The organism is Pseudoalteromonas piscicida (assembly GCF_002208135.1).
In the GTDB taxonomy this organism is placed as follows: domain Bacteria; phylum Pseudomonadota; class Gammaproteobacteria; order Enterobacterales; family Alteromonadaceae; genus Pseudoalteromonas; species Pseudoalteromonas piscicida_A.
Genome location: NZ_CP021646.1, coordinates 2513700 through 2625727, shown reverse-complemented (window position 1 = coordinate 2625727; position 112028 = coordinate 2513700). Strand labels below are relative to the sequence as shown.

The 112028-nt window shown below is 45.0% G+C and carries 133 protein-coding genes and 4 pseudogenes (1 of these 137 only partly in view); 84 read left to right on the top strand and 53 right to left on the bottom strand.

Going from position 1 to position 112028, the window contains the following annotated elements; genetic code table 11:
* The 21 genes from B1L02_RS12270 to B1L02_RS12180 form a co-directional block, all read right to left on the bottom strand.
* Positions 1–130, bottom strand: the 5' end (the start) of a protein-coding gene (locus B1L02_RS12270; protein WP_088531248.1) for a gp436 family protein. 299 nt of this gene lie to the left of the window's left edge; 130 of the gene's 429 nt are visible here — the first part of the coding sequence; the start codon lies at positions 128–130; its stop codon lies off the left edge, out of view.
* A 3-nt stretch (positions 131–133) separates the two neighbouring features.
* Positions 134–559 (bottom strand): HI1506-related protein, encoded by a 426-nt coding sequence (locus B1L02_RS12265; RefSeq protein WP_088531247.1) that lies wholly within the window; start codon positions 557–559, stop codon positions 134–136.
* 51 nt (positions 560–610) lie between these two features.
* The gene (locus B1L02_RS12260) at positions 611–1519 is read right to left on the bottom strand and encodes a Mu-like prophage major head subunit gpT family protein (protein WP_088531246.1); all 909 of its coding nucleotides are present in this window, start codon (positions 1517–1519) and stop codon (positions 611–613) included.
* Positions 1519–1809, bottom strand: coding sequence for a phage protease (locus tag B1L02_RS24925; protein ID WP_250644904.1), 291 nt, complete (start codon positions 1807–1809; stop codon positions 1519–1521). The genes B1L02_RS12260 and B1L02_RS24925 overlap by 1 nt, the downstream gene beginning before the upstream one ends.
* Positions 1806–2693 carry a phage protease gene (locus B1L02_RS24920; protein ID WP_250644903.1) on the bottom strand — a complete coding sequence of 296 codons (888 nt, stop codon included), beginning with the start codon at positions 2691–2693 and terminating at the stop codon, positions 1806–1808. The genes B1L02_RS24925 and B1L02_RS24920 overlap by 4 nt, the downstream gene beginning before the upstream one ends.
* Before the next feature lie 78 nt (positions 2694–2771).
* Positions 2772–3935 carry an ATP-binding protein gene (locus B1L02_RS12250; RefSeq protein WP_088531245.1) on the bottom strand — a complete coding sequence of 388 codons (1164 nt, stop codon included), beginning with the start codon at positions 3933–3935 and terminating at the stop codon, positions 2772–2774.
* Between the two features lie 134 nt (positions 3936–4069).
* Entirely contained in the window at positions 4070–4528 is a 459-nt protein-coding gene (locus B1L02_RS12245; protein ID WP_088531244.1) for a phage virion morphogenesis protein, read from the bottom strand.
* 104 nt (positions 4529–4632) lie between these two features.
* Complete coding sequence (locus tag B1L02_RS12240; RefSeq protein WP_088531243.1) at positions 4633–5964, bottom strand: phage minor head protein; 1332 nt, start codon at positions 5962–5964, stop codon at positions 4633–4635.
* Positions 5957–7516 carry a DUF935 domain-containing protein gene (locus B1L02_RS12235; RefSeq protein ID WP_088531242.1) on the bottom strand — a complete coding sequence of 520 codons (1560 nt, stop codon included), beginning with the start codon at positions 7514–7516 and terminating at the stop codon, positions 5957–5959. Before B1L02_RS12235 ends, B1L02_RS12240 begins: the two co-directional genes overlap by 8 nt.
* Before the next feature lie 2 nt (positions 7517–7518).
* Complete coding sequence (locus tag B1L02_RS23770) at positions 7519–7665, bottom strand: hypothetical protein (RefSeq protein ID WP_157757239.1); 147 nt, start codon at positions 7663–7665, stop codon at positions 7519–7521.
* Positions 7665–9308: a terminase large subunit domain-containing protein gene (locus B1L02_RS12230; protein ID WP_088531241.1), complete on the bottom strand. Its 1644-nt coding sequence runs from the start codon at positions 9306–9308 to the stop codon at positions 7665–7667. Before B1L02_RS12230 ends, B1L02_RS23770 begins: the two co-directional genes overlap by 1 nt.
* Positions 9308–9892 (bottom strand): DUF3486 family protein, encoded by a 585-nt coding sequence (locus tag B1L02_RS12225; RefSeq protein ID WP_088531240.1) that lies wholly within the window; start codon positions 9890–9892, stop codon positions 9308–9310. The genes B1L02_RS12230 and B1L02_RS12225 overlap by 1 nt, the downstream gene beginning before the upstream one ends.
* A 2-nt stretch (positions 9893–9894) precedes the next feature.
* A complete protein-coding gene (locus B1L02_RS12220; protein WP_010604410.1) occupies positions 9895–10197 on the bottom strand; it encodes a hypothetical protein in 303 nt (100 codons plus the stop codon).
* The gene (locus B1L02_RS12215) at positions 10184–10435 is read right to left on the bottom strand and encodes a hypothetical protein (RefSeq protein WP_088531239.1); all 252 of its coding nucleotides are present in this window, start codon (positions 10433–10435) and stop codon (positions 10184–10186) included. The genes B1L02_RS12220 and B1L02_RS12215 overlap by 14 nt, the downstream gene beginning before the upstream one ends.
* Positions 10422–10739 carry a DUF2730 family protein gene (locus B1L02_RS12210; protein ID WP_223192021.1) on the bottom strand — a complete coding sequence of 106 codons (318 nt, stop codon included), beginning with the start codon at positions 10737–10739 and terminating at the stop codon, positions 10422–10424. The genes B1L02_RS12215 and B1L02_RS12210 overlap by 14 nt, the downstream gene beginning before the upstream one ends.
* Positions 10736–10960 carry a TraR/DksA C4-type zinc finger protein gene (locus B1L02_RS12205; RefSeq protein WP_088531237.1) on the bottom strand — a complete coding sequence of 75 codons (225 nt, stop codon included), beginning with the start codon at positions 10958–10960 and terminating at the stop codon, positions 10736–10738. The genes B1L02_RS12210 and B1L02_RS12205 overlap by 4 nt, the downstream gene beginning before the upstream one ends.
* On the bottom strand, positions 10947–11396 hold the full coding sequence (locus tag B1L02_RS12200; RefSeq protein WP_088531236.1) for a 3TM-type holin: 450 nt from the start codon (positions 11394–11396) through the stop codon (positions 10947–10949). The genes B1L02_RS12205 and B1L02_RS12200 overlap by 14 nt, the downstream gene beginning before the upstream one ends.
* Positions 11389–11649, bottom strand: coding sequence for a hypothetical protein (locus B1L02_RS12195; RefSeq protein ID WP_088531235.1), 261 nt, complete (start codon positions 11647–11649; stop codon positions 11389–11391). The genes B1L02_RS12200 and B1L02_RS12195 overlap by 8 nt, the downstream gene beginning before the upstream one ends.
* A complete protein-coding gene (locus tag B1L02_RS12190) occupies positions 11642–12229 on the bottom strand; it encodes a glycosyl hydrolase 108 family protein (protein ID WP_088531234.1) in 588 nt (195 codons plus the stop codon). Before B1L02_RS12190 ends, B1L02_RS12195 begins: the two co-directional genes overlap by 8 nt.
* A gap of 75 nt (positions 12230–12304) precedes the next feature.
* On the bottom strand, positions 12305–12799 hold the full coding sequence (locus B1L02_RS12185; protein ID WP_088531233.1) for a hypothetical protein: 495 nt from the start codon (positions 12797–12799) through the stop codon (positions 12305–12307).
* Entirely contained in the window at positions 12796–13788 is a 993-nt protein-coding gene (locus B1L02_RS12180) for a hypothetical protein (protein WP_088531232.1), read from the bottom strand. The genes B1L02_RS12185 and B1L02_RS12180 overlap by 4 nt, the downstream gene beginning before the upstream one ends.
* Before the next feature lie 491 nt (positions 13789–14279).
* Between B1L02_RS12180 and B1L02_RS23765 the strand changes: the two genes are divergently transcribed.
* Positions 14280–14450, top strand: coding sequence for a hypothetical protein (locus tag B1L02_RS23765; RefSeq protein ID WP_157757238.1), 171 nt, complete (start codon positions 14280–14282; stop codon positions 14448–14450).
* 519 nt (positions 14451–14969) lie between these two features.
* A complete protein-coding gene (locus tag B1L02_RS12170; RefSeq protein ID WP_088531230.1) occupies positions 14970–15278 on the top strand; it encodes a hypothetical protein in 309 nt (102 codons plus the stop codon).
* 4 nt (positions 15279–15282) lie between these two features.
* On the opposite strand, the gene B1L02_RS12165 is transcribed toward B1L02_RS12170, so the two are convergent.
* Positions 15283–15690, bottom strand: coding sequence for a helix-turn-helix domain-containing protein (locus B1L02_RS12165; RefSeq protein ID WP_088531229.1), 408 nt, complete (start codon positions 15688–15690; stop codon positions 15283–15285).
* Positions 15691–15814: 124 nt separating this feature from the next.
* Between B1L02_RS12165 and B1L02_RS12160 the strand changes: the two genes are divergently transcribed.
* On the top strand, positions 15815–16078 hold the full coding sequence (locus B1L02_RS12160) for a helix-turn-helix domain-containing protein (protein WP_088531228.1): 264 nt from the start codon (positions 15815–15817) through the stop codon (positions 16076–16078).
* On the opposite strand, the gene B1L02_RS12155 is transcribed toward B1L02_RS12160, so the two are convergent.
* Positions 16057–16374 (bottom strand): hypothetical protein, encoded by a 318-nt coding sequence (locus tag B1L02_RS12155; protein WP_088531227.1) that lies wholly within the window; start codon positions 16372–16374, stop codon positions 16057–16059. The genes B1L02_RS12160 and B1L02_RS12155 overlap by 22 nt on opposite strands.
* Before the next feature lie 127 nt (positions 16375–16501).
* Between B1L02_RS12155 and B1L02_RS12150 the strand changes: the two genes are divergently transcribed.
* From B1L02_RS12150 to B1L02_RS12095, 13 genes are read left to right on the top strand one after another with little or no spacing between them, the layout of a single operon-like run.
* Complete coding sequence (locus B1L02_RS12150; protein WP_088531226.1) at positions 16502–16981, top strand: hypothetical protein; 480 nt, start codon at positions 16502–16504, stop codon at positions 16979–16981.
* Between the two features lie 11 nt (positions 16982–16992).
* Positions 16993–17148: a hypothetical protein gene (locus B1L02_RS23760; protein ID WP_157757237.1), complete on the top strand. Its 156-nt coding sequence runs from the start codon at positions 16993–16995 to the stop codon at positions 17146–17148.
* Positions 17145–17411: a hypothetical protein gene (locus B1L02_RS12145; protein WP_088531225.1), complete on the top strand. Its 267-nt coding sequence runs from the start codon at positions 17145–17147 to the stop codon at positions 17409–17411. The genes B1L02_RS23760 and B1L02_RS12145 overlap by 4 nt, the downstream gene beginning before the upstream one ends.
* On the top strand, positions 17408–17713 hold the full coding sequence (locus B1L02_RS12140; protein WP_088531224.1) for a MarR family transcriptional regulator: 306 nt from the start codon (positions 17408–17410) through the stop codon (positions 17711–17713). The genes B1L02_RS12145 and B1L02_RS12140 overlap by 4 nt, the downstream gene beginning before the upstream one ends.
* A gap of 2 nt (positions 17714–17715) precedes the next feature.
* The gene (locus tag B1L02_RS12135; protein WP_088531223.1) at positions 17716–18636 is read left to right on the top strand and encodes a hypothetical protein; all 921 of its coding nucleotides are present in this window, start codon (positions 17716–17718) and stop codon (positions 18634–18636) included.
* Positions 18633–20414 carry a DDE-type integrase/transposase/recombinase gene (locus B1L02_RS12130; RefSeq protein WP_088531222.1) on the top strand — a complete coding sequence of 594 codons (1782 nt, stop codon included), beginning with the start codon at positions 18633–18635 and terminating at the stop codon, positions 20412–20414. The genes B1L02_RS12135 and B1L02_RS12130 overlap by 4 nt, the downstream gene beginning before the upstream one ends.
* A 3-nt stretch (positions 20415–20417) precedes the next feature.
* The gene (locus B1L02_RS12125) at positions 20418–21566 is read left to right on the top strand and encodes an ExeA family protein (protein WP_088531221.1); all 1149 of its coding nucleotides are present in this window, start codon (positions 20418–20420) and stop codon (positions 21564–21566) included.
* A gap of 2 nt (positions 21567–21568) precedes the next feature.
* Complete coding sequence (locus B1L02_RS12120; protein WP_088531220.1) at positions 21569–21886, top strand: hypothetical protein; 318 nt, start codon at positions 21569–21571, stop codon at positions 21884–21886.
* A 12-nt stretch (positions 21887–21898) separates the two neighbouring features.
* Entirely contained in the window at positions 21899–22528 is a 630-nt protein-coding gene (locus B1L02_RS12115) for a DUF3164 family protein (protein WP_088531219.1), read from the top strand.
* A gap of 10 nt (positions 22529–22538) precedes the next feature.
* On the top strand, positions 22539–23012 hold the full coding sequence (locus B1L02_RS12110; protein WP_088531218.1) for a gp16 family protein: 474 nt from the start codon (positions 22539–22541) through the stop codon (positions 23010–23012).
* Positions 23005–23394, top strand: a complete 390-nt coding sequence (locus B1L02_RS12105) for a Mor transcription activator family protein (protein WP_088531217.1) — start codon at positions 23005–23007, stop codon at positions 23392–23394. Before B1L02_RS12110 ends, B1L02_RS12105 begins: the two co-directional genes overlap by 8 nt.
* On the top strand, positions 23388–23633 hold the full coding sequence (locus B1L02_RS12100) for a hypothetical protein (RefSeq protein WP_088531216.1): 246 nt from the start codon (positions 23388–23390) through the stop codon (positions 23631–23633). The genes B1L02_RS12105 and B1L02_RS12100 overlap by 7 nt, the downstream gene beginning before the upstream one ends.
* Positions 23623–23814 carry a hypothetical protein gene (locus B1L02_RS12095; protein ID WP_088531215.1) on the top strand — a complete coding sequence of 64 codons (192 nt, stop codon included), beginning with the start codon at positions 23623–23625 and terminating at the stop codon, positions 23812–23814. The genes B1L02_RS12100 and B1L02_RS12095 overlap by 11 nt, the downstream gene beginning before the upstream one ends.
* A 78-nt stretch (positions 23815–23892) precedes the next feature.
* Here the strand turns inward: B1L02_RS12095 and B1L02_RS25110 are convergent.
* The 13 genes and pseudogenes from B1L02_RS25110 to ettA form a co-directional block, all read right to left on the bottom strand.
* A pseudogene (locus B1L02_RS25110) lies at positions 23893–24168 on the bottom strand (hypothetical protein); the annotation flags it as partial.
* 123 nt (positions 24169–24291) lie between these two features.
* A complete protein-coding gene (locus tag B1L02_RS12085) occupies positions 24292–24540 on the bottom strand; it encodes a helix-turn-helix domain-containing protein (RefSeq protein WP_157757235.1) in 249 nt (82 codons plus the stop codon).
* A 33-nt stretch (positions 24541–24573) separates the two neighbouring features.
* Entirely contained in the window at positions 24574–24807 is a 234-nt protein-coding gene (locus B1L02_RS12080) for a helix-turn-helix domain-containing protein (RefSeq protein WP_088531212.1), read from the bottom strand.
* A gap of 443 nt (positions 24808–25250) precedes the next feature.
* Complete coding sequence (locus B1L02_RS12075) at positions 25251–26708, bottom strand: sensor histidine kinase (protein ID WP_088531211.1); 1458 nt, start codon at positions 26706–26708, stop codon at positions 25251–25253.
* Positions 26705–27436, bottom strand: a complete 732-nt coding sequence (locus tag B1L02_RS12070) for a response regulator transcription factor (RefSeq protein WP_088531210.1) — start codon at positions 27434–27436, stop codon at positions 26705–26707. The genes B1L02_RS12075 and B1L02_RS12070 overlap by 4 nt, the downstream gene beginning before the upstream one ends.
* A gap of 52 nt (positions 27437–27488) precedes the next feature.
* Positions 27489–28196: a spondin domain-containing protein gene (locus B1L02_RS12065; protein ID WP_088531209.1), complete on the bottom strand. Its 708-nt coding sequence runs from the start codon at positions 28194–28196 to the stop codon at positions 27489–27491.
* Between the two features lie 9 nt (positions 28197–28205).
* Complete coding sequence (locus B1L02_RS12060) at positions 28206–28904, bottom strand: spondin domain-containing protein (RefSeq protein WP_088531208.1); 699 nt, start codon at positions 28902–28904, stop codon at positions 28206–28208.
* A gap of 558 nt (positions 28905–29462) precedes the next feature.
* On the bottom strand, positions 29463–31430 hold the full coding sequence (locus B1L02_RS12050) for an FAD-dependent L-amino acid oxidase (protein ID WP_088531207.1): 1968 nt from the start codon (positions 31428–31430) through the stop codon (positions 29463–29465).
* 541 nt (positions 31431–31971) lie between these two features.
* Positions 31972–33141, bottom strand: a complete 1170-nt coding sequence (locus B1L02_RS12045; protein WP_088531206.1) for a glutathionylspermidine synthase family protein — start codon at positions 33139–33141, stop codon at positions 31972–31974.
* Positions 33142–33254: 113 nt separating this feature from the next.
* Positions 33255–33851: a DUF1190 domain-containing protein gene (locus B1L02_RS12040; protein WP_088531205.1), complete on the bottom strand. Its 597-nt coding sequence runs from the start codon at positions 33849–33851 to the stop codon at positions 33255–33257.
* A 9-nt stretch (positions 33852–33860) separates the two neighbouring features.
* The gene (locus B1L02_RS12035) at positions 33861–34265 is read right to left on the bottom strand and encodes a DUF350 domain-containing protein (RefSeq protein WP_088531204.1); all 405 of its coding nucleotides are present in this window, start codon (positions 34263–34265) and stop codon (positions 33861–33863) included.
* A 44-nt stretch (positions 34266–34309) separates the two neighbouring features.
* Positions 34310–34675, bottom strand: a complete 366-nt coding sequence (locus B1L02_RS12030) for a PilZ domain-containing protein (protein WP_088531203.1) — start codon at positions 34673–34675, stop codon at positions 34310–34312.
* A gap of 227 nt (positions 34676–34902) precedes the next feature.
* Positions 34903–36567, bottom strand: coding sequence for an energy-dependent translational throttle protein EttA (gene ettA / locus B1L02_RS12025; protein ID WP_010378320.1), 1665 nt, complete (start codon positions 36565–36567; stop codon positions 34903–34905).
* Positions 36568–36991: 424 nt separating this feature from the next.
* On the opposite strand from ettA, the gene B1L02_RS12020 reads away from it, so the two are divergent.
* The 55 genes and pseudogenes from B1L02_RS12020 to B1L02_RS11760 all read left to right on the top strand — a co-directional run bounded on the left by B1L02_RS12020 (position 36992) and on the right by B1L02_RS11760 (position 81836).
* Positions 36992–37270, top strand: coding sequence for a helix-turn-helix domain-containing protein (locus B1L02_RS12020; protein WP_010378322.1), 279 nt, complete (start codon positions 36992–36994; stop codon positions 37268–37270).
* Positions 37245–37607 carry a hypothetical protein gene (locus B1L02_RS12015; RefSeq protein ID WP_039496108.1) on the top strand — a complete coding sequence of 121 codons (363 nt, stop codon included), beginning with the start codon at positions 37245–37247 and terminating at the stop codon, positions 37605–37607. Before B1L02_RS12020 ends, B1L02_RS12015 begins: the two co-directional genes overlap by 26 nt.
* Before the next feature lie 20 nt (positions 37608–37627).
* The gene (locus tag B1L02_RS12010) at positions 37628–38047 is read left to right on the top strand and encodes a glycoside hydrolase family protein (RefSeq protein WP_017218911.1); all 420 of its coding nucleotides are present in this window, start codon (positions 37628–37630) and stop codon (positions 38045–38047) included.
* Positions 38035–38442: a 3TM-type holin gene (locus B1L02_RS12005; RefSeq protein WP_017218912.1), complete on the top strand. Its 408-nt coding sequence runs from the start codon at positions 38035–38037 to the stop codon at positions 38440–38442. Before B1L02_RS12010 ends, B1L02_RS12005 begins: the two co-directional genes overlap by 13 nt.
* A complete protein-coding gene (locus tag B1L02_RS12000; RefSeq protein ID WP_010378331.1) occupies positions 38439–38687 on the top strand; it encodes a hypothetical protein in 249 nt (82 codons plus the stop codon). Before B1L02_RS12005 ends, B1L02_RS12000 begins: the two co-directional genes overlap by 4 nt.
* A 60-nt stretch (positions 38688–38747) precedes the next feature.
* A complete protein-coding gene (locus B1L02_RS11995; protein WP_069020304.1) occupies positions 38748–39590 on the top strand; it encodes a baseplate assembly protein in 843 nt (280 codons plus the stop codon).
* 8 nt (positions 39591–39598) lie between these two features.
* Positions 39599–40495 carry a phage tail protein I gene (locus B1L02_RS11990; protein WP_088531202.1) on the top strand — a complete coding sequence of 299 codons (897 nt, stop codon included), beginning with the start codon at positions 39599–39601 and terminating at the stop codon, positions 40493–40495.
* 205 nt (positions 40496–40700) lie between these two features.
* Positions 40701–41246 (top strand): phage tail protein, encoded by a 546-nt coding sequence (locus B1L02_RS11985; protein ID WP_019647288.1) that lies wholly within the window; start codon positions 40701–40703, stop codon positions 41244–41246.
* A 9-nt stretch (positions 41247–41255) separates the two neighbouring features.
* Positions 41256–42032: a phage tail protein gene (locus B1L02_RS11980; RefSeq protein ID WP_088531201.1), complete on the top strand. Its 777-nt coding sequence runs from the start codon at positions 41256–41258 to the stop codon at positions 42030–42032.
* A gap of 10 nt (positions 42033–42042) precedes the next feature.
* Positions 42043–42357, top strand: a complete 315-nt coding sequence (locus B1L02_RS11975) for a hypothetical protein (RefSeq protein ID WP_088531200.1) — start codon at positions 42043–42045, stop codon at positions 42355–42357.
* Positions 42358–42483: 126 nt separating this feature from the next.
* A complete protein-coding gene (locus tag B1L02_RS11970) occupies positions 42484–43254 on the top strand; it encodes a hypothetical protein (RefSeq protein WP_088531199.1) in 771 nt (256 codons plus the stop codon).
* A gap of 11 nt (positions 43255–43265) precedes the next feature.
* Positions 43266–43730 (top strand): hypothetical protein, encoded by a 465-nt coding sequence (locus B1L02_RS11965; protein WP_088531198.1) that lies wholly within the window; start codon positions 43266–43268, stop codon positions 43728–43730.
* A 59-nt stretch (positions 43731–43789) separates the two neighbouring features.
* Positions 43790–44746, top strand: coding sequence for a baseplate assembly protein (locus B1L02_RS11960; protein ID WP_088531197.1), 957 nt, complete (start codon positions 43790–43792; stop codon positions 44744–44746).
* Entirely contained in the window at positions 44727–45473 is a 747-nt protein-coding gene (locus tag B1L02_RS11955) for a phage tail protein I (protein WP_088531196.1), read from the top strand. Before B1L02_RS11960 ends, B1L02_RS11955 begins: the two co-directional genes overlap by 20 nt.
* A gap of 61 nt (positions 45474–45534) precedes the next feature.
* Positions 45535–46071 (top strand): phage tail protein, encoded by a 537-nt coding sequence (locus tag B1L02_RS11950; RefSeq protein WP_045988676.1) that lies wholly within the window; start codon positions 45535–45537, stop codon positions 46069–46071.
* Position 46072: 1 nt separating this feature from the next.
* Positions 46073–46963, top strand: coding sequence for a hypothetical protein (locus B1L02_RS11945; protein WP_088531195.1), 891 nt, complete (start codon positions 46073–46075; stop codon positions 46961–46963).
* 11 nt (positions 46964–46974) lie between these two features.
* Positions 46975–47202, top strand: a complete 228-nt coding sequence (locus tag B1L02_RS11940; protein WP_088531194.1) for a hypothetical protein — start codon at positions 46975–46977, stop codon at positions 47200–47202.
* Between the two features lie 8 nt (positions 47203–47210).
* A complete protein-coding gene (locus B1L02_RS11935) occupies positions 47211–48053 on the top strand; it encodes a baseplate assembly protein (protein ID WP_088531193.1) in 843 nt (280 codons plus the stop codon).
* Position 48054: 1 nt separating this feature from the next.
* Complete coding sequence (locus B1L02_RS11930) at positions 48055–48981, top strand: phage tail protein (RefSeq protein ID WP_088531192.1); 927 nt, start codon at positions 48055–48057, stop codon at positions 48979–48981.
* A 26-nt stretch (positions 48982–49007) separates the two neighbouring features.
* Positions 49008–49556: a hypothetical protein gene (locus B1L02_RS11925; RefSeq protein WP_088531191.1), complete on the top strand. Its 549-nt coding sequence runs from the start codon at positions 49008–49010 to the stop codon at positions 49554–49556.
* A 3-nt stretch (positions 49557–49559) separates the two neighbouring features.
* Complete coding sequence (locus tag B1L02_RS11920) at positions 49560–52643, top strand: hypothetical protein (protein WP_088531190.1); 3084 nt, start codon at positions 49560–49562, stop codon at positions 52641–52643.
* Between the two features lie 10 nt (positions 52644–52653).
* Positions 52654–53358, top strand: a complete 705-nt coding sequence (locus tag B1L02_RS11915) for a hypothetical protein (RefSeq protein WP_223192022.1) — start codon at positions 52654–52656, stop codon at positions 53356–53358.
* A 61-nt stretch (positions 53359–53419) separates the two neighbouring features.
* Positions 53420–53902 carry a hypothetical protein gene (locus B1L02_RS11910; protein WP_017218928.1) on the top strand — a complete coding sequence of 161 codons (483 nt, stop codon included), beginning with the start codon at positions 53420–53422 and terminating at the stop codon, positions 53900–53902.
* A gap of 10 nt (positions 53903–53912) precedes the next feature.
* Positions 53913–55270, top strand: a pseudogene (locus B1L02_RS24515) (DUF4815 domain-containing protein).
* Positions 55267–55875, top strand: coding sequence for a DUF4815 domain-containing protein (locus B1L02_RS24510; protein WP_232003079.1), 609 nt, complete (start codon positions 55267–55269; stop codon positions 55873–55875). Before B1L02_RS24515 ends, B1L02_RS24510 begins: the two are co-directional and overlap by 4 nt.
* The gene (locus tag B1L02_RS11900; RefSeq protein WP_088531188.1) at positions 55872–57068 is read left to right on the top strand and encodes a hypothetical protein; all 1197 of its coding nucleotides are present in this window, start codon (positions 55872–55874) and stop codon (positions 57066–57068) included. The genes B1L02_RS24510 and B1L02_RS11900 overlap by 4 nt, the downstream gene beginning before the upstream one ends.
* A gap of 8 nt (positions 57069–57076) precedes the next feature.
* Positions 57077–57298, top strand: coding sequence for a hypothetical protein (locus B1L02_RS11895; protein ID WP_088531187.1), 222 nt, complete (start codon positions 57077–57079; stop codon positions 57296–57298).
* Positions 57299–57318: 20 nt separating this feature from the next.
* On the top strand, positions 57319–58788 hold the full coding sequence (locus B1L02_RS11890) for a hypothetical protein (protein WP_088531186.1): 1470 nt from the start codon (positions 57319–57321) through the stop codon (positions 58786–58788).
* Positions 58789–58797: 9 nt separating this feature from the next.
* A complete protein-coding gene (locus B1L02_RS11885) occupies positions 58798–59217 on the top strand; it encodes a hypothetical protein (protein WP_088531185.1) in 420 nt (139 codons plus the stop codon).
* A gap of 163 nt (positions 59218–59380) precedes the next feature.
* A complete protein-coding gene (locus tag B1L02_RS11880; protein ID WP_088532276.1) occupies positions 59381–60286 on the top strand; it encodes a baseplate assembly protein in 906 nt (301 codons plus the stop codon).
* Positions 60283–60834, top strand: coding sequence for a phage tail protein I (locus B1L02_RS11875; protein ID WP_088531184.1), 552 nt, complete (start codon positions 60283–60285; stop codon positions 60832–60834). The genes B1L02_RS11880 and B1L02_RS11875 overlap by 4 nt, the downstream gene beginning before the upstream one ends.
* 7 nt (positions 60835–60841) lie before the next feature.
* Positions 60842–61261 (top strand): annotated as a pseudogene (locus B1L02_RS25180) (phage tail protein); the annotation flags it as partial.
* Between the two features lie 3375 nt (positions 61262–64636).
* The gene (locus B1L02_RS11855; protein ID WP_088531182.1) at positions 64637–65176 is read left to right on the top strand and encodes a hypothetical protein; all 540 of its coding nucleotides are present in this window, start codon (positions 64637–64639) and stop codon (positions 65174–65176) included.
* A 159-nt stretch (positions 65177–65335) separates the two neighbouring features.
* Entirely contained in the window at positions 65336–66244 is a 909-nt protein-coding gene (locus B1L02_RS11850; RefSeq protein ID WP_223192026.1) for a baseplate assembly protein, read from the top strand.
* Positions 66237–67346 carry a phage tail protein I gene (locus B1L02_RS11845; protein ID WP_088531180.1) on the top strand — a complete coding sequence of 370 codons (1110 nt, stop codon included), beginning with the start codon at positions 66237–66239 and terminating at the stop codon, positions 67344–67346. The genes B1L02_RS11850 and B1L02_RS11845 overlap by 8 nt, the downstream gene beginning before the upstream one ends.
* Entirely contained in the window at positions 67346–68098 is a 753-nt protein-coding gene (locus B1L02_RS11840; protein WP_088531179.1) for a phage tail protein, read from the top strand. The genes B1L02_RS11845 and B1L02_RS11840 overlap by 1 nt, the downstream gene beginning before the upstream one ends.
* Positions 68099–68107: 9 nt before the next feature.
* Positions 68108–68935, top strand: a complete 828-nt coding sequence (locus B1L02_RS11835; protein ID WP_088531178.1) for a hypothetical protein — start codon at positions 68108–68110, stop codon at positions 68933–68935.
* Between the two features lie 2 nt (positions 68936–68937).
* Positions 68938–69165, top strand: coding sequence for a phage tail assembly chaperone (locus tag B1L02_RS11830; protein ID WP_088531177.1), 228 nt, complete (start codon positions 68938–68940; stop codon positions 69163–69165).
* 78 nt (positions 69166–69243) lie between these two features.
* Positions 69244–69822: a hypothetical protein gene (locus B1L02_RS11825; protein WP_088531176.1), complete on the top strand. Its 579-nt coding sequence runs from the start codon at positions 69244–69246 to the stop codon at positions 69820–69822.
* The gene (locus B1L02_RS11820; RefSeq protein ID WP_088531175.1) at positions 69819–70412 is read left to right on the top strand and encodes a phage baseplate assembly protein V; all 594 of its coding nucleotides are present in this window, start codon (positions 69819–69821) and stop codon (positions 70410–70412) included. Before B1L02_RS11825 ends, B1L02_RS11820 begins: the two co-directional genes overlap by 4 nt.
* Positions 70413–70508: 96 nt before the next feature.
* Positions 70509–70706 (top strand): hypothetical protein, encoded by a 198-nt coding sequence (locus tag B1L02_RS11815; RefSeq protein ID WP_017218946.1) that lies wholly within the window; start codon positions 70509–70511, stop codon positions 70704–70706.
* Positions 70707–70715: 9 nt separating this feature from the next.
* Positions 70716–71051, top strand: coding sequence for a GPW/gp25 family protein (locus tag B1L02_RS11810; protein WP_017218947.1), 336 nt, complete (start codon positions 70716–70718; stop codon positions 71049–71051).
* Between the two features lie 449 nt (positions 71052–71500).
* On the top strand, positions 71501–72664 hold the full coding sequence (locus B1L02_RS11800; protein WP_017218948.1) for a phage tail sheath subtilisin-like domain-containing protein: 1164 nt from the start codon (positions 71501–71503) through the stop codon (positions 72662–72664).
* A complete protein-coding gene (locus B1L02_RS11795; RefSeq protein WP_010378397.1) occupies positions 72664–73173 on the top strand; it encodes a phage major tail tube protein in 510 nt (169 codons plus the stop codon). The genes B1L02_RS11800 and B1L02_RS11795 overlap by 1 nt, the downstream gene beginning before the upstream one ends.
* 3 nt (positions 73174–73176) lie before the next feature.
* Positions 73177–73434, top strand: a complete 258-nt coding sequence (locus tag B1L02_RS11790) for a phage tail assembly protein (RefSeq protein ID WP_010378399.1) — start codon at positions 73177–73179, stop codon at positions 73432–73434.
* 5 nt (positions 73435–73439) lie between these two features.
* Positions 73440–73565 carry a hypothetical protein gene (locus B1L02_RS25010; protein ID WP_017218950.1) on the top strand — a complete coding sequence of 42 codons (126 nt, stop codon included), beginning with the start codon at positions 73440–73442 and terminating at the stop codon, positions 73563–73565.
* Positions 73566–73689: 124 nt separating this feature from the next.
* On the top strand, positions 73690–75138 hold the full coding sequence (locus B1L02_RS24500) for a hypothetical protein (protein ID WP_232003078.1): 1449 nt from the start codon (positions 73690–73692) through the stop codon (positions 75136–75138).
* Between the two features lie 17 nt (positions 75139–75155).
* Positions 75156–76046: a hypothetical protein gene (locus B1L02_RS24495; protein ID WP_232003077.1), complete on the top strand. Its 891-nt coding sequence runs from the start codon at positions 75156–75158 to the stop codon at positions 76044–76046.
* Positions 76043–76846 (top strand): hypothetical protein, encoded by an 804-nt coding sequence (locus B1L02_RS24490; protein WP_232003076.1) that lies wholly within the window; start codon positions 76043–76045, stop codon positions 76844–76846. Before B1L02_RS24495 ends, B1L02_RS24490 begins: the two co-directional genes overlap by 4 nt.
* 14 nt (positions 76847–76860) lie before the next feature.
* Positions 76861–77292 (top strand): phage tail protein, encoded by a 432-nt coding sequence (locus B1L02_RS11780; protein WP_010378403.1) that lies wholly within the window; start codon positions 76861–76863, stop codon positions 77290–77292.
* Between the two features lie 25 nt (positions 77293–77317).
* Positions 77318–77533 (top strand): tail protein X, encoded by a 216-nt coding sequence (locus B1L02_RS11775; protein WP_010378405.1) that lies wholly within the window; start codon positions 77318–77320, stop codon positions 77531–77533.
* 1 nt (position 77534) lies between these two features.
* On the top strand, positions 77535–78545 hold the full coding sequence (locus B1L02_RS11770; RefSeq protein WP_088531173.1) for a phage late control D family protein: 1011 nt from the start codon (positions 77535–77537) through the stop codon (positions 78543–78545).
* Between the two features lie 272 nt (positions 78546–78817).
* Complete coding sequence (locus tag B1L02_RS24485) at positions 78818–80065, top strand: LodA/GoxA family CTQ-dependent oxidase (protein WP_223192027.1); 1248 nt, start codon at positions 78818–78820, stop codon at positions 80063–80065.
* Complete coding sequence (locus B1L02_RS24480) at positions 80059–80748, top strand: LodA/GoxA family CTQ-dependent oxidase (RefSeq protein ID WP_232003075.1); 690 nt, start codon at positions 80059–80061, stop codon at positions 80746–80748. The genes B1L02_RS24485 and B1L02_RS24480 overlap by 7 nt, the downstream gene beginning before the upstream one ends.
* An 8-nt stretch (positions 80749–80756) precedes the next feature.
* Positions 80757–81836 carry an NAD(P)/FAD-dependent oxidoreductase gene (locus B1L02_RS11760; protein WP_088531172.1) on the top strand — a complete coding sequence of 360 codons (1080 nt, stop codon included), beginning with the start codon at positions 80757–80759 and terminating at the stop codon, positions 81834–81836.
* A gap of 156 nt (positions 81837–81992) precedes the next feature.
* Here B1L02_RS11760 and B1L02_RS25105 read toward each other — a convergent pair whose 3' ends face one another.
* The 7 genes from B1L02_RS25105 to B1L02_RS11730 all read right to left on the bottom strand — a co-directional run bounded on the left by B1L02_RS25105 (position 81993) and on the right by B1L02_RS11730 (position 86636).
* Positions 81993–82109 (bottom strand): hypothetical protein, encoded by a 117-nt coding sequence (locus B1L02_RS25105; protein WP_316829177.1) that lies wholly within the window; start codon positions 82107–82109, stop codon positions 81993–81995.
* A gap of 63 nt (positions 82110–82172) precedes the next feature.
* On the bottom strand, positions 82173–82469 hold the full coding sequence (locus B1L02_RS24475) for a hypothetical protein (RefSeq protein WP_232003074.1): 297 nt from the start codon (positions 82467–82469) through the stop codon (positions 82173–82175).
* Positions 82470–82492: 23 nt separating this feature from the next.
* Positions 82493–83230, bottom strand: coding sequence for a hypothetical protein (locus B1L02_RS24470; RefSeq protein ID WP_223192029.1), 738 nt, complete (start codon positions 83228–83230; stop codon positions 82493–82495).
* 362 nt (positions 83231–83592) lie between these two features.
* The gene (locus B1L02_RS11745) at positions 83593–84531 is read right to left on the bottom strand and encodes a polysaccharide deacetylase family protein (RefSeq protein WP_088531170.1); all 939 of its coding nucleotides are present in this window, start codon (positions 84529–84531) and stop codon (positions 83593–83595) included.
* Between the two features lie 2 nt (positions 84532–84533).
* Positions 84534–85085, bottom strand: a complete 552-nt coding sequence (locus B1L02_RS11740; RefSeq protein ID WP_088531169.1) for a YbhB/YbcL family Raf kinase inhibitor-like protein — start codon at positions 85083–85085, stop codon at positions 84534–84536.
* A complete protein-coding gene (locus tag B1L02_RS11735) occupies positions 85082–86203 on the bottom strand; it encodes an alkene reductase (protein WP_088531168.1) in 1122 nt (373 codons plus the stop codon). Before B1L02_RS11735 ends, B1L02_RS11740 begins: the two co-directional genes overlap by 4 nt.
* A gap of 13 nt (positions 86204–86216) precedes the next feature.
* Positions 86217–86636 (bottom strand): lactoylglutathione lyase, encoded by a 420-nt coding sequence (locus tag B1L02_RS11730; protein ID WP_088531167.1) that lies wholly within the window; start codon positions 86634–86636, stop codon positions 86217–86219.
* Between the two features lie 112 nt (positions 86637–86748).
* Between B1L02_RS11730 and B1L02_RS11725 the strand changes: the two genes are divergently transcribed.
* Both B1L02_RS11725 and B1L02_RS11720 read left to right on the top strand, forming a co-directional pair.
* The gene (locus tag B1L02_RS11725; RefSeq protein ID WP_088531166.1) at positions 86749–87675 is read left to right on the top strand and encodes a LysR family transcriptional regulator; all 927 of its coding nucleotides are present in this window, start codon (positions 86749–86751) and stop codon (positions 87673–87675) included.
* 96 nt (positions 87676–87771) lie between these two features.
* Positions 87772–88389: an HAD family hydrolase gene (locus tag B1L02_RS11720; RefSeq protein ID WP_088531165.1), complete on the top strand. Its 618-nt coding sequence runs from the start codon at positions 87772–87774 to the stop codon at positions 88387–88389.
* Positions 88390–88434: 45 nt separating this feature from the next.
* On the opposite strand, the gene B1L02_RS11715 is transcribed toward B1L02_RS11720, so the two are convergent.
* Both B1L02_RS11715 and B1L02_RS11710 read right to left on the bottom strand, forming a co-directional pair.
* Entirely contained in the window at positions 88435–88647 is a 213-nt protein-coding gene (locus B1L02_RS11715) for a hypothetical protein (protein ID WP_088531164.1), read from the bottom strand.
* Between the two features lie 31 nt (positions 88648–88678).
* On the bottom strand, positions 88679–88861 hold the full coding sequence (locus B1L02_RS11710) for a hypothetical protein (RefSeq protein ID WP_088531163.1): 183 nt from the start codon (positions 88859–88861) through the stop codon (positions 88679–88681).
* Positions 88862–89165: 304 nt separating this feature from the next.
* Between B1L02_RS11710 and ggt the strand changes: the two genes are divergently transcribed.
* Positions 89166–90908, top strand: a complete 1743-nt coding sequence (ggt, locus tag B1L02_RS11705) for a gamma-glutamyltransferase (protein ID WP_088531162.1) — start codon at positions 89166–89168, stop codon at positions 90906–90908.
* Positions 90909–91134: 226 nt separating this feature from the next.
* Here the strand turns inward: ggt and B1L02_RS11700 are convergent, their stop codons facing one another.
* Both B1L02_RS11700 and B1L02_RS11695 read right to left on the bottom strand, forming a co-directional pair.
* On the bottom strand, positions 91135–91608 hold the full coding sequence (locus B1L02_RS11700) for a hypothetical protein (protein ID WP_088531161.1): 474 nt from the start codon (positions 91606–91608) through the stop codon (positions 91135–91137).
* 6 nt (positions 91609–91614) lie between these two features.
* The gene (locus tag B1L02_RS11695; protein ID WP_088531160.1) at positions 91615–92769 is read right to left on the bottom strand and encodes a PepSY-associated TM helix domain-containing protein; all 1155 of its coding nucleotides are present in this window, start codon (positions 92767–92769) and stop codon (positions 91615–91617) included.
* A 318-nt stretch (positions 92770–93087) separates the two neighbouring features.
* On the opposite strand from B1L02_RS11695, the pseudogene B1L02_RS11690 reads away from it, so the two are divergent.
* From B1L02_RS11690 to B1L02_RS11670, 5 genes and pseudogenes are all read left to right on the top strand, one after another.
* Positions 93088–95222 (top strand): annotated as a pseudogene (locus B1L02_RS11690) (TonB-dependent siderophore receptor).
* Positions 95223–95359: 137 nt separating this feature from the next.
* On the top strand, positions 95360–95668 hold the full coding sequence (locus B1L02_RS11685) for a hypothetical protein (RefSeq protein WP_088531159.1): 309 nt from the start codon (positions 95360–95362) through the stop codon (positions 95666–95668).
* Complete coding sequence (locus B1L02_RS11680; RefSeq protein WP_088531158.1) at positions 95665–96240, top strand: hypothetical protein; 576 nt, start codon at positions 95665–95667, stop codon at positions 96238–96240. The genes B1L02_RS11685 and B1L02_RS11680 overlap by 4 nt, the downstream gene beginning before the upstream one ends.
* Positions 96241–96462: 222 nt before the next feature.
* Positions 96463–96999, top strand: a complete 537-nt coding sequence (locus B1L02_RS11675) for a hypothetical protein (protein WP_088531157.1) — start codon at positions 96463–96465, stop codon at positions 96997–96999.
* A 100-nt stretch (positions 97000–97099) separates the two neighbouring features.
* Positions 97100–97324, top strand: coding sequence for a hypothetical protein (locus tag B1L02_RS11670; RefSeq protein WP_151201425.1), 225 nt, complete (start codon positions 97100–97102; stop codon positions 97322–97324).
* 134 nt (positions 97325–97458) lie between these two features.
* Here the strand turns inward: B1L02_RS11670 and B1L02_RS11665 are convergent, their stop codons facing one another.
* The 4 genes from B1L02_RS11665 to B1L02_RS11655 all read right to left on the bottom strand — a co-directional run bounded on the left by B1L02_RS11665 (position 97459) and on the right by B1L02_RS11655 (position 102635).
* Positions 97459–98904, bottom strand: a complete 1446-nt coding sequence (locus tag B1L02_RS11665) for a metallophosphoesterase (RefSeq protein WP_088531155.1) — start codon at positions 98902–98904, stop codon at positions 97459–97461.
* Positions 98905–98995: 91 nt separating this feature from the next.
* Positions 98996–99118: a hypothetical protein gene (locus B1L02_RS25005; RefSeq protein WP_257790090.1), complete on the bottom strand. Its 123-nt coding sequence runs from the start codon at positions 99116–99118 to the stop codon at positions 98996–98998.
* A gap of 32 nt (positions 99119–99150) precedes the next feature.
* Positions 99151–100983 (bottom strand): hypothetical protein, encoded by a 1833-nt coding sequence (locus B1L02_RS11660; protein WP_232003073.1) that lies wholly within the window; start codon positions 100981–100983, stop codon positions 99151–99153.
* Between the two features lie 50 nt (positions 100984–101033).
* Positions 101034–102635: a hypothetical protein gene (locus B1L02_RS11655; RefSeq protein WP_088531154.1), complete on the bottom strand. Its 1602-nt coding sequence runs from the start codon at positions 102633–102635 to the stop codon at positions 101034–101036.
* Positions 102636–102986: 351 nt separating this feature from the next.
* On the opposite strand from B1L02_RS11655, the gene B1L02_RS11650 reads away from it, so the two are divergent.
* Positions 102987–103457, top strand: a complete 471-nt coding sequence (locus B1L02_RS11650; RefSeq protein ID WP_088531153.1) for a hypothetical protein — start codon at positions 102987–102989, stop codon at positions 103455–103457.
* Positions 103458–103489: 32 nt separating this feature from the next.
* Here the strand turns inward: B1L02_RS11650 and B1L02_RS11645 are convergent, their stop codons facing one another.
* The gene (locus B1L02_RS11645) at positions 103490–105106 is read right to left on the bottom strand and encodes a tetratricopeptide repeat protein (protein WP_088531152.1); all 1617 of its coding nucleotides are present in this window, start codon (positions 105104–105106) and stop codon (positions 103490–103492) included.
* Between the two features lie 252 nt (positions 105107–105358).
* On the opposite strand from B1L02_RS11645, the gene B1L02_RS11640 reads away from it, so the two are divergent.
* Positions 105359–106090 carry an Ig-like domain-containing protein gene (locus tag B1L02_RS11640; RefSeq protein WP_088531151.1) on the top strand — a complete coding sequence of 244 codons (732 nt, stop codon included), beginning with the start codon at positions 105359–105361 and terminating at the stop codon, positions 106088–106090.
* A 45-nt stretch (positions 106091–106135) separates the two neighbouring features.
* On the opposite strand, the gene B1L02_RS11635 is transcribed toward B1L02_RS11640, so the two are convergent.
* Entirely contained in the window at positions 106136–107026 is an 891-nt protein-coding gene (locus B1L02_RS11635) for a DMT family transporter (protein ID WP_088531150.1), read from the bottom strand.
* Between the two features lie 177 nt (positions 107027–107203).
* Here B1L02_RS11635 and B1L02_RS11630 point away from each other — a divergent pair, with 177 nt between their 5' ends.
* From B1L02_RS11630 to metH, 3 genes are read left to right on the top strand one after another with little or no spacing between them, the layout of a single operon-like run.
* Positions 107204–108151: a homoserine O-succinyltransferase gene (locus B1L02_RS11630; RefSeq protein ID WP_088531149.1), complete on the top strand. Its 948-nt coding sequence runs from the start codon at positions 107204–107206 to the stop codon at positions 108149–108151.
* Positions 108141–109220 carry a homocysteine S-methyltransferase family protein gene (locus B1L02_RS24155; RefSeq protein ID WP_088531148.1) on the top strand — a complete coding sequence of 360 codons (1080 nt, stop codon included), beginning with the start codon at positions 108141–108143 and terminating at the stop codon, positions 109218–109220. Before B1L02_RS11630 ends, B1L02_RS24155 begins: the two co-directional genes overlap by 11 nt.
* A gap of 9 nt (positions 109221–109229) precedes the next feature.
* Positions 109230–111857, top strand: coding sequence for a methionine synthase (gene metH, locus B1L02_RS11620; protein WP_088531147.1), 2628 nt, complete (start codon positions 109230–109232; stop codon positions 111855–111857).
* The last annotated feature ends 171 nt before the right edge of the window (positions 111858–112028 follow it).

The following is a 112028-nucleotide window of genomic DNA, read 5'->3' as shown; positions in this document are numbered from 1 at the left end:
CATCTTCCAATGCTTGAGTGAGCACAGCCATATCCACTTCACCTGGTGTGCTGTGTTCACGTTCAGTAAGCAGCACCAAGTCTTGGTGGTTAAAACGGTTTTGCATGTCTTCAGCGGCAGCGTAGGTCATGGTTTATTGCTCCACGCTCACAACATGCGCTTGATACCAGGCCCATGCATCATCTCGCTCGGCGGCTGACGGTTTTTGCTCGCCACTAATGCCATCCACTTCAAACGCCAACTCATCCACGTTTGGCTTTTTGGTTGGCTTCAGCTCATATAATGCCGCAATGATGTGCGCTAGTTCTTCTGGGGCTTGGCTCAAGTCCAGTGCTACATCGCCGCCCACACTTCCTGACTCCAAGTGTGATTGCGTCGCTGCACTTTCACTTGCTTGTATAACTTGCACCGTAAGGCGTGTATCTTTTTTAAGCGCTTCAAGCTGAGGCTCGGTAACACGGTGCTCGTTAACGCCACGCTTGAGGGTAATGCTGGCGCGGCGGTAGCCATCAGGTTGCTGAGAGATAATGCGCACAGGGTAAATAGTCGGTTCAGCCATTTCATTTTCCATCCTATTGAACAGCCCCAAAACGGGGCTTTGGGTTAGTGGTTACAGGTAATCGCCAACAACTAGCTTTAAGCGACCTTTAAGTTCGTTGGAGCTACTTGACTCCATTTCACGCTCAAGCATTTTGGTTGCAACATCTTCAAGCTCTGGCGGCACCACAAGTGTGGTGGGTCTAATCCCTAGCTTGCGGCCACCATCGGCAGTGAAGGTGCGCATTTTCTTGATGCTGTCCCATAGGTTGTCAGGCGTCAGTGCGCGCTTGTTACCAAATGCCAGTTGCCAGAAGCTAAAGCCGCATGCATCTCGGCAATCTGTGCCATAGCGGAACTCTTTACGCGTGAACACACTTTCATCATCCGGCTTCGTCATTGCCGTAAACTGTGGCTTTTTGCGCTCTTGGAAAATAATGGGTTTAAGTACCTTTGAGTTATCCATCACAAACCAAGCTGGGCCTGTATAGTTAACGTCTTCAGCCATATTTGCTACGCTCAGTGCGGCACCTGTTCCATCAGCATTTGGATAGACTGGGTGGTCGGTATCAAAGTAGTTCTGGCCGTCGTAACACAAGGTGGTAAAACCTTCGTTTAAGAGTGGAAAGCACATTTCATCCGGGTGAATGGCGGCAGCGCGTCCCATCTCTTTCATCAGCGATGCGTATAGACCAAGGTCGTCGTCCTCAATGTCGTTTCGGTCAACCCCGATGGTGGCTTCATAGTCATCATTTACAATGCTGTAGCCATGAGCTTTCATGCTTTGAATATCTCGGTCACCCACCCACTTTTTAAGGGTAGGGAACTTGCCCAGCCAACCATAGGTATTGGATTTAGTGGTTGACGGGATGACCGTCGCAATTGCGTTGTATTGCGGTTGTGCTTCACCAAGGCCATCTTGGAAGTTCTTCTTAAAGCCCGTTTGCAGGCTAGTTATCAGTGCGGGTGTAATAATCGCCATTACTGGTCTTCCTCTTTACTTTTTGCGTAGTCGGCATGGCTAATACCCAGTTGATCAGCCGCGTATTTATCCTCGGTAGACAAAGCGGCAACTCCTGTTTTGTCCTGCGATGGTGTTGGGGTTGGTTTGGACTGCTGAGCGTTTAGCGCTGCAATGGGTTGGCGGCTATCTAACACTGCATTTAGGGCGGCAAGGCCCTTTTGCTCACCAAGCTGCTTGAGGTAATCAATCTCGGCGGCAATCACGCGGCCCTCAGCTTTGGCTTTATCAATAGCGGTTTCAATAGTCACCCTTGGTGCTGGCTATTGAGTGCGGCTAGTTCGCCACGTAGTGCATTGTGTACATCAACTGGCACAAACTTGGTTAAGTCCACTGTAGTGTTCGACGTGGCTTGTTGAATTTGTGTGTTCAAGGCAGCAATTTGCTTGTCTTTACCTTCTGCGCCGTCGGCCTTGCTTTTCAGCTCGGTAATGGCCGCTTTGCCTTTTTCGATATGCTCGCTGGTAACATCACCGTCCACGGTAATGCCAAGCGCAGCGAGGAGTTGCTGGGCTTCGTTCATCTTGGGTGCTCCTGAGGAGTATTGCAGGTTTAACACTGCTACCTCTTCCATGCCCAGTACTGCGGGGTCATTGGTTAAGGCAACGTGAAGTAATTTGAATGGGCGACCTGTAGACTTGTCGTAAGCAAACACTGGGCTAACGTAGCGGTACTCTTTATTGCGCAGCGCACTCAGTGCTGCCGTTGTCCACTTTACGTTCTTGGCATATACGCCTTCGCCTGGCACATACTCCAAACCGTCGGATGCAAACCAACCAGCCGCTGGCGCAGGTTGGCCGTTCTGTGCTTTAAAAAGGGTTTGGTGGTCGTAATCAAAGAGGTAATCGTTAGCACGGCTAAGGGCGGCGGTTTTAAGATTGTTAAATGCCGTTTCATCCATTAGCCATTTATTGCCTGGTACTTCAAATGGTCTACCGTCATGGCCAGAGAATGCCCCATCAGGCATCAGCAGCACGCGAGGGCTAATACCACTTTCTTCAGGTTCGCTTGCCAAGCTACATACCGCAAGGCCGAAGTGCTGCGCTTGTGTATTACACACAGCAACAGAAGCCACCTCCATGTGTGATTGCTTGTGCTGGCAGTTTATGGTTTGTTGCGTTGAGGTATTTTGCATGTTCTGGCACTAAAACGTTTGTCTTGGTGCCAGTATGTGGAATTGGGTTGGAAGTGTATTTTAAACTGGGTTAATAAATTAAGCCTTTTTTGGTTTGAGCTGTTTTCCGTACATTTTAATGTGGTTGCTCTTATTCTCTATGGCTTCAACGAGTGGCCTAACCGCTTGTTCGGAGAAGTAAACGTGTTTGTCACCCTTAACGGCGTCTTTTACTTCTATCCAAATGAATTCGTTTTGATTAATTTCACAATCTTTCGCATTTTGGATACCAAAATTTTTTTTGTTTACCCAGCCGAGAAAATGCATAGTTGCTTTTATTTGAAGGTTTGTTATCTGATAAGAAATTTTAGGTTTTAGCTCGTTTTCTAAGGTGCTCATAGTGATGTGTGGTTTAGGTTGGGCAATTTCACCAACAATTTTATAAATAGGTTTTCCCTCGTCATCAGAAATTTTACCAATTTCACCAGCAGAAATAGCATTCAAAATAATGTTGAAAGCATTTCCTTCAGATGACTCAATCTCTATCTGTGTATTCTCAAGTACTCCATCAGATTTATTGTAACCGTAAACTGTACCGGCTACGGGGTTAAGTAAAAGAATTTCTCGAGGATTTATTTCGAACATCTCAGGTAGAAGTTTAGTCCATATCTCCATGAATTCTTTACTTCTCTCATTCGCTTTTATTTGAACAAAGCGATTGAGGTCGTTGGAACTTGTATTAGCTTTAGTATTTTTACCCGAGGTTCGATAATAGATGTCTCCACTATATAGTTTGTAATTGCGAGCATCCTTAACAGGAACGTTAATTGTCGAAGATTTCTCTATTAGCAAATAATAGTACTTTCTAGAGCCAATATTAAATGGCTGCAATTCAATCCCAACCTCATTTTTCAATATTCCGGTTAATTTCTCTGAAACTGGACTTAAATCCACTCTATTGAGTATTTGAATACATTCATCATTCAAACCTTGATCTTTAATGGTGCCCTGTGATTCTTCAAACCCTAGTAAAACAATTCCCCCATAAGAATTTGAGAAAGCGACAATATCTTTAGCGAAGTTAATCAAAAAGACCTCTGTTGCACTCTGTTGGGCTGGTTTTAGCGCTGATTTATAATCAATTCGGTCATTCTCTTTTGGGAAGCTACCATTTTCTTTTATGCCATTTATGATAATTTCACATTCAGCTCTTAGTTCTTTTAGAGTCACGATAAAATCCTGTCTACCTGAAGTGTTACCCATTGATATTACTCAACAGTGCAACTTGTTGTCTAGAAACGTTTCGAAACGCCTTTAATGCTCATATTACACCTAACCACACCCAACGCTAGCACTTGAGCATGCAAAAACGCCTCAGAGGGCGTCTGAGGCGTTTTTTAGTTTTCGGTAAAATAGTTGCTGAGAGTGTCCAAAATATTAGTTTCTTCATTGAGGCTTATTCCTAAATACTCACGCTGTGGAATGGCAGCTGGGCCAGGAGCCATTTCTGGCAATCCTCCAAGATTTTGTATGGCGGCATACGGTTTGTTACTACTAATCTGCGCCCAGAACGCGCCGCTATCTGCGGTAATGCTTGATGCTAAGCCGCCAGCGCTGACTTGTAGCATTTGCCCGCCAACACGTTTGGGGTTTTGTTTTAGGTAGTTTTCACTAAGCGCTGGCCATGCGATGCCTGTTACTGGGCTGCGTTCTTCAGCAAAAGCGTCTTCCGTTGCACCTTCCATAATGGCGGCTATCTCATTCATTGGGTCGCTCAGGTCATCAAAGCGCTGTGCTATTTGTTCAAGTACTTTGGTTGCATCACCGCTTGTGAGTATCTCAATTCTAGTGGTCATATTGTAATCACCGAGTTGTTGGGTAATAATGGTTTGTGGTGGTAGTGTTTCCAATGGGTAACGGTTATATGCGCCGCATATATGATATGAGTTCGAGTCTCATCCTACCGCCACACCTCATAGTTTCCCCCTTTAATGCCACCTTCAATGTCACCGCTGTCGACTTTAAACACATTGATTAGTGTGTCGCTGTTGCTGTCAAAGCGAACAATCACCTTAATAGCTTGCTCACCTTGGTTTATTACGTACAGTACTTCACTTCGCTCAGGTTCCCACAATACGCTCGCACCGCTTTGGTTAATCCATTTGCTTAGGTTGATATACTCGCTTAGCTCAAGTGCTTGTCCACTGGCTTTGTGTTTTTCACTATGGGCATGAGCCAGCGCACGCTCAGATAAAATCAAAGTACGGGCCGCATCAATGCCCTTATCTTGGAGCTTTTGGTTTATGTCATCACTTAAAAAGCTCACCACCGTTTTATGTTGCGGCCTTGGGCCATTAGCCTTTAAGCCCGCCTTATCGCCTGCATGTTTTGCGGCTTGAAAGCGTTCTATACGCTCAACACTTTTACGCGTCCACAGCTCAAAAGCCTTGGCCCGTTCATCACTATTATTTAATGCTTGAATGGTCTCAGCGCGTAGCTGTGTGCTTTCCACTTTGCCTAGCTTCTGTGCCACGGCCACGTCAGTGCCAAAGGCCGATTGGCCAGGCGAATAGGCCCAGCCCACATCTGGCGTCATTACATCACCACTAGGCAGTTTAACTCTAGCGTGCTCAGTGGTTTTAACTTCGCCAGATTCGCGGCTCACAATCTCTGCGTCAAATTGCTGTACATAGCCGCTACCGTCCTCTACGGTTAAGCCGCGCGCTTTTACTTGTGCCTCAGTGAGCGCACGAACGCGACAGCGGCAACCCCAGCCATTAGGTGGGTATATGATTTGCCAAATGGGGTCATCAAACCTAAACACCTTGCCATGCAGCAGTTTATGTTCAGGCCGTGTTTGTGCATCATCAATAGCAACATACTGCCAATACGGATGCGTTTTACTGCGAGCCAACATGCGGCGATAGCGGCCACTCATATAGGCGGTTTGTAGATTGGTGCGATAAATATTATTTAAGCGGTAGGGGCTACCCAGTTGAACGCTATCACCTTGCTCATTCTTGGTTTTTCCCCACCAACCTAATCGCTGAAGCTCAGGCGTTAGCTGCTCTCTAAATTGTTTTGCCGTTAAGCCTTCAGCAAGCGCTGTATCGGTGTACTTGCGTATGGCCTCTAGTACTTCCATGCTCTGCACTCGCGCTACGGTAAAAGCTTTGGCATGCGCTGTAGTCAGCACATCATGCCACTCATCGCTTATCGCATAACCTTTAGATTTAAAGTAAGCCACCGCATCCGCAGGCGGTTTATTGAAAGCAATACTGAGATCAATCATTGATCATGCCCCAAATCTCACTCACAAAAATCAGCTTGGTGAGCATTTCGGTCAGTTGGTCTTGGTCAACTGCGGGATAAAGTTCGGCAAGCTCAATGGCTGCCAGTTCCTCACTTTGGTTAAGTTTGTCTAGCAGCGGTTGCAGCGTTGCTTTGTACTCTTCGCGCATATCGCCACTGGTGACTGCATCAATGGCAGTATCTAGCTCCGTTTGTGTGCTGCGTGTTTGGTATTCCGCATTAAGTGCGGCCACCGCTGTATTGAGTGCCGCGGTGCTATTGCCAGGCATCGGCTCGCTTGGCACTTCCAACACCGCTTCGCCTTCGCTTGGTTCAGGTATGTTCAAACGCTCATGCACCCATGTTTTAGGGATCTGCATTCCAAGGCTCACTAGCGAGCGCAGCGGATAAGCTAGATCGCGCATTTCATCACTAGTCGAGGTATCAAACTCAAAGCGTGGCAACCGGCGGTTACCGTTGTACGATTTACCATTCAGTGCGTACATAGGGTAGATCACATCGCGGTTTATGGTCTGCTCAAGCTGGTGTAAATCGCTAAGGGTAATATCCTCTTTTACTTCTTGGTGCACACTGCCCAGCGCATTGGTACTTGTTTTCCCATCCGCTTGACTTGTCAGCGTGCCACCTAACACCGCTTTAGACTGAGTTAATTCACACCACCGGATCATACTTTCAAACGGATCTGCCTGGCCGTTAGCTGCACTTTGAAAATCAATCTCCATTCCCCGTGGAATGATCCCGCCAGCATTGTGGCCAATTGCCATCACTGCACGCAGGAGCGTGGCTTTTTCCGCATCGGTTGCACCGCTTGGGTATTTGCCCACTCGTACAGGCAAACCATAAATCTCTAAAAACTCCGCCAAGTCTCGCACGCTAAAATTCTTAAATAGGAATGGCCAAGCAAGTACTGATAGCAACCCTGCACGATGCACGTAACCACTCTTGGACTTATGAATATGCAGCGCCCAACCAAACGGGTTGAGGGCTTCGCCTTCGTCGCTGCTGTCATTCAGCATAATGCGGTTAAAGTCATTGGGATGGGTTTTAAATATGTTTTGGTCTCGGTAGGCGTAACCTGTGATCAGTTGCTGCTTCTCGATGTAGTCCCATTGCAACTCGTTGGCGCAAAAGCCTTTTAGCATAGCGTCGGTTAAATCAAATTTAAAATCCGTAAACCAAGTCGCGTCCTCTAAGACCTCGGCTATCATCTCTGCGTCGCGCTTTTCAGCGGTGGAGGCATTGCGCGGTGGCTTTATCTTCCAATCAAACCCAAGTACAGCGCGGCGGCGTTTACCCAGTTCGCAGCTTATGTGGCCGTCTTTATCCTCGATGTCTTTGGCCAAGTCGGCCATGGCAGCCAAATTGCCTTCTTCTGCTTCTTTTAGCAAGCTGGCCAGCTTTGCTGGGTTTAGTCCTTGCGTTGGGTGTTCAGCATATTGCCTAAGCAACATGCCCACTTGGGCATTTTCTTCGGTTTGATTTTGATCTAGCTTATTAACTGATAGCGGATCGCCATTAATGTCTACTAGCATAGTTATACTCGCAAAATAGGTTTGATTGATACCACGTATACATCGAGGTCAAGGGTGTAACGCTCTGCGGCTTCATAGCTGGGGGCTTCAATATCGACAAAGCCGCCTACGATGGTAAAGACATATTCGAACTTGATACGCCAGCGCATTACCAGCACCCCGCACCTTGAAAGCTGCCTAGGTCGTCGTAGTTAAAGTCGTTGCTGCCACTTTTGCTTGGTAACGGGGTGAACTCAATCGGGCAACCGTCCATCCAGCAAGCTCGGTTAGCCATACATAGACCAACCGCAAAGTCACCGTGGCGCTTGTCTGTTTTTTTACCGTCATGATCTTTAGTTTTGCCCTTATCAATCTTGGGAATACCGTTTACCACTTTGATGTGGCACATATCATCCAACACATTTTGATGACGTGGGATCTCGATATTGTGATCATCCAGTTCACCTTTTAACTTGGGCATCCACTCGGCATACCAGTTATCGTTAAGGTGTACACATTCAACCAATTCAATACCAAACTCTAAGGCTGCTGCTTCGGCAAGATAGCCACCGTTGCCCGTGGCATCAAAAGCAGCACCGCGTAGCCGTGGTAGTTGGCGCAATATAAAAAACACCACTTGGCGCTGCACTTCGTAAGGGGCGTTTTTAATTTCAATTACAAAAGGTACGCGCTTGTGTAAGTCAGCACGTATGCGAAGTGGTACTAATGATGTTAAATCTCCCGAGCGTGCAAAATCCTCACCGAAGGCATGTTGTTCGTCAGGGTTGAGCTTATCCAGTAATGGCTGGATCACGTCTTTACAAAACTGTTCTGTTTCTTTGTAGCGCTGTTCAGTCGTCCATGTCATCCACTCATCTGTACAAGTCAAACGATGAATTGGGATCGATTTGTCCCTTACCATTGCCTCTTCAATCACAATGCGCTTGAGGTAGTTACCACCACTGCGCTTTGGTACACAAAAATATTCTTCGTCGGCACTCTCTTTATTGGGCGACTCATCAATCCTAGCCTGTCGCCACTCGGCTTCGGCTTCAGGCGACCACTCCCAACCCTTAACAAAGCATATGCGTTTGTATAGCCCATCGTTTAATGCATCATCTAGGGTGATCCGGTGGACCGAATAAGGCTTTTTACCTTCCCGGGCATCTTTGATGTACTCATTGAATAGGTTATCTACACCATTATGAGTAGAGATGATCCGCACACGGCTGCCCCACATACGCAAAGCCATTGCAGCCTGAAGCAGTGCATCTAAAGATTCATGGAACGCGGCCTCATCTATAACCACATCACCTTGTAACCCCCGCAGGTTTGAGGGGCGGCTTGATAACGCTTGAATTTTAAATCCGCTGTTAGGAAAGCGGATCATGTACGTTAGGATCTCTTCTTTCTTTTCGCTGTCCCAAAATGTCTGCTCGTACACATCAGCTTTTGCCAACTGGTTAAATGCTCGGGCAAACAACGCACAAGCGGCGATGTACTCCAGTGCCATTTCTTGTTTAGAGCCAACGTAAAAAACGTTGCTACCGTGGCGCTTTTTAGGTTTGCTGGCAGTTAACACATTGCGGCCAGCTTCCGCCCACGTTAAACCAGTACGTCGTGACTTTTCAGCAATGCACACCCCTGATTCGTCCTCAAACCAACGTTGTTGGTAGGGTAAAAACACGGGAGCTTTGTCTGGTATTTCAAAGTCATCAGCATCAGGAACGTCAACACCGTAGAGTTGCATTTCCTCTTTTAGGTCTATTTTGGTGGGGCGGCTGGTAGCCGTTAATGTAGGCTTTTCACTCATTACGCTTTACCTAGCAATATGCCACGGATCTTATCTTCTAGCTCTTCGCTCATGCCATCCTCACCGCGTAACTCATCGCCTACGGCGTTTGCCGCTTCTTCAGCGAATGCTTTGCGGATATCTTTTTCACGCTGGTGAGCCTTCATAGCTGTAGCTTCTAAACGTTGAGCGGCCAGCATGGCGTCTTTAATCATGCCAATATCAACGTCGTCATCTTCGCTTGGGTTGAGCATTTGCTTTTGCATGGCGGTAAAGAGTTGTGAGCGGCCCATCTCTAAGATCATTTTGGTGGTGTCGCCCGTAGGTTTATCACCCAGTTCCGCAGTAAGTGCCTTGGTTGTCTCGCGCAGCTCCCTTAAACGCTTGCCAATAGCCTCGGTTTTTTGTGCATGGCGACTTAGGCCACTACGCGAGATAGTCGCCTCCTCATCCATGCCCGCATCGAGAATACGTCGATTAATCGCATCTAAAATATCGGCCTGCGAATTGCCGCTATCACGCAGCATTTCATCCAACATTTTTTTGATGTCTTCAGGCAGCATGTCTATTTTTGAGGGTTTGCCTCTGCGTACAGCATCACTCATAGCTATAAACTCCGAGGTGCTGGGCGTTTAATGCCTGGTACTGTGCTCGTACCTTCAGCCACATCAATGCCAGCGCTCGTAATACGTGCAACCCATGTATTCTCGCTGAGGCGCTCGTTTTTAACGTAGCCGTTTTGTTCCAGCCAATTCAGCAGGGTCTTAAGCTGGTCGAGGCTACAGCCGAGGCCGTAGCGCTTCAGCACATCTCGCAACATGCTAGTGTTTGCGCCATAGTCCGCAGACTCTTTAAGCGCAATCAAAATACTGATCCGTTGGTGTTCAGCTTGTACTTCATGCATCGCCATGATTTTTTCCTATGAAAGTTGGATGGAGAAAATTAACTACAGTTGGTACAGCTTCAGCTGTTGGTTCACCGCACTCAGAGCACCGAAAGAGTGAGTAGTAGTTAGCTTTGTCGGTATTCATATCTTCAGCACAGATAACTTGAAAACCATCACATAGAAATGAGGCGTGCTTTACATCATCGCCCGTGAATACAACGACTTTGGCACCGCAAGAGCAGTTATCGTTAGTTATCGCCACTACGTGCACCTCTGAGTTCGTTTTCCATTAAAAGTGATGTTGTGTTTTGTAAGGTGGCCAGCTGAGGCGAAAGCGCATCAATTTTGCCACCCACCTCAATCAAGCGTTTGTCTAGGTCGTGTAAATCATCGGCGCTCGGCAAGTCGGCAACTGTTTGCTCAACCGCGCTGACACGCAGCTCTAAAGCATCATGTGCTTTTCTACTCACAAATGTGGCTCTTAGCCATGCAATAGAACCTGCGCCAACGATTACCACACCAGCGGCTAGCATTTGCTTCCACCATTCAAGTAAAAACTCCATCATGGTTTCCTGTAGTGTTTGGCTTGTCGCTCTAACAGCTCTTGGCAATCCACACAGTGCTTACAGCTATGAATTGCATCACGTCTCGCCTTTGGAATTTCAATGCCACATTCCAAGCAGTGATTAAAATCGACATCTTGGCCAACGAAATTGGCTTTGTTTTTATTGAGTGCGCGCTCTAAATCTTGCTCAGCCAAGCGCTGCGCTTGATCAACTACGTCCATTAGGTTTCCTTAGATTTTGAATGGCTGAAGCAGCCATGCTTTTTACACCTGGGGCGGCTTTCTCAACGGTGCGCCCAATCACGTAGCCACCAATGCCAAGCTGCAATAGTTCCCATGCCTGTTCGCTGAGCCTAAACGTAAGCAGGCCGAACGAGTCCAGTACAATTAGCACTAGAAAGGTCAACATGGTGATAGGTCGCCAGCAGCGTTGCAGGCGGCTTTCGCCCTTGGCCTCAGCGGTAATAATTTGAGATTGCGCTGCAAGCACTTGCCCTTGTAGCTCAACAATTCTGCCCTCAAGGGCCAATACCTGCGCATGGCGCTGGTTGTCGATTTTTGCAAGCTCGTTGGCGAGTTGCTGGCGTTCTTCATCGGATGTAAAAACATCGTCCAATAGATTGCCAACCACAGTGCCTAGTCCTACCCAATCACTCATGGCGCGCTCCAAATTGTTTGGCGAGGCGTTGCCGCACTTGTTGATAGGTGTTGTGGCCGTTTAGTCGGCACTGGATATCTGTCTCACAAATCGACAGCCAACCACGTTTGAATTTGGATTGCATCGTGCCATCGTAGCTATGCAATGGAATTTGGTTGACATCAAACGGCTCGCTGCTTTGTCTCGCAGTAACCTCAGCATTCAATCGTTTAATTCGACCTTGCGCGTAGCTCCATTGCCAATTTCTACCCATGATTGACTCCCACGGTGGCAAGCTCGGTGATGTGCTCTAAGCGGTTATACCAACCTTCAAGATTCGGTTTTTGTGTGTGGTCGTTGGCGCAGATCCTTGCGTATTTACGAGCGCGGCGCAGGCTCAAGCCAATAATGAGCTGGTTGGGTAAAGTACTTTGGCAAGCTTGGAGAGTATTTGAGCCAAAGCGGCCATCTGGCTTAGCGCCTACATAACGTTGTACGAGCTGAGTCATGCCAGGCACACCGTGTTGAACAGCGCCATCTAAAAACATAAGCGCAGAGCCTGTATTCATGCTCTCGCAATACATTGGCCGCCAATAGTCACGGTGATACAAGCGAACAGCTTGAGCTAATGTGAGTTCAGCTATATTGAGATTGGGATAGGCGCGTTGACTGATCCCAAACTTAGTTAGTCCGCCTCGGTCTGACGCGACATTGTTGATACCGCCATCTGCACGTAATCCGCCCTCTAAATACAAAATAGGCAAAATGGTATCAGCAAACTTTAAAGAAAACGGTGCTAAAGCGTCGCGGATCTCTGGCTGTTGTTTAAAGTAGTTAAGATTGGGTAAGGTCATTTGGCATCTCCATCAGGCTGTGCTGATAGAGTGCCAATAGCGTTGGAGAGTGTATTTTAAACTGGGTTAATAAATTTAATCGTCTTCGATTCCTTCTTTCTTCCTACGTTCATTAATTTCGTTCTGAATGCGTTCTTCTTGTAGCTCCATCAGTGCTGCTGGGAGTTTGAAGGAAAGTACGGATGCAATGAAACCTGTATATAAATATACATATTCAAACCAAATCACTAGTTTAGGGCATGGTTTTTTAATCAAGATTGCACAAAAAATCAAAAACAATGTGATTAGATAAAGCTTGAAAAGCCACTTCTTTCTGACTAGACGATTGTATGTCAACACACTGCCTAACTGGGCGACTTGCCAACCACCTGCTGGGAGCGATTTAGGATCTCCAATCAGGGTGATAACGGCAATTAAAAAACCTGCCAGTATGGAAAATACGGTAACAATGATATTTACCGCATCTTGATTATTGTGGATATAAGGTTGACCAAAATAAGAAAACAGACCAGCCCACAATGCCAAGCAAAGTGCTAGTTTAAGTTTTTCTCTATCGGTCTTGTTTTTCACTGGTTTAAGATCCCCTTGTCCTTAAGGTCATTATAATACGTTCTTAGCTTTTGCCATGCATCCACTTTCGTTACTGACTTACCTTGCTTACTAATTTTATCATGTGATGAAATCTGGATTTCATGAGGTGAAATCTTAGTATCACCATACGTTATGATTTCAAAGCCCAAGCCAACTTCGTTTTCTGGGTCATATTCGTGAACTATTTTCTCAGCGGCTAATTTTAGGTGTTTCTTTCCTGTAGCACCAAATTCTGGAGTTTTTCGCTTATGATGTGCATTCTTTCCATCAAATCTTAAACTGACTCTAACATCGACGTTTTCCATTTCTGTCATTTCAGAGTTTTCAGGATCTTCTGCAAATACTCTACTAAATTCTTCATATACTTTGTTCATTAAGCCATGTGACTTCTTATCTGTTTCTTCAAGCCTTAACAAACTTGCATTATACAGTGACATGTTCAAATCAATGGCTTTTACGCCTTCTTTTCTTATCACTTTAAGCTTATTTGAATCAGCAATACTTGCCAAGGTCAGAGTATGTCCTACTTCTGGTTTCCCATATTTTGCAAGGATTTTCCGGAGATAATATTGAAGACCAGCCTCTCTGAGGCTACTAGAGCAAAATAAAACATGGTTATTACGGATATAAGCAAACAAATCTCCATCTAAGAATTCTTTTCCTTCTGGTGCTGCATATATATCGGTGTCACATTCAGATTTAGTTTTGTCATTGTCTAAAATAGAGGCTTCCTCACCTGGCTTGTAGCTTGTAATGTGTAAATAAATCCCCTTATGTTCATCTTTCACCTGTGAAGATGAGCATTGAACCTCACCACCAATTCTGGCAAAAGTTCGCTCTCCGGAACTTGGAAACTGCTCATGTGCAGCAATGATCATTTTTTCTAAAGATGTTTTGGTTTTAGCTTGCCAAGAGGCGCGTCGGTAATAGAGCTTTTTACTTCTAGTTTCAGTGTTCAATACTGTCATAGTGTTACCTTGGTTAATCCATTCGCGGCAATGAGAGACAAAGGGTGACAAGTCAAATGTACTCTCCCTGCACATATTTAAAGCTTACTGTTTCAACAATTAATTAAATGTAAACTTTTATATATGTAAACTTCAACTAAAAGTAGACACTTAACCAAACATTTAGCGAATCTTTGGGTTAAATCAAATGTTTTTGTTAAATCAAAGTTGATTAAACCATCCGAAAATCTGGGGGTTGTCCATTGCCAAAGTATCGCATCATAACGCTAAATACGGGCGCTCTGTCGCAAATGAGTAAAATTATTCCGAAAATAAACACAAAACTATTTGCCTAACATTTGGCAAATGTTATAGTTGAGTTAATGGATTGAGTAACCAGTAGTAACGTGGCAGGAGAGCCCAACCCTCCGTTCCCATTTTTAATCTAGTTTAAAATAAATCCATTTAAAAAGTGTTAAGCTGATAGCTCCCAACTACAGGAGTTTTTAAAAATGCACATAAAAAAATCTAGCAAAAGTACTATCAAGCTTCTTAATAAAAGAACGTTGATTTTGATTACTGGTGGTAATGGCAGCGGGAATGATCCTGGTGCAAAGACTAAAGCTGTGGAAGCTCCAGAAGTCCAATATTATGCAGGTTTGAAAAGCGATAATAAGAAGTAAGTTGAGTTGTAAACATGTTCCCAGATTACCTAAACAAGCTACATGAGATAAATACATGGATTTGGTTGATTTCAGTAATTGCACCATTGGTGATGTATTGTTTGAAAATCGGTTCTCGCTCTTATTACATAGCTTCGGCAGTCTGGGTTCTTTCTCAATTCTTGAACCTTAGGATTGAACCCTATTTAAATGAGATTGTCTCTGCATCGAGGGACAATCTAGTGTTTTGGTACGGTACTTGGGCAACTTTAGATGTTTTGTGTATATTTGTGATCTACTACGCTCATATTAGACATAAAGCTTGTATCGGTTTCACATCACTGAGTGTTATGTTTGCGTATTCAGCGTTGGGCTTCCTTCAAGTAGCTCGATTCTTTGAGCTAGAAATTTTCGGCACACACCATTTAAGCACGTTATACACACTGGGAATTAATTCAGGGAATCTGGCGATAAGCTCGTTGATCGCTTTACCGTTAGTCGGTTATCTATGGGAATATAAACTCAAGCCAAGGAATCAAAATGTTTAGTCTTATATATTTTTCCGGTTTAATAATATTGAGCATAACAATTATGATGGCCTCTGTTAAATTGCGAGGAGGTCCAAAAGACTACGTGAACAGTGATGCTTTTCAGGATGATAGACTGGGAACCAAAGCTTATGTGCTACTTAGACAAAGAAGAGATATTGACAGCATGAACGACCAATTTACAAAATATATGGCGTTGGTTGAGTGGAAAGATGAGGCTGATGCCTTCAACATTCTTTGTGAGTCGAGTTATAAAAATACAAAACCATCAAACCTTATTGAGTTCAGCAAAAAAAAGTAGAGGGTTACTTTGAGCTTCTACTTTTTGATTCTATTACCTCTGGCTGATACACCTCTCCAATCTCTCGAAACAAACTAAACATTGCCATATTTACCAAAGATTCAACTTTCGCATCTGGTGACTTCGTCAGCAAGCCTAACTCAGCCGTATTGTATAAAAACGCAGTCAGAGCCTCTTGAATATTTTGCTTGCTAAAGCAAACAACTCCATCTTCCTGGATCTGAGTACGTTTGCCTGTTACTAGATAGCCAACATCAAATCCTAACTTCGCTAGTTCAGTTAACTTGTCTGAAGGTATTGGGGTACCACTTTCCCACCTGTAATAGGTGGACTTACCAACTTGAATAGAATCATAGACTTGCTTTTGTTGGAGGCCTAGTCTCTCTCGTTCTTCAATTAATTTATGGTTCATATATGGGAATTCATGTTGACAGGGTTCACATGTGAACCCTATAATTAGCCTAACAATTAACCAAACCTTTTATTTTCACTCGCCAAAGTTCAGGTAAAAGGTTTACTCAAAAAGGTAATGTACTATGAAATCCTCCGAAATTAAACAAGCTATTGCAAACGAAGGCTATTCGCTTTCTATGGTTGCTGATGCACTGGGTGTTAGCCTCGCAACTGTTTCAGGTGTCGTTTGTGGGCACACTAAGTCTCAAAAGGTCGCAAATGCTATTGCCAAGATCATAGGTAAAGAGACCTGTGATGTTTTCCCCAACGTTACAGTAAGCCCGCCAAGAGGGCTGATTAACAGAGAGCAAGGCGTTAACCAGCTTCAACAGCTTTTGGCTTCGTAAGGGCTAAGTAACCACTTTACTAATAACTGAGTTACCGAACTTACAGGAGCCACACAATGCACATAATTAGCCCGTACATAGCACAATGCTATCAGCGCCAACAAAGCCGTGTTTTGTTGTTGGTACAGTCGATTAACCACCACTCTGCGCTCAATATGCGTATAGCTGCCAAGTTCAACAATAAGCTGGCGTATTTCTCGCGCACTAGCCTGATACAGAGCATAGTTAGGCTTGTCGTTAATACACAGCCATTCAAGCAAGTTATTAAATTGGTAAGTAGCAAATTCGGTTTGCATGGTTTGATCTCCCGTTTACGTGGTGATCAAATTCTAGCCAGTAAGATCCTCTATTTGGAAGTTCCAAAAATTCTTTCTTTTTGGAATGGACTATTTGCTGCACCTCGCTTGCAAAAAGGAGGTTGCTATGACTACTAAAACAAAACGCCGCCAATGGAATCGAGTTGTCGCTCGTAGCCTTCAAGAGTCTCTACAACTTTGTAAAGAGCATGCACAAGCAACACGCAATATGAGCGTGCCACGCATTGCTGATAGAACGGGGGTTAGTAACGATATGCTCTATAAACATCTTGGTAATGGCGATATGCCAGCAAGCCTGCTAATACCATACATGGCAGCAACGGGTAGAGAGTACCCACTCCAATATATGGCGCATAGTTTAGACAAACTTATTGTTGATATGCCCAAAGGTAAAAAGCCTAGCATGCCCACCATTAACCACCTGAATCAGTTTGCAAACCAAGTAATTGGCATGGTGATGCAACTAGAAGAAGGCAACGGTAACGCCCAGCACGTAGCCGACCAAATTGTTCTGCTAATGCAGGACCTTGCCTATCACAAGCTCGAAGCTGAACGGCTCGACGACCCACAACAAAACCTGATTTAGGAGCAAATAGTATGACTATCAAAGACCAAGTTGCGCCTAAAAAACGCCAACCAGAGCAAAATACAAGCATTTGTATTGGTAAGCATGCAGGTAAAACTGTGCTGCTAATGAGTATGGAGCAGCTAAAAGCACTGGCACACGGAAAACCACAAGGAGAGAACGCATGAGCTTATTAACCAAACCCGTTAGCGCTGAGCATATAAGCGTACACAACAACCGCCCTTTAATTCAGTGCAATTGTTGTAAACGAATTGAGCAAGCAAAGCAGGCAGTAACTAAAAGCGCATGGCTGCAAGCTGCAAATCACATTGGATGGCGTCATGTTCAAAGTGAGGCGTTTGATATCGACGTTGTGTGCCCTAGTTGCGTGAGTGATTTTAACAACCCAGTTAGAAAACCAATGAAGCCCATTAAGAGAGTGTCAGCATGAGCCAATACATATCAGCACAAGTGCAACGTGTACTGGCAGCGGTTGAGTTGATGGCGGGTAAAGAGCTGGATGGTGTTGAGCCAAAGCAGCTGGCCCAGGAGTTAGACACTAGTCCAGCAGATGTAACGCGCATATTGGCAAATTTGGCACATGCGGGATGGGCTGAGCGTCTACCGGGAAATGAAAAGCGCTGGCGTTTACATAAAAAGCCAGTGCAGCTGAGTAACACGGTAGACCACAACATGAAAAACGTACTGCGCAACTTACAGCAAGAGTACAACAACTACAGTATTTTGAGGTAGTTATGAGCGAGAAAGATATAACACCGACGGTTGAGAAAGCCCTAGTTGACGGGAAAGACTTGCTTGCTTCAAAGCAAGATGCGCTGCTGCAACTAGGTCAAATTCAAGCATTCAGCTTTATGGGAAAACTCGTCACAGTGACGGAATTGAAGCTAGCTCTGCAAATTAAAGAAACCAAGAGCTACAAAGGGTTAACGTATCAAGATGATAAAGGAAAAGTCGTCACTTTGACGACTTGGGAACAATGCTGCAAACATATTTTAAAAACTGATTGTCAAAACTTGGACCGCAGACTAGTAAACCTTCAGCAGTTTGGTGAAGAGTTCTTCGAAGCTGCGCAACAAATGAAGCTTGGTTATCGGGACTTACGAGCTTTACGTCAATTACCTGAAGATGAACAAGCGCTGGTTATTGAATCAGAGGCTGTTGAAACAGGTGATACTGAAGCTGTAAAAGAGTTAATCGACGAATTAAAGGCTAAGCATTCAAAGGAGAAAGACAAGTTAGCACAGGAACTGGACGCAACCGAGCGCATGCTCAAAGCATCGCGTAACTCTGCGTCTGAAAAGGACTGCAAGATTATTCAACTCACCGCTGATTTAGAAAGCAAAAAGTTTAGTGCCGAGAAATGGAAAGGCGAAGCCAAAAGCTTTTTTGAAGCGCTGGCTAAAACCCAAAACCAAGTGCGTGAAGGGTTTAACCAGATGCTGGTGCTCAGTGAGCAGCTTGAGACGGTAAAGATTGATGATAAAACCTACGATGCCGCTAAATCCGCGTTTTACGCCGACAGCAAAATTTTACTAACTCAACTCGCGCATGTGTGGAACGAGATACACCGCACCTATGGCGACTTAGACGATGCGCGCCCCAGTGGTGAGTGGCTGGCCGAAATGGGCTTTGAAGGTACGGAGGTGATGGAATGAACGCATTATCTCTAGAGTACTGGGCAGAGCAGCTAGACAACGCAGGCCACGGCCAAAAAGGCACAATCCGCGAAAAGGCATGTGAAACACTGGGCCTAAGCAAAGACGCGCTATATCGCAAACTCAAAAAGCTAGGTTGGCAAAGTGGTAAGGCTAAACGCAGTGATGCAGGCACAACAGCGATGGACGATGAAGCCTTGAATATGCTGGTGGCCATTTTAAACCAAGGGGTACGTGATAATGGTAAGCGGATCATGGATGTTACCACGGCTAAATCAATCTTGGTTGCTAATGGCTATGCCTGTTTAAGCACCAGCCAGATCAGCCGTGTACTAGCTAAACGTAATGCCTCAGTTAGCGCGTTAGACAGAGCAACACCGCATGTTCAAATGCGCAGTTTAGCGCCTAATCATGTACATCAAGTAGACCCGTCTTACTGCTTACTTTATTACCCGCCAGGTAAAAAAGGCAAAGTGCAGCGCTACGCGAATGACTCTGAGTTTTACGCAAACAAGCCAGAGAACTTAGAGCGCATAAAGCACTTGCGAGTGTGGCGTTATGTATTGGTTGACCACAACAGCGGCATGATCCGCGTGCGTTATTACGAGTCAGCGGGTGAAACACAAGCCAACATGTTCGACTTTTTAATGTGGTGTTGGAAGCAACACGAAGGCTCGCCATTTATGGGCGTGCCACAAATTTTGTTGTGGGATAAAGGCAGTGCTAACACAGGTAAAGCAATTACCAATGTATTAGATGCACTCAAAGTTAAGAACATACCTCATGAGGCTGGAAACCCACGTGCTAAAGGGGCTGTGGAAGTGGCAAACAACATTGTTGAAAAACAATTTGAAAGCCGCATTTTGTTTGAACCGGTTAGCAGTGTTGATGAGCTGAACGAGTCGGTATGGGCATGGCAAGAGGCATTTAACGCCAACAAAATACCTGGCATGAACTGCAAGCATAGTCGGCACAAACAAGCACGTTCAGATGTGTGGCTAACCATTTACCAACCACAAAACCGCGACTACCTGCGCATGCTGCCAGATGAGCAAGTTTGCAGGTTACTACTGACCAAAACAGGTGAAACTCGAAAGGTGAACGGTGATCTGGAAATCACTTATGTTCATCCACGTACCAAGCAGCAACACCGCTATGACGTTGGTGAACTGGAGCATGTACGTAACGGGATCACGGTTTCGGTTAGTCCAATTATTGTGGGTGGTACGCCGGATTTATTAGTAGGTGTTACAACCCCCCTTGATGAAGTGGTGTATCACCAAGTTCAACCAGCAGATGTTGGTGAAGATGGCTTTAGGTTAGATGCCCCTGTAATTGGTGAAGAACACATCCAAAACAAAGACACGGCGACTCAAAGCGCAGCTAAAGCAGCGGACAGGCTAGCTTTTGAAAATCTCAGTGATGCAGAAATCAAGCAGGCTAAGAAGAAAAAGCTAGCTCCATTTGGAGGCGCTTTGGTCGCTCACACACACCTCAAAAATGTTGAGCATGACACCCGTATTGCGCCTAAGGGAGAAACTATTGAGCCAGACCACGCGATTGCGAAACAAATCAGCGAAGCGCCCAAGCGCAAAGGCAAGGTGCTGGATGATTTAGATCTGAGGATCATTATTGCTGAACGGTTAGGTAGAAACCTGCGCCCAAATGAAGTTGATTGGTTAAAGCAGCAAGAAGTTGTTGAAACGGAAGTTGATGTAGTCGTTGAACAATTGCACAACGGGATAGCGGAGACCCCAGTGTTAAAAATGGCGAGATAAGCCTTGGAAAAACAAACAAAACTCAGCGTTGTATTTGATGTGCTGAGTATAAAGCAAGCGCAAGTAGTTCGCGCATTAGCGGCCAAAGGTATCAAATTTAGTACAACCAGCCTTAGCCGCTTAAAAACACAAAACGAATGGCCAAAACACTGTAAACGGCCTGAAATTGAACAACATATAACAGAGTATTTACGGGCGTATGGCGCAACTGACGAGCAACTATCTGATTTGTTTGGATGGGATGAGCCAGAGCAACTAGAAGACGATGAGGAAGATGAGATGTCCAAGAAAAAGTCCCCCCAGTTAACACCTTCGGCAATGAGTCACTTTAAGGTTAGGCGAAACCCATTTGACGACCCGAGATCATGGGATGAACTGTTTTTGTTGGATTCGCATATTCAGCAGTTGGAAGAATTACTCGCTGTCGCTGAAGCTAGTTCGATGGTTGCGGTCACAGGAGAATGTGGCAGCGGTAAGTCAACACTACGCCGAGCATTTGTTACCAAAATCAAAGAAGATCACGAAAATATCATGGTAATAGAACCTGCACGTTTTGACCGTAAGAAACTCACGGCAGATGGGATCTCTATGGCAATCGGCCGTGAACTGGGTATCCAGTGCTCAGCCCGTGGGGAAAAGCTAGATAATGAGGTAAAGAGAGGGCTGATTGAAAGCTGCAATAGTGGCAACAAACACATTTTGATTATTGACCAAGCTCAGGATCTCACAGATGACATGATCCGACACTTGAAATGTATCTGGGAGGTTGAGTCGGGGTTTCAGCGAGTCATTGGGATCGCTCTATTTGGACAACCAGAACTGGATGCACAGTTAGACCAACCGAAGCTACGAGAGTTTACGTGGCGAAGCCATAGAATCTATATGCAACCGTTGGGAACAAATGCGGTCGATTACATTCGGCATAAGTTTAAGTGTGTTGGGCTAGATGTCTCAAAGTACTTTTCTGATGATGCTTTGTCAGCGGTTAAAGGTAAGTGTATCGGCAAAATTGAGAAAGGCTTGTCATACGACCCTGAGCAATTAGACAAATCCTACCCTATGGAAATGCAGGTATGGATGGCAAAAGCGATGAACTTGGCAGCCACGATCAAAGTGGATTTCATCGACGAAAAATTTATGTTGAGGGTATAGCCATGAGTCAACAGGTAGAAATTCAATTAACGGGTATGGCGTTGGTTCAAGTGACTAAAACAGTAACGGTTTCACAAGAGCAATCAAAGGCACTTTTAGCTGATGATGGCGCAATGCAACACCTGTTAGCCAGTGCGGTAAATGCACCAGTGAAGGCTTGGGACAACGTTTTTGGTAAGCGAGAGCTGATAGAAACAGTTGAGCCTACGGGTATTCGGTGTTTAACCACGCATTGCGGTTGGGTTGGGGAAGGCGTGAGCGTTTGCCCCAAATGCCAAGGCCAACGCTTTCACAAATTTCAATCTATTCAACCACGGTAGTAAGGGATCATCATGAATACACAAGACAATACAGCACGCACATTTTTAGCAAACCCGCGCGGCTATCAAGTACCACTAGACAAAATTGCAGCCCACGACATTCAAAAGCATGATCTGGTTAACGGGTTTGTTGATGAGGCTAAGGCGCTATCCGAGTTGCATGACGAATTTAAGCGCAAAGTGTTTAAGAGTGTGAACACATTTATAGCGGATTTGTTTGCAAGCTATAACGTTGAGATAGGCGGTAATAAAGGCAATGTTACGTTAACTAGCTATGATGCCAAGCGCAAAGTAGAGGTTGGCGTTGCTGATCAGATCACGTTTGGCCCTGAGATAAATGTGGCAAAAGAACTCATCGACAAGGTGATCAATGAAAAGCTGGAAACACTAGGCGAAGACAAATTACTGCGCCAAATTGTACAAGATGCGTTTAGCACAAACAGTGATGGTAATTACAACAAAGCGCGGATCATGGCATTGCGTAAATACCGCCTAGCCAGCGATAGCGAAGACTGGGCCAACGCGATGCAGGCACTTGATGATGCAATCATCTTGTCCAGCACCAAAACGTACGTGCGCTTTTATGAGCGTAATGCGCTAGGTAGCTGGGTTCATATCCCATTGGTAAGCAAGTCTCTATAAAGGTGGCATTATGTATTTATCAAAATCTAGATACATCCAACTTATTCATATTGCTAAAGGCCAGCTTGCTTGGGACGACGAGCTTTATCGCCAAGTATTAACTGGCCTAACTAAAAAAAAGAGCTGCAAAGATATGAACGCAGGGGAGCTTAAAAAGGTCTTGGATCATATGAAAGACAAGGGCTTTAAAGTCGAGGTTAAAAAGAGTGGCAAAGGCCGTAACTCACCAATCACCCGAGACAAAGAGCCGAAGGATAAAACCCCGCTGGATAAACTGCGCCAAGTTTGGATAGAAATGGCTCATGCTGGCTTATTGCGGGACGGTTCAGAACAGGCGTTATTAAGCTGGGCCAAGGGGCAAGCTAAGCGGTTCAATAAAGGGGTTGCCGTTGAACGTTTAGAGTGGCTTCAGCCTAGTATGCTTCACTCGCTTATTGAGCAGTTGAAGCAATGGCGTAAACGATTGGAGGTAGAGCATGGATAACTCATCAAGTCATAGAGCAGATGGCATGTTGCTAACTATTTTCGAGCTGGTTACTGAAGGCGTTAAAGCTCAGTTGGATGATGAATCAGCCATTGCGCTTGGTCGTGATGTTGTGGATAGAATCCGGCATACATTTGGTGGTGAGTTGGTCTATGTATGCAAAGGGCGTTCGCTTGATGCGATCCTTACAAGCAATCAGATATGGGCTGAGTTTAACGGCAAAAATCATGTGGAGTTGAGCAAGAAATATGATTGCTCGGTGCAGTGGGTTTATAGCGTTGTTCGTACAATGACAAAGCTAAAACGGGCCGAAATCCAAGGCGACTTGTTTGATTCTAGCAAAGGTAAAGGCGCTAATGATGGAGAGCCGGAGTTATGTTAAGACCCGAAGATGAAATCACAGTAAACAAATGGCTGTTGTTGCTAGCACTCTTCACCTTTCTATTAATTGGTTTTGAGTTTGGAAAAAGGCTATATATAGAAGAGCAATTGGAAACACCACAGCAAGCATCACGAATAGGCCGAAATGGTGGCCCATCAATTCCGCCAATGGAACCCGAAGCACCACCTTTATATAGAGTGATTTGGGAGCTAATGAGTGAGGAAGAAAATGAAGAGTAATATAGCAGAACAATTAGCCCCGCATTATATAGCAGCGTTTTTATCAAAGTGTGGCTGTGAGACATTTGCAGAGGTTGCGGAGGCAATGCAAGTGATGATCGATACAAGTAAAGAAACGCAAACTGCGTATGCACAGAATGGTGAGGCTCAAAAAGCGGTAACTGTTCCGTCTATCAATTAGCAAAACAAAAAAGCGGCGCAAATTTTTGAGCGCCGCTGATTTTCACAATATCAAACTCATTTTAAAATAGGCTCTCACTCAATCCCGAACTCTCCCACATATTCCCGTAGTTTTCGCACAATTAGCTATAGAGTTTTTGTACATTGGATCAGAATAGGGAGGTAGCTTGATAATGGCGACATTATCAATATCTGTTACCAGTGACGCTAGGTGCCATCCAGCACCGTCCATTAACACAACAGCATGTCGGCCTGCTGCTGTCTTCGCTGATATTTGCTGCAAATGCTGTTTCATGACACTCATGTTCACCCATGGTGTGATGAGTGCTTCAGTATGCCCCGTTGAAGGGCATACAGCGCCGCATAATCAAACGGTTGTTGTTTGACGGCCCTCGGTCGAGTTCCCTTTTTTGCCCAAAGGCGTGTCGTGGTGTTTTGCTGGCCAAATCTGGCTTCGTCTTGAAACCAGATATCGGCGTCATTCAGATTGATAAATAGCGGGATCGTTTTGATCAATTCCATTTGCAGTTTTTTTAAAGCCCTGTTGAACTTGCTCGGACTGTTTAGGGTGGCGAGAGCGGCTGGTTATCCAGCTAAAGCCTAAATTTTTCGATAATTTATAAATCGCATTCGGGTGATAAGAGACGTTAAATCCATCTTCAATGTATTGCTTTATACGATACCCTGTCAGCCTACAACCGTTGTCTATTTCGACTGTATTTTTCAATATATTGGAACAGTTGTGTCTGCTGCGCATCGTTTAGATAACAACGTTTACCGATAGGCTTTTAAGGTCGAGGCCAGTGAGCCCCTCGTTAAGGTAGCGCTTCATCCACTCATTTATCATTCTTCTGCTGACATGTAGCATGGCAGCAATTTGCGTTTTATTGTGTTTATCACGGTAGTGCGCGACCGCTAAATAACGGATCTTTTTACGCGCGTATTTTTCTGATTTAGCGAACTTGAAAAGTTCGGCAGAAGTATGAGTATTCAAAGCTTACTTGTTGGTTGGAAAATAAATACAATTAGATCACAAATCACTACTTAATGGTATGAAACATATAGACCAAGTAGACCTTGGTTTATTAGATGCTCTAACCCAAGTTCGTATATAAAGATTGACGACTTTCGTTTTGTGTATGACGACCTAAATTAGTTATCTTCTTTAGGTCTTTTGATCCCTTGTTACAATAATCAAGGGAATCGGGTTTTCACCATTACAAGAGCTGCGGTTAAGCTTTTAAGCGATTAAACCTCCATCTCCCTAACTCTGGGGCTCGCCCTGTGACGTATATACACAGAGCCTTCTTGAACACTATCACCTAGCACGCGACGGGTTGTGCCGTTGCTTTATCCTTTACGGTGATTATGCATCAAAGGTTGTGGCACTTTGGATGTCACGTCCTCGCAAACATCAAGGCAAAGAAAGATAGCAAATCAAAGCGGTAAGGAAATTGTAAACTCACAACCTCGGTTTAGCTTACTTGATACGCTAATGTTTCCTTTTAATAATTTAATCAGCTCGTTTGTAATTGCAAGGCCAAGCCCTGCATTGTGTTTGCGGTTACTTAGGCTATTTCTAGCCTGAAAGCTAGCGTCGAATATATAGGGAAGATCAGTGGCGCTTATCCCAATCCCAGTATCATTAACGCTCACTAAAGCAGTATCTTGTTGCTGCTGTAATGAGAGCTGTACCTCACCACCAGCATGAGTGTGTCTGATAGCGTTATCGATGAGGTTGGATAGGATCCTGTCTAATTTCCCGATATCACTGTGTACACAAACTTCGCTTGCTTTTGGACTTATTGAGATGGTTATTCCGCGCTGTTTAGCCTGCAATGTAAATTTAGCCGCAACGTCATACATGAGTTCAAGTAGATTAAAGGGCTCAATATGAAGTTTGGTATGTCCTGCTTCTAGATGGGCGAGTTCAAAAATTTGTGCGATTAGATGATTGAGCTGATTTATATTTTTGCTGGCAATTTCTATGTGCGAAACGATATTTTTGTCACTCGTTTGTTTTTCTATCAGTTCAATGTAACCTTTAAGTGAAGCAAGTGGTGTGCGGAGATCGTGGCTTAGCTGCGAAAGTAGTTCTGTACGTTGTTCATCTTTGAGGTTAAGTATGCTTAATTGTTGCTGAATTTTATCCAGCATAGCATTGACGCTGCGACCCAGCTGATGGATCTCATCATGTTCTTCGGGCCAGTTTATTTGGGCATCACGACTAATATTAAAATGGTTTTGGCTGACTCGATCTATATATTGAGTCAGTCTGGATACGGGCTTGGTGATTTTATTAAGCAGTAGCAGGACGACAACCAGCAAAAAGAACAATGTGCCTAATAACCAACTTACTCCAAGCATCACCTTATCTGAATTTTTTAGTTGCTCAATAATGCTATCGTACTTTGACGAGCCGATGATGATATATAGATAACCCTGCAAAATATCTTGATTAAATACAGGAGCCACTGAGAAAATTTTACTGCCATTAACGCTTCTCGGATCATCACCAAATACAGGAAGTTGGCTATCGCTCTTTAGGAGCTTTTTTAACGGGATAACATCAACTTGCTGACGTTTAACCTCTCCAGGGGTTGCAGAGTAAGTTAATAGCTTACCTTCAGGAGAGACAAAATAAAATTCGAATGAGGGGCCTAAGATCATCAAGGTGTGAAATAGATTACTCAAACCATCATAGTCGTACACTCCCTCTTTTATCAAGGGGTTATCGTCAACAAGATGAGTCGCAAGTGCGAGGTGTAATTGTTGTTCTGCTTGAGATTTGGAGACTTGAGATAGCGCTTGAGCCCACCACACAAAAATTGCTGCAATGACAACGAAAGTGACAAATAAGGTCAGTGCGAGTTTTTTGTAAAGTGAAAGCTTCATACGCTTTGCCCGCTAAGAGAGGCTGAATTTAATTTGTAACCAACGCCCCATACCGTTTCGATCACCGTATTATTTGATATAGTTTCAAGCTTTGCCCTCAGACGATTAATATGGGAGTTAACGGTATGCTCGTATCCTGAGTGTTGGTAGCCCCATACTGATTCTAATAGCTGGGTTCGAGAAAATACGTGATTTGGGTGTTTAGCAAAGAACTGCAGCAGCTCAAATTCGGTTGCGGTAAGGTCTAATCTAACATTAGCCAACGAAATTTCATGACAACAGGTATCGATAACTAGGCTCCCAACTGCAATTTTATCGCTTGGGAAGTCCGCATTTTCAGTCTGCATTGGTTGCTTAAGTTGCCTGACATGGCGTAGCTGCGCTTTCACTCTTGCTTGCAATTCTCTCGTATTAAAAGGCTTGCATATATAGTCGTCCGCACCAACTTCAAGTCCAATGATCCTATCGATATCGCTACTTTTTGAGGTGACGATGATGACACTACTCATAGGGTAAAGCGCCTTAAGTTCTCGACAAAGAGTTAGTCCATCCATATTAGGTAGCATTAAATCCAGTAAGATCACGGCAAAATCGTTCGTTTTAGCAACCGACAATACTTGGCTGCCGTCGGCAACATGCGTTACCTCTAGAGCTAACTCCTCTAAATGCACTTGGAGTAATCTCGCTATGTCTAAGTCATCTTCAACTAGCAACACGTTTTCTAACATAAATAGCCCTTTATGAAAGCGCAAACGCCTATGGCAGGCGTTTGCGCATAGGCTATTTAACTCTCTCGATAGTGACTGCAAGCAGCGGGTTATCAAATTTATGGATACTAGTGAGGGTTGAACTTTGGAGTCCATCATCACTACCAACCACACCACTGTGCATCGTCACTACATTGTGATTATCGTTGCGCTCTGCGTTAAAGCCCTCGCCACTATCTGCAGGGCCGGGTATGGTTCCAGTGGCTTCGCTATTCAGCTCAGTACCGGCATCGTAGGCAAGCGTTCGATACATTTGCATCTCGCCTACGGGCAGCGCAGAGACGTCTATAGCATTTAGACCGGAGAATCCATCATTGGTATTCACCATCATGGTTAAAAGAGATAATTTAAGCTCAGATAGATCTGTGGCTTTGATGGCAAGGTTGGTTGTCGCACCAGGGCCTAAAGGTCCATCCGTTGAGATGGATGCTTGTGTCAGTTCGTCGGCTATAATGTCACTGTTATTTCCGCCTTCAGCAAGTTGCTCTAGTGCTTCACTTGCTGGCATGCCGACAGTAAAGTAATGACCAGACTGATGAAGCAGCACCGCAATTGGTGACATAGGCTGTGCATGTGTAAGGTTGGTGATGGTGATGGCAAACTCATACTCAACTGGCTCTGGTGCAACGGGAGGCTCAGGCATCACCATATTGTTGTCATTGTCTCCACATGCACTAAGCAGGAGTGCAGACGCGGCAATTAGTGCTAATTTTGCTTTCATAGCTCCCCCTTATTTCACAGTTATCGTTACTTTAGCTACAGGATTTAACCAACGGTGCACAGTGTTATGCAGATCGCTATTACCACCGACTTGCTCAGCGTCACCTACGTTGCCTCTGTGAATATGAACCATCGTGTTCTCTTCGCTTGTGGTGACGCCTGCACCTTGAGTTCCGGGCGCAACACCGGGCGATGCAGGGATCCCTAACACACCGGGTGCGCCAGAGCCTTCAACAATGAGCTCGTTATTGGCTTCAGTTCCTGCATCATAGGCATTGAGGTAAACTTCATAGGTGCCTGCAGTGCTTGGAATAGGCCACGCATTTAATCCTACGAATCCATCGTTGGTAGGGAGTAGCATCGCCACAATTGAAAGATGGGTGTTTCCTTCAGCGGTTGATATCATGGTCATTGTAAAACTCGCGGGTGCAAGTAGTCCCTCGGCTGGGTTGGCGACCATATTGGCGTTTGCGCTTTCGAGGAGTTGTCCTAAAGCTGAAATGTCACCGCCCTCGGCCATCGTTTGCAATGCTTCGGAAGCTGGCTCACCGAGTTTAAAAAGAGCGGTATCTTGGTTATGAGCAGCCACCAGTAAAGGCGTATAGTAAATACCGTGAGTGAGGTTAGTGATTTTTACTTCAAGGTCTTGTGCCAGCGCAGTGCTAGACAAACACGTTGCGACTAGGGTGGTCAGGATTTTTGCTTTCATGATGTACTCTTCTTATTAGGATTAACAGTTCCCTTATCATGGCTGTAAGATATTGAGATAGGCTCACGGAGTTATCACGTTTTTATCACAAAAGAGTAGAATACTTATCACAGGGCTCAGAGCTGCGGAGCTTGGGTTAATTTGACGTACGCTGGAACGGTTTTACTTGATTTAGAACTATCAACTCGTTCTGTAAGGTGGGAATAATGAGGAGTAAAAAACTCCTCGTTATTAGGGCCTGTTTATCTTTCAAGTTTATTTTTGCAGCAGTTTGATTGGTATTTATACAAGGCAGAGCCTGCGTAGCATAGTTGCTCTATGTGAGTCAGGCGATAAAGACTTTGTGCTCCTGCAAAGTCATCTTACCCCACATCCTTGTGGGGCAACACAGAAGAAATGCCAATCAAGCGCTGCCCTTTGGGCTCCCCTGAGTGCGCTTTGTTCATTGTTGCTCAACTTTTGCTTAGATTACTAGGCGGCGAGTCGAGCGCCGCGACCAAAACCCACTCAGGGAACAAAAATCAAACAGTAAAGGTCAACAGGCCCTAGGGAGACGGGTCAGGGCTTATCGAAATAACTTAGGTTTACGCCAAAAACACTATTGACTTCATCAAGCGGTACTTTGTCTTTGGTATTTGGTGAAAAGTTAGGATCGATATATTCCACAATCATTTTATTAGAAATTTTCCGATAGGCGATTTGTATTGCTTCTGACGAGCTACGGCCTTCGTCTGCTTCAAAAACTTCGCTTAGTGGTGCTAAACCAAACCCTTTTTGTAGTACTAAATCCGTTGAACGTAACGCGCCCTCTACCCAACCCTGATAGTCTGAGTAAGCTTCACCGCAGGTAAATAGGTTTGGCAAAGGTTCCACTAAACTTTCGATAACATCTTTATCATTCGCACCAATCGCCCATTGATGTACGCCAAAACCAAATTGAAGATTTTCAGGGACATTGAAATTCACATTCCCTTCCCAAATTCGGGCGCTGGTGAGGGTGGGTTGTGGGACATAATGCGTATTAAAGATGTCTTTGAAGAATTGTGTCGCTTGTCGTACAACCGCTTCTGAGGCTGGGAAAATATCGCTGGGAATAGATTCAATGAGTTCAGACTCGCGGGGGTGATGATAAAGCTCTCCTTTGTTTTGCAGTGCACTCCAAAAGTTAATATTTACATAATCACAGTAAATAGTCAGTGCGGCCGGGCGACTGTATTTAGCTGCTTCTATCCCTTCGAGTTTGTGTTGTGTGTCTGAGTTTGGCTCTGCATGGCGCTCGTTATACATAAGCGCGGCTGCGAGCTCATCATTTAAGGCATAAAAGGGATAAACCGACCCAGTTGGTAAGTCTGCAAAGTTAGGTCCAAAGCTTACCGCTGGACGGCCTGTCATACCAGTTCCCCACCATGCGGTGTCGTAGTACAAATTAATCTTAAGGAGCGGCTGATTACTTGTGCTTTGCAATGTATCCCATAACTCGTCTCGTCGTTGTTTTGGTAATTGTTTAAAGACATCTGACGCAATGAACAACTTTTCAAGTGCGAGCCTTGGTAGCCCTAAAATAAGCTTTTCAGCTTTAAATGTTCCTTCACTTACCTGCCCATCTTGCTCGGTTTTGGTGTACTTGAGTACATATAGATTGTCAGAGTTATCAAAGGCGATGCTATCAATACTGGTTTGCAGGTGGATCTTCTCTTTACCTATTTTATCCACCAGTGCGTTTGGCAGGGTGCTAAAGCCGTCTTTAAAAGTTTTAAATTTAACATCCGCTGGAAAGTCTTCCAAAAGCTGATAGGCGACGCCGGCATTCATTTTCGATAAGAAAGTGCCATTGAAGCCCAAAACACGATACAGCATGGTGATACATTCTTGGCTATAACCCATATCTGTGAGTAAATCCCACAGAGACCAGTTATACAGGGGCTCACCTTGCCATTGGCAATGCAGGCGGAAGTCCTGCCAAAACTCAGGATCTCGAACCTCAGGCCTTGAATCGAACTGTGGGTTCACTTGCAAGATACGATTAAAAACAACATTAATAATGTCTTTAGGATTAATGTCTTGTTCGCTCGGGTCAAGGTTATACAGTGTGGACCAAATATGATAGTTGTCTTGTTCGGCATCGTTTACCGAAAAGCTGGTACCGCGAAAGTAGAGTCGGTTATTGCCGCTGCTGTTCATGGGAAAGGGGACTATTTGATCTTCCAAACCCAATTTTAGAAAGAGAGCCATTAGGTCATCCATACCTTCAAATAAAAACCGCATGCCACCTTGTTCTTCTTTGACTGTAATGATGCTGCCGGGCTTTGCTCCTGCGCGATTATCTTTGAAATGGATAAGATCAGAGTCCAATCGTCCACCTGTACGGTCACTGCGTTCAAAAATCGCGAAGTCACAAATATCAGTTTCGCACTGTAATCGCCACGCACTATATAGACCAGACATACCAGCTCCGATCACCGCGACTTTGACCGCTTTTGGACTGGGTTTTTGACTAATATCTGAACCTATTTTGTAGTGAGTCATGTGAGTTCCTTAATCGACTATGTCTCACACTTTTGAGACAGGTAGCTTTTACTTCCTAACTCGCTAAGTGATCTATAACGCGTCTGGCACACTCAAACAGTGAGCGCACCTTCCAAAAAATCGTAATTTATCCAAGCCAAGCGCTGCTCTATCAGCTTAATACAAAGCCTAGATACTACTTTAGTACACTGGTTAAGTTTGTGTTAATTTTTGCGGAGGGTTTAACCAGTGTTTGTCTAATACCAATTGCATTAATTCTCCAACCTATTTGAAGGGTGAAATATCATATTAGCGTCGTTAAAAACTTCTCATTTAGAACAACTAAATAGCAAAGTTGGATATAGGTACCTTGGCGATAGCTGGACGCGAAAGCGGAGCTACTAAAGCTATTTCTCTGCTTTCAAAATAGCTCATTTACTTAATGCAATTGGTATGAAAAGTGCTGATGATATGAATTTAATAAGTTTTTGTTCTCTAAGCCCATTGAGGTATGGAACAAGTTTGCTCCATTCTGACTGTATTTAGGTTGGTCCAATGGATATTAACCAACAATAATATGGGGTAAGAAGCGACTGAGGTCTTGGGTGATCAGGCTTTTATCTTCACGAACACCAATTCCAACCGCTTTATCGCCTACAATCCATGAGCCTATGAGCGTATTGAAGCCTGCAAACTTGGGCAAAGGTGAGTAAGCCTGATAGATATAACCTTCTTCGCCATATCCACCAGCGGACTGTGCAAGCAGCTGTTGGTCCTTTCGGATCTCAATGTTAGCGCCTTCGCGAGAAAATAACGGCTTTTTCACATAGCCGGACTCACTTTTTGCAATCTTATGTTTATCCCGTTCAAAGTATGCTGGCAACAGGTTTGGGTGATTTGGAAAGGTTTGCCATAGCAAAGGCAAGATTGCTTTATTAGATAAAATCGCTTTCCACGTGGGCTCTAGCCATTGCACTTTTGCTTTTGATAATTGTTCACTATATTCATCTTGAAACATAAATTCCCACGGGTATAACTTAAACATCCATTGGATTTTGCGATCACCAAGGTCGACAAAGTACTTATCGTGAAATCCGATATCTTCGATAAAGACTTGTTTAGTCTTGAGTCCAGCTTCCATCGCGCAGCTGCGCATATACTGAATGGTGCCCAAATCTTCAATGCTTTCTTTGCAACAAGAAAAGTGCAGGGGAGCACCACGGTAGAGTTTATGCAGCTGATAAAACCGTTCTATCAGCGCTTCTTGTAGGCCATTAAATTGATCCGCATTGCGAGGTAGCTTGCCTGCTTGCACTTGTTCTTCAAGCCATAGCCACTGCCAGTAACCCGTTTCGAATAAGCTGGTGGGCGTGTCGTAATTGGCCTCCAGCAGTTTAGCTGGGGACTTACCATCGTAACTAAAGTCAAAGCGGCCGTAGAGCGCTTGATCTCGACGACGCCATGAGCGAGTCACTAGTTCCCATTGAGACTCAGGAATTGCAAACTGTTGCAGCAGCGACTCGTCGTTACACACTATTTCGACAAGATGTAAGAGCATTTGATGGAGTTCATCGCTTGGGTCTTCCAAGTCTTGCTCAATTTGCTTTAACGTAAATTGATAATAAGCACTTTCGTCCCAGTACTTTTCGCCATACATAGTATGAAATTCAAAGCCATGGGCTTTGGCTTGTTCACGCCAGTGTGGGCGTTCATCAATAGAAATTCTTAACATAAGTGTAAAATCGATCCGTCTAATACCAATTGCATAGATACTTGGGAAACTACAAAGCACTCGATAAAAAGCCGAGTGGACCTCGGCTTATTTTTTATCAAACTAAGACTGACTTAGCTGCCCCAACTGCCACCACTACTACGAGAAGCGCTGCGACCAAACCCACCACGGCTTCGCGAAACTGAGCTGGCACGCGGCTTGTAATTGATGGTTGAGCTTTTGACCGACGTTGTACCCGACGATTTTGCTGACGCGACAAAACCATTTTGTGCATTTCGATAGCTAAAGAAGTCATCACGAGAGCGATACAACGGTTTTGCGCCTGAATAGTAGGTGCCGCCTAAGTACGCTGCCTTTTTCTTCTTGCGCTTTTTCATCATGTCTAGGCCTTCGTCTACGGCCTCTGCAAGCGCAGCAACCATAAAGCCCGCCATAATTGGACGCCAGATCCCACCACTTGAATGCTCACAACGGTCAAAACCAAAGTCGCTTTCGCATAGCTGTTCAGAGGCATATTTGGGCGCTTCTTGGCGATGGCTATCGAGTGCTTGTTGGTATTGAAACTGGCATGCTTCTTCTTCAATACCGAATGATGTACATTCATCGACGTTTTTAAAAAGTAAGGCTGATTCGTCGCTATCACCACACGCGGTCAGCCCTCCTGTGGCGCCCATTAATAAAGTCAATTTGATTGTTCTACTCCTTTTCATCTTGACTCCTTAATAGGTCATGCAAGCGGCATTCAAAATTCCGGTCGCAAGCGACGCACCACCTAAGAACAAACCTGCACTGACGTGATTATTTTCGATTTTCTCAGATAGCTTTGGCATATACATTCTTACCATGAAGAAGGTAATTAATTGCATTACTCCCGCAATAACACCCCAAACGGCAAAATCAATAAGAGAGACTGCATTGATTGCAGCACTGGCGATAGGCAAGACAAAACCAATTAAGGTACCGCAAAACGCAGTTGCAGCAGCGGGGTTGTTTTCTTTAACTAGCTTCCACTCACAATGGGGAGTAACTTTGGAGTATATAAATAAAAAGGCTAAGGTAAGTAAGTAGGCAAGGCCGAAGTAGGAAATAAAAGGGACAAATCCTTGTAAAGAATCCAAAATCATAGTTTTCTCTTTGTTATAAAATCGAATATGAAATTCGATGGGTATTAATCATCATCGTAGGTGAGCTGCTCCAGCTCGCGATGTAGTATATCATCATCTCCAAGGTTGAGTTCAATAAGGCGCTTTAAATGCGTCACACTATCGAGATCGATTTGACGGCAATGTACGCCCAGGTGACCTTCTTCAACGTGACGAACTTCTACCTCCATCGTAATTTGGATATCACTACCAGGTAGATAAAAGTTTAAACTTGCTGGATCGTTTTTGAGTGGCACATAGCCATCTGGCAGGGTGAGTAACGCGCCATTGAGCGATAAATCCAAGATTTCGCAGCTAAAATCACCGCTTGAGGCCATAAATTGTGCCTCGTTTGAAAAAATAACTCTGGAATAACGTCGACGTTCTTTCATTGCTGATCCTAATAGTCCGTATAGCTAAAGAATAGCTTATATCATTGTGCTCGCTACCAAAAAATGACAATAAATTACACCGCTTGGATGGAATTGCCACTGTAATTTGATTTGCGACTTGCCTCCACAGTGCGACATGAATAAAGTTAAGCAGGTACTAAAAAATAAAAAAGGCCCCTAATGAGGAGCCTCAGATTATCATCGTCGATAGGCTAACGTTTGAGCTTTTAGCCAATCTTCTTATATTTGATACGCTTAGGCTCAGCAGCCTCAGCACCAAAGGTCTTCTTCAGCCACTCTTCGTATTCAGTGTAGTTGCCGTCAAAGAAATTGATTTGACCTTCATCACGGTAATCTAGGATGTGAGTCGCGATACGGTCTAGGAACCAACGATCATGCGAGATACACATAACGCAACCCGGGAATTCCAAAATCGCATTTTCTAGCGCTCGCAACGTTTCAACGTCTAGATCGTTGGTTGGCTCATCCAGCAATAGCACGTTACCGCCCGCTTTTAGTAGTTTTGCTAAGTGCAGACGATTGCGCTCACCACCAGAAAGCTCTTTTACAAATTTTTGCTGGTCATTACCTTTGAAGTTAAAGCGGCCAACATAAGCGCGGCTTGGTACTTCAAAGTTGCCAATTTTAAGAATGTCTTGGCCGTTAGAGATCTCTTGGAATACGGTGTTATTACCGTCCATGTCATCACGGAACTGTTCAACAGTGGCGATTTCAACCGTCTCACCTATGGTGATGTTACCACTATCTGGCTGCTCTTGACCGCTCAACATTCTAAATAGCGTTGATTTACCCGCGCCGTTCGCACCGATGATCCCTACGATTGCACCTTTAGGTACGTTGAAGTTCAAGTCGTCAATCAATAATCTGTCACCGAAGCTTTTACGTAAGTTGCTCACTTCAATCACTTGGTCGCCTAAGCGAGGACCTGGTGGAATGAATAGCTCGTTGGTTTCGTTACGCTTTTGATAGTCGTTTTGCTGAAGCTCGGTAAACTGCGCCATACGTGCTTTAGACTTAGCTTGGCGACCTTTCGGATTTGAGCGCACCCATTCAAGTTCTTTTTCAATCGACTTCTGGCGTGCTTTCTCTGATTTTTCTTCTTGCTTCAAACGTGCATCTTTTTGCTCAAGCCATGAAGAATAGTTACCTTCCCACGGAATACCATGGCCACGGTCAAGCTCTAAAATCCAGCCAGCTACATTATCTAGGAAGTAGCGGTCGTGGGTGATCGCCACCACTGTGCCCTCGTAGTCATGAAGGAAGCGCTCCAGCCACGCAACTGACTCGGCATCTAAGTGGTTAGTTGGTTCGTCAAGAAGCAGCATATCTGGCTTTTCAAGTAACAATCGGCAGATAGCAACACGGCGTCTTTCACCACCTGAGAGGTGCTCAATTTTTGCATCCCATTCTGGTAAACGAAGCGCATCGGCAGCGCGCTCAAGGGCATTATCTAGGTTGTGACCGTCGTGTGCTTGGATGATAGCTTCTAATTCGCCTTGCTCTTTAGCTAGCGCATCAAAGTCAGCGTCTTCCATTGCGTACTCTGCGTACACTTCGTCTAATCGAGTAAGTGCGCGCTTAACTTCGCCAACTGCTTCTTCAATCGTTTCACGAACGGTTTTGCTTTCATCTAGTACAGGTTCCTGCGGTAGGTAACCAATCTTAGTACCAGGTTGCGGACGTGCCTCGCCCTCGAATTCATTATCCACACCCGCCATAATACGAAGTAAGGTCGATTTACCTGCACCATTAAGACCTAAAACACCAATTTTAGCGCCCGGGAAAAAGCATAAAGAAATGTCTTTCAGAATAGTGCGCTTAGGTGGCACAACTTTGCTCACCCGCGACATGGTATAAATATATTGAGCCATTAGTTTCCAATCTCTTTTTTAAGTTAGATGTATTTTAGAGAAAGCCTTCCAGTGCTGCAATGTTGATAGTTCAGAACGAGGAAAAAACAATGCCCAAGCTAAAGTTGGTTAACTATTGTAATTTTTTATTTGCCTTTTAATAAGTTAAATAATTGAACTGTTTATTTATCCAGTTATTAATTGTAAGCATATCATTCATAGGTCATTTTTGACCTGTTTCCAATCCGAGAAATCGCTATTATATCACTACGCTGAAGAAAGTTATCAGATGAACATGTTAACGGGCGTGGTGGGTTTTTACCGGAACTAAAAACTCGATGGCAAGGATGAACGGCTACGTTGTTTTCGCTTTTCAGCGATCCCCATTCAGCTAAGCAGAACAAATTTTCACTAGTCGTGTTTATTTTTTGAGGTAAGGAGAACAATGACACTTATAAACACAACCACATCCAGACTGGTGGGTCAAAGCAAACCAGCTCCAACAGGCGCCGAAATTCTTCGTGTTGCGCGAAAGCTCAGAGGTTACACGCAAGCTGAATCAGCCGCTCATTATGGTATTGAGGAGCGTACGTTAAGACGATGGGAAAATAGGGAATATAGCCCACGCTGGAATGATGTTATTGGCCTAGTTGAAGATGTGTACTTACTCGATATTTTAGAAGTGATAGGAAAAATCCATGACCAACAAGCAAGTGACAATTAAACAGGTACGTACTGCCCTTAAGCGCTGGGGTAAGTTTTGGTGTAGTAAAGAGCTAGGTAAGGGCTTTAGCCGTCAAGCAGCAACTGAAGCTATTGGCAGTTCATCAAGTAAGTATGTGAGTGCAGAGCAGATGCATGTGCCAGATGAAATTGCTCAACTTACCGCATCAATTGAGTTACTTAGGCCAGAATGTAAGCGTGCAATCCGAGCTAAATACATGATGCATAACAAGGTGGTCGATGCAGCAAAAACATTGGGTTTTGACAGCAAGCGTTCAATGGAGTTTTGGTTATTGAAAGCTGAGCAAAGCTTGATGGTTAATATGTCGACACATTAGCAACAATAAAGGGGAATTGTATGTCCGTAATGAATACAGTAGAGCAACTCAAAAAACATGAGGGGTTTCGCCAATTTCCTTACCTTTGTACCGCGGGAAAGCTGACTATTGGTTATGGTCGAAATCTCGATGATAAGGGGATTGATGAAGAAGAAGCAGAATCACTACTTGCGAGCGATGTAGAAAATGCCAAAGCGGCGGTGGCGCGCAGGATTGCAACCCAACACTGCAACGATGCACGGATGGCGGTGCTGGTAAATATGGCATTTAACTTAGGGATCACAGGATTACTTAATTTTAGTCGAATGTTACAAGCGGTCGAAAAAGGTGATTTTGATACCGCCGCGCTAGAAATGTTAGATAGCCGATGGGCAAGACAAGTGCCTAATCGCGCGCAAGAGCTTGCTCAACAGATGATCTCTGGGGAATGGCAATCATGAGTCTATTAGGTAGCCTATTTTCTGCAAAAACAGTGGCTCCGATAGAAGCAATTGGCAATATTCTTGATGAATTGTTTACCAGTGAAGAAGAAGTACTCAAGCAAGAGCATTTAAAGGCGAGACTAATAGCAAAGCATGCATTAGTACAAGCGCAGATCAATCAAGTTCAAGCAGCGCATCGCAGTGTGTTTGTTGCGGGGGCGAGGCCTTTTTTGATGTGGGTGTGTGGTCTAGGCTTTTTGTTTTCGTTCGTGATTAATCCAATTCTACAGTGGTTAATGCCTGAACATGGTACGCCTGAGTTGCCGCTGGATGTGATGTTAGAGCTTACGCTTGCCATGTTAGGGCTTGCAGGGCTTAGAACCGTTGAGAAAGTAAAAGGGGTCAGCAAGTGAATCATCCTGAACAATGGCAAATGAAAAAGGAGTTTAATTTGGCCCACATTCTCACCACCATTGCGCTGTTGGTGTCTGGTGTTATTTACCTTGGCGACTTAGATAAAAGGATCACCACTAACTCCCAAGAGCTTGACCACCTCAAGCAAATTCGCCAAGAAGACCAAAAGCGCATCGAAAAGCGCTTAGATTCTATAGATAAAAAATTAGATACGTTGCTCGGTGCCCGCAGAGTGGGTCCGTAGCGCAGCTATTATCGGCCGTATTGGCTTTCTTTATCCAACCCCATTTAAAAGGAGAGTAGCATGAATAATGCTATTGATTTGACGCGCCTATCTGCACCTGATGTGTTGGAGACAGTCAGCTATGAAGCTATTTATCAGGAATTAGAAGCGCAATTGCAACAGCAGTTTCCAGATTATCCATTTCTTCCCTCAGATCCAGCAATAAAGCTGATGGAGCTTTTTGCCTATCGTGAGGTATTGCTGAGGCAGCGTGTAAATGACGCCGCACAATCTGTGATGGTGGCATATGCCACGGGCAGTGATTTGGATCATTTGGGTGTTTTGTTCGGTGTAGCGCGAGAAGAAGCGGAATCGGATGAACGCTATCGTTTGCGGATCCCACTTTCTCTTGAAAGTCACTCAATGGGAGGCACGTCTGGTGCTTATCAGTACCACGCGTTTACCGCTTCTGCAAAAGTGAAAGACGTATTTGTTGAGTCAACATTACCGGGCATTGTTGAAGTCCATGTGTTACCAGTTGCTGATGTGGTGACTTTGGAAGATAAAGAAGCACTGAGAACAGAGGTGTTACGTTATCTCAACGACGAAGATGTTAGACCGCTTACGGACCTTGTACGCGTGCATTTGGTAGAGCCAACGGCCTACACGATTGAAGCCGATATTTACTTTAATGCAGGTATTAATACGGAGCAGGTTAAAGTGTCCATCCATCGTGCAATTGAAAACTTTATTCAATCACATTACTTGCTCGGGAAAGAAGTACCCAGTTCGGGACTTATTGATGCCTTGCATCAAGGAGGAGTAAGAAAAGTGAAGCTTCGCTCGATGCATGACGACCTCTCACCAAGTGCTAAAAATGCAGCTTACTGTCGCGATGTGCAATTACATTTTCCAACGGAGTAAGGTGAGCTATGACAAGTTATCATAAATTACTGCCACCTGGCACATCAAAGCTGGTTCGCACTATTGCTGAGCAAGCTGAAGACTTACCGAGTAAGCTTGAGGTAACACCAACTATCCCAGAATATGTGGGCAAGCAATGGCACCCAGAGACCTGCCCAGAGGCTTTATTACCTTGGCTTGCATGGTCTTTATCAGTAGATGAGTGGGATGAAAGCTGGCCGGTAGATACTAAACGGGCATTTATCGCCAATTCGGTCAAAGTACATAAGCACAAAGGTACTGTTGGCTCGGTAAAGCGAGCATTGGCAGCGCTAGGGGTAAGTGTTGAGTTTTTTGAATGGTTTCAAGAAATTGATGATATAGCACTGGCGCCTTATCAATCAAAGCAGCCGCATACCTTTATGTTTATCGCGTGGGCGAATGAAATTCCGTATACCAGTGACGCTGTGATCTTAAGCCCAGAGCTTTACCAAGCCGTTAAAGATGTTACTGATAGTACTAAACCAAAACGTGCCCACTTCGATTTTCTAGTTGGTGCCAAAATGAGCCTAACACTGCAAACTGCCTCTATTGCCAGTGGTTTGCAGGTTGCGAGAAAGTCAGCGCAAACTGAGGCCATAAAAGCACCCGCTGCCACCGTATCAGCGGCATTTGCATTGGCAAGCAATAAGCAAATCGCAGCGACAGGCCGGTATATGAAAAGCCAGCATGTGAATGCGTATTTACAGAGCTCTGCGCGAGTAGGGCTTCACTTAAATAATCGCCGTCATGTGGTTAGCCGAATTTATTTAACCAATGAGCAAAGATTGCCTGCCGCCAAGTTTGACTTTACGACGGAACTTGCGAGCACTTTGCACTTTACTAATCGTCGTTTTCAAGTGGCTAGATTCTACTGCCACGTATAACCATCGCAGCAATTTAGCCTACAACCGCTATTGGAATAGCGAATAAACACTTCAATTGATGTCATCAGCGTTTACCCAGCGGTAGTACCTATTGGTATAAAACCCATTGCTGTCATTTCATATCAATGTGCTTCATAAACCAGCTTATCAAACGAGCTGTGTATTGATGCGGGTTGATATCACTCAACAAAAGGAGACAGGTGCTGTGAGCACGATTTTACGGCCGACCATCACCACCGCGGGTTTGGAAGCAGTATTTAACGCCCAAAAAAATGGCTTTCAAGCGAAGATCAGCAAGGTAGGGCTTGGCACTGGCAACTATACGCCAGATCAAGGCCGCCGACAGCTACAACAAGAAGTCCACCGCATTATGGTGGCAAGTGGCGAAGATAAGGGGAATGCCCAAATCCATATGAGTGTGATTGATGATACCGATCACAACTTTTGGGTCAATGAAGTGGGCTTTTATATCGAAAGCGAAGCAAATGGCCAAACACAAGAGGTGCTATTTGCGGTGTATTCTTCACCAGATAGACCCATTGCTTATAAATCGGCGGAAGTCGATTTACTTCTTGCTTTTGATTTGGTGCTAACGGGCGTACCTGCCGACGCCGTTACCATCGTCGATAACGGCGTTAATCTGAATATTCTTATCGCCCCTGAACTTGCCAAGCTAGGCGCTGCGCAAATTAACAATATGACTCGTCATCTTAAACAGAAGTTTGAGTTGATGGACAAAGGAATTTTATAGGAGCAACTCATGGCATTAGAACAAGATATTGCTAATCTCATTCAGTCTACCGATGCCTTAACGGCAGTGGTGGATAACAAAGCGCAGCAGCTCGACAACCAAATGGCTGCCTTTGACACGCGTATTGCAAAAAAAGAGCAAGATGTCGACAAATTTATTCAAGAAGCGATGCCTGAAACACGCTATGTTCAGGATATTTTTATCGGTGGTTCAAAGGATTATTTTTATCCGGTGTGGTGGGTTATGCCCAGTAATGCTGCGGGAGTGAGTAAGTTAACGATTGCTCGCCAGTATTCATGGAATGGTGACACAAAACCCTTAAACACCACAAGCCCTCACCAAGCGGCACTTTTACTTGAGTTGGAAGGAAATGCAACGGCTTGGCACGGTGATTCAAATTTTCTACATGTTAAACGCTTTCATGAGCGTTATAACCCAACCGTAAGCCATGCCAGTTTTGCTATGTACTGCAAACGCGAAAAAGCGGACTCAAGTTTAGATCTATATGGTGGCGGTGAAGAAGGTGCCTTTGGTGCATTCTGTGCTACTCATAGCGGGGTTTACTTAAGAGGTGGCGGTCTTAAATATCGAATTATTAAAAACTGGAAAGGCGACGTATGGTTCCATGACGGTAGCGATCAAGAGAGACGGAATCTATATGCAAGAAGCTGGGATAGTTGGACTGTTCGTTGGTACGCAGAGCCAATTCCATTTGCCGGGCGCTTAGCACCAACACTAAGCTCAATCCCTTACGCACACCATCCATACACACCACCAACAGCTTAAAGGAGTCACAATGGAAATTAAAACCTTAAAAATCGGTGATGATGAACTGATTAATGTGCCGGCAGATGAAAAAACACTGGCAGACTTAGGCGTAGCCAGCGCTGATATTCCGAGTATTCTAGCTGAGGCAAAGCAGGCTCAGCTTGCAGCGCAATGTGTGCACGCTAGAAGTTTTGCTTACCAGTGCGAGTCAGATGGTCTTGCCTTCGATTACTTAGCGGCAATGGCCGAATTTGGTGAAGCGAGTGAAGCAGCACAAGCGGCAAAAACTGCGTGGCTGCAAGCGCGAAGCACCATTAAAAATCGCTACCCAAAACCGCAATAACACCAATCTACAACGACTTTAGGCTATTAAGCCCACCATTCGGTGGGCTTTTTTGTGCCTGATTTACCGCTGAGATAGCACTCAGTATTCCTTTTACAAATTGTATTAACCATATGGAGAAAAAATATGGCATTAGAACAAGATATTGCCAAATTGATTGAGGCGTCAAACGACCTCACCGCAACCGTCGATAATAAAATTCAAGATATTACGGCGACTTTAACTAGCAGCGTTGTTGATGCAAAAAATAAAGTCAACGCGGAGTTAGGCAAAATAGATCAAAGGTTTGACTCTGCCCGCAAAAAGCAGTCGCATTTTCGCGTGACTAGAAACCAAGCATTAATTCCCAATGAGGCAGGGACTTTTCCACACTCTTGGAATGGTGGTTATGTAAAAGAAGCGAGACTTTTAGAAACAGTTACAACCGGAGTCGAAACAGACCAAAGAACGCCGCTTGCAAGAGAGTTTTTACGAGCAATTAATTCTGACACCAAATACTTTGCAGGTAAATTTAATATTTGGGAGCTGGAATATTACCCCAACAAAAGGGGAAGTAATGCCGATCAATATGCATATTTAATGTATCAATACTTTAGAGCACCAACAATGGTCACTGTCGCGGCGATCGTAAAGCATATTCGAGGGACAGTACCAAACAATTGGTGGTGTGAAGGCTTAGAAGCAAATCAAGATGCAAAGCTTTGCGGTAAAACCATCTATTACGGTCGAAATCAATATAGCCATTGTCACCCTTATGTTCATGGTCAAGGGAAGCCAGAAGATGAGACTGGCGTGATTCAAATTGCCCTTCCTGCTGTGGTAACTGGAGATGTTCCGCTAGACGGTTGGGGACAATTCGCCTATTTAGGTGACGCTACACAAAATGCTTACGACTAAGGAGAATAAAAATGGCAAAACTAATAGTAAATAACCAAATTGTTGACAAGTTCTACGACGCCAAAACCCCACATTTTGTAACGCAAGAGTTTGTTGAAGATACATTTGGAGTGGGAACAACCTTCACACTAGAGCTTAGTGCAGCTGAGACAGCCCTTCAGAGCAAGCAATCTGCGCGTGAGCAAATTGCTCAACAAGTTGCAGACACAGACACATTGCTCGGTACAACGGCAGACACGGCTCAATTATTGCTGAAAGAGCTGAGCAGTTTGGTTACTTCACTTAGTACCGCGCAATCACTGGATGACGTTAGAGCTTCCGTGAGCGGACTTAAAGATAAAATTGGCCATATCCACGCTGATGTGCAATCGGGAAGCTTAACTTTTCCATACCAAGTGAAAGGTGAAGCTCAGGTGATGCATGAAATCGCTGAGCGTGCAAATGGCGTAAGTCAAGCACTGCAAAGCAACGCTTAAACATACCCACCACAAGCACCCAGTCATTTTTGATTGGGTGCCTTACAACAGGCCCCATTATGTCTTTAACTAACTTCAGTGCGGTCAGTCTTAGTCAATTACCCGCATCCGATTTACTTGAACCCGTTGAATTTAAAACGCTTTATAACGAACTAAAACAAGCCGTAGAACACACCTGCCCAGAACTTTCTGAGCTACTACCTAGCGACCCCATCGTCAAGCTGATGGAAGTCTTTGCTTATCGAGAGCTACTATTACGTCAACAAATTAATGAAGGCGCGCAGCAGGTGTTGCTGGCAAAAGCCACGAGCAGTGAACTCGATTATTTGGGTAATCGTTTTGCGGTGATACGAGAAGCTGGGGAAAGTGATGAGCGCTTTCGAGCGCGTATTCAGTTGGCACTAGAAGGGTTTAGTACGGCAGGGCCTATTGGTGCTTATTGTTTTCACACGCTTAAAGCCTTACCTCAAGTTAAGGATGTTTTTGTTGAGTCTCCCGAGTTTGAGCTGCTTCAGGTCGAGCCGCCATTATCAGACTTAGTACCAGAGCATACGAAATTGCTGCATTGTAGCCATGCCGCTAGGCTTCAAGATGCTGCGCCGGGGGATGTTGCCATAACGGTGCTGACAGATAGAGGCAATGGCATACCAAATCAAGACGAAATCACAGCAATTACAGAGCATTTGTTTCAAGAAGACATTAGGCCTCTGACAGATAGGCCACGAGTACTCTCAGCTGAGGTAAAAGAATTTACCCTCCGCGCCACGCTTTATTTATATCCAGGCCCTGATGAAGAAAACGTGAGATCTACGGTAGAGCAAAGCGTGCAGCAATGGTTGAAAACACATCATAAACTTAATCATGATATTCGGTTGTCTGGGCTTTACAGTGCGCTACACCAAGCAGGTGTGCAACGTGTTGAGCTGCTCTCACCCGCCGCCGACATTATCAATACCCCTTGGCAGGCAGCGTTTTGTACACAAGTGGAGATAAACATTGCAGGAAGAGATATTTAATACGCTATTACCGCACGCAAGCACTAAGCTTGAGCATGCGTTGGCAAAGGCGCTAAGTAAAGTTTCTGCGACTCCTGTTCCACTTGGTAGTCTTTGGGATCCATGGCGATGTCCCGAGCATTTTTTACCTTGGCTTGCGGATGCACTCAGCGTGGACTTTTGGGATAGCGCTTGGCCAGTTGAAGTGAAGCGCAAGATTATAGCGAATAGCGTGCCCGATCATCGAATAAAAGGCACGGTTACTGCAATAAAAAGCGCGCTCTCCACTCTAGCTGCAAAAGTTGAGCTTAAAGAGTGGTGGCAACAAGAAAATCCTCACGCGTTTACGCCGCATTCTGCACAGATCATTGCGTTGGCCGCTCAGAACCTAGATCCAGCTGGTAGCACGCTACTGACTCCTAAGTTGCAGGCACAACTTTGGCAAGCTGTGGTGATGACAAAACCATGTCGCAGCCAAATTAGTTTGCATGTAGGCGTACAACAAAGTGCAAGCTTATCGCTCAATACCGTCAGTCAGTCTGCGAGTCTCCAGCGAACGTGGATGCCTCAACACACAGATAATGTTGCAAATGTAAGCCAGTCGTATCTTGCTGGTACTTCTGTTTTGCAAGGGGTGGGCAAAATATCTGGTGAAGTGCGCTCTGATCTCAAAAGTGCTTCTAGCCTTTATGTTCACGCAGCGCCCTTTGCTATCCAAATCCAGCGACAGTCGTTTTATTGCTATTAATACCTAAACAAAGCTGCTGCAAAACAAACTTGAAGATTAACAGACTCTAAAGGAATGACTCATGGAACAATTTACGCCGCTTATTACGCAGGCGGGATTAAACGCGGCCGTTAATGCCAAAGCTAATGGTTTTACCATTGATATTAGCGCGATTGCGGTAGGCACTTCTGGCTATACGCCGTCTCGTAGCCAAACCAGGCTGCGAGGCGAAAAAAATCGCGTGGCGATTGCCGGCGGGCAAGTTGTTGGTGACGGACAATTTCATATTACCGGACATTTTATTGACGATGCTGAGTATGCGGTGCGAGAAGTGGGTTTTTATCTTGCCGATGGCACTTTGTTTGCCGTTTGGTCTCACCCGCAAAATGTACTTTTTTATCAAACACCCATTGCACAAATCGTACAAGGGTTTGATCTGCTGTTAAGTGCTGCACCCGTAGACGCTATCACGATTAATACCACAGGCGATTTAACGCTTTTCTATGCCGGCGAATTTCTCGACATGCTGGTGGCACAAACCCAACAACTGAGTGCGCAAATTCAAGCGAATCACCGACAAATTCAATTCAACGACAGACTATTACAGCTAGGAGTGTAATATGGCGGATTATCAGCCAATGACATTAGAGCAGCGCATCGCCGCACTGCAAGCCGAGAACGGCAAATTAATCGATTCGAATAATGCCCTAACCCAAACCGTGATCGGCAAAATGGGGGAGATTAATCATGCGCTAAGTGATGCGCAGGCACAAGTAGAATCTAAAAAGCAAGAGCTTGAGCAAAGAGTTAACAGTTATCTTTCGGGCGCGAGAGAGGAGCTAGGGTTTACAGCCCTTAATTATAATCATGACTTTTTAGATACCTATACAACAGCAAATGGTGAAATTGAATTGCCAGTCGGAATTGGAACTCATAGTAATAATCCAATCACTGAGTATTTCGATATAGAAATGATCCCAGTGAGGAGTGGAGATGTTGACGGTCGTTCAGATGTTGCCAAAGAGCTACTTACAGCAATGAATATTGGTGCTAACACATTACATTTTTCCAGCAGTTTTAAGATTCTTCATATCAAGCATAAAGAGAATATGCCAATTCCAAGTAAATGGGTATTTCATATTCCAAATCAGCATATTAAGCATATGCAAGGTGCGTCCTTAATCCTATGGGCTAAAGGTAAAGGCTTTAATTGGGGAATGGATACTAATTTAGAATGGAAACAAGTTCGTAGAGCGTGGAGGCCATCTGCAAACCCTGGCCCGTATGTTCATGTTGATGTTTACATGCATGAAGCTGGTGGTGAACTTTATTTAGCATTACCGAGTATTGTTGCTGGAGTCTGGCCTGAAGACAGAGTGCTCGGCAATCTGTACAACCCAAAAAGTGAGCTTATACGCCGTGGTGCTGCTTGGCATGATGTAACTGCCCATGATGCATGGAGAGATACAAATACGGCAAATGGTGGCGATCCAGCAAGAGATACCGTTTAAGGAGAAATTGAATGTCAGTGAATATAGTAACAAAGTCAGGAATCAAACCGATTGAAGTAGTGATTTGGGAGGATGAAATAAGCTCAGTGAGGCGAATAGAGTTGGATCCTCTCGTTTTAGAGCTACAACGTAAAATTGCTGCGCGTTACACCGCAGAGGAAATCGAAGCCGCTAGGTTAGAAGTTAAAGAAAAGGACACCGAGATTAAATTAAGGTATCCGCGTCCAGATCCAGAATAAGGCACTCTATGGCAAATCAATCAATCGATCTTTCCACTTTGCCAGCGCCAAATATCCTTGAACCACTTGATTTCGAAAGCTTATTCCAAGCACGTAAACAACGCTTTATCGAACTTGCACCTGAATATGCCGACGCGTTAGCGCTCGAAAGCTCGCCGCTTACGATTTGTTTGCAAGTCGAAAGTTATCGCGAGCTGCTATTACGACAGCGCGTCAATGAAGCCGCGGCGGCTAATTTGTTAGCCACCAGCCAAGGCGCTGATCTTGAGCATCTTGGTGCTTTTTATGGGGTGGCTCGGTTGCCCGATGAGCATGACGAAACCTTACGAATGCGTATTCGCAACAGCACCATCGCGTCTAGTACGGCAGGTAGTGCGGCGCATTATCGTCATCAAGCCATTGAAGCGGCACCGGGATTAATCAAGGATGTGTCGGTGCAAAGCCCTGGGGATGGGCTGGTGGTGGTAACGGTACTTGCAAAGTTTGACACTGATGCAGAACAGGTTTTAGCACAAGTGAAAGAGAGGCTATTTGATGGCTCGGTGAAAATGCTAACGGACACGCTAGAGGTCGAGCTTGCACAGCCCATTTGGGTAGATGTTGAAGCTGAGCTTTATCTCAATACTCATGCTTCTGAACTTATTATTAATAAGCTGGAGCAAACGTTGCAAGACAACTGGCTCAAGGTCACGACACTTGGTTGGGACTTAACGCCAAGCTGGCTACATGCGCAATTACATAGTACGGGAATTAAGCATATCGAGCTGCTCGCGCCAACACAGTTAATTGATGTGGCGGCTCATCAGTACGTTATGCCCAAGTCAATCTCGCTGACATTAAAGCGAGGCTAAGATGACGTTATTACCTCCTAATCACACTTTGCTGCAACGGCGATTACAGCAAAGTGTTGCCGTGAGTGACGATACTCATTCGAGTATCTCAAGGTTATCTGGGTTTAAGGCCGAGCCGCATGACAACTTGCTGATGTGGCTCGTTTGGGAGTATGGCTTAGAAGCTATTTTGCCCTACAGCCAAGACCTTCGCGAAACCATCAAGGAAGGTCTGGTTTGGCAGCGACTTCGCGGTACGCCAAAAAGTGTAGACATCGCGCTCAACTGGCTCAATTTTGACGAGGCTGAGCTTGAGGTTGATAAACCCGGACGCCACTTTTATCGCTATCAATTGGCATCTGGCAAAATTCCAGGGAATAAGGCGCTTAAAGATATACACCAGCTGCTTGGACTATCTGCCCCAGTAAGAGCCAAACTTTCACGTATTTATCATGGTTATGATGTGCGTGAACTGAAGTTGTCTCAAAGTGGTTTTGGAGCGCTTCTATCCGATGTTTCTGGCGTGCCATTTCATGATGGCGATAACACGCTGTGCAAAGTCAGCTTTGGCCGCAGCCACCAGCAAGGTGTGAGTCATGATATGGCGAATGCCTCCGTACACCTCAGTAGAACACATAGTCAGCGCAGTCATTACCTCACCACAAAACGCTTGAGTGAATATAAGCTCAGTGACAAAGAGCCTTCACAACTGCCTGTGAGTTCAGCCCGAATTAGGCTGATTTCGCAGCATCGGGTGTGGTCGACAAGAACATGGCTAGGGGAGTGGCAACAGAGCTGGAATAAAGCCGACGCCTTTATCGGTGATCCGCTTCATGCAACGACTGTCCATTGGCAACATCGTCAAATGATGCCGCTCTCAGCTGCGCTCGCCACTACTGGACGGCTTAACGTTCACTGTAGTCGTTTTCAAGTGGTGCTCCCTGAATAATACTCCCCAAATAAATGGAACTCTCAATGCAATCATCACAATTTGCCTCTGTTGTATGGACGACGTCGGGGCTTGCCAAATTGACGCAGGCGCTAGAGCAAGGACAAGCTTTTACGTTGACACATTTGTCCGCAGGAAGCGCAGGTTATATCGCGTCTCACTTGCAAACCCAGTTACGACAAGAGCGCCAAAAGGTCCCGATTTTACAGGCGGAGCAACTCACTGCAACACAAGTGCGTTTTAGCGCAGTGTTTGAAGGGGAAGCCGATTACCCAGTTAAAGAATTAGGAATTTGGTCTGGCAGCACCTTAGTCGCGGTATATAGCGCAGGGGGCGAAGTGCTGAATCATAAAAGCAAAGACGTAGCCTGGTTAGAGGTCATTTCGCTTAACCTCGCAGCGCTGCCTGCACAGCAAGTTAGTTTTGAAACTGGCGTGCTTAACACCAATATTTTTATGGCAAAAGAGCTGGCTACCTCTGTGTATGCACATCTTAGACAAGGTAAAAGTCTGATTCAGCAAGCCAACCAAACCATGCAACTGGCGATGCGCCTGCGCAAAGCAAACATAGGATAATACATGACCATAGAATCACAACTTGCTCAGTTGCAACAGGCTGCAACTGAGCAAACCGAAGCAAGTGTTCAACTTGCCAATAATATCACCGAAGGCTTACAGGAAATTGATCAGGTTAAGCAAGATATTGCTCATACCTATCAAACGGTTAATCAGAACAACCAAGCACTGAATGATTGGCAAACTCAGTCTGGCAGCGTCAACCTCAAAGATCTAAACGGCAACAGCCATACACTGCCAACCTTGAAATCACTTGTTGCAGATGCACAAAGCGTGAATCCACACCCCCATGTAATGACCAAAGCCCAGTTTGATGCACTACGCGACATGCGTAAACAGCAATATGCGGGTTCAGGGTTTGTTGAGTGGGGGAAGCATTATGATTCTGGTGTAAATGCTGAAACAGTGAACGAGGGGATGGATCTACTCTACGGACAGCAATATCTAAACTTTTTAAAGCTGGGTAGTAAACACAAATCTTCGACTGGAAGCTCAAAATCTTATTTGCCAATAGTTGTCATAGATGGAATAACCTTTGAACTATCGGATGGCGCAGGTTTAAGAGGAGATGGTACAGCGGTTACAAATGGTGACGAGTGGAAAAGAGTTCTGTTCCCTCCTGCACCCGACGGCACTAAAACCTATGATTCAGCTTCTGGCACCGTCACCCAGCATAGTAATGCCGAAGCCGCATTTGCTGCAGAAACCGATACTAATAAGGTGATCACCTCTCGTAAAGACTTAGTATTTCTGGAATCTTGGCATGAGAAAATTGCTGATAAAGACGTCGTGTATCCGCTAGGCAATGTGCAATATGGCGCAAATAATTATAAAGGCATTGCGCTTCGCAATAACCTCGTTACTCAGGGGTACTCTGCATTCGGTGAATGGGACACTGGTACAAAGGGGCATGGTATTAAGTGGTCATCGCTAACAGAGGCGCAAAAGGCTACTTTCCTTGGAGAGCCCGAGCATAATATTTACTACGACCCAGAAGCCAAAGCGTATATTCAGGTTAGATATCGAATTAGGGTTGTCGAGGGGGTTGGGGATAATTGGTATCGAGTTCAAGCCGACGGCGTTACAGTCGTCAATCAATTTTTAGGCTACAGTTCTGGCAACCAAACAAGTGTAGTTAAGCCCCAAGGAGCAAGTACTGAATTACTTGATTTAGGTGCTCACCCTGCAGGTAATAGGGGGATGTATAAAACACCATTTACAGTACTATCAAATTCTGAAGCAGGTCTAGGCGCGTTCGTGGCTTGTCAGTACGATGGTTCACCAGTGTCTGGCGTATCGTCAAATAACAAATGTTATGCTTTACCAATTGCTTTGGTACAGCGTCTCAACCAAGGTGCCTATCATCCGAGTTACAACCCACTGGGAACGGCAGGTTTTTCACGTAGTGATATGCCTGATAGTCAAGGTCATGCTGTGACATGGAATAGTCCAGCTTTAAAGCAAAAACCAGTATCCACACAGCAGTGTTTTGATTCCGATATCGCGAGAATACCTGCAGGTGGAATCGATTGGGGTAGCATTAGTGTTGCTTATAGCGGACGGCCGGACCAATACAAATATCATGACGCCATCTACGCAGGACAGGTTGAAGATTTGCGCCTAAGTGCGAAAAAGCTAGATGTTAACGAGCTACGTGAAGAAACCATGCGTAAAGCGGTTGCTGGGACATTACGCGGAAAGAGCAAAGTACCTTTTACTCACATTAAAAAGGCCGGCTCTTTTACAAAGCGAAGTGACACGGCTTATGAGACTCACGGCAGTTTTAACCCTTCACAATGGCGTTTGTCTTTTGAAGTTTCCAACTCAACGTTCGGCAATAGTGGTGGCAGTTTCAATGGTTATAAAACAGGTGCAGATAAGCCTAGCGGTGATTGGGTATACTATGTCGGCAGTAATGGTCAGTCGTTTTTGTCAGCAAGTATTGTGCACTTTTCTTATGGAGAAAATCAGCATTATTTCTTGCCTTGGATTGAGGGTGATATTAACGGGAAAATACTTACTTCAGTACGAGAGTCAATTAGACAGCAGGTTGATGAGTTTTTTCCGATAGGAACGGATATTGATGTATATGTGATTAAAGCAGATGAAATCGATGCTGAATTCGACTCACTCCCGTGGGTAGATATCATCGGAAGCCCTGAAAACATCGCGGCTACCTTCCCTGACGGTGTTGTAGGGCAGTGGATTCCCACAATCCCAGATGGCACAGGTAAAAGCTATCAATTGAATAAAAAAGCAGTGTCAACGTCGCCAACTCTCTATGTCACTGAAGATAACGGCAGTACATGGATCCAAACGAGTTCAACAATTCATCCTTATGCAAATATTCGCAATGTAGCTCCTTCTGCTGGAAACGTTGAACTATGGTGTTACGAGGCAAAAGCTAAGTTCACAGAAGCAGCATCACTTTCAAAGCTGTTAAATATGTCATCAGATGTTTGGAGTGGTAACTACTCTCAGCCATCTTTAGGTAATCGGTTAAAAGAAAGCTTGATAGATAAAAGTGGGGGAGCGGACAGGGATAACCCAAGAGGTTATTACAAACTGGAGTACAAAAATATTGGTGATATTTATATCAGTACTCGAGTGGAGCACCAACCCAAACATACTCCGATTACTGATTTGTCACCGAATACCGAGGCTGTTAAAGCAATATACTCGATAGTTGAGAAAAATGGATTGATGTACTTCCAGCTTAATGGTGCTGAACTTAAATACCAATATAAAGAGGTGCTACCAGTTAACTCGAGCATTTTACAGGCTTACAGTAAAGGCAAGCTATATCATTTTGTGGTTGGTGCATTCAAAGGACTAGTGGTGCAATTGCTTATAGACGTAACTTGCATAATGGAAGAGAAATGTTACTTAAACAGCGAAGGAGAAATTGTCAGCTTCACAACTGGCAACGTAATCGGTATTGCATCAAGTGCAAAAGGCTCTTGGGGCGACGATCAAACCATCCCTATCATCAGCGGCGAAAACACCAAAACCGATCTTAACGGCAATACCGTCAAAGTGTTCTGCCATCACACCCTATTCCCAATAGGAATTGCACATAATGGATAAGGAGAGTGCGATGAATACTGAGGCTGAGAACCTCACAGCTGATGCAGCAGAGGCCGCTGCGGTGAGCTATGCAGATGTGCAAACAAAAATCATGCTGCGTCACCCTCAAGAACAAGTTGATGAGGTGCTACAACTTGCCATTGAGCAAGAAGAAGCGGCATATCGTGAAGCGCATGCCGCGTGGCAGACTGAAACGACTGAAGTGCAAGCACAGATAGCAGAGGCGCAAGCGCACAATGCCGCTAATCCAGATGAACTAATGCCTGTGCCGCCACTACCAATGGAGCCTATGCTGGACTTGCAAGCGAGAAGAGCTTGCTATCGTGTTGAGCATGTGGAGGTGGATTTAGCATTAACCACTGAAACTGTTAACTCGCGCATAGAGTACGACGACGAAGCGCGAGTGGCTTATCACCATCCTGCGACCATTTCACATACTGAACAACAAATTGCAGAAACTAAACGTGAACGCTTTAAAAGTCAGCGCGCAGCGAATGTGGCGTCAATCGCCGTTGAAGTTGATGGTCTGGTGTTTGATGGTGATGAACAAAGTCAGCAACGTATGGTTCGAGCCATACTGCTGATGACAGACAGTGACACGCAGCGCTGGGTGCTTGCCAATAACGCCGTGGCCGAAGTCACTAAAGCACAACTTACCCAAGCTTGTTTACTTGCCGCAGAGCAACAATCCGACCTCTGGATTGAATCTTACTAAACCTCTACTTTTTCACCGAGCTTAATCTTTGGCTCGGTTTTATTTCTTTAAGGAGCAGTCCTTGGCCACTTTAACACTTCAAGGCCGAAAGGCGCTTGCACGGCTAATGCAGCAGCAGGCTATTTATTTGGCATGGGGAAACGGCGAATCAAGTTGGGATAATACTTTGCCGCCAACCCCTACCAATACCACACAACTCACCAATCTCATTGGTTATCGCAAGGCAAAGCAAATTCGCTTTTGCGAGCCAGATGAACAGGGCGAAATTCAAGTACCAACCGGAAAGTTCCGCTTAAGCGATACCGCCAGCCAACATCTATATTGCCAATTCACCTACGACTTTGAAGATGGCTTAGGTGAGCATATTCGAGAGCTAGGTTTAATGCTTGGCACGACACCAAAAACGGGCATTCCAGCGGGAAAATATTACCTCTTACCAGACGAGGTTGCAGAGGCTGGTGAGCTTATTTTGCTTGAACATCGCACGGCGCTATTTCGTGACCAAGGGGTACGCGAAACGTTTGAGTTTGTGATCAGTTTTTAAGAAGAAAGCAATGATAAAAGATTATTACCAGCAGTTTGATCCTGCAAAGCGTTACAGTCAGCTATTGTTTCGAGCGAGTAAAGGGTTGCAAAGTCGTGAACTTAACGACCTGCAACTGCAGTCTCAGCACCATGTCAAAGGCATCGCTGATGTATTGATGAAAGATGGGGATGTGGTTAAGGGGGCGAGGTGGTTATTGACCAAGCTCATGCCGTTGCAACCATTGGCGCATCCTCAGTATATCTGCAAGGTGCGGTACATGATGTCGGCACCAAACAGTTAGCGATTGCGCTAAATAAACTCGAAATTGTCGGGGTGTGGTTAGCAAAGGAAGTGGTGACAGAGCTTGAAGATTCAACACTTAGAGATCCAGCCATTGGTGCACACAATTTTGACGAAGCGGGTGCCGCGCGACTGAAAATCTCGGGCCGTTGGGGATTGAGCGACAGCCTTGACTATCCCAATAGCGACTTTTTTCCCGTTTACCAAATCGATCATGGCACGCTTATCGTTAAACAGCCGCCGCCACAACTAGACTCAATTACCAGCGCGCTTGCGCGTTATGACCGAGAGTCAAATGGCGGGAGTTATGTGGTGAGCGGGCTCAATGTCAGCTATCGAGAGAGCACGGCAAGCCACCAGCACTTTAATGTGCAAGAGGGAAAAGCGCATATCAATGGCTATGAAATAGCGTTTAACACCGCACTGCCTGTTACGCTGCCAAACGACCCCGATGTGCGTGAGGTGATCAATGAGCCGAGCCGATTTAGTGCCAATGCCCAAGGCGCTATGCGAGTCGATTTAGACTTTGCTCCGGTGCAGCGCATTGATCAGGTGACCGTAGAGGTGAAAAAGCGAACCTCTCTGACTCGAGGCCACGCGCAAACCGGCCAAAACACCGATCCCTTTGATGATGACTCTGTGATTGAAATTTTGCAGATCTCGCAAGGTGGTATTGAATATCAGCAGGGTATCGACTTTATCTTTACCCGTAATCATATTAGCTGGCGCGATGGTGGCAATAAGCCAGCTTCAGGCACGTCGTATGACGTGGTGTATACCTATCGCCGACTTATTGAAGTTGATGCCGACGAAACCGGATTTTGGCTCGAGCAACAGTTAAGCGAGGCTGAGGAAATGCTCGAAAATGGCCTTGTGGTCGTCGATTATCACTGGTTTATGCCACGTATCGACCTGCTCGTGCTTACCCCTAATGGCCAGGTTGAGCGGATCAAAGGTGCACCGGACAGAATCAACCCGCAAGCGCCTTTAGTGCCTCATCAACATCTGGGGCTTGCCCAAGTGCAGCAACACTGGGGAGTGCGCCACCGCATATCCAAAATATTGCGATTGAAGCGGTACAAATGACAGATCTTGCGTTGATGCAACAGCAGATCTCAGATTTATACCAATTGTTGGCCATTGAACGCCTACGTAACGATACCAATGCCCAGTCACCAGCTAGCAAATACGGTGTATTTGTTGACCCGTTTTTAGATGACGATATGCGCGATATTGGACTTGAACAAAGCGCTGCTATTGTGGATGGCGAACTTATGCTGCCAATGGCCGCAGAAATAACTCAGCTGTCACAACCACAAGTCCAGACATTATCGTATGAACTCGAAGATGTCTTAGTACAAGAAAGCCGTACTGGGGAGATGAAAATTAACCCGTATATGGCATTTGAACCACTGCCTGCGGATGTCACGTTAACCCCAAGTGTTGATCATTGGACACAAACCCAGACTCAGTGGACAAGCCCTATTACTCGCAGGTTAACTCGCGGTGGAGGGCGTGTTCGTCGCGTTATTACTCAAACGAGTACTGAGCGAGTTGGTGTGCGCCGTCAGCAAGCCGAGTTCTTGCGCACTCGGTGGGTCAACTTTGCTATTTCTGGGTTTGATCCAGGTGAGCAACTGGACTCACTGTTATTCGATGGCATTGAAATTATTTCAGAGGTGCAAGCATGATCCAAGCAAATACACGCGGTGAATTAGCTGGTCGATTTAAAGTGCCAAATAATGTTCCCGCCGGAACTAAACTGGTGCGATTTATTGGTAAGCAAGGTTCAGCAGGAAGCGCTAGTTATACAGGTAGTGGCGTGATTGAAGTGGAAACATTGAGGCGCGTAAATAGCATTATTACTCAGCGTTTTGACCCACTCGCACAAACCTTTATTTTGGAGCAATCGCGATTTATTGCCGGTGTTGAATTATGGTTTACCGCCAAAGGACAGGAGGCGGTAGAAGTACAAATTCGTGAAGTAGTACAAGGTATTCCTACACAAACCGTGCTGGCAAGTAGCAAATTAAACAGTGATGAGATAAAGCTAAATGACCAACCGACACTGTTTACCTTTACTCCAACCTTTTTAAATGCCGATCAGGAATATGCGTTGGTTGTGTTAACTGATGGGGACGAGCACAGTGTTGCTATTGCTGAGCTGGGTAAGCTTGATCAGGCGCACAACTGGGTTACCTCTCAGCCATATCAAGTAGGGGTGTTGTTATCATCAAGCAACGCTAGCACCTGGACGCCACATCAGGATAAAGATCTCACATTTAGGTTAAAGGCCGCCAAATTCACAGAGCAAAGTAGATGGATTGAACTCGGCGAGGTAGAGGTTGAACAAGTAACGGATTTAATGCTATTAGCTGTAGTCCAGCGCCCAAGTGCAGATACTCAAGTTACCTTTGAACTCACGTATCCTACTGGCAATAAAGAAAAAGTGCTAAGCGTTCAAGAGTGGCAACCAAGTTCGCTTGGAGAAACCATCACTGGCAAGGTTAAGGTCGCTGCTGTATTGACGGGAACACAAAGCTTAACGCCAGTACTTTTTGCGGGCAGCCAGTGCGTTCATGGGCAAGTCGCACAAACCGGAGACTATATTTCTCGTGAGCTGCGCTGTCGTTTAGGCGGTGATTTAACGGTGAGCTTTGAAGCGAACATTCAAAGCCACTCAGAAGTACAACCCTTGATGCAAAAAGGGGACGTTTGGCTACCGCTTGAGCTAGATAGCAGTTCAGTACTGAGCGATGGTTGGCAGCAGTTTAATTACACCTTTAATGGTGTTGATACTGCGACAACACGGGTGAAACTGGTACTGAAGGGGACTCCGGCACAGCGCCCTAGAGTACGAAACCTACGCACATTTACCTTGTAGGAGAAATTGTGGACATCAACCAATTTACTCCATTTCAGCAATATCCACTCCCTCACCCAGATAATCTACTTGAACAAGACGTACAGCGATTGATCAATGCGCTTAAGGCAATTGATGCAGATATCCTCCAGCAGCAATTAGCACATCAACAAGCCCAAGTAGATATCGACAAGCGCTTCAGACGGCTTCGGCTCAATCAAGTTTTGGGTGAAACCCTGCTACCAATTTAAAGGATTTATAAGAGGAAATTATGGCAACAATTCAACAAGCCGTTCAGGTAATGGTCGACAAACTGGTCGCTGATATGAACGGCAGCACTCCGCTGAGTGCAGAGGAGCAAACCTTAGTCACGAATGCAATTGCACGGCTCACAGATAACGCCAAGCTTGAGCAAGCCGTTGTAGCCGTTGCACAGGAACATTTGGATGACTCAACCCAGCTATTGCAACAGGTTGCAACTTCAGCGATCAACAATATTGATTCTGCTAAAGCTGATTTAACCGCGTCGACCGCTGAGCTGGTTACCAGAGCGGCAAAACTGGCGCTATTGGATCAAATAGGTCCATTGACGCAACAAATTAATGAAGTGGTCGCGAACAATACTGCTGCAACACCAAAAACCTTATTCGCGATAAAAAATATTGATACGGCGAATAGTCATGCTAATTTTCGCCGCTCCACATCGGTTTTGGCTATCTATAATAGTGATGGGACTTCCTATCTCACTCGACCAAGTTATACCGCAAATGCCGCAACGGACACATGCCGGTTAGATCATCTAAAAATTAGCCAAGATGGCACGTCATCCACCGTACTAAAATCAAGCTTTGTCCATAATAATGCCTTTGAGCAAAACCCTGCGACTAAGGTGTATCAACATGGCTCTAGCGCCATTGTGCCGCTGGGTTTAAAAGCACAACCTAATAATATTAGTTTTGAAATCGTTTATAGCACTCAAGAGTCTCAGTCGGCTAATGCAACGGAATATGGTGGTATTTTTGTTTTAGGCCAAGGCTTCACATCACGTACTCTGCCGAAGCAAGATCTCAATGCCCGAGATAAATTTGGTATTCCAACACGCTCTAGTTACAACCATAACGAGGTAGCTGCGTTGTATAACAACCAAAAGCATTGCTTAGTGGTTATCGACTCGGGTACTAACTTGGTTGTGGAAAAATACCGTGATGGCAATCACATTACTAACATTGCCATTGCGAATGCAGCTGAATATCAGAATTATGTGGATAGCGGTGACTTTACAACGATGGTATTTATCGCAAATACCTTAGCGCAGCCGCATGGAATAAATCGCTATAACCACAGTGAAGCGGCGATGTCGAACTATGCGCAAAATTACTATGGCTATTTTGGTTTACTCGGTAGTGAAGTAAAAATGGCAGGTGATAAATTTAATGCGCATTATCTCTTTACCGAAGAGCAGAAGCTTCAGCCGATCAATTATATTTTTACCAGTAATAGTGAACCCTATAACACGGCATACGGTAGCTCAGACGGCGAGGTTAATGTGTCAATCGAGACTTTCAATGGAGAGCTCTTAGGATCATATTACTTTTGCTCAAAAGCAGATAATTGGGGCCGTGACGGGGGCGTAATAGCAACAGCCATTCAAGCGATGAATCCATACTCACATATCGGTGTTATTAATGAGCACTACCTATATAACCAGTATGGCCTTGCCAGAACCTGTCGCGCGATTTAAGGAGTGAAAATGAATATTTATTACGACAATAATAAAGGGATGTCTATTGCGGGTAACTTTTGGTTGGTACACCCGCAAACGGGTGAGCAATGGAATAAAGAGTCGGTAGCACAGTTTATTGCAGAGACTCAGTTAGAGACTGAAGAAAACTCTGAAGTTGAGTATTTAAAACAGCAAGTCATAACGCGCATAAAGCAACTTGCTTATAGCAAATTGCAATCGGAGCAGTGGCGAGTAGAGCGCGCAAAAGAGCGCGAGTTGAGTGAGCGGTTGAACGGTAATGAAGAAAGTGCAGCAACAGAGCGTGCAAACCTACTAGACATTTTGCAGCAAAGAGAAGTGGTGCGTGAAAAAAGCGGTGAGTTAGAAGCAGCGGTGCTTAGCCTTACTACTCAAGCTGAATTACTACAGTTTGTGATTGCGTTCTAATAATTTCACAGCAGGTCAGGATTGACCTGTTTTACTCCCAAAAAATCAGTAAGATAGACCTATGCTTGAGAAAGTTAACAAGCACAGGTTTCCAATCTCCAAGGCCCACAAGCAAGTGTTTGCTGTGGGCTTTTTTATTTTCTGTTTAGTACCGGAGGGTGCAATGCCATCATCTCAGTTGATCGATTTATCTAAGCTAACACCTCCAGAGCTATTAGAAAATCTGGAATATGAACAAATTCTGGAACAGTTGAAAAGTAAATTGAGCGAGTTAGTTCCAGATGTTAGTAAGACGCTAGAACTAGAATCAGAGCCTTTAACACAGGTACTCAATACATCTGCATATCACAGCATGCTGCTTAAAGGACGAATAAATGACACCGTCAAAGGTAACTTGTTGGCGACAGCAACAAATAGTGACCTAGACCATATTGCAACACGTTATGGTGTAAGTCGTTTGCCAGAAGAGTCAGATGAACGGTTTAGAAGCCGTATTCAACAGGCTTTTCATAGTTTAAATACGGCTGGAACTGAAGAAAGTTATCGCTATCATGCGCTGACGGCAGATAGCAGAGTTAAAGATATTCACGTTGCGAGTCCATCTCCTTGCCATGTGGTTTTGAGCATTTTAAGTAATGAAACCGAAAATGGTGCTCCGTCAACAGAATTAATAAATACGCTTGCGGCTGCATTTGGCCTCACACCAGGAGATCAAGACAGTGTGTCTGAAGTCTTGCTTGCACAAAGGGTTCGACCAATTGGAGATCGTGTTGAAATTGTTCCCGCAGTAATTAAACCTTTCAATATAAAAGCAAAAGTCAAGCTTGAACTCGGGCCCGGCCACGAGCAAGTTAGATTAAATGTGATTACGAAGCTGCGACAATTTCTGCAGCAGCAAAGTTCACTGGGTAAGTCGGTTAAGCAATCCGCTTTATTTGCCGTGTTGCATCAGGTAGGAGTAGAAGAAGTAAATCTTATTTCTCCTACAAGCAATATAGAAGTATTAAAAAATGAAGTTGCATGGTGTGTCAATGGTACCACTGAGATCGATTTTGAGGTGTCGCTTTGAGTGAGAGTGAAGACACCCAACCACCAAATAAGCTGAGTCACGCAATACTAGAAGCGAATAGCTTAATCTTTTTATTATTGAGCGATGAAATCAGCAAGCTTTCCACTCTATGGAGTCCATTTCACTGTCCCTTGCCATTCCTTCCCTGGTTGGCATGGAGTCAAGGCGTAAAAGAATGGGATGAAAACTGGCACGAATCGGTAAAACGTAAAGTGATTGCTGATAGCTTTGAGCAGCATAAGTACTTAGGTACACGGTATGCAATTATACAATCGCTATCTCACTTCGATATGGGCGCCGAAATCACCGAGTGGTTTGAGCAAACCCCTATGGCACCCGCTGGTACATTTAAAGTTGATGTATTTATTTCTCACAGGGGGATCGATTTACCTCTGATCCGAGAAACCAGAAAATTAATCGACAGAGCAAAGCGAAAATCTGTGGATTATCAGCTCCAAATGAATTTACAGAGTAACCTTGCTCTTTCCACTCGAACTGTTTCTTGTAGTGCAACATCAACCACGGTTTATCCGTTATCTAAACAGTAAGGATCATATGACTAATTCACATTATTGGACCCGCTTAACTTCGGCTGGGAGGCAAGCAATTCTTGATGCCATAGCTAATGACCAGACGGTTGAGATCAGCGAGTTTGGGGTTGGGGACGGACATCTCACGCCATTACAAGAAACATTGACGCAAGAAAAATACCGAGGAGCCATAAATTCAGTTAAGCTGTTAGATACGGGCAATCTAGCTGAAATAATTGGAGTTTTGCCAGTAGGGGTTGGTGGGTTTTATGTTCGTGAAGCTGCGTTTTATATGCCAGACGGGCGTCCCTTTGCATTAGTTAAACACCCTGAAACCTATAAGCCTTCAGGTGACGAAAATGCCGCCGCTGAGCTAAAAATAAAAGCGGTGATTGATGTAGAGAACAATCATTCAGTTGCCGAAAAAATAGATCCGTCGCTGACCTATGCGACGAGAGAGTGGGTTGGAGATGCAATAAATCCGCATGGACTAGGTACTCAAATTAGCCACCAATCAGCGAACTTCTTTGACCGTACGTTTGAGCTTAGACTTGGCGCTGGCGAGTCAAAACCCTTTCCTGATTTGCCCGATACCGCGTGCGATATTCTGGTATTTGGTTTGACGGATGGAACGTCGACAAACACTAACTTTGTAGGCCGTTTTGCAAAATATGGTTCGACATGGAGTGCAAATACGATTTATGGAAACACGAATAGGTATAATCATCCGTCAATAGAAATTATTGATAATGTGCCTACATTTAGAAACCCCCATGACATCGGCACATACTCATTTGCATTTAAATGTTGGATAGCGACCCAATCAGAGGGAAATGCTAATCCATTTGAATTTTTCGCGAATACTTACTCGACATATAACAAACCAACACCTGCAGATATTGGTGCTGTTGCCAAGGGTGAGTCTATAAATCTTGCAGACCAAGATATTATTTGGTCGAAAAATACCGATGGTGCGAAAATTGGATTTAAGAACGACGCTGACTCAGACGCCGATAGTTATCTATTCTTTGAAACATCCGATAACGCTAATGAATACTTTAAGTGGCGGCACCGCTCAGGAACTAGTTATTCTGAATGGATGTCGCTAAGGAAGTCTGGACTATCCACCAGAAACGCAACCTTTGATAATGGCACCAACACAACAGTAAACATCCAAGCCGATGATGGTGGCAGAGCTGTCTTAAATGTATTTTCACCCGTTGCAGGTGCTCAATCAACAGGTACAGTCTATGTAGGCCAAAGCCCATCACACGGCGGTGGTATAGAGTACAATGGTGATGGTTCGCCTGCCACAACTGGCGCTGGCGCAGACTTCTTTACTTTTTTTAGAAGAGCGTACGGCATTGAACACTGGACAGCGAGAAATTTTGTTGAAAACAATAACTGGGAGTTTAGGGCTAATGTTAAGGCTGCTTCTTTTGAAGAAAACGGAACTTTATTGTCTGCTAAATATCACCCTAAAAGCACCAAGCTTGATAGGTTCGAAAGGTCTTTTGTAGATACCAATGGTGTTCAAGACCTAAAAATAAGAGAAAAAAGAGCACTCGTTGGCGCCACAGATAACCTTTATATCAATTATGGTACAGATTGGCAGCGAGTGTACGCTCAAGGTAACTGGAGCTTTTTTGGTGATATCACCATCACCAAAAACAATCCGTGGTTAACACTCAAAAGCAACACAGAAGGGAGTGTTAATGATGAGCAGGCAGCAGGAATATCAATTGGAGAAAGTGGCAGGAGCAATGCTGCATCGTTACACATCTCTTACACCGGGGATGGATTAAGTTACATAGGCATGGGGCTGCTTGGTTCAGATAATATACCAAATAACTGGGCTATGCAGATGGATTGGACGTCGACATGGGTTTGTTTTCGTAGCGAAATTCGTTTTGGGGATTACAAAACCAAGCTATCTAAAGGTTATAATGATTCCCTGAAGGTTGTAACACCTCATGGCTATTTAGAAATTGGCTCCCAAAATCAAGATTGGTGTCATTTTTATACTAGTACTCCAAAGTTCCACTTCGGCAAACCCGTGCACGTAAAAGGGGAAATTTACGCTGGCTCAAGTTACAACCAACGTGTTTACCACGAAGGGCATAAGCCGTCATTTGATGAGGTGACAGGCAAGCTAACAAAGCCCCTACAATTTGAGAAAGCTGGTGTTCTAACTTCACTTGCCTCTAGGTTAGTAGATGATGCTGATGCTTGGCATGAAATTGGTAATGGGATGTACAGCTGGCAGCTCAAGTATGTTGGTAGTACTGAAGGTGACAATGGAAATGAATTTAGAGTTCAAAGCACTAAAACAGGTGCTTACTATCAATTCGATCACTTTGGCAACTTCGATATTAACGGTAAAGCTGTTTACCACGAAGGTTATAAACCCACAGCGTCAGATATCGGTGGTGGGACATTCCCAGATACTGTCTTCAGTAAGCAAGGAAGTTCATTTAGCGGCTCGCTTGTTCCAAACCCTAACGCTGTTGGTCTCCATGTTTATTCCGACACTAAACAGCAGAGAGTCGGTAGTGCAGGTATCTATGCCAGTAACGGAAAAGAGGACGGCGCGCATGCTTATCTAGGATTAGGTGAGACACCATGGGATGGCAATAAAGGTATTGTCGTCAGTCCAAGGGAATTTAAGTACTGTGGGCAATATGTACTTCATACTGGTAATACGAACGTCAGAGATTGGAATGTAGTCAAAAGCACTTCAAATGTAGTTCGCTGGTATAAGGTCGCTTCATTTTATGCCAGCAACACAAACGACTCTTATCGTTGGTTGATTAATCTCGCTGGAACTAGAGGTTATGGAGCGGGCTTTAACGACCAAAGCGGTGGTGCAACGATATATGTTACAAAAGCAAATGACGGGTCAGCCAATAACTTAAATGTGGTTGCGTACAACCATTGTGTTTCCGATACTGGTAGTAGCCTAATAGGCGACTTGAAAGTTACCAGTGAAGATGTGTCAGGACAAAATACATGGTTTACCGTTTGGGCTAGATTTGGGACATTTACTGGCGCTTCAGCGTTGATGTCAGGCACAGATTGTAGTTCCAATTCAATTAAACTTCATACAAACGAATCGCAAGAGGCGGAGCCTGAAGGCGGTTTTAAAAAGCCAATATTCACCTCTATACATTCAGGCAACGTTGATGAGTACCTAGTCGGAGAAAGGAAAAAGCCGCTGGTAAGTGGTGTTATACCCGCGCATAGCAATGTACACCTAAAAACGAGTGGTACATTCACTCTACCACCAGTTGCAGAAACGCCAGAAGACGCCGTGATTGTTGTTTCTAAGCGTTTGGGGGCTACGCCTACAATAGTAGTAGATGGTATATCGAGTGAGGTTATTTTGATGGCGAAGCAAGGAAAGGTCGTCACAGATACACAGATTGTATACGACCTAAACCTAACTTTAACTTTTATATTAAATGCTGAAAAGAATTGGGAGATGCAGTGATGGCTACACCTGTGAGCAGTTTAGTTGGTGGAGGAGTGAAGCGAGTATTTAGAGGTAAGTATAATGGGAGTGAGAGAAATGGCGGAATAATAACGCTGCCGGAAGTTGATACTAATAAGACAGTCGTCAACATGCTGTCATCTGCTTACTATGGGGCGAAGAGGACGAGTGACTCTAGCAGTGAGTTTGGTGGCTGGGCTGACGCTATATATTGTGAACTCGTGGATAGTACAACACTTAAGATAGTGAATAGAGTTGATATGTACATGGGGGGCTCGTCAATGCCGATTTGGGATCGGTATGTGCCAGTGTCATGGGAGGTTATTGAGTATGTATAACTACGCACATGTAGATAGTGACAATGTAGTTGTTGGGTGCTATCAGTTCGACGAAGCTGTTGATGTTGAACACTATATACAATGCAGCAATGCCAGTTTAGGGGATATTTATAATCCAGAGAATAAGCAATTCCACCCACAAACATTGATGGAAGAGCCCCCAGTTGAACATGCAGAAATAATTTTATCGGATGTAGCGCTTGCTTCTTCCAGTGCCAGGCTAATAGGTAATATTTGGTGGGTAGCGAAAAATGATAAGTGTCTAGTTACAGCAAGTGTTACAGGGTTACCAGATATTGAAATTATGATTATGATTGAACGTGTTGTTAATGCCACACAGCCAGTAGAAGATATACGTTTTATAGCAAACGTCGAAAACGGTACTTTTACTCTTGCTCTTGAGTTCGATATTAGTGGTAATTATTTACTCTCAGCAGAACGAGTCAATCGAGGCTTAGAGCGGATCGGTGCTCCTTTTCGGCTTATTTTTGAAACGATGGAATTTGATGTGTATCTACCAGCTGTCAGCTAACGTTGGTTTTAAAGAACATTATTTTAATAAAGCAGGTCAGGATTGACCTGTTTTACTCCCTAAAAACCAGTAAGATACACCTATGCTTGAGGAAGTTAACAAGCACACAGGTTTCCAATCTCCAAGACCCACAAGCAAGTGTTTGCTGTGGGTTTTTTTATGGCGCAAAGCAAGGAGGTGATGATGGCATTTGAGCGGTTGGACTTATCGCAGTTGCCCATTCCTAAAGTATTAAAACCCTTAAACTTTGAGCAGCGTCTAGAAGCATTAAAGCAAGCATTGCTGCAAAAGGATGATGCACTCCAAGCGGTAGTAAACTTGGAAAGTGAACCTCTGACTAAATTGTTAGAAGTCATGGCATATCAAGGACTGACTCAGCAAAGCATACTAAATGATGCAATAGAAGCGAACTTGCTCGCGAGTGCTTCAGGGAGTGACTTAGACGCAATCGCAGCGAGGTTTAATGTTGCAAGGCTTGGGAATGAGGATGATGAGCGCTTAAGAGCGAGAACGCAATTAGCGTTTGATGGACTGAATACCGCAGGGAGCGCGGCCTCTTATCGCTTTCATGCATTGTCGGTGAGTAATGAGATTTGCGACGTGCAAGTTCATAGTCCGAGGCCATGTGAAATAGAACTAACCGTCTTGAGTCGAATAGGGAAAGGTACACTAAGCGCGGAGCTGCTGAATAAATTACACGTCGCCTTTACCCCCGAATCGTCAACTCAGCCTGAAGTCTCTAAAGTGAGACCGCTTGGCGATAGAGTCACAATCAAGCAGCCACAGGTATTGACGTTTAACATTGCAGCGGAACTTGAAATTTTACCTGGCCCGTCGCCTGAGGTGATTGTGGACAGTGCCTCAGCCGCGCTCGACGCTTACTTAACTGAAAGACGTCAGCTTGGTCGGCAGATCACGCGAGCGGGCATTAGCAACGCTTTGTTTTTGTCCGGTGTCGAAAACATCAGGTTGGAGTCGCCAAGTGAGGACATTATACCTCTAGATATTGAGGTGGCGTATTGTCAGCAAATGGATTTGCGAGTAAAGGTGAGGGGGCTGGATGACTAAGCTTTTACCTCATAATGCGTCAACGCTGGAGCAGTGGTTAGCAGAGCTGCAAGTCAAACCTCGAACTATCCGAGCGGGTTTATTAGCGGCCTTAGAACTTGAACAGCGCAGCGATGACGAGCTAGTAGAAATCGCGCGTTATCTCTCATTGACGGAGGCCGATTGTCTTGATTTACGCAGCGCAATTAAACGCTTATCAAGCAATAAATTGCTGCCAATTATTTATTCTCAAGTGTTTTTCCCAAGAGATGCACTTGAGCGGCTAGCGATAAGTGTCGGACTAAGTGGGCTCTCCCTCAAGGATGATGAAGCACGAACCCAATTGCGTGATGCTTGTGTACTGAACGATACACGGCTGCTCTTAACGAGTCTTTGGCAACCGGAGCTTTGCCCTGAGCCTTTACTGCCTTTTTTGGCGTGGAACTACTCAGTGGATGAGTGGGATGAACATTGGCCAGTGGCGATTAAACGCCAGGTCATTACGGATGCGTTCACGGTTCATCAGTGCAAGGGGACCCCATTTGCGCTGCAAAAAGCGCTCGATAGTCTCAATATTGAAACCGAGATCAAGGAATGGTGGCAGCAGGAAGGTGGTTTGCCTGGCACTGTACAGATCTGGGCGCTTATTAATCAGAATTTGGACGACCGACAACAAGGATTGTTGACCTCTCAGATGCTCAAACGTATTCGCTGTGTGGTAAACGCAGTGAAACGCGGTGCTATCAATGTTGATTTACAATTGGGTATTGCACTTAAAGAGCAAATTGGTGCAGCAGGTATTGGCAAAGCGCCTTTGGGTTTGAGCAATACCCAAGTGTCGGGGTTAGGGGTAAAACCTGAGCAAGGCAAAGCCGCATTGGGGGCATGTGGCCATATAAATCACTATGGCTATCAAATGCTAAATACAGAAGGCGCAGGTGTTTTACCTAATGAAACGCAGGTGAGTTTAGGTGTGTTTGCGGTTGCAAAGCAGCTGAATGCACAAATGCATACCAGCCAAGGAATGGGCATTCATCCTGATGAGTTAATGCAAGGAGTGGTACTCGCCAGTGGTATGCACCGACTTCAATATCAACATTATCATTTACAAGGAGCGACTTAATGTCTGCACTAACGCTGCAGTTTACCCATGCGGGACTTGATGCCCTGCTCAGCGCTCAAGCGCGAGGCTTTAAGGGGCAAATCAGCCATATGGCGTTTGGCGATGCCGCTTATACGCCATCACAAAATCAAACTGAGCTACGCAGCCTTAAAGAGCGTGTAGCTATTGCCGACAGCGACTATCAAGACGGTGAAAGTACGAGCCTTAAAATTGCAGGCAAATTCGACGCACCACTTGAATATGCCATCAGAGAAATTGGTGTTTATTTAGATAGCGGCGAAGTAGACGCAAGCGGTGAGCCGGAGCTGATTTTGCTGGGGGTTTACTCAAAAGCCAACACCACACTTGGCTACCGCACACCTGACGTCAAAGTACTACAGTGGTTAACGCTAAGTTTGGCACAACTGCCTAGTGAGAGTATCGAGGTAAAACTGGGGGTCGACAATCTCAATCTGATCGTCGACAAAGAGCTGGCCGAAATGACGCTAACGCAGCTAGATACGATGCATCGGCAAATCAAACAGGAATTTCGTTTGCAACAACAGGAAACGGAGCTAAGTGAGCTGAAACAATTGCTCACCAGTGAAGTGACACGATTAGATACAACACATGCCGCTCGGCTAGATAATCGCGTAGCAGCATTCCATGGCTTATTTAACGCAGAACTTGCCAGTGTGACGACGGTACAGCTAGACACCATGAACCGCCAAACCAATCAAGAAATTAGATTAACCAATCTTGAGCATCAATAAGGAAACACTATGTCAAATGACAATTTAACCATGACGGAGCGCCTGAGCCAGGTTGCCACACGTGCCAATGCACTGTGCCAAACGGTTGAAGATCAGGTTGGGATTATTCAAAGTACTTTATCGGAAACGGTGACGCATACTAAAAATGTAGTAGCGGGTGAAATTACGAGTATTAATAATCAATTAGAGCAAGCCGAAGAACAGTTTAATCAATGGAAAGATCAATATACTCAAGAAATTAACGGTTTGCCAGTTACTGTAAATGGTAATGAAAAGAGCTTCTTTTTTCGAGGTTACTTAAGTGCTGGTAGTTATTCTTCAGACGCAACAGGTCCTGACTCTGACTTTCCAAGATGTGGTACACCTAAGCCTCCATATTACGTAAACATGCTAGAGTTTTCTGGCAATGGTGGCTTTGGTGGACAAGGCGACTATTTTAAGTTGGACTTCATTATGGCTCATAGGGGCATGTTCGCCTCACCTCACTATGCAGATCAAATTCAGTTTACGGGGACGTCATATCATGACTGTGTATCGGGTCAGCTTGAAATTAAAAAAGTATCTAGGAATGGTGCTCTGAAGTTGTTTATTTCAGAGCCAGATAACGAGGCTCAAGAAATTGAGATTTCTAAAGATTTGGAAGGGGCTACGATCCCAATCTATTTTAGAAAAATAGGTAAAGGGTACAGTGGGCTAGCTCGGATCACCATGAAAGTAGATACGCGTTATCATTGTGGTGCAACTAAGGCGGTTACTGTGAGTGGAAAGTACACATCAAGTAATGGCCAACCCTGTGCCGATCGGATTACTCATACACAACCTAGTTGGGAGAACTAAAAATGTTAGATCAAGTGAGCATTGAAGGAACTGAATTCGATGAATGGGAAACAGCACGAGCTTTGCGTGATGCCTACCTCAGAGCTACGGATTGGATGGCATTAAAGTATCAAGAAATGGATGGCCAAGTACCTCAGCCTTTAAAAGACTATCGTCAGGCTTTGCGAGATTTGCCTCAAAGTTTTGAATCTCCGGATCAGGTCGTTTGGCCGACAAAACCTGAACTCTAAAATCCCTAACCTTCTTTCGGGCGTTTCGTCCATCTTCGGCTTTTTAATCTAGCCAATTTATAATTTGAGAGCACAACTATGCATCGACAAACCTTGATAGCTAAGGTGTTGGCGTGCCTGAGTGCCGGTCTGTCTGAGCTTGCTCAAGTTGATTTACTAAAAGCAAGCCAGCCACAACCGGATTTAACAGAGCGTGCACAGCTTACCCTAATCCCAATCGCTGAGCGACAAGCCAGTGAACTGCAAGCGAAAGGCGCCGACAAAGGCGTGACTTATGGGCCTGCGTACAATAAAAACCTGAGCCCAAATGCACTCGACAGACGAGTGATGACTTTGCAGCTTGAACTGGCGCTTGAAGAGGCTGATGCCTCGGCGTTGATGGCGCGGTTGGATAACTTGGTCAGTGCCGCTGAGGCTTCGATTATAAAGGACGAAACGCCCGTCCCTTGGCAACACTTTATTTGCGAAAAAAGCAGTTTTAGTTATAGCAACCAAGTCAATTCAATGCTCGCTAAGGCGACGCTGACTTGGCAGTTTTATTACCAAGTTGAGTACCCTGAGGAGGCCGGTGTTGAGGTAACAGAAGTGTATCTTGGTCCGCATGGTGGCGAGCATCGCTTAATTTACAAAACCCCAGAAGAAGGACCGATAGCGTGATAGCCAATCAACATTTTTCAGATTTAGCCATGTCCGACCTACAGCAGCGTCTTACTAAGTTAATTAGCCTAGGAACGGTGCATGAAGTGGACTACGAAACGGCGACCGTCAAGGTCAAAATGGGTGATTGGATCACAGCAAAGTTACCTTGGCTAACGGCACAAGCTGCTCATGATATGACTTGGCAAGCACCTGAAGTTGGTGAGCAAGTGATGGTGTTATCTCCCTGTGGAGATACTTCCCAAGGAGTAGTACTTGGCAGCTTATATAGTCAACAATTTGCGCCAAAACAATTGGGAGTAACGCCTGAAAATCGCCCTGATGTTCATAAGGTTCGATATCAAGATGGCAGCTCAATCACGTATGACCGAAAGAGCCATCGTTATCTGATTGATATTCAAGGAGCGGATGCCACTGTGGATGTGCTTTCAGCAGGGACGCTGAATATTACAACAGCCAAAGATATCCGAGTAGAAACACAAGCTAATGCGACTGTGTTGAGTGCAAAAGATGCAACTTTGAAGTGTGATGGAAGTGCTGCTGTTCAAGCGGGGGGGACGTCAGTGTTGAAGGAGCAAGTATTGCCTTAAATGGTGGCTCCCCTTGTGTGACTACGGCACATGTTTGTCATTTTACTGGCAGTCCTCATGGTGACGGCTCATCGACAGTTACAGCGGGGAAGTGACATGGCATTAGATGCAAATGCATTAGAAAACATGATCAAAGCGGAGCTTGAAGCTGAGGGTTTTGTGTTGGCAGGTGCGCATGCAGGAGCTGGCAAACTGGCTACTGCGATTGCTAAAGCCGTAGTTGAACATATGACTCAGGCTGCGGAGGTTCCTGTATCAGGAGGCTCCAGCGCGGGTATTTACAAAGTGACTTAAGGAGTCGTCATGATAGGAATGAATGCCAAAACGGGCAAGCCGCTCGGTGGTGTTGAGCATCTAAAACAGAGTATTCGCGATATTGTGACCACACCGCTTGGGAGTCGCGTGATGCGACGCGATTATGGCTGCGGCTTATATGAGCTTGTAGATAGGCCTTTTTCTCACTCTTTGGTGGGGGATATCACTATGACCATCGCCAATGCACTGGAGAAGTGGGAACCACGTTTTCAACTTGATGGTGTTGCGGTACATCCAGCAGGTGAGGGCAAGTTGTCTATCGAAATAAAAGGATTGTATTTAATCAACGGGGAGCCTGTCACCATCGAGGGTATCCAAATCTAAGTCATTTTTTATCCACCTTATCCATTAGGTATAAGGTCAACAAACGCTAATTTTTATGAAGTTATTAGGGCCTGTTTATCTTTCAAGTTTGTTTTTGCAGCAGTTTGATTGGTGTTTATACAAGGCAGAGCCTACGTAGCATAGTTATTCTATGTGAGTCAGGCGATAAAGACTTTGTGCTCCTGCAAAGTCACCTTACCCCACATCCTTGTGGGGCAACACAGAAGAAATGCCAATCAAGCGCTGCCCTTTGGGTTCACCTGAGTGCGCTTTGTTCATTGTTGCTCAACTTTTGCTTAGATTACTAAGCGGCAAGTCGAGCGTCGCGATCAAAACACACTCAAGAGAACAAAAATCAAACAGCAAAGCTCAACAGACCCTGGGCCATACAAGGCAGCTTGTATGGCCTTTTTTATTCTCTAACTGACATGTCTTTAAAGGAGATAACTATGTCAAAATTTCTACACGGTGTAGAAGTCATTGAGGCGCAATCCGGCACGCGTCCAATCAAAACAGTAAAAAGCTCAGTAATTGGTGTGATTGGTACTGCACCTAGTGCAGATCCAGAAAAGTTTCCACTTAACACACCTGTATTGGTTGCTGGTAAACGTGCTGAAGCTGCACCGTTGGGTACAGAAGGAACACTACCTGCGGCAATGGACGGTATTTTTGACCAAGCTGGTGCGGTAGTCGTTGTGGTTCGTGTCGATGGCGCTGATGAAGCGGCAATTATGTCAAACATGGTTGGCGGTGTGGCAGCAGACGGTTCTTATGAAGGTGTGCAAGCTTTTCTTGGTGCTGAGTCAGTACTTGGGGTAACACCACGTATTCTTGTGGCGCCAGGTTATGCGCATCAACGCCCTGAAGGTAATCGTAACCCAGTCATCACAGAACTTGTGAATGTGGCTGAGCGTCTTCGTGCGGTTATCATCGCAGATGGTCCAAACACAAACGATGAAGATGCGAAAGCATATCGTGCCGACTTTGGTTCGCGTCGTGTGTTCGTTGTTGACCCTCATGTCAAAGTATTCCGCGATGGTAAAACAGAAGTTGAACCTGCAAGTGCACGTGTTGCGGGCATGATTGCAAAGTCGGACAACGACCGAGGCTTTTGGTGGAGCCCAAGTAATACCAATATGAACGGTATTGTGGCAACTGCGCGCCCAATCGACTTCCAGCTGGGCGATGCTAACGCACGTGCGAATATGCTGAACGAAAAAGAAGTGTCGACCATTATTCGTCAAAACGGCTTTAAGCTTTGGGGTAACCGTACTTGTTCTGACGACCCTAAATGGGCATTCCTGTCAGTGGTACGTACCGCAGATATGATCAACGACTCACTACTGCGTGCGCACATGTGGGCGGTTGACCGCAATATCACCAAAACTTATATCGAAGATGTTACGCAAAGTGTGCAGTCGTACCTTGATAGCTTAAAAGCACAAGGTGCAATTCTTGGCGGTCAAATTTGGGCTGACGAAGAGTTAAACACACCGGCCAATATTCAAGCGGGTAAAGTGTATTTTAGCTTTGACTTCACGCCGCCAACACCGGCTGAGCACATCACCTTCAAGAGTATTCTAACTAACAACTACCTAGAGGAAATCGTATAATGGCAATCTCTCCAAAAATTCTTAAAAAATTCAAGCTGTTTGTAGACGGTAAAGGCTATCTAGGTATTGCTGATGAAATCCAGCTACCAAAAGTAACCGTAAAAACTCGCGAAGTGACGTCGGGTTTCCAAGCGCCGGTTGAGCTTGATGTTGGCCAACTTGAAAAGCTAGAAGGCACAATCACGTTACTTGAATACAACGCGGACATGATGAAGCTACTTGGCGATTGGAGCGGTGCGACAACGCCATTAACGGCTCGTGGTGCAATCCAAGCGCAAGGCGAAGCGCCAGTACCTGTAGTGGTAACGCTTGAAGGCTTCTTCAAAGAAGTGGATATGGGCAGCTGGAAAGATGGCGAAGAAGCTAAGCTAACGCTGCAATATGCAATTCAGAAGTACAAGCTACAGATCGGTCAAGATGTGATTTACGAAATTGACCTATACAACGACGTTCGTACCGTTAATGGTAAGGACCAAATGGCAGCACTTCGCGCAGCAATCGGAGCTTAATCCATGAAAGAAATCATTACCTTAGCATTCCCAATTACGGTCGATGGGCATGAGTATGCAGAACTGACAATGAGACGACCAAAAGTACGCGATCGGTTAATGGTGGATAGAGCGGATATCAGCGAGTCTGAAAGCGAAATTCGTTATTTCTCGCACTTATGCGAAGTTTCTCCAGATATCATCGAAGAGCTTGATTGGAGTGATTTTGTGAAGCTGCGAGAAACGCTACAAGCTTTTCTCGTGTCCCGCCAAAGCGCTTAAAAGCCATGGTTATCGCTCTGGCCAAATATACTGGCTGGGGCTTGGCCGAACTCAACGCGCTGACCGAAGACGAACTCATCGAGTGGTTTGAAGCAGCGCTTGATTACAAACAAGCGACAGAAGCGGGCTAAACCGATGACCGCAACCGCCCCTTAACCCTTTAAGGGGCGCATTTTCATACTTTTAGACGCTTTAGCTTAGGCCTCAGCTTAAGCTAAAGCGTTTCACTTTTCTCTATTTTCCTCAGGTAACGCCATGACAAAACAAGGTAAACAGGTTCGTTCACGAGAGGCGAACAAAGTCAAAAATAAGTTGCCGCAGGTAACTTCGCTTGCTAACCAAGTTGCACATTTAGGTAGTCTAGTTGCAAAACTCAACGCCAATTCTGCGACCAGTGCGCAGATCCAGCAATTAATCTCCATCATGACTCAACTTAATGCCAGCGCGGTGTTAAGTCCACAGGCTTCGGTCTCAGTACCTGAGTTTCAGGCACCTGCCACTGGTGAAAATACAGTGCCTACTGGCCAGTTGGTTCAACAGGCTGAGCAGGTCATGTTGGCGTTGCCCGATTCTTTACAAGATGCAATAAGCGGCTTGTCTGAACGGGTTGCAGAACTGGATTTCAGCGCCGCAAGCCAAACGGTACAAGTTGAATTGGCGGCATTAGCCGAACAGGTGCCTTCACTTTTTAACGCAATTTCCGTTGCACCAGCCGTGACTGCGGCGACAAATGCATCGAAGCAAAGCCAATCTGCAATCGATGCTCAGCAGCAATTTTGCCTAGATGCAGCGTCATTGGGTCAAGCTTTACCGGAATTTGCATCGAATTTAGATTTAGCTGCTTTGCCAAAGCAGCTGCTCGAAACAGGCAATTTGTTGAGCAATATTGAGTTTGCAGAGGTACTCAAAGGAGAGTTTGGTTCGCTAACAGAAGCTGCTCCTGCGTTATTAACTCAATTTGGCTTTGACGACGCGGCAAATGTGGTCACGCAGTTTGCGCCAGCTGTGAACCAATTGGATATTCCAGCACTTATTCAAGGCGATTTACAAAGTTTGCAGCAGGCTTTACCAAGCTTGCTAGAAGCCGTTGATCTTAAGGCATTAAACCAAACTCTTGCGCAAGAAATACCGGCGCTTGCACAACTTGATTTAGCCGGGCTTGCTAATGGTGAGCTGGGGTCGTTGGCCGCAACGCTACCAAACTTACTTGAGGCAGCGGGACTTGATGGTGCCGCAAACTCGGTATCTGCGGCTTTGCCAGCGCTACAACAATTGGACTTGGGCGCAATTGCAGATGGTGATATCCAGTCGTTGCTACAAAGTGCTCCGGCATTATTAGATGCATTGGATATGCAAGGTGCGTCACAGGCTTTTGGTTCTGTTCTTCCTATCGCTGAAAAACTAGATTTTAAGGGCTTAATGGATGGTGAGCTGAGCAGCTTAGTGGATGCCGCACCTGAAGTGCTTAGAGCATTTGAACTTGGCGACGCTGCGGATAAGTTACAAGCTGCGGTTCCTGGCTTAAAACAACTGAATCTCAAGCAAATTGCCAGTGGTGACGTATCTAGCCTTATGGCGGCAGGTCCTTCATTGCTAAAGGCATTTGAATTAGACGGTGCAGCTGGCGTACTCGAAGGCGCATTACCGGCATTAGAAAAACTGGATGTCGACGCGATTTTGGGGGCGACATCAAGTCGCTTGTAAGCGCAGGACCTGAACTGTTGAATGCATTTGGGCTAAACGATGCGGCAAGTGTACTTGAGCAACACGCTGATCTACTCTCCAATATTGATTTAAAAGGCGTTCTCAAGGGAGATCTATCTTCTCTTACCAACAGCTTACCAGATTTATTTGGTGAGTTTGGATTAGACGGTATTAGCGATGATTTATCCGAGTCGTTTGCTGAGTTAGAAAGTGATGTTGAAGAGAAGAAATCTACGCGTGAAAAAGGACGCAAGAAGCGAGGTAGAAAGCGTAACAAGCGAGCTAGGTCCTCTAATCTCGCGGATCAACAAGAAGCATCGGCGGATCGCGAGCATAAGCCGCGCAAAATCCACAAACGAAGCGCCAATAAACCCGCTTTGAAACTGTTGGACGGCGGGAAAGCTCCCAGCGTAAAAGCACAGTTAGCTAATCAAGCATCGCAACCAAAGTCCAAAGCAAAAGCCAAAAAAGTCAAAATGATGACTGCCGCAAATGATGCTAGTTATCAAAAGCTTGGCAGTTTCTCTCCAGCTAAAGGTGGCAAACTTGGTCAGTTATTCAAGGGGTCTAAAAAGTTACTTGGGCGTGCGGCTGCACCGCTTAGCGTAGCGTTAGGGGCATTCGATGCGTTCACGGCATTAACTGATGACACGTTAACGACTAAAGAAAAAACCACTCAGGTTGGAGCGGCTGCGGGTGGCGCGGGCGGTGCACTCGCTGGCGCCGCAGCAGGCGCGGCAATTGGCTCGGTTATTCCTGTGGTTGGCACTGCAATCGGCGGCTTAGTCGGTGGTGCACTCGGCGCTATGGGCGGTGAGTCAATCGGTGGTTGGTTTGGTGACAAACTTGGTGGTTGGTTCTCTGACGATGCTCAGGACTCAGCGTCAGGCACCTCAAGCCCTCGGTGACAGATCGCTTGCTCGATAGCGCAACGAGTTTTGCCACTATGGGGCCGCTGGGCTTAATTAGCGACACCCTCGGCGGTTGGTTATCAAAAGGCGATGAACACGTTGCGCAAACAGACAACAAAACGGCTGCGATTAGTACGCCTCAACACGGTGAAGCAACAAAAAACAATGCACTCGACTTTGTTAAAAATAATGTCATTAATGAGCTGAATTTAGCCACAGGCACGGCTGCTGCGTTTGCTGCTAATCAAGGGATGACAACCAGCAAAATACACGGCGTCAGCAAGGCGGGTGATTTGGCAGGCAGAGCGCTAAACGCACACACGGTATGGGAAACGCTCAATAATGATGGGCTTTCTGTTAAAGAAAAAGCGGCAGGCATTGGCAGCACGTTAGGCGGCATGTTTTCTGCCGATGCTGTATCTGGTGCACTGTCAAAAAGCAAAAATCCCTATGTGAGAATGGCGGCCCCTATGGCGGGTTACCTTACCAACAACATGGTTGGTGATGCCATTAAAGGTTGGTTTAGCGATGACAAAACATCAGCCACCAATGAGGCTAAAGCACCGGATCCGAATAGTTTAAATCAACTGAATGTAAGTGCGAATAAAGCATCTGAGCATTCATCGGCGCCGCAGCCGGGCGCTGCATCGGTAACGGTGAACGCCAATATTACAGTCAATGCAAATGATGGCCAACAGGCTTATGAGGTTGCTCAGCAAGTGAAGCAAATGTTGGATCAGCAGCAACAACAAGCAGAGCAAGAGCTTAGTGCTCGATATTACAATCAAGTGGCATAACGATAGAGGACTAAATGAGCAAAGTTAATCATGCTAAACATATGATGCAACTGGGAGACTACAAGTTTTCAGTAAGCACCGCAGCGTTTAATAAGCTCCAGTACGATTCTCAATATCGCTGGGAAGCCCACAAATCTCAGACTGATAAGGATTCTCCGCCGATGCAATTTATTGGCGTAGGAGAGCAAACCTTAAACATTGAAGGGGTGATCTTCCCGCAAATTGTGGATAACGGCTTGAAGCAGTTAGACATGATGAGAGATGAAGCCGCCAAAGGGGAGCCGATGACGCTTGGCTATGTTGAAGAAAGTGGGAAATCTAGTCCAAGCGTAGGGCGCGTGATGGGTAAGTGGGTCATCAAACGGATAAGTGAAACGCGCACCTTATTTTTCAATGATGGGATCCCAAGAGAAATCCAATTTTCAATGGAACTTAGCCGCTATTAAGCGCGCTGGGTACTAAGGAGTCGTTATGAGCAAAGGGGTAACTTATATTACGCGAGATGGCGATTGTCTCGATCTCATCTGTTTTAAGCACTACGGCCGCAGTAGTGGCATGGTAGAAAAGGTGCTAGAAGCCAATCATGGCTTGGCAGAGCTTGGGCCAATTTATTCGGAGCAGATCAGTATTTTTCTTCCCGAAATCGCTAAACCTACTGTGTCTAAAGTGATCAATATTTGGGATTAATATGGACTTACAACCGCATTATTCTATTAAGGCAAATGGCAATGAGGTATCAAAAACACTGAAGAACCGCTTAGCTGAGCTCAGTGTTACAACACGCACGGGGCTTGCGAGTGATACCTGCTATGTACGATTTGATAATTTAGCTGACGCGCCCATTGCCTTACCTGCACCAACGGATCAACTAGAAATTGCGATGGGATATAAAGAAGGCACGAGAGATCAGAGTGCTCCTTCAACCAAATTAGGTATTTTCGAAGTGGGCGCTTATGAGTTGACTGGCCCCAATCGCTCGTTGACGTTTTTCGGTAATAAAGTGCTGTGGGATCAAGATTTTAAGGCGTTAAAAATACGCTCGTGGCCGGAGGAGGGGAAGGATGAGCCGATGATGCTGGACAAACTTATCCAAGACATTGCTGGTGAGTATGGACTACAGGCAAAAATAGGTGATGCCTTTCAGGGCCGAGAAATACCGCACATTGAGCAAAGTGAAAGCGATATGCAATTGCTAAGCAAGCTTGCCGTGCAGTTTGATGCAATCATGAAGATTGCGGATGACAAGCTTATATTTATGGCTAAAGGCACCGGAAAGTCGTTAACAGGCCAATCTTTACCTAGCGTGACGGTAAGTAAAAAGCAGCTGGTTTCATGGCAGCTTAATGCTAACCACAACAAGTTAGTTAAAGGGGTGCAGGCTTATTTTTACGATAAAGCGTTAGCGCAAAAAACATTGGTCAGTGTCGGTGGCGGTTCACCTAACACTACACTCTCTTACGTTTACCCTAATGAGGCTGAAGCACAAACAGCGGCGATGGCTATGTTACAGCGCTTGAACCGAGCGCATACCAGTGTGCAGATTTGTGTGGTTGGCGATCCTAATTTATTGGCGGGTGGCGTGATAACTATCGAAGAGGTTGATGATAACCTCAACGGTGACTGGTTTGTCTGTGAGGTCAAACATGTAATTAATCACGCCGGCTTTAAAAGCTATTTAGTATGCGAAGCATTAGGTTAAGTTAAATCCCACATTTTTACACTAAGCGTCAGTGATTATCCCATTGAGCGCTTCCTTCCTTAATTTTTTCCTTTCTCCCTGTGTCCCGCACAGGGTGTACTTTTATCTCATCTATCACAGGTGAGATGTCACCCTTTCTCCATGTGGGCCACCCTCATTTTGAGGCTCTGGCCTCTTTCCTACCTGTAATTCGATGTAATGGTGTCAGTCAGAAATAGCTTCTACACTGCGGTAATGCTTCATGAATTGAACCACTGCAAAAGGATTACAACATGTCACATCACTGCAATCAAAATCCCATAGTTTCAGCAGCCATATACCCACCCATTGGAGTCATGCGGGTTGGTAATAGCCCAGATGAATTTTTTATTGGGCCAGAGGTCGATACCGCCATTCCAAGAGAGGTGAATTACTATCGCGACAGCGCGGGAGCGTTGAAGCGCCAAGCCGCGCGCTTTCGTATTTATGGATTGGACGCCGAGGGCAACATCGTTAAAGAACTGACTTGCGACGATGGCACTTCTATCATTTGGCATGCACGCTTGGCTAATCAAAAAGCATCTTGGTATGAGTTTCAATTAGCGTTGGATATTCCAGAGGCGATGGAGGCCGAGCCGAGTTTATTGCGCAACCTCAATGTAAATGACAGAAGTAGCCTGCTCATTGATGGTGGGGCGCAGCAGATCAGTGGTACTGCTTCTGGATGTGGTTGTAGTCGCTTTGAAGGATACTTTGCCGGTAAAAAAGTGTACTTAGGCGAAATGCGTACCGATGATAAAGGCCGCTTATTGATGCTTGGTGGACACGGGGTGTCAGAGAATCCTCAAGGCCATGAGGCGATCACGTTCGGCAATAATGAAGGCTGGTACGACGATACTTCGGACGGCCCAATAACTGCTGAGGTGAAGTATCAAGGCAAAGCACTTGATGTGAAACCTGCATGGGTTATTTGTGCGCCACCAGATTACGCGCCAATGCAAAAATCTCCGCGAACCATGTGGGATTTAATGCGTCAGGTTGCAGTCGATGCCAAGATGCTACCAGCACCGTCAGGTAAACCCTCCTTTAGTAAAGACATTCTGCCAATTTTCCAAAGGTTAACCGATTTACAATGGGTCAATGCGGGATTTGCCGCAGGGTTTGGCTGGAATAGCCCCTTTGATTTTACTTCAGAGACTTGGATCAGCCGTTTAAATGACAACTCACGCACATGGCAAGAAGCAAGACGTAATCTCTTTAATAACTTTAGACAGGTAGAAAAAGTCACCACGGCGGATGAAAAACACAGTTGGGATCCTCAATTTGCCGCTACCGCACCGCAGTTGTGGCCTTGGTTGTATGGCGATGCGATGAGTGTAGATGCCGATGACTCGCCAAGGCAGTTTGTTACCCTCACAGAAATTCAGTTGAATATGTTACAGCAGTGGTCGAATGGCGAGTTTGATTCTGATTACGACCCTTGTTATCGCCCCCAACCAGCATTGATGAAATACCAGTTGCTGAGCAGCCTGAGATGTTAACTAAGGCGGCGATGGAGTTCTGTTTAGCGGATGCTTTCCACCCTGGATGTGAAATGACTTGGCCAATGCGTACAGCGGGCATGTATAGCGAGGCTTTCCGTCTTAAGCATGCAGAAGATACTGCACCGACCCACGGCACCAATTATGGCGTGGAAATGACATCAGAAATCGCGCTGCATTCAAGCGGCCCATTAAAAACGGGGCAGGTTGCTGGTGGCATTACGCGTTGGATGGCCATTCCTTGGCAAACCGACACCGCGAGTTGTCGCGATGGCTACAATGAAGCGTACGACCCTTATTTACCGACCTTTTGGCCTGCACGAGTGCCAAATAATATGCTTAGCGAGCAAAATTATCACCGGGTAGTCGATGAAACTAAGCCATTTGCAGAGCGACAAGCAGCATTTAATGACAGGGAGCTGTGGCTAAACGATTTACCGATAGGCCCTTCAACCAACTATATTGAGCAGATCAACAGTATGATCACTGGGTTTGGTCAATTGGCGGTGGTGTTACCGAAGACAGAAAAAGGCGTAACTGGTTTTCCAACCACCATGCAAGTGGGATTAACACCAGCCAAAGCGGAAAAACTGTTGACAGCAAGTCGTAATGAAAGCAAGCGAGATTGTCGCCCTGATTTGTCACAAACCGACAAAGCACATCGCCGGAATCGCAAACAATAAGGGCTAATATGGCTGAAAGGAAATCGGATATTGTGATTGTAGGTGCGGGTATTGCGGGATGCATTGCTGCACTTGCTTTGCATCCTCACTATCAGGTGATAGTAGTCGATAAGCTCGCCGCAGCTAAAGACAAAGTGGGCGAGTGTTTACCGCCAGCGGCGTCTAGAATTCTCAAAAAGCTTAACTTGTTACACTTACTACAAAGCCCTGAACATCTCACTTGCCACGGTATGATTTCGTTTTGGGGCAGTGAATCGCCTACCATAGTGGATAACGTTAAAAACCCCGATGGTTTGGGGTGGCACATTCATCGGCAGCATTTTGAACAGCAGCTTCGTGATCAATTAGTGCTTCGTGGTATTCCTTTGCTATCGTCCACAAAGCTTACTGATGTGGTGCAAACACAATCAAGTTGGCAAGTTAGGGTTGAAGGTTGCGACACTGACATGTCTATCACAACAACACTGCTTATTGATGCCACCGGTCGCGCCTGTCATCTGGCGAGGCGACTCGGTGCAAAACTACAACAGTTTGATAAGCAAATGGCACTGTGGCTTACCGCAGAGGTTGCCACTACGAAACAGTTTGCAGTAATAAGCGATGAAGAAAATGGCTGGTGGTATAGTGCGCCGAGCGCGGCATGCTCTTCACTCGACCCCAATATGCAGCCTCGGGTGTTTTCTTGGCAGGCTTGCGCTGATGCGATCAAAAAGTGCAACATCACCAACGCTCGAGATTTTTTAGCCAAAGTAAAGCAGGTGAGGGGATTTAACACCTTAGTGGACTTGGTGAATATAGAAACAGCACACCTGCATCCAATGGTAAGTGCAAATTCGGCCCGTTTGGATAGTTGCGCAGCAAAAGACTGGTATGCGGTAGGTGATGCGAGCATGAGCTTTGATCCACTCTCTTCGCAAGGCATGTTGCACGCCATGACCAGCAGCATGCAACTTGCGGATATGCTGCTGTTGCACGGCATAGATTACAAACATGGCGCAAAACTATATCAGTCGCAAATGGATAGAGTGTGGATGCGTTATCTGGAGCATCGGCAGCACTTTTACGAGGGATCAAAGTTAATCGGTTAACACGTATTATTGCTTGTTTGGACTAAAGCAAAGTTTGAATCGAAAGAATGCGACAACATCTATAGTGGTGAAACCAATACCATTGCTGCTGGCCGTCAGTTGATTGCGATGCTTAACATGTCTGAATAAATGTCGCCTAGAAGTGGCAGTGAACATTCACCTATTCGCTGCCATCAGTGGAAGCTGAATATGAGCAATTGCGCCCTGTGCATCCTTACGATTGGTTAAGCTCAGTTTTCCGTTATGCTGTTCAACGATATTTTTAGCTAAGATGAGACCAACCCCTTTACCCGTTGTTTTGGTGGTATAAAAAGGTACGAATAGGTTGTCTGCATTCTATATTCCATGACCATCATCGAGTACTTCAATACCTGTAAATTTATGATTGTGATATGCGTTGACGCAAACAGCACTGCTCTCACCTCCAGCTTCCAAGGCATTTTTAATCAGATTTACAAGTGCTTGCTCAAGTAAGCTTTGATCAATTTGCAGCGTAAAGTCCTGTGCAATGGTTAATCTCACGCGATTGTCGAAAAGCCCTACGAGCGGCGTTAGTAAGTCATTTATGGATATCGCTTCTATATGAAGTTGATGCTGTTTTGCAGCGCTTGCATAGCGATTAACAAAGGACATCAGGCCATCGCTGCGCTGCACAATTACGCCAAGCGCTTGTTCAAAATCGGCGAGAGAGAATTATGAATCTCGTGGCTGAGTATTCTAATCATTTTTTGCCAAGCGTCGCGCTGAACTTGACTGACAACCGCTTGCACATCGGTCAGGATCACCAAGTGTGCCTGCATGCCTGCAATGGTAAGTTCGCTATAGCGAAGCTGCCATTCATCACCTAGAGTAGGGTGGTTAAAGCGCCAATTTCTGGCATCAATATTCGACTGCGCAAGCTGTAGGTTGGCTTTGTGTAAGGTCTGTAATTGTGATATTCGCTGTTGTTCAATATTAATGTGACGCTTAAGCTGGCGATGGGTAAGTACCGCGCGTTGGTAGTCGAGTTTAGAAACAACTCCATCTTCAACCAATTCTCCTTGAGCGCTAACCTCCAGCTCGGCACTTTCTAACTCAGATCTCAGAATTTCCAGATCCGCCTGATGAGACAGCAGTTCTCTTTGTTGATTGATATCGAGCTGTAGATAGTGGTCTTGCAATTGCGCCAAACTGCGTTTGGCATCTTTTAAAGAGTAGGCCAAATTTGCATCTTGTAGCCTCATGATGATGCTGTCGGGGTTAACTTGTGCACCAGGGCGTAACACAATTTCTTCAACCGTGGCATCGCTTGCGGCACTTATCAAACGCGGCGTTTTCGGTTTAAGCTGACCATATCCAGATACACTGACCTCTAAATCCCCTTGCTGTACCTCCGCAATCCATGTTTTTGCCATAGGCAAAGATGCCTGCGCTGAGGGTTGTATTAGCAGCCATATAATAACTACGGCGAAAACGGTTCCGCCAACAGCCCACAACCAGTTTAACCTTGTTGCGCTTTTTATGTTCGACTTGTATATCCATGTTGATATCTCTGGTGGAATTAAGGTTGTTATTACTCAGTAGATAACAAGTCGCATGCCAAAATTTAATTCACTGAAATTATTGAACTTTTGATCTTATCTAACTGCAGGAAAGGAGTGCTTTTTGCGGTTTCGAAAATAAAAATTGTGGTTTTGGGAAGCTCGATTGTATTTGCAAGTGCGCAGAAGAAAATAGGCTCATCAATAGAGCCTATGAATTGCAACGTTATTATTTGTTAAAACACACGTTCTGGGTTGGTTGGTACGTCTTGCTGTTTTAAGGTCCAGTTAGCAATGTCGATTTTGCGCATAAACTTTACCTTTGGATGTGATTTAGCGTAACGAATAAAGTCATCAAGTGCTTTTACCTGAGCTGGGCTGCCTGCGAGCCTGTCGTGTGCACTGATAGACATCATACGGCGCTGGGATTTTCCTTCTTCATAAAGCACATCAAATTCGTCCTTTAACTCTTGCAAATAGGCTTTTGCTGTCATTGCGGAACTGCCGCCATAGCGCACGATATCGTTATTTCTAAAGGTATAAGGCACCACCACGAAGGGTTTGCCATTAACCGGGGTAAACGAAGGCTCATCCCGAGATAAGTCATCAATATGATAGACAAAGCCAAGGGATTGCAAAATAGTTAATGTTTGCTCAGAGTGGCGCATCCAAAACGCATTAAAGCCTTGTGGTCTTTGCCCTGTGATCTTTTCAAGCACGTCTGCACTGTGAATATAAGATGCTCGTTCTGCTTCGGGTGTCATCGAGTATTGTGGTGTCCAGTTTTGTCCATGACCTGAAATCTCATGCCCCTTTTGAGCCACCATTTTGGCAAGTTCAGGATTGAGCTCTGCAGCTTTTCCTACCATGTGGGATGTCACTTTGATGTTGTGCTTGTCCCAAAGCTTAAGCAATCTTGGGATCCCTTCATTCATGCCATACTGATACCAAGTAGGAGCGACGGTGTCGGGGTAGCCTGCTTCTTGCTGAGGAAATGGCCCCGGATCGCTTGGGTCTTGTGCGGTTGCTTCAAACTGCATGGAGATAGAGATCACCAATTGAGCATCATCAGGCCAGTAATTGCCAGACTCTACTTCAGCGCCGTGGGCTGTGCCTGCAAGCAGGGCGGTTGCTGTTAGTAGTGCTCGAATACTTGTGGTCAACGTGGTACGCATGGTTATTCTCCTGCGGCTCTTGGGCCTGCATACACAGAAAGTGTTGCCTGCGCTAAGCTATGCTGGTGGATAAAAAATCCAGTAAGTGGTGCCGTTGCACCAGCTGGCACGGGGAGTGTAACAACATCTAGCGCATGCACGATAAAGGTGTATTTATGCTTGCGACCAATAGGCGGGCACGGGCCAAAGTACCCAGGCTTTCCTAAATCCGTATTACCTTCAATGGCTTGGCTTGGTAAAGTTTCTGCGAGCCTAGTCGTGTCTTTGGGCAGGTTATACACTTGCCAGTGCCAAAATCCGCTGCCGGTTGGCGCGTCTTGATCATAAAATGTCACCGCAAAGCTCTTGGTTTGTTTAGGTGCATTTGACCAAACTAAGGTTGGCCGTGTGCTGTTTCCCTCGCAGCCAAATTGATCCCAGTATTGAAATGGTCGAATAGATTTTTCGGCGACAAGATCTGGGCTTTCTAGTGTAAACTCAGGTGCTGAGATTGCATTGGTTGCACCGAGTAATGCCATAGAGGCTAGGGATAAGTTCAGTAATAATGGTTTCATATTGCACCTTTTGCTCTTAATTGTTGAAAATCTGCATAGTCGGTGTAGCCCCGCTCGCTACCACCAAATAAAGGCGCATCAGGGTTGATTGGACTCAAAGGTAATTGATGACTCAGACGGTATACGAGATCTGGGTTGGAGATAAATTTGCGACCAAAAGCCACAAAGTCGACTAGGCCTTGTTCAATAAGGGCTTCGGCTTGCTCTGGCTCGTAATTTCCCGCCACAATAATGGCGCCGTGAAATTTTCTTCTTAGTGCTTGCCTAAAACTCTCCGTCACGACCGGCGCATCATCCCAGTCTGCTTCAGCTAAGTGCACATAGGCAATGCCTAGGCGGTTAAAGTGCTCCGCGGCGAGCAAGATAGTATCAATGGCCTCTTCGTCTTGCATGCCACGTTGAGTAATAAAAGGTGCTAATCGGATCCCTACTTTTTCAGGCCCAATTGCTTGGCTAATCGCGGTGATAACTTCAACCGCAAAGCGAATTCGGTTTTCCTTCGAACCACCATATTGATCATGACGTTGATTAGAGCTGCGGCGTAAAAACTGATCAATTAAATAGCCGTTACCAGCGTGGATCTCAACGCCATTAAACCCTGCCATCATGGCATTTTCAGCCGCATGAACATAATCTTCGACTATGCTCTGTATTTCTTGGGTTGCCAGCGCGCGTGGTGTCGGGCAATCGACCATTTCACCTACTCCTTTTTCATTGACCACCCACACTTGTGCGTCGGGCGCGAGTGCTGAGGGGGCGACGGGTTGGCCATCTTCATGAAAAGTAGAGTGAGACATACGACCGACATGCCAAAGCTGACAGAAAATACGACCACCTTTTTGATTTACTGCATGGGTGATTTCCTTCCATCCGGCAACCTGCGAAGCTGTATAAATTCCGGGAGTAAATGAATATCCTTTGCCCTGACAAGAGATTTGTGTGGCTTCACTAATGATAAGCCCTGCCGAAGCGCGTTGGGCGTAGTACTTTGCCATCAACTGGTTTGGAATATCTCCCGGTTGTGTTGTTCGAGAGCGGGTCATTGGTGCCATCAAAATGCGGTTTGGTAAGATTAAATTACCGATTTTTTTCTGCGTAAATAACAATGGATCAGACATAGTATTCTCCTAATTATTGGACAAGTGAGTTGATGTGGCGTGGAAACAGCACTTCAATTTTTAGAGATTCAGGTGCAAAGATAAAAACCTGATGCTCATTGTTAACGGGGACATCTCGTTCCACATAGCGAACGCCAAAATGCTCTAGTCGGGCGATTAACCCAGGGTAATCGTCACCACGAAATGCAATATGATCTATGTTGCTAGTACCCATGCTTGCGGTTTGCACAGAGCCAAGGTATTCAGCCTGTGCTTGGGTATGTGGAGATTGTTCAAGCAGATGAATGAAAGGTTGTTGTTGGTCGCCACAGAACCACTTTCCTGGAAATGGAAAAGGTGGACGTAAGCCTTCTTTAAGCCTAAGCACCTGCTCAAAAAAGGTCGCCATTTTTGCCATGTCATGTGCTCTAAACAAAAAGTGATCTAACTGCATGGTGTGTTACCTCCATTGGTGTTAGCGATTTATGCGTTGAGAACAGTCTATTTGTTTATTAATATTTGATAATTGGCTTTTATATAAAATTACTTTTCATAAAAGGTGAATAATGAAAAGCAAAGCAGACGATATGGCGCTTTTTGTTCAAGTGGTGCGCTCTGATGGCTTGGCTGCGGCAGGGCGAGTATTAGGGCTTTCTCCAGCGAGCATGACCGCACGGATCAATGCACTTGAAGCGTATTATAAAACCCGTTTACTGACTCGAAACACCAGAAGTATCAAACTGACAGAAGCGGGAGAACGGTTTTACCAGGGATGTGTGCGAGTTATTGAGGAGGTTGCGGCGGCAGAAGCGCTACTGCAAGATGCCGATCCTGACTTGAGAGGCACACTCAAAATTGCAGCAAGTTCAGACTTTGGTCGTCAGTACGTGGTTCCCGCCGTTGCGGAGTTTGCCACGCTGCATCCACAGGTAGTGGTTAACTTGAGCTTAGGCGAAGGTTTAGTCAAATTAGTTGAGTCTGGCACTGACATCGCCATTCGTTATGGTAATTTAAATGATAGCAGCTTGATATCTAGGCCTCTGTTAAACAACCGCAGAATGCTGGTGGCCGCCCCAAACTATCTCGAACAGTATGGTACACCAGATTGCTATCAAGCATTACAGCAACATCGCTGTTTAGTACTGGAAAGAGCGGGGCAGGCACTAAACGATTGGTATTTTCTCGATAGAGACACACAAGCAACCATCATTGAAACCGTGCCTACCTGTTTGGTGAGTTCAGACGGAGAAGTGCTACGGAACTGGGCGGTTCAAGGGCTTGGGATCACCATCAAGTCGTGGCTGGATGTGCACAAAGATATTAAAGCGGGACGATTGGTGGAATTGTTGCCAACTCAAACATTGGGATTTAGTCCAACGGACTCAGACAAAGTTGCACTGCAAGCGATTTATCCAACTAGACAGTTTCAACCTCGGCAAGTCAAAGTATTTCTCACCTTTTTTAGCGAGTATTTACAACGAATGCATGATTGATTTTATTTCATTGCAGTTAAACGAATTAGCCGTGCGTAAGTGATAAAGATATGCATAATAAACGCTCATATTTAAATTAACTAAAGAGGTTCAAGGATGGCAACTTGTAATATTAAGCACGTCATTTTTGACGTGGGTAACGTATTTGTCAGGTGGTCGCCAGAGGAGATAGTCCGGCTTACCTTTGGTAATCACTGCGATGTTGAGAGTCTAGCCAAGCAGCTGTTCCACAGCGAGATTTGGTTTGCTATCAACCGAGGTGAACTGACTGAAGCAGAAACTAAGCAGGCTTTTATGCGAATCTGTCACTTAACCTCTGATCAAGCTGACGAACTGTTCTTCTATATCAAAGAATCATTGATCCCACTGTATGGTACGCTTTCACTTATGCAGCGCCTAAAGACGGCTGGATATAGCGCTTATGCCCTAACCGATAATGTGCACGAGATTGTGAGCCACCTAAAAGCACGTCATACTTTCTGGCAACACTTTGATGGTGAAACTATCTCTGCCGAGCTTGGTTGTATGAAGCCCGGCAAAGCTATTTTTACTCACTTACTGGAGCGCTACCAACTGGAGGCAGGTGACTGTGTTTTTCTCGATGATGTATTAGTGAACGTTGAAGGAGCAAAGCAGGTTGGGTTACATGGCATTCAGTTCTTTAATGCGGCTCAGGCTGAGCGCGAGTTGCGTGAGCTAGGATTGGTGTTTTAATCAGGTGAGACTTCAAAATAGGCCCGAGTACGGGCCTAAAAAGGATTAATCGCACATATACTGTCTATTAGTGAATGCACAATCGTGATCACCGTAACAAGAGATAGCACCTGTACGGCAATCGTGGCGGTTAGTCGGCACACAATCTAACTCTGTCAAACGGTTTACACCACCACCAATTTGAGGAGTCGCTTGCGGCGTAATTGCTTGAGCATTATTTAAGTTTTTAAGCGGCTTTTTATTCAATTTAATTTTCATTTTTCATTTCCTTTGGGTTATAGAAAGCGTATTAACAGCGCAGGGAACCGCAGTTATAGCAAGAACCAAATGCTTTTGTGTTGCATAACTCGGTTATTTCTCTGTCGCAACCTGCTGTTACATAACCACCTGCGACGTTCGGTGTTTGGGATTTTTCCAAGCCTGCAGTGCGGTTAAGTTGTTTTATGTTTCTTTTTGTTAGCGTTAACTTCATCTTATTTTCCTTATTGTGAAAGCTTTAATTGTCGTACAGAAAATAAACTACATTATTGACTGTACCCAATATAAAATATTTGTCAAATATGTTTTTGAAAGGTTAAATTTCTTGTTTTATGAAATTACCTTATTTCAACCTTTTGTAACTTCAATGTTGGACGACAAGCTGCTCTCTAGCCGCGAGTTTAGCAACTATGGTGTGACGTATATTTGCAATGTCGGTCGCCCAACGCATCGACATTGTTTGGTCTTTTTATTCATGCAACACTGCACCATGAGAATAATTAAAAAGCGGGATGAAGATGCGTAAATTAATAGCCTTGGTGTGGTCTTGCTCTGTTTCCTTGAGCGTGGGTGTTGCGCTTGGTAACACGGCGCAAGCTGACGAGTCACCAATATTTAGTTCTAAAGCCACAGCACAGCCAATATGGGCTGAACACGGCATGGTATCAAGCCAAGAAGCACTTGCCAGCCAGGTTGGGGTAGAGATTTTAAAGCAAGGTGGCAATGCCGTTGATGCGGCTGTTGCAGTAGGTTTTAGTCTTGCCGTGACTTTGCCAAGGGCCGGAAATATCGGCGGCGGTGGCTTTATGCTAGTGCATCTGGCAAAAGAGAATAAAACCGTTGCGATTGATTATCGCGAAATGGCGCCTAGCCGTGCGCACAAAGATATTTTTATTGATGAAAATGGTGAAGTAAACCCAAAGTTAAGCCTTCAGCACGGCCTTGCCGTGGGCGTTCCCGGAACGGTTATGGGGATGGAGTTAGCACTCGAAAAATACGGCACCATGACACTTAACCAAGTTATTCAGCCTGCAATTAAATTAGCAAGTGACGGCATAAAAGTGACCTCTGATTTAGCTAATTCGCTTTCTCATAGCTATATCAAAAAACGAATGCTCGGTGTGCCGGCATCTAAGGCTGTGTTTTATAAAAAAGATGGTAGCAGCTACAAGCCAAATGAATGGCTGGTGCAGACTGACTTGGCTCATTCTTTGGAACTCGTTGCCGAAAAAGGCAGCGCGGGCTTTTATGAGGGCGAGACAGCAAAGAAAATTGTTGCGGCGGTAGAAGCGGCTGGTGGCATTATGTCGCTAGATGACTTAAAAAACTATAAAGCGGTGGAGCGAGAGCCGGTAAAAGGCACATATCGTGGCTATGAGATAGTTTCTATGCCACCACCTTCATCGGGTGGTGTGCATATCATAGAAATGCTGAATATGCTGGAGCAATATCCTATTGGTGAGCTTGGGCATAATAGCGCTGCTACCGTCCATTTAATGGCTGAAGTCATGAAACGTGCATATGCTGACCGCAGTGAATATTTGGGCGACCCCGATTTCTACGATGTACCCGTTAAAGCACTGGTGGATAAGCAATATGCAAAACAGCGTAGTAAGCAAATAAACGCAGACAAAGCGACGCCAAGCGGCGAGATTAAGCCCGGTAAATTATTACCTTATGAGAGTAATCAAACCACGCATTATTCTGTGGTTGATAAGTGGGGCAATGCAGTGAGTAACACTTACACGCTTAACTTTAGCTATGGCTCAGGTATTGTCGCGGCTGGCACTGGTATTCTACTTAACAATGAAATGGATGATTTCTCGGCAAAGCCCGGCACACCAAACGGTTTTGGCTTGGTTGGTGGCGAAGCTAACGCTGTTGAAGGCAAGAAGCGCCCGCTGAGTTCGATGACACCTACGATTGTAATGAAAGAGGGTAAACCCTTTTTGGTAACGGGTAGCCCCGGAGGCTCACGCATTATCACCACCACGCTGCAAATCATAATGAATGTTATTGATCATGGCTTGAACGTCGCTGAAGCAACCGTGGCTCCGCGTATTCACCACCAATGGTTACCAGATGAAATTCGTATTGAACGTAGCTTAAATGTGGATACTCGACGTCTACTTGAAAACAAAGGACACACACTTTCAGAGCAGAATGCGATGGGCTCAACCCAGTCGATCATGCTTACCGATAAAGGTCTATTTGGCTCCTCAGATCCAAGGCGAGCCGACAGCGCTGCGGTGGGGTACTAATACCAATTGAATTAACTCTCTAATCAATTTGAAGGGTGAAATAGTATATTAGCTTCGTTAAAAATTTCTCATTTAGAACAACTAAATAGCAAAATTTTTGCCTTGCTACTAAAGCTATTTCCCCGCTTCAAGATAGATCATTTACTTAATACAACTGGTATAATATCCTGATTTCCATTGAGTCCTAAGTGTAATTCAAATCGAGTAGGGGCGAGATGCCCCTTTGCTATGTACTTTCTTTGATTAAATACTCTGGCAGCAGCCAATTCATGACGACGACTTCGCCTTGCCAAGTTTCGATCGTCAGCCAAATCCTGTCGTCTTTTGATAATGTTTTCTTTGCTAAAGCATGTACATGTTGACCATGCTTTGTGCCGTGAAGGATCCCGAGATCATGCTCCATAAGCTGTGCAAATGGCATCGCGTAGGGGCCGATATTGAGATAGCCTTGGCGCACAGAATCGACATCGCCTTTATTAAATAGCAATAAGAAGTCTTTGACGTATAAGTCATCGTGGATGTATGGCGGCTTGTCGTCAAAAGGCATCGGCGTGATGCTGTACTCTCCAAGTGTTTGCTCCGCCAATGAGGCGGGGAACTCTGGATGTAATGATTGATAATAAAACCAAGCTGGCAACACCAGTAATAGGGCATTTAACCAATATTTATTGTGTTGTATAAAGCGTTTGACTGCATTCATGGCGACTTACCCTTGTTGTGCCTTTAGTTGTCTTGCATTGCTCCGTTCTTGGCTACGCGCGCGTTTGGTCCGAAGCTGATACATGATAAATCCGGTAACTGACATCCCGGATAAAATACAGCCAAAAATAAACCAGATGACTTTGGTCCAGATCCCTCCAATGGTGCCGTAGTGCAGTGGATCTGTGATGTGCATAACCGTTTGTAAGCCTGTCATTGAATCAGGGTTTGCATGATGAACGACTGTATCATTCCAAGTGTTGTAGGCAATATTAATGCTGTAATCGTCATAGAGTACGTAGTCGTTTGCGCCACTGATTTTGAGCGTATCGCGGTTATGCTCAGGTAGCATGATGTAACTTGGACGAAAGTCACTGTACTGCTGTTGAATTTCATCGAGCGCTAGGTCAACACTGGTCTCTACTGCATTTGCGTTTATTGTTGAGTTGGGTATATCCGCTGAATTTAATGTTTCATGATGTTCGAGTTCAACACCAGTATGCCACAGCACCGCTTGCGTTAAATACCACAGTCCGGTGAGGCTCATTACGGTCATAAACCAAAGCGACCATACTCCACTGAGTTTATGGATGTCAGCGGCAAGGGTACGACCTCCTTGTGATTTACGTAGCTTAAACTGAAAAAACGCTAACCAAAACTTTTTGTATACCACCAGACCGGTGATCAACGCGCCCAATAGGATCAGTGACATAAACGCCACCAAATAATAACCAACACTGTAGCCGTTTTGCCATGGAAATAGCAGCCAGCCATGTAGTGAACGCATAAAGTTAATAAACGTATTGCCGTCATTTATTTCCTGAACAGCCCCTGTGTACTGGTTTACGTATGCAAGCGCATAGGGTTTGTCGACGTCGGTAAACATCACCACATAGGTCAAATAGGGCTCTCTCACATTGAGCCCCATGACATCTGCACTTGGGTACTCATCCTTAAACGCGCGTAACACTGAGCCCGCTGACATCTCACTTACCTGACTGGGGTTATGTGCTCGAGAGTCAGGGTTGGTAAGCCATGTAAGTTCATGGCTGAAAACGGAAATGGTACCTGTGATACAAATAAAGCAAAACAGTAGCCATATTGGCAGTGAAAACCAACCATGCAACTGAAACCAAAACTTGTTGCTTATTTTCTTTGCCATTATGTGTTCCTAGTTCTTTGAATGACGGCGACAAATTAAAGCTAAGGGAGTATTTGCGCAAAAATGTAAATAAAGTATATCTTTTTAAAAGTGTAAATGGCAATTATATTCATTTGGATGTGCGTTAAATGGCATGTTTTATTTGTTTAGCGGTTTATACTGCTTGTTTTATTTATAGGAAAGTTGTTTTAAATTAGTTGGTTACTGTTTTTGGGAACGTTCCTTAAATCGGGCGCGAAACTGGTTGTAATTCATCTTAATGTTATTGCTAATGGTTATCATCTGCATTATTATCGTTTCAATTTTTACAATATTAGGATGAACCCAGTGAACACTCTGCCTCTCAAAACGCTCTCATTTGCTGTTATGGCAGCGCTCGGCACGTCAGCATTACAGGTGCAAGCAGCACAGCAAGATAATGAAGAAATTGAAAAAATAGTTGTGACGGGAAAATACACCGTCAATGAAGTGATAGACACCGCAACTGGTTTAGGGTTATCTCTTCTTGAGACGCCGCAATCTGTTAGCGTTATTACCGCTGCACGGATCAAAGAGCAAAAGCTCGATACGTTGACCGACACAGTGTTAAATGCGATTGGGGTGTCAGCGAAAGAAGTTGATAATGTTCGTAATACGTTGCAGTCACGTGGCTTTGACATTACCAATTATCAAATTGACGGCGTTCCTTTGTCATGGAGTTTGGCGGGTGATTCTGGTGAAACCATCGCGGATGTTGCGATATACGAGCGCGTGGAGTTTGTGCGTGGTGCAACGGGGTTATTGACCGGCGCGGGCGATCCTTCAGCTTCTATTAACCTAGTACGCAAACATGCAAATAGCACCGACCTCACAGGTTTTGCTAGTGTCTCTTTGGGGAGCTGGAACAATAAAGAAGTGGTGGTGGACGTTGCCAATGGATTAACTAACGATGGCAGTGTGCGTGGACGTGTGGTGGCGAAGTATGAAGAAGGTGACTCGTATTTAGATCTCTTTTCTGACGAAAGTACCGTGCTTTATGGAGTACTAGAAGCGGATTTAAGCACGCATTCGACGATCCGCGTTGGTGCTAGCTATCAGCGTAACGACCCTACCAGTCCAACTTGGGGGCATTACCTACTTTCTTTACCGATGGAAGTAAAACAGACTGGGAAGTCGAAAAAACCACAGCTGCAAATTGGACAGAGTGGCAAACTACTGGCACCAATGCTTTTGTGAACTTTAGCCACAACTTTGCAAATGGCTGGGAACTGGTTGCCAATTACAACAAACTGAAATACGAGCAAGATACAGAGCTGCTGTATTTATTCGGCATGTTGGATAAAACAACAGGTGAGGGCTTAGCGTCTTGGCCCTATAAAAGTACAGGTGAAAGTAACCAAGACAGCTTTGATATCCAGCTTAAAGGTTTTTATCAACTCGCCGGTCGTGAGCATGAATTCGTAACTGGCGCGCTTTACAGTGAGCAGAGTGCCGATACACTCACTTTCGCTACGCTCGATAATGCCTTTTTGCCAGTTGGCAATTTTTACGAGTGGGATGGTAATTTTCCTGAGCCGACGTGGGGCACAGAAACCTCAGTTGCTCAAGATATGGATACCGAGCAAAAAGGGTTTTACGCCGCAACAAGGCTAAATCTTAGCGATGAACTTAAAGTAATAGCGGGTGGTCGTTTATCGAGCTGGCAGCGCGAAGGCGAAAGCTATGGCGTCATCACTGATTTTGGCGACAATGGCGTATTTATACCTTACGCTGGTGCCTTGTACGACTTGTCGACAACGCAGCGAGTGTATGCAAGTTACACTGAAATATTCCAGCCGCAAAATGCCCAAGACCGTAATGGTGATTTCCTTGATCCAATCAAAGGAAAATCATACGAAGTGGGGCTAAAAAGTACCTATCTAGACGACACGCTGCAAACAACATTGGCGATTTTCCAAATCGAACAAGATAACCTAGCTCAAGATGATGTTGGATACATAGTTCCTGGGTCGGTAAATGCAGTCGCGCAATATGCTGCTGAAGGCACAACCAGTAAAGGCTTCGAATTTGAAGTGGTGGGTCAGTTAACTGACGGTTTTGATGTGCATTTGGGTTATTCACAATACAAAGCAGAAGATGCCAACGGCGTTGAAGTGAATACGGATAATCCAAGAAAGCAATTTAAGTTGTATACGACTTACCAATTTGTGAATGCTTTACCTGAGTTGACGATTGGCGGTGGCGTGAACTGGCAGGATGACACTTATTCAGTAACGGGCAACGATAGGCTAGAGCAAGATGCTTATGCACTGGTTAGCTTGATGGCAAACTACGCTCTGGCAGACAATATGGCGCTACAGCTCAACGTAGAAAACCTCTTCGATGAAAAGTACTACAGCCAAATTGGCTTTTTTGATCAGTATCGCTATGGTGCGCCGAGAAATTACAGCTTAAGTTTTAGCTATGATTTTTAGCAGACTGTAAACTAACGAAGCGTGGCTAGTGAGCCACGCTTTATAAACTATTTTATTAACTTTAAGTTCATTTAAAAGTGTTATCTTTATCATTCTAAATCAAGGAGGTGATTACGAAATGTCCGGAAATAAAGGGCTTGGAATTCTCTGAGCGTTCTAAACAAGCAATTGCACAAATTAAAGATATCGAAGATTTAGGCAGTATGTTAACAACTGCTGTTGCAGCAAGTCAGATTACCACAATCTTTGTGAGTAATAACGCTGCAGTAAGTACAATCAACCTTGCTTCGACCGATTTTATTCAATTTTCAAATGCAATGAATGGTGCAGCTTTAATCCCAAGAAGTGCGTTGTTCACTATTGCTGCTACCACATCTTGGAAAGTTGCTGATAATAAAGAAAAGCAATTTTGGAAAGCGGTAGCTAAGGGGTGCAAAGTGCAATGAAACATTTAGTACTAGGTATAGTTGCAGCAGCTGCGATAAGCATTTTTAATGTAAAGGCTTCAGAGGCTTACACTGAAATATATAACAAGCTACCGCTAAGTGAATCCGAATTCTCTTCTTTGCAGAGTAAATTTGATTTGAAGTCGAGTGAGCAAATCATGATGATTGAATTGTTATCAAGCTATAATTCTTTACATAAGAGAAGAATGAGTTGTAGGGCTGTCGACAATACAATTACTGCAAAGCAAATGGATGCTTTGAACATAGACAAAAAGCATTATGTAACCGTGTTATTTTACGTCGATAGTTTAAACAAGAGTAGGTGTGAATTAGCTGAGTATGAGCATTTTTTAAGGTCGCTTGCTGTCAATTTGGTCGCTCAAAAAGATCCAAAAAGCATTGGGCTGATAAATTCCATGAATATTCTATCATCTCGCCTTTATGGAGATTTTAGGGAATTTAAAGCTGAGTTTAACCTCTTACCTGAACAAGTTCGAGAAGCAGCTCTTAACGCTGACTATTTAAAGAAAAATTTCAGGTTATTTGATACGCTTGACGATGTAGCGGAATAAATCGCATGGTGAACTACAGCTTTTATTACTTTTTCTAAAAGTGGTTTCATTCCAACTGGCGCAGCTACTGCTTGCTGCTGCGCCAATACAGTTCGGTGGCGTACAATGCATTCTTCTATTAAATGGCCTTATGACTGCGTGAATCAATTAACTACACGCTTTACTTTAATTTATTTCAAAGCCTATACGCTTGCGGGTTATACCGTCAAATAAGGAATATTTGTGAAACCCCTGCTATTAGTTTTGATATTGTTTGCGTTTGCGCCGCAAACTAACGCTGAAACAATGTCAGTAGATCTTACGCCGACTATTGAATATCCAGTCGAACAACTTGAACCAGTTCAAAAGGCGCTCCTTAGCGAGCTGTTAAATAGCGTAACACAACTGGGTGATAGAGAAGCGGCATGCGAAAGTGAGCGTGCTATTACAGAAGAGCAATTACGCAGTCTTAATATTACCTCGCAGCAGCGAGGTGTCGTTTTATCTTATTTTTATATTCACCAAAAAAGGGAATGTGAAGCCGAAGAATATGGCGAATTCGCCAGACTTGTTGCCGCGAATTTAGCGGTGCAAAAGCAGTCGGGAGTCTTAAGGTTCGTGAATGCGCTAAACACGGTAAGCTCCAGCGTTTATTTCGATTATGTTGAAACGGAGCTGGAGTTTAACCAGCTACCAGAAAGTGTTCGCAATAAAACCTACCAAGCCGAGTTTTTTCAACATCCGTTTAGTCTTATGCATACGCTAGAACAGTTCGAATGATTCGGCGCGTTGTTACTGATTAAGTAAAACCTAAGCTAACATAATACGGTTTAATAATTCGTATGCGGTGCGTTTTGCGATATTCTGATTGATCGCGAGCGTGCTATTACTCAGTGTTAAGCACGTTTATGGCTTGGCGATAGTGATGTTTATTTCGGGACTAGCGTTTGCTCCAACCATGATCATTGCCATGGGGCTTGTTGAGCAAAGCGTACCCAAACGCTTACTTACTGAAGCCTTAACTTGGTTAATTACCGGGATTGCGGGTGGAGCTGCGTTGACCGGATGGGTCGTTGAACACTTTACCGTGGATTTTAGATTTTAGATTTTAGATTTTAGATTTTAGATTTGGGGTTGCAGTTGTTGCTGCTACCGTGGTGCTACTCGCCTGGTATCAAAAACAGGGCGGTACAAGGCGAGTAACTCAAGTTGTCAGTGAATAGGATGTAAGAGTCGCGCTTACTTCGCGCGACATACCGCTTGCTTATCTGTAGTGTCGCTGCTGCAGGTTAAAAAAGCGGCACCACTTTCATCCAAAAACTCTCCTTGCCACGCACCATCTTTGCCAAGCTTTATTGATAAAAAACCAAATTTACCTTGCTCATTAACGAGGGCATTTTGGCTATCAAGTGCATAGTCAAATTCGCTAAAGGCATTGGTATCACTAAGGCTGACGCCGCTATTACCGACAACGATTTGCGGAGGGCGTGCGGTACTCGCGGCAAAGGTTGAAGATTGATAAATATGCATATGTCCTGCAAGTGATAAAGTCACGTGACCAGGCAACTTACCTTGTCTAGTGTTCTTCAGCGCGGTTTGCAACATCACGTTTAGTGTGTCTTTGGTTGTCGGGTCTTCAACGCCCCAGATGGGTCTGTGGCTCATAATCCACATGGGTTTGGCTTTGAGTAGTTCGCTTCTGACATTGAGTCGTTGATATTGTTGTTGGTAGACTTTTGTTAGGCCATTGTCTGCACTGGCATCACAGGCATTGGCGCTATCCATTACCCAAACACTGAGCGGTTTTAAGTTGATGGTATAGGAGTTTTGGACAATGATATGAGCGCTTGCAGATTGCGGCGGTTGATTATAATCCCCCTGTGATGGACATTGCTGTTGGTCAATGGCATCAGGAAGATTGGCTCCCGGGCCAAAAAAGTAAAACCAGCCAATTCCTGCGCGGCTACAAAGTTCATGATTGCCTCGTGCAAAAATCCATGGTGCGGTTGCTGAAAGATCCGTTGTTGCGACAAAAAAGTCGGCTTGCCAGTTGCTCCATGTATCTGGTCTTGGGCTATTTAACGCGTTTTGACTGTAGTAGGTATCGTTGAGACCGCAGCTAGTACCGCCATATCCACCATCGCCTGCGTCATAAGCATAGGTATCACCGGAAATCGCACCTCCGGTACCTCGATAGTTGAAATCCCCCATATGCAGCAACAATTGTGGTTGTTGCTTTGCCCCTTGCTCTGTAAGGGTTTTAAACGGCTCGGCGGCAGTATTGTTTTCGCAAACTGATGATTTACAGCCGGTATCGCCAAAAACCGCAATTTTATTCGGATCGAATGTCACTGGCGCTAACGAGAATTGACTATCACTGACGGTATAAGCCGTGTTTGGGGAGATTTTTGCTTCGCATACTGAGACCGGAAAATGTGTTTGGTTCGGACGCATTGCTCGCAACTGCATCGGCATGGATTTTTTACCAAAGAGCAAGCTTGGGCATTGATTGGCGTCGCTAAGCACGCCGTCAACAACGACGCGCGCGTAGATATTTGGGGCTTCAGTAGTGGAAGGCGCGAACATTGAGTAAGCGCCTAATACTTTGGTATTCGCTTGTTGGACTGCAAACGTGCTGCTACAAGCAATTAAATTGAGCGTCGCAATGGCGATGATGATGCGCATGACTTCATTCCTTTTTGAACAGTTGAATGAAGTTTAATGCATTGTTAACAATTTGCGAGTCTCGAATACGAATATCCTTATTCTCACCTGATTATTGGTGTTTGCAGCGGTAGAAGCCGGTGACTGTGTCTTGGCTAAAGCGCGTGCCGTTAACATAGGTGTCTTGGTTGATTTTACCAAACTGCGCTAGGTTAAATTGCAATCGTGCAAGCATTTCAGCACTTGAGGCCTGTTCAAAGATTTCTGTTACCGGTGGATCGCCAACAAAGTTGGTATACCAAGGAAACCAAGAATTATCCTGCCCGCTGACTGTTTGGTTCGGATAATAATTCCCCCTTGCCAACGGTCGAAGGTAAGATCTTCGAGGCTAAATAGGCCAAAACTTGGCTGTGTCATACAAGCATCAGCCGCCTGATACTCTGGATAACCTGAGCTGGCAGCAAAATGATTACAAACATTATGTGGCAAATTGCTGCTATTCGCCGCTTGATACTCAACCTTTCTAAACATCACTGGATGTGCGGGGCTTCCTGATGGGTAGACGATATTCGCTGCCACAGGTGAGCCCCAGCGATAATGGTACATGGCCACAGCCAATCCTAAATCTTCCTTACTGGTGGCAACATTATCTGGATGAGTCCACACTCCACCCGGATCGGTTGGTGTTGCCCCATTTTTAAAAATGATCCCATATTGATTATTTTCTAATTGATTCATTAGATTTGGCGTTGTGTTGTCAACCACCGTCGTTGGGATCATTGTGCTTGCGGCATTGGGAGTATAGGTGAGTGTTGGGTTATTTAATGCCTTCCAGCATAGCAGGCCATAACCATAGCCATTGGCTATCATCGGGCAGCCAGACATTGCCGATGCCGATTGATTACTTTCATATGTATGTGTTGTTGAACGTGTCGAAACTTCGCCGGAGCTCACCAATATTCCCCAAGTATTGCGAGTAATGCGAATATCAGCAAATTCAGTGTCAGGAATAAATACCCTTGTGGCCGAAATAACCTGTAGCCCTAAATCCAATTCTAGTAGAGAGGTGGCAACGAGGACGTCTTCATGAAGCTTTGGATACTGCGTCATAATCGTTTGCTGCGATGGTTTAATCACAGCGTCTCTAGGTGATAGCCCCAATAGATATAAGCGATCGTTATCAAAATAACTTGCCAGTAAGCGTGATAGCTCAAGTTGTGCGATTGGACGCTTGGCTTGTATATTTGAGTTGGTATCCGTGAGGGTGAGGTCGGTATTTTGAAGCAGCAACCAATGCTTATCACTTAGACCCACAACCTGAGTTTGATTAAGGATGTGGCGAGATACGCTATCAGCTTGGCGAGTAACAATTAAACTATCGTCATTCAATGAATAGCTAGACTGTGTAGTGTCATTATGGTGATGACGTAGCGCCGGCGGCTGATATTGTCCGATTAAGGTGGTAAGTTCAATGCGAATGGCGTCGCGAGTACTTTGAATAAGCCAATTTCCGGTTTCATCTCGAACAAAAATAGCCGGACTATATTGTCCAGATTTATCCACGCTAAATGCTTGCCAAGTGGTATTACAGGCTTTGGCACAGGAGGCTGAACTTCGAGTAAGGGATGACTTATCTTTTGTCAGAGATTCGTCATAGTTATCATTAAATACAAAGGGTAACTCAGCTTGACCCGACGCGAGTTGTAACGTGAACAGTAAGCGCCGCTGATTGCCGCTGGCATAGAGTCTGTTTTCTTTTAGATAACCGAGTTGGAGTTGAGAGTAACTCTCTAACTTTTTCATGTTTCCAGCTTCACCTTGATAGCTGGGCTCATACGTCTCGCTATTGAATGGTGCGGTTTGCTCTAATTGGGGAAATTGCAACGTTTGTTTGCAGGCATCTTCTGCGCATGTTTGTAAGGTGATCCTTTGGTCCTGATATTGAAAAGAATACCAAGGTGAAAGCGCTTGATAACCTTGTTGTCCTGCGTGAAATAATAACGGTAGGGTTGATGTATCGTAGTGCTCTGACTCTGCTGAGGCGTTAACACTCAAAGACAAAGCCCAGCAGGTAAGCGTGGTGGCGATGAACTTATTCATAATCTTTCCTTATTGGAGTAGGGCAGCACATAGCCACCCTTAACAAAAACCTAGTGAATGATGCCTTGGCGTTGGCCAGCATTAACGGGTTTGTTGAGCTGTACAGAGAGCCAGTTTTCAACGTCGCTACGTAACGACGCGTCGCTATCAGGACCAGATTGTGACGAATAAAACCATAACCCTGTTGGTGCTGGAGCATTCACATTGCTGCCACAGGTAAAGTGATTTGCCGCATACATCACCGCGCCTGAGCTACCATATTCGTAATGACTGTCCGAATAACCACCGTAGCCTCTGGCTTGCACCCGACCTTTTGAATCGAGGGTAAAGTGATACACCTCATTGGGTTGCAATAAGAACGGGCTGACGTCGGACGAATCAAAGCGTGCGCGCATTGTGGTGGTAACACTGGCTTGATTACCCGAACGTGTGATCATGCCTGCCAAGTTGGTGATGAGCGCATCGGCCAATTGACCGTCAAGCAAGCTGCCAGGGTTGCCATTGACGATTGCAGAAGTAATACCAAGTGCGGCTTTGACGACTCCAATGGTGGAGTTTAAATTCCATGTGGTGTTGTATCCCATGGCTGCGCCACCGGCTTTATTAAACAAGATGACTTCAGGTGCAGCTCCTGGCAAATCGACCGCAAATTTTGCGCCGTCCGTTGCATGTGAGTTGGTCCCTTTTGACCAGATTTTTTTAGCTTGCCCGGTTACGTGGTAGCGAGCTGAATAAGTGCCTCTGACTTCTAAATTGCCCGAACAGGCATTGCTTTGATTACATGCAAATCCCCCAGTGTCTGCACACAACATTTTGACGTGGAACTCTGTCGAGTTATGGGCTGAGGTGTTGTCGAAACTGAGCGCTTTATTTTTTGACCAGCGTTTGCCCTTAGCTGAGTGGAAGGCACCGTAGGCTGAGGTATTGACATAAGCATGGTGCTTTGAAAAACCACTACCATCGCTGGTGGATGTGCTCCAAGGCGTTTGGGTTGATGGGTAGTTAGTGACCACTTGGCCTGTGCTGGTTGAAGGGGTCACCATCTGACATGAGCATTGTGACTTAGGCCCGAAGATAGGTTTTTTAGTCAGCAATTCTTTTAATTCGGCAAGAATATCTGACGGTAGCGTCCTATCGTATTCAAGTACCGAGAGCCCTTTACGTTTAGGTGATGCGTATTCCTTATGCCAAGTACTGTAAAGCTGTGGTGCATTTAGCTCTAAATGCTGGCTGAGCGTTGGCACTTTTTGCTGTTGCGTCCATTTTTCGAATACCGTCGGTTTAAATTGAATAAGGTATCGAGTAAAGAAAAAGTTATCTTCAGGCGCTTGCTCGGTAAAAGCATTTTCCCATGCTGATAATACGTTTTGATCTAATGCTTTTGCTTGGCTTAGCATCTCCCCATCTCGATAGTCGCGGATCAAGCTATCGACATAGCGGTCTAACTCATATTCTTCGTCGTTGTCGGAGATATATTCAAGCAAGGAAACACGGTCTTGAGACCATTTTGAAATGGCCTGCCACGCTTCTGGGCTTACTTGAGAGGGTGCCATTTCTCCATATTCTTCTGCGGCTTGCAGCGAAATAGTACCTAGTAACAAAGTGCTGGTAGCTAGGCTGACTAACTTTGGGGTGAAATTTCTCTGTTTCATTTTTCTATTCCTTCATCGTTGTGCAAAGTCAACATGCCTCATGCATTGTTAACTTGCCTTGTGATGTTGGAAACTTTTTCAACGATTGAATAGGAGGTTGTAGGGCCAGTTAGGGTCAACTTGGGTAAAATCCTTGGTATTTAACGACCGCATTGAATTAGGCAAGTTTCGGTATCAAGGTGTGAAAAATAAAAATAGAAATATCAGAAGCCTACTATGATTTTTACCCAAACTTACCCAATTGCCCCGTAACTTTTGCTGCAATCAAATTGAGCTTGAGGCAGGATTTCGCTATCGCCGTTATTGGAGCCTTAACTCGATAACGTCGTCATAACAAATAAGGAGACAGTTATGAGACTAGTAATAGCAATAGGTGCAACTTTGATTGCAAGCTTTGTACAAGCCCATAGCCCAGAAATGATGGCGCAGCTCGAAGTTGCAGATGGTGCGAAGTGTCCAAAGAGACAAACGATTTTGTTAGGTAAAATGGCATTAACTGCTGGAACCTTTAAATATTTACACAGTGAAGGAAGTAACGTTTGTACGAGTCCTAAGCAGAGTATTTCTGGTCGCACTACACCACAACTAGATTGTGGCCAGTTTGATGATTGGCGACTTGCTTATGATATGGGTAATAAAATGTGTCAATCTCTACATCAAAATATGAAAGGCTTTAGTAATAGCTTAAAGCCTGATATGACCGTGTATCCACGCTTCGAAGGGCCTTTTGAATTCAAAGGAGATCGCCATCACCAAGAATATGAGGCCGGTATGGGCGTGACTTTAGCATGCTATTTATGTGAGACCGCTACGGTTAACTAGAGAAGGGGCGAAAGCCCCCTTTATTGTAGACATCAAGCAGCGTTGGAGCATGCTAAGATTTGTTCCAGTTGTGCAACTTTTTGAGAAAGAGGTGCAGTATCGAAATTAGCGTCCTGGCATTGAGTGAGTACATATTGTGCCGTGGTAACAATATTTCGAATACGCGGCTTTTTGGGCAGCGTTTTGATATTTAGATAGCGTTCAAGAGTACGCACTCGTAAGCGGCCATCATCGATATTCACTTTCCACACTTTGCTTTCTTCAGCTAATTCGACACGAGTTTTGCCACTACTTTGCTCCCAAAGCGTCAAAGTGAGTGTCATTACCTCAACCATCAATTGCCTAGCGGCCTGTTCGTCAATGCTCGTATGTTTACCGTGCACTCCATGAGTACCTGTGCGGGCGGTATAGCGAACAAAGCAGTAAGTAACCAGCACACCTGCTAAAAATGCGATAAGCCCGATGAATATATGAGACACAATATTTGTCTCTGTTTGGCGCTTAGGCGCGGCCAAGACGTTAGCTCTTTGAAGGCGAAATTGATAAAGGTTTTCACTTTGTACACGACTACTTTTGAGCATGTCATTATAACGTTGTGCGGTCTCTACCGCTTCTTTGTAAGCGTGTGTTTGTAGTTGGGACTGTAATAAGGCAATGTAAAATAACTCGGTAAGCTGACTATTTTGCTGATTATGTGCTTCAAGCCCCTGTTTAAGTAACGTTTGTGCAGTTAGGTTATCGCCCTCAAGCTGCTTGAGTTTGGCTTCAATAAGTAGTGCTCGCTGATCAACTTTACCGTGTTGGATTAGTTGCCGAGTACGTTTGAATGAAGCAAGTTGCTGTTGTGCCTGAGCGATATGATTTTGAGCAATGGCAATTTCGGCCAATAATAAATAGGCTCGAGACAATTGAGTATAGGCACCGCTTTGTGTCAAAGGTTGAAGTAAATCTTCAATGATTTCAGTTGCTTTGTTGTATTCACGCTTTTTGTAGAATACTTCCGCGATGCTTAGCAAGGTGTGGTTCGCTTTGACTTGGTCGCCAGCTTGCTGGTGGAGTGCATGGGCTTGTCGAAACGAGAGGATGGCATCATCCAACTGGTTAATATCCCTTGACACATTGCCTAAATTGTTAAGCGTGATCGCTTGTCTCTGCAGGTCATTGGTTGCTTTCGCTATTTGGTAGCTCTCTAAAAATAACGTAAGGGCGGTGTCTAAATCTCCGAGTGCTTGATAAGCATTAGCTAAATCGTTTGCCGATTTACCCAGGAGTTCGTTTTGTTGCAACTTAGCCGCAAGGGTTTGCGCTTCGTGGAAGCTCTCCAGCGCTTGAATATAATTGCGCTGGCGATAACGATTAATACCACTTTGTCTTAACACCTGAAAGCGTTGGAGTGTGGTTAACTTCCATGCCATCAACTCATCCAGTATTTGATTGCTGAGCTTTATGTCACCCGCTCGACGATACAAGCTAACAAGCTCAAGATGTGTATCAAAAGCTTGGACACCGTTGGGTTCAAGCGTTTCAAGATGTTGCTTACAAGACAAAATATGGCTTGTGAGGTTAGTGTTATTGCTATCTGGGCAGTTTGAACCATACGTTGGTAACGTAACGAACAGTAATGCGAAAAACAAAGTAAGCAAAGGCATAAATATCAATTTAAATACAATATTTTCACATATTAATATAGTGGTAACAAAAAGTCGTGTTTGCTTTTAATAAATCTCAGGCTTTCGGCTTCGCGTATTTTATAACTATTTAGCAGCTATTGTTTAAAGTTATCAGTACGAGTAAGTTGTAATTTATTAATGTTGTTATCTTAATGTGTTTTTTGGTATGGTCTTGTTACTAATTAAGGCCCGGTTGAAGGGGCTGGAAATCAATTCATAAGGAAATAAGAAATGAAGTTAAATACAATGTGGCTAAAGTCACTCAGCGTCAGTGTAGCGTTATTTGCACCATTAGTCAGTGCAGCTCCTCAGCTTGATAAAGCCATATTTGAGTACAATGCTGGATTAAATATTCAAGAGGAATTTAATATCTTTGCCGATGGCAACGTGACTGATCCTAGTTATCCAAATAGTGACCTGCGTATTCAATTGGATAGTGGCAAAAGCTACGATCAAATTGGCTTCTATGACAAAACATACACTACGTACGGTCAGGCGGTTGCATACAACACATTAGACAGACGTTGGGTTAAATTTAAGGGTAAGGTGCTTTATTTTTCAGGCGAAGACAACGGTAACCAAAAGATAGATACGATTTCTTTTCGCGTTGTTAATCCTGCTGGAGAAACATCGGAGTGGGGAGAGATCAGAGTTAGCTTAGACCAAGCATTTGGTGGTAATTACGATGTGTATCCGAATGATGACTCGGCACAAACCTTTGCTGATCAATCAGTTGATGTGTACGTTAAAGATAACGATAGTGGCGTACCATATTATTATGGTGTTGAGATTTTTAGCTCACCCGCTAACGGTACAGTATCTGTGAACAGTGACTACTCCATTACCTATACACCTAAAGCTGGGTTTATTGGTCAGGATTCGTTCCAATATCGCATTAAGGGTAACAACCTTTACGATATTACAAGCGCGCCAGCGACAGTTTCTATTTCGGTAGCAAATTAACCCCACATCCAAGCCAATATTCACACGTATTAAGTGTGATATTGGCTATCCTTTCAGCAATAAAAATACTCCAGCCAAAGCAATTAGGCCTCCAAACATCATAGACTTAGTAATAGCTTCTCTGCGCAGTAGTCCAATCGTCATCACCATGAGCGGTGCCGTTGCAAAGATGGTTTGTGCGATAGCGGGGTCAGTATGATTAACGGAAATCAACTGTAGCCAAAGCCCAATAAAGGTGCCAAAAAACACTGCAACGAATAACCAGTTTTTACCGTCGATTTGTTTAAGTGTGAGTGCTTTAAACAGGCTTTGTGATTTCAAATAAACAACAATAAAGGCCACAAATAGGGTGCCGGACCCCAAGCGGATAAGTGCCGCCCACAAACTACTAATGCTTTCGTTATTTAGCGCACCTTTGGAAAGTACCATACCCGCAGCTTGGCAAATGGCTGCCGTGAGTGCAAAGCAGACTCCCAAGAGATAATGTTTTTTGTCTAATACCGGCTGGCTTCTACTTGGCTTAATCGCCAGCATTACACCAACGGTCGTCACTGCAATGCCGAGCCAAGCGGATGCGCTTAGATAAACACCAAGGAGCACAATGTTTAAGATCCCCGCGATGGCAGGTGCAAGACTTTCAATAACCAAAGTGCGAGCAGGACCTATATTTCTAAGTGCGGCAAAGTAGGCGCTGTCACCAATCGCTATGCCCAGTACCCCACTGGCTATCAGCCAGCTCCAGCTCGAGAGTAAAGTCGGGTACATAGCATCACCTGCGATGAACAAACACAAGATCATCAAAGCAGAAGCGATGACGCCTTTGCTGACGTTCAACTCAAATGGACTAAGATGATGGCTAAATCGTTTGTACAGTATAGTTGAGCCAGCCCACACCCCAGCCGCCGCAATCGCTGCGGCTTCCCCAATCCCAATCATAAATCTCAAGTTTCTTGTGTTTATTAATATGGTGACAAGTATACATAAATTGAAATAATCAGTGAGAGGTAAGGCATCAAATTATTACCACAAATATTTAGACGTCCATACATCTAGAGGTTGAAATTTTCTAGTTTTTGTCCATAATAATGCCATTCGATTAGTCTGGAGCAGCGCATGCCAATCACCGTCACCGACGAACTCCCAGCCATTGCCCAATTGCGTCATGAAAATGTGTTCGTGATGCCACAAAGTCGTGCATCAACTCAAGAGATCCGCCCAATGCGGCTCGCGATATTAAACTTGATGCCGAATAAGGTGGAGACTGAGGTGCAATTTATCCGATTACTGGCAAATACCCCTTTGCAGGTGAATGTTGATTTGTTGCGATTAGATACACACCGCAGCTCTGAAAACTCAGAGCAGCATCTAGATATGTTTTACCGCTATTTTTCGGATGTGAAAGATCAAAACTATGATGCTTTGATCGTCACCGGCGCGCCGCTGGCGCATCTTGAATATGACGATGTGGTGTATTGGCAGGAATTACAGGCGTTTTTTGATTGGGCTGAGCACCATGTTACTTCAACTCTGTTTTCATGTTGGGCCGCACATGCCGGTTTGTATCACCATTATGGCTTAAAGCGAGCGCTCAAAAATGACAAACTGTGTGGCGTATTTAAGCACCACTGTTATTTTGACCACGGGGCGCTCACTCGCGGTTTTGATGATGAGTTTTTGGTGCCACACTCACGCTATGGCCACATCGACATCGATAAAATTAACGCGTGTAAAGACTTAGTGGTATTAGCGGGCTCTGAAAAAGTGGGCGCTTACTTAATTAAAAATCACTCAGGTAGCCAAGTATATATTACTGGTCATCCTGAATACGACGCGGATACGCTACAAAAAGAATATCTTCGCGATCGTGAAAAAATGGCCAACGCACCGCAGCCTGAGAACTATTTTCCTGAGAATGACACCAGCAAACGTCCATCTAAGACATGGCAAAGCCATGCATTTTTGTTATTCTCAAACTGGTTAAATTACTATGTTTACCAAACCACACCTTATGATATTAACTTAGTTAGCCAAGATGTAAGGACTAACAACTATGCCGAATAATGTAGCCGTAAACGGTGAGCAAATTGCAGAGCAGCTTAAGCAAGCAATGCAGCAACGGATTCTGATCTTAGATGGTGCAATGGGAACCATGATCCAAAAGCACAAATTAGAAGAAGAAGACTATCGTGGCGAGCGCTTTAAAGATTGGCATGTCCTTATCAAAGGCAACAACGATCTGCTAAGTTTGACGCAGCCTGAGATAATCAAACAGATCCATCGTGATTATCTAGCCGCTGGCGCGGATATCATTGAAACCAATACTTTTAATGCCACCACCATCTCGATGGAAGATTATGACATGGCAAGCCTAAGCCGAGAGATTAATCTCGAATCGGCGAAGCTTGCACGTGCGGTATGTGATGAATTTACCGCCAAAGATCCTAGCAAGCCTCGCTATGTGGCGGGTGTACTTGGTCCGACGTCAAAAACTTGTTCGATTTCTCCAGATGTCAATGACCCAGGCTTTCGCAATATCACTTTTGATAAATTGGTTGCAGCCTACGTCGAGTCAACGCTTGCACTTATTGAGGGCGGAGCTCACCTTATTTTGATTGAGACGATTTTTGATACGCTCAACGCCAAAGCCGCCTCTTACGGTGTAGAAGAAGCATTTGAGCAAGCGGGTGTCACTCTGCCTGTTATGATCTCGGGCACTATCACCGATGCTTCAGGACGCACGCTGTCAGGGCAAACCACAGAGGCGTTTTATAACTCCATTCGCCATATTAAGCCAATTTCCATAGGGCTCAATTGTGCGCTGGGCCCAGATTTATTAAGACAATATGTAGAAGAGCTGTCACGCGTTTGTGAGACCTTTACTTCCGTACACCCAAATGCGGGTCTTCCAAACGAGTTTGGTGAATACGACTTAGAAGCCGAGGAAATGGCGCAAGAAATTATCGATTGGGGTAACGAAGGATTTATCAATATTGTTGGCGGCTGTTGTGGTACAACACCAGAGCATATTCGCGCTTTTGCCAATGGCCTTGCGAATACCACGCCACGAGTGTTGCCAGATATTGAAGTGCGGATGCGCTTGGCTGGCCTTGAAGCGTGCAACTTAAATTAGGAATTCACCATGACACAAACAGCAGTATTTACCAATGTCGGTGAACGTACCAATGTAACGGGATCGGCAAAATTTAAGCGCTTAATTTTAGAAGAAGATTACGAAACCGCGCTGGATGTTGCCAGAGAGCAGGTTGAAAGCGGCGCGCAGGTGATCGATATCAACATGGATGAAGCCATGTTGGACTCAAAAGCTGCGATGGTGAAGTTTCTTAACCTGATTGCTTCTGAGCCAGATATTTCTAAAGTCCCCATTATGGTTGACTCGTCTAAATGGGAAGTTATTGAAGCGGGCCTGAAATGTATTCAAGGTAAAGCCATTGTAAACTCAATCTCGTTGAAGGAGGGTGAGGCACCCTTTATCCACCAAGCCAAAATCATCAAGCGCTTTGGTGCTGCTGTGGTGGTGATGGCATTTGATGAAGTTGGTCAAGCGGAAACCGCAGAACGAAAGTTTGAGATCTGTCAGCGTTCTTACAAAATCTTGGTTGACGAGCTCGGGTTTCCGCCAGAAGACATTATTTTTGACCCCAATATTTTCGCGGTCGCAACGGGTATCGAAGAACACGATAACTACGCCGTTGAATTTATCGAGGGCACCCGTCGAATTAAGCAAAACCTACCGCACTGTAAAGTGTCGGGCGGGGTGTCTAACGTATCCTTCTCATTTCGCGGTAATAACCCTGTGCGTGAGGCTATCCATTCGGTGTTTCTTTACCATGCGATTAAAGCGGGTATGGATATGGGGATCGTCAATGCTGGTCAACTAGCCGTGTATGACGATATTCCAAAGGAGCTCCGTGATGCCGTTGAGGATGTGATCCTCAATACCGACGCCGGTGCTGGCGAGCGATTAGTCGAGATAGCCCCTAAGTATTCGGGCATGGCGCAAGCCGAGAAACAGGAAGACTTAGAGTGGCGTTCTTGGCCAGTTGAAAAACGCTTGGAGCACGCCTTAGTTAAAGGGATCACCGAGTTTATCGACGAAGATACCGAAGCCTGTCGCCAACAGTTTGATAAGCCTATTCAAGTGATTGAAGGGCCATTGATGGATGGTATGAACGTGGTTGGCGACTTGTTTGGCGCGGGTAAAATGTTCCTGCCTCAAGTGGTAAAATCTGCTCGAGTGATGAAGCGCGCGGTTGCCTACCTTGACCCTTACATTGAGGCCGAAAAAGAAGAAGGCTCTAGTAACGGTAAAGTGATCATGGCCACGGTTAAGGGCGATGTACACGACATTGGCAAAAACATCGTGGGCGTGGTACTGCAATGTAACAACTACGAAGTCGTGGACTTGGGTGTGATGGTGCCAGCAGAGAAAATTCTGCAAACGGCCATTGACGAAAACGCTGATGTCATTGGTCTGTCTGGTCTTATTACGCCATCCCTTGACGAAATGGTGCATGTAGCTAAAGAAATGACACGTCGCGGCTTTGACATCCCTCTACTCATTGGTGGCGCAACCACATCGAAAGCGCATACGGCGGTTAAAATTGAACCTCAGTACGACAAAGGTGTGATCTACGTCAATAACGCCAGTCGTGCGGTTGGTGTGGTATCTAGCCTGCTAAGTAAAACCCAGAAGCCTGAGTTTTTAGCAAAAACCGCAGACGAATACGTCAAAGTACGGGAGCAGCAGGCGCGTAAAAAGCCACGTTCAAAACCGGTTACCTTGGCGCGTGCTCGCGACAATGCGGTAAAACTTGATTGGCAGAGCTACATGCCACCGGTGCCAAATAAGTTGGGGATCACCGAGTTTAAAGACGTGAGCATCAAAACTCTGCGCGATTATATCGACTGGACGCCATTTTTTATGACTTGGTCATTGGCCGGTAAATATCCACGTATTCTACAAGACGAAGTGGTTGGTGAAGAGGCGCAAAAACTGTTTCATGATGCCAATGCTATGTTAGATCAGTTAGAACAAGAGGGCACTTTACAGCCACTAGGTGTGATTGGATTGTTCCCAGCTAACCGCGTGGGTGATGATATTGAAATTTATACCGATGAGTCGCGCAGCGAAGTCTTGGTTACGTCATGTCAGCTGCGTCAGCAAACCGAAAAAACCGATTTCCCTAACTATTGTTTGTCGGATTATATTGCACCTAAAGGCACACCCGATTATTTCGGTGCATTTGCCGTCACTGGTGGTCTTGAAGAAGATGACTTAGCAGACGCATTTGATGCCAAGCAAGATGACTACAACAAGATTATGATTAAGGCAGTTGCAGATCGCTTAGCCGAGGCATTTGCTGAATACTTGCATGAGCAAGTGCGTAAGGTGCACTGGGGATTTGCGGCGGATGAAGCGCTAAGTAACGAAGAACTTATCCGTGAAAATTATCAAGGGATCCGTCCAGCGCCAGGGTATCCTGCGTGCCCTGAACACACCGAGAAACAAAAAATTTGGCAGCTGTTAGATGTCGAAAACCGTATCGGTATGAAGCTGACTAGCTCATACGCCATGTGGCCGGGAGCGGCGGTATCGGGTTGGTATTTCTCACATCCAGATTCTAAGTACTTTGCCGTTGCGAGTATTCAAAAAGATCAAGTAGAAGACTATGCTGGGCGTCAAGGGATGTCGTTAGAAGAAGCGGAGCGTTGGCTTGGTCCTAACTTGGGGTATGAATCTGCATAATAGCTGAATTGGAGCTCAGCTTAACTTGCTCTTGAATTAAGTTAAGCTGGGCTTTTTTTGCCTTTAGACCCTGAGTTAGCGCGTTTATATGTGAATTGGTAAATTTCAAATCCAAATTCATTAGAACATGTTGTTTTGTAGTTAACAGTTACCCCTAAATTCAAGTATACT

Bases quoted from the DNA above. Each gene is read 5' to 3' on its own strand.
- B1L02_RS12060 (WP_088531208.1), bottom strand. From the start codon at position 28,904: ATGAAAGCAAAAATCCTGACCACCCTAGTCGCAACGTGTTTGTCTAGC.
- B1L02_RS11655 (WP_088531154.1), bottom strand. From the start codon at position 102,635: ATGAAACAGAGAAATTTCACCCCAAAGTTAGTCAGCCTAGCTACCAGC.
- B1L02_RS24155 (WP_088531148.1), top strand. From the start codon at position 108,141: ATGCCGAATAATGTAGCCGTAAACGGTGAGCAAATTGCAGAGCAGCTT.
- B1L02_RS12130 (WP_088531222.1), top strand. From the start codon at position 18,633: ATGAACGCATTATCTCTAGAGTACTGGGCAGAGCAGCTAGACAACGCA.
- B1L02_RS12005 (WP_017218912.1), top strand. From the start codon at position 38,035: ATGGCAATCATGAGTCTATTAGGTAGCCTATTTTCTGCAAAAACAGTG.
- B1L02_RS12260 (WP_088531246.1), bottom strand. From the start codon at position 1,519: ATGGCGATTATTACACCCGCACTGATAACTAGCCTGCAAACGGGCTTT.
- B1L02_RS12265 (WP_088531247.1), bottom strand. From the start codon at position 559: ATGGCTGAACCGACTATTTACCCTGTGCGCATTATCTCTCAGCAACCT.
- B1L02_RS11770 (WP_088531173.1), top strand. From the start codon at position 77,535: ATGGACTTACAACCGCATTATTCTATTAAGGCAAATGGCAATGAGGTA.
- ggt (WP_088531162.1), top strand. From the start codon at position 89,166: ATGCGTAAATTAATAGCCTTGGTGTGGTCTTGCTCTGTTTCCTTGAGC.
- B1L02_RS11825 (WP_088531176.1), top strand. From the start codon at position 69,244: ATGCATCGACAAACCTTGATAGCTAAGGTGTTGGCGTGCCTGAGTGCC.
- B1L02_RS11835 (WP_088531178.1), top strand. From the start codon at position 68,108: ATGTCAAATGACAATTTAACCATGACGGAGCGCCTGAGCCAGGTTGCC.
- B1L02_RS11880 (WP_088532276.1), top strand. From the start codon at position 59,381: ATGCCATCATCTCAGTTGATCGATTTATCTAAGCTAACACCTCCAGAG.
- B1L02_RS12240 (WP_088531243.1), bottom strand. From the start codon at position 5,964: ATGATTGATCTCAGTATTGCTTTCAATAAACCGCCTGCGGATGCGGTG.
- B1L02_RS11925 (WP_088531191.1), top strand. From the start codon at position 49,008: ATGCAATCATCACAATTTGCCTCTGTTGTATGGACGACGTCGGGGCTT.
- B1L02_RS11980 (WP_088531201.1), top strand. From the start codon at position 41,256: ATGGCATTAGAACAAGATATTGCTAATCTCATTCAGTCTACCGATGCC.
- B1L02_RS12160 (WP_088531228.1), top strand. From the start codon at position 15,815: ATGAAATCCTCCGAAATTAAACAAGCTATTGCAAACGAAGGCTATTCG.
- B1L02_RS12155 (WP_088531227.1), bottom strand. From the start codon at position 16,374: ATGCAAACCGAATTTGCTACTTACCAATTTAATAACTTGCTTGAATGG.
- B1L02_RS12035 (WP_088531204.1), bottom strand. From the start codon at position 34,265: ATGATTTTGGATTCTTTACAAGGATTTGTCCCTTTTATTTCCTACTTC.
- B1L02_RS23765 (WP_157757238.1), top strand. From the start codon at position 14,280: ATGCACATAAAAAAATCTAGCAAAAGTACTATCAAGCTTCTTAATAAA.
- B1L02_RS12235 (WP_088531242.1), bottom strand. From the start codon at position 7,516: ATGCTAGTAGACATTAATGGCGATCCGCTATCAGTTAATAAGCTAGAT.
- B1L02_RS12030 (WP_088531203.1), bottom strand. From the start codon at position 34,675: ATGAAAGAACGTCGACGTTATTCCAGAGTTATTTTTTCAAACGAGGCA.
- metH (WP_088531147.1), top strand. From the start codon at position 109,230: ATGACACAAACAGCAGTATTTACCAATGTCGGTGAACGTACCAATGTA.
- B1L02_RS12020 (WP_010378322.1), top strand. From the start codon at position 36,992: ATGACACTTATAAACACAACCACATCCAGACTGGTGGGTCAAAGCAAA.
- B1L02_RS11840 (WP_088531179.1), top strand. From the start codon at position 67,346: ATGTCTGCACTAACGCTGCAGTTTACCCATGCGGGACTTGATGCCCTG.
- B1L02_RS12195 (WP_088531235.1), bottom strand. From the start codon at position 11,649: ATGGGTAGAAATTGGCAATGGAGCTACGCGCAAGGTCGAATTAAACGA.
- B1L02_RS12210 (WP_223192021.1), bottom strand. From the start codon at position 10,739: ATGATGGAGTTTTTACTTGAATGGTGGAAGCAAATGCTAGCCGCTGGT.
- B1L02_RS12010 (WP_017218911.1), top strand. From the start codon at position 37,628: ATGTCCGTAATGAATACAGTAGAGCAACTCAAAAAACATGAGGGGTTT.
- B1L02_RS11930 (WP_088531192.1), top strand. From the start codon at position 48,055: ATGACGTTATTACCTCCTAATCACACTTTGCTGCAACGGCGATTACAG.
- B1L02_RS11885 (WP_088531185.1), top strand. From the start codon at position 58,798: ATGAATATTTATTACGACAATAATAAAGGGATGTCTATTGCGGGTAAC.
- B1L02_RS24920 (WP_250644903.1), bottom strand. From the start codon at position 2,693: ATGCAAAATACCTCAACGCAACAAACCATAAACTGCCAGCACAAGCAA.
- B1L02_RS11940 (WP_088531194.1), top strand. From the start codon at position 46,975: ATGTCAGTGAATATAGTAACAAAGTCAGGAATCAAACCGATTGAAGTA.
- B1L02_RS11890 (WP_088531186.1), top strand. From the start codon at position 57,319: ATGGCAACAATTCAACAAGCCGTTCAGGTAATGGTCGACAAACTGGTC.
- B1L02_RS11735 (WP_088531168.1), bottom strand. From the start codon at position 86,203: ATGTCTGATCCATTGTTATTTACGCAGAAAAAAATCGGTAATTTAATC.
- B1L02_RS11650 (WP_088531153.1), top strand. From the start codon at position 102,987: ATGAGACTAGTAATAGCAATAGGTGCAACTTTGATTGCAAGCTTTGTA.
- B1L02_RS12120 (WP_088531220.1), top strand. From the start codon at position 21,569: ATGAGTCAACAGGTAGAAATTCAATTAACGGGTATGGCGTTGGTTCAA.
- B1L02_RS11660 (WP_232003073.1), bottom strand. From the start codon at position 100,983: ATGAATAAGTTCATCGCCACCACGCTTACCTGCTGGGCTTTGTCTTTG.
- B1L02_RS12045 (WP_088531206.1), bottom strand. From the start codon at position 33,141: ATGTTAAGAATTTCTATTGATGAACGCCCACACTGGCGTGAACAAGCC.
- B1L02_RS12150 (WP_088531226.1), top strand. From the start codon at position 16,502: ATGACTACTAAAACAAAACGCCGCCAATGGAATCGAGTTGTCGCTCGT.
- B1L02_RS11970 (WP_088531199.1), top strand. From the start codon at position 42,484: ATGGCATTAGAACAAGATATTGCCAAATTGATTGAGGCGTCAAACGAC.
- B1L02_RS11695 (WP_088531160.1), bottom strand. From the start codon at position 92,769: ATGGCAAAGAAAATAAGCAACAAGTTTTGGTTTCAGTTGCATGGTTGG.
- B1L02_RS12095 (WP_088531215.1), top strand. From the start codon at position 23,623: ATGAAGAGTAATATAGCAGAACAATTAGCCCCGCATTATATAGCAGCG.
- B1L02_RS12140 (WP_088531224.1), top strand. From the start codon at position 17,408: ATGAGCCAATACATATCAGCACAAGTGCAACGTGTACTGGCAGCGGTT.
- B1L02_RS11800 (WP_017218948.1), top strand. From the start codon at position 71,501: ATGTCAAAATTTCTACACGGTGTAGAAGTCATTGAGGCGCAATCCGGC.
- B1L02_RS11855 (WP_088531182.1), top strand. From the start codon at position 64,637: ATGTATAACTACGCACATGTAGATAGTGACAATGTAGTTGTTGGGTGC.
- B1L02_RS12040 (WP_088531205.1), bottom strand. From the start codon at position 33,851: ATGAAAAGGAGTAGAACAATCAAATTGACTTTATTAATGGGCGCCACA.
- B1L02_RS11630 (WP_088531149.1), top strand. From the start codon at position 107,204: ATGCCAATCACCGTCACCGACGAACTCCCAGCCATTGCCCAATTGCGT.
- B1L02_RS23770 (WP_157757239.1), bottom strand. From the start codon at position 7,665: ATGCGCTGGCGTATCAAGTTCGAATATGTCTTTACCATCGTAGGCGGC.
- B1L02_RS11635 (WP_088531150.1), bottom strand. From the start codon at position 107,026: ATGATTGGGATTGGGGAAGCCGCAGCGATTGCGGCGGCTGGGGTGTGG.
- B1L02_RS11945 (WP_088531195.1), top strand. From the start codon at position 46,073: ATGGCGGATTATCAGCCAATGACATTAGAGCAGCGCATCGCCGCACTG.
- B1L02_RS11815 (WP_017218946.1), top strand. From the start codon at position 70,509: ATGGCATTAGATGCAAATGCATTAGAAAACATGATCAAAGCGGAGCTT.
- B1L02_RS12105 (WP_088531217.1), top strand. From the start codon at position 23,005: ATGGATAACTCATCAAGTCATAGAGCAGATGGCATGTTGCTAACTATT.
- B1L02_RS12065 (WP_088531209.1), bottom strand. From the start codon at position 28,196: ATGAAAGCAAAATTAGCACTAATTGCCGCGTCTGCACTCCTGCTTAGT.
- B1L02_RS11730 (WP_088531167.1), bottom strand. From the start codon at position 86,636: ATGCAGTTAGATCACTTTTTGTTTAGAGCACATGACATGGCAAAAATG.
- B1L02_RS24500 (WP_232003078.1), top strand. From the start codon at position 73,690: ATGACAAAACAAGGTAAACAGGTTCGTTCACGAGAGGCGAACAAAGTC.
- B1L02_RS11680 (WP_088531158.1), top strand. From the start codon at position 95,665: ATGAAACATTTAGTACTAGGTATAGTTGCAGCAGCTGCGATAAGCATT.
- B1L02_RS12100 (WP_088531216.1), top strand. From the start codon at position 23,388: ATGTTAAGACCCGAAGATGAAATCACAGTAAACAAATGGCTGTTGTTG.
- B1L02_RS11725 (WP_088531166.1), top strand. From the start codon at position 86,749: ATGAAAAGCAAAGCAGACGATATGGCGCTTTTTGTTCAAGTGGTGCGC.
- B1L02_RS11965 (WP_088531198.1), top strand. From the start codon at position 43,266: ATGGCAAAACTAATAGTAAATAACCAAATTGTTGACAAGTTCTACGAC.
- B1L02_RS12250 (WP_088531245.1), bottom strand. From the start codon at position 3,935: ATGGGTAACACTTCAGGTAGACAGGATTTTATCGTGACTCTAAAAGAA.
- B1L02_RS12205 (WP_088531237.1), bottom strand. From the start codon at position 10,960: ATGGACGTAGTTGATCAAGCGCAGCGCTTGGCTGAGCAAGATTTAGAG.
- B1L02_RS11760 (WP_088531172.1), top strand. From the start codon at position 80,757: ATGGCTGAAAGGAAATCGGATATTGTGATTGTAGGTGCGGGTATTGCG.
- B1L02_RS11665 (WP_088531155.1), bottom strand. From the start codon at position 98,904: ATGCGCATCATCATCGCCATTGCGACGCTCAATTTAATTGCTTGTAGC.
- B1L02_RS12075 (WP_088531211.1), bottom strand. From the start codon at position 26,708: ATGAAGCTTTCACTTTACAAAAAACTCGCACTGACCTTATTTGTCACT.
- B1L02_RS12165 (WP_088531229.1), bottom strand. From the start codon at position 15,690: ATGAACCATAAATTAATTGAAGAACGAGAGAGACTAGGCCTCCAACAA.
- B1L02_RS11775 (WP_010378405.1), top strand. From the start codon at position 77,318: ATGAGCAAAGGGGTAACTTATATTACGCGAGATGGCGATTGTCTCGAT.
- B1L02_RS11640 (WP_088531151.1), top strand. From the start codon at position 105,359: ATGAAGTTAAATACAATGTGGCTAAAGTCACTCAGCGTCAGTGTAGCG.
- B1L02_RS11780 (WP_010378403.1), top strand. From the start codon at position 76,861: ATGAGCAAAGTTAATCATGCTAAACATATGATGCAACTGGGAGACTAC.
- B1L02_RS12145 (WP_088531225.1), top strand. From the start codon at position 17,145: ATGAGCTTATTAACCAAACCCGTTAGCGCTGAGCATATAAGCGTACAC.
- B1L02_RS11845 (WP_088531180.1), top strand. From the start codon at position 66,237: ATGACTAAGCTTTTACCTCATAATGCGTCAACGCTGGAGCAGTGGTTA.
- B1L02_RS12230 (WP_088531241.1), bottom strand. From the start codon at position 9,308: ATGAGTGAAAAGCCTACATTAACGGCTACCAGCCGCCCCACCAAAATA.
- B1L02_RS11700 (WP_088531161.1), bottom strand. From the start codon at position 91,608: ATGAATGCAGTCAAACGCTTTATACAACACAATAAATATTGGTTAAAT.
- B1L02_RS24475 (WP_232003074.1), bottom strand. From the start codon at position 82,469: ATGTCCTTTGTTAATCGCTATGCAAGCGCTGCAAAACAGCATCAACTT.
- B1L02_RS11990 (WP_088531202.1), top strand. From the start codon at position 39,599: ATGACAAGTTATCATAAATTACTGCCACCTGGCACATCAAAGCTGGTT.
- B1L02_RS11645 (WP_088531152.1), bottom strand. From the start codon at position 105,106: ATGCCTTTGCTTACTTTGTTTTTCGCATTACTGTTCGTTACGTTACCA.
- B1L02_RS12070 (WP_088531210.1), bottom strand. From the start codon at position 27,436: ATGTTAGAAAACGTGTTGCTAGTTGAAGATGACTTAGACATAGCGAGA.
- B1L02_RS11950 (WP_045988676.1), top strand. From the start codon at position 45,535: ATGGAACAATTTACGCCGCTTATTACGCAGGCGGGATTAAACGCGGCC.
- B1L02_RS11810 (WP_017218947.1), top strand. From the start codon at position 70,716: ATGATAGGAATGAATGCCAAAACGGGCAAGCCGCTCGGTGGTGTTGAG.
- B1L02_RS12200 (WP_088531236.1), bottom strand. From the start codon at position 11,396: ATGAGTGATTGGGTAGGACTAGGCACTGTGGTTGGCAATCTATTGGAC.
- B1L02_RS11960 (WP_088531197.1), top strand. From the start codon at position 43,790: ATGTCTTTAACTAACTTCAGTGCGGTCAGTCTTAGTCAATTACCCGCA.
- B1L02_RS12170 (WP_088531230.1), top strand. From the start codon at position 14,970: ATGTTTAGTCTTATATATTTTTCCGGTTTAATAATATTGAGCATAACA.
- B1L02_RS11790 (WP_010378399.1), top strand. From the start codon at position 73,177: ATGAAAGAAATCATTACCTTAGCATTCCCAATTACGGTCGATGGGCAT.
- B1L02_RS11795 (WP_010378397.1), top strand. From the start codon at position 72,664: ATGGCAATCTCTCCAAAAATTCTTAAAAAATTCAAGCTGTTTGTAGAC.
- ettA (WP_010378320.1), bottom strand. From the start codon at position 36,567: ATGGCTCAATATATTTATACCATGTCGCGGGTGAGCAAAGTTGTGCCA.
- B1L02_RS11920 (WP_088531190.1), top strand. From the start codon at position 49,560: ATGACCATAGAATCACAACTTGCTCAGTTGCAACAGGCTGCAACTGAG.
- B1L02_RS12245 (WP_088531244.1), bottom strand. From the start codon at position 4,528: ATGACCACTAGAATTGAGATACTCACAAGCGGTGATGCAACCAAAGTA.
- B1L02_RS11995 (WP_069020304.1), top strand. From the start codon at position 38,748: ATGAATAATGCTATTGATTTGACGCGCCTATCTGCACCTGATGTGTTG.
- B1L02_RS12015 (WP_039496108.1), top strand. From the start codon at position 37,245: ATGACCAACAAGCAAGTGACAATTAAACAGGTACGTACTGCCCTTAAG.
- B1L02_RS12220 (WP_010604410.1), bottom strand. From the start codon at position 10,197: ATGGCGATGCATGAAGTACAAGCTGAACACCAACGGATCAGTATTTTG.
- B1L02_RS12050 (WP_088531207.1), bottom strand. From the start codon at position 31,430: ATGACTCACTACAAAATAGGTTCAGATATTAGTCAAAAACCCAGTCCA.
- B1L02_RS23760 (WP_157757237.1), top strand. From the start codon at position 16,993: ATGACTATCAAAGACCAAGTTGCGCCTAAAAAACGCCAACCAGAGCAA.
- B1L02_RS24510 (WP_232003079.1), top strand. From the start codon at position 55,267: ATGACAGATCTTGCGTTGATGCAACAGCAGATCTCAGATTTATACCAA.
- B1L02_RS11915 (WP_223192022.1), top strand. From the start codon at position 52,654: ATGAATACTGAGGCTGAGAACCTCACAGCTGATGCAGCAGAGGCCGCT.
- B1L02_RS11935 (WP_088531193.1), top strand. From the start codon at position 47,211: ATGGCAAATCAATCAATCGATCTTTCCACTTTGCCAGCGCCAAATATC.
- B1L02_RS12180 (WP_088531232.1), bottom strand. From the start codon at position 13,788: ATGACAGTATTGAACACTGAAACTAGAAGTAAAAAGCTCTATTACCGA.
- B1L02_RS12110 (WP_088531218.1), top strand. From the start codon at position 22,539: ATGTATTTATCAAAATCTAGATACATCCAACTTATTCATATTGCTAAA.
- B1L02_RS25010 (WP_017218950.1), top strand. From the start codon at position 73,440: ATGGTTATCGCTCTGGCCAAATATACTGGCTGGGGCTTGGCCGAACTC.
- B1L02_RS11975 (WP_088531200.1), top strand. From the start codon at position 42,043: ATGGAAATTAAAACCTTAAAAATCGGTGATGATGAACTGATTAATGTG.
- B1L02_RS12135 (WP_088531223.1), top strand. From the start codon at position 17,716: ATGAGCGAGAAAGATATAACACCGACGGTTGAGAAAGCCCTAGTTGAC.
- B1L02_RS11900 (WP_088531188.1), top strand. From the start codon at position 55,872: ATGATCCAAGCAAATACACGCGGTGAATTAGCTGGTCGATTTAAAGTG.
- B1L02_RS12190 (WP_088531234.1), bottom strand. From the start codon at position 12,229: ATGACCTTACCCAATCTTAACTACTTTAAACAACAGCCAGAGATCCGC.
- B1L02_RS11740 (WP_088531169.1), bottom strand. From the start codon at position 85,085: ATGAAACCATTATTACTGAACTTATCCCTAGCCTCTATGGCATTACTC.
- B1L02_RS11710 (WP_088531163.1), bottom strand. From the start codon at position 88,861: ATGAAGTTAACGCTAACAAAAAGAAACATAAAACAACTTAACCGCACT.
- B1L02_RS24470 (WP_223192029.1), bottom strand. From the start codon at position 83,230: ATGGCAAAAACATGGATTGCGGAGGTACAGCAAGGGGATTTAGAGGTC.
- B1L02_RS11830 (WP_088531177.1), top strand. From the start codon at position 68,938: ATGTTAGATCAAGTGAGCATTGAAGGAACTGAATTCGATGAATGGGAA.
- B1L02_RS11745 (WP_088531170.1), bottom strand. From the start codon at position 84,531: ATGCGTACCACGTTGACCACAAGTATTCGAGCACTACTAACAGCAACC.
- B1L02_RS25005 (WP_257790090.1), bottom strand. From the start codon at position 99,118: ATGCTTGCACGATTGCAATTTAACCTAGCGCAGTTTGGTAAAATCAAC.
- B1L02_RS12225 (WP_088531240.1), bottom strand. From the start codon at position 9,892: ATGAGTGATGCTGTACGCAGAGGCAAACCCTCAAAAATAGACATGCTG.
- B1L02_RS11850 (WP_223192026.1), top strand. From the start codon at position 65,336: ATGGCGCAAAGCAAGGAGGTGATGATGGCATTTGAGCGGTTGGACTTA.
- B1L02_RS24485 (WP_223192027.1), top strand. From the start codon at position 78,818: ATGTCACATCACTGCAATCAAAATCCCATAGTTTCAGCAGCCATATAC.
- B1L02_RS11715 (WP_088531164.1), bottom strand. From the start codon at position 88,647: ATGAAAATTAAATTGAATAAAAAGCCGCTTAAAAACTTAAATAATGCT.
- B1L02_RS24480 (WP_232003075.1), top strand. From the start codon at position 80,059: ATGTTAACTAAGGCGGCGATGGAGTTCTGTTTAGCGGATGCTTTCCAC.
- B1L02_RS11720 (WP_088531165.1), top strand. From the start codon at position 87,772: ATGGCAACTTGTAATATTAAGCACGTCATTTTTGACGTGGGTAACGTA.
- B1L02_RS12115 (WP_088531219.1), top strand. From the start codon at position 21,899: ATGAATACACAAGACAATACAGCACGCACATTTTTAGCAAACCCGCGC.